The organism is Geodermatophilus ruber, from assembly GCF_900114385.1.
GTDB lineage: Bacteria > Actinomycetota > Actinomycetes > Mycobacteriales > Geodermatophilaceae > Geodermatophilus > Geodermatophilus ruber.
This window is the reverse complement of the sequence record NZ_FOSW01000013.1, coordinates 1-114,373: the sequence shown is the minus strand read 5'-3', so window position 1 is coordinate 114,373 and position 114,373 is coordinate 1. Positions and strand designations below refer to the sequence as shown.

Annotated in this window: 97 protein-coding genes, 1 pseudogene and 2 riboswitches (1 of these 100 cut by a window edge); of the genes and pseudogenes, 53 read left to right on the top strand and 45 right to left on the bottom strand. The window is 75.1% G+C overall.

Going from position 1 to position 114,373, the window contains the following annotated elements:
* From pqqB to BMZ50_RS18665, 4 genes are all read right to left on the bottom strand, one after another.
* A protein-coding gene (gene pqqB, locus BMZ50_RS18680; RefSeq protein ID WP_091327963.1) for a pyrroloquinoline quinone biosynthesis protein PqqB crosses the window boundary here: on the bottom strand, window positions 1-422 show its 5' portion. 472 nt of this gene lie to the left of the window's left edge; only the first 422 of its 894 coding nucleotides appear in the window; its start codon is at window positions 420-422; its stop codon lies off the left edge, out of view.
* A gap of 119 nt (window positions 423-541) precedes the next feature.
* Entirely contained in the window at window positions 542-664 is a 123-nt protein-coding gene (gene pqqA, locus BMZ50_RS23800; RefSeq protein ID WP_218146337.1) for a pyrroloquinoline quinone precursor peptide PqqA, read from the bottom strand.
* A gap of 5 nt (window positions 665-669) precedes the next feature.
* A complete protein-coding gene (locus BMZ50_RS18670) occupies window positions 670-2,382 on the bottom strand; it encodes a PQQ-dependent dehydrogenase, methanol/ethanol family (RefSeq protein ID WP_091327957.1) in 1,713 nt (570 codons plus the stop codon).
* A 12-nt stretch (window positions 2,383-2,394) separates the two neighbouring features.
* Window positions 2,395-2,859, bottom strand: coding sequence for an MSMEG_3727 family PQQ-associated protein (locus BMZ50_RS18665; RefSeq protein ID WP_245753727.1), 465 nt, complete (start codon window positions 2,857-2,859; stop codon window positions 2,395-2,397).
* Window positions 2,860-3,135: 276 nt separating this feature from the next.
* Here BMZ50_RS18665 and BMZ50_RS18660 point away from each other — a divergent pair, with 276 nt between their 5' ends.
* Both BMZ50_RS18660 and BMZ50_RS18655 read left to right on the top strand, forming a co-directional pair.
* Window positions 3,136-4,572: a DNA-binding protein gene (locus BMZ50_RS18660; RefSeq protein WP_091327954.1), complete on the top strand. Its 1,437-nt coding sequence runs from the start codon at window positions 3,136-3,138 to the stop codon at window positions 4,570-4,572.
* 17 nt (window positions 4,573-4,589) lie between these two features.
* A complete protein-coding gene (locus BMZ50_RS18655) occupies window positions 4,590-5,786 on the top strand; it encodes a dipeptidase (protein ID WP_091327950.1) in 1,197 nt (398 codons plus the stop codon).
* A 61-nt stretch (window positions 5,787-5,847) separates the two neighbouring features.
* Here the strand turns inward: BMZ50_RS18655 and BMZ50_RS18650 are convergent, their stop codons facing one another.
* A complete protein-coding gene (locus BMZ50_RS18650) occupies window positions 5,848-6,684 on the bottom strand; it encodes an HpcH/HpaI aldolase/citrate lyase family protein (RefSeq protein ID WP_091327947.1) in 837 nt (278 codons plus the stop codon).
* A 187-nt stretch (window positions 6,685-6,871) separates the two neighbouring features.
* On the opposite strand from BMZ50_RS18650, the gene BMZ50_RS18645 reads away from it, so the two are divergent.
* On the top strand, window positions 6,872-7,762 hold the full coding sequence (locus BMZ50_RS18645; RefSeq protein ID WP_091327943.1) for a hypothetical protein: 891 nt from the start codon (window positions 6,872-6,874) through the stop codon (window positions 7,760-7,762).
* 83 nt (window positions 7,763-7,845) lie between these two features.
* Here BMZ50_RS18645 and BMZ50_RS18640 read toward each other — a convergent pair whose 3' ends face one another.
* Window positions 7,846-8,475, bottom strand: a complete 630-nt coding sequence (locus tag BMZ50_RS18640; protein WP_483866631.1) for a DUF2238 domain-containing protein — start codon at window positions 8,473-8,475, stop codon at window positions 7,846-7,848.
* A gap of 211 nt (window positions 8,476-8,686) precedes the next feature.
* Here BMZ50_RS18640 and BMZ50_RS23795 point away from each other — a divergent pair, with 211 nt between their 5' ends.
* Together BMZ50_RS23795 and BMZ50_RS18630 are read left to right on the top strand one after the other, a co-directional pair.
* A complete protein-coding gene (locus tag BMZ50_RS23795) occupies window positions 8,687-9,619 on the top strand; it encodes a hypothetical protein (RefSeq protein ID WP_143087221.1) in 933 nt (310 codons plus the stop codon).
* Entirely contained in the window at window positions 9,606-10,217 is a 612-nt protein-coding gene (locus tag BMZ50_RS18630) for a class F sortase (RefSeq protein WP_177212885.1), read from the top strand. The genes BMZ50_RS23795 and BMZ50_RS18630 overlap by 14 nt, the downstream gene beginning before the upstream one ends.
* 4 nt (window positions 10,218-10,221) lie before the next feature.
* Here BMZ50_RS18630 and BMZ50_RS18625 read toward each other — a convergent pair whose 3' ends face one another.
* The 3 genes from BMZ50_RS18625 to BMZ50_RS18615 all read right to left on the bottom strand — a co-directional run bounded on the left by BMZ50_RS18625 (window position 10,222) and on the right by BMZ50_RS18615 (window position 12,894).
* A complete protein-coding gene (locus tag BMZ50_RS18625; protein ID WP_091328106.1) occupies window positions 10,222-10,947 on the bottom strand; it encodes an HAD family hydrolase in 726 nt (241 codons plus the stop codon).
* A gap of 139 nt (window positions 10,948-11,086) precedes the next feature.
* The gene (gene codB, locus BMZ50_RS18620) at window positions 11,087-12,400 is read right to left on the bottom strand and encodes a cytosine permease (protein ID WP_091327931.1); all 1,314 of its coding nucleotides are present in this window, start codon (window positions 12,398-12,400) and stop codon (window positions 11,087-11,089) included.
* A complete protein-coding gene (locus BMZ50_RS18615; RefSeq protein ID WP_177212884.1) occupies window positions 12,397-12,894 on the bottom strand; it encodes a nucleoside deaminase in 498 nt (165 codons plus the stop codon). The genes codB and BMZ50_RS18615 overlap by 4 nt, the downstream gene beginning before the upstream one ends.
* Before the next feature lie 196 nt (window positions 12,895-13,090).
* Between BMZ50_RS18615 and BMZ50_RS18610 the strand changes: the two genes are divergently transcribed.
* A complete protein-coding gene (locus BMZ50_RS18610; protein ID WP_091327928.1) occupies window positions 13,091-14,638 on the top strand; it encodes a helix-turn-helix domain-containing protein in 1,548 nt (515 codons plus the stop codon).
* Window positions 14,639-14,776: 138 nt separating this feature from the next.
* On the top strand, window positions 14,777-14,920 hold the full coding sequence (locus BMZ50_RS24360) for a hypothetical protein (protein WP_177212883.1): 144 nt from the start codon (window positions 14,777-14,779) through the stop codon (window positions 14,918-14,920).
* A 23-nt stretch (window positions 14,921-14,943) separates the two neighbouring features.
* On the opposite strand, the gene BMZ50_RS18605 is transcribed toward BMZ50_RS24360, so the two are convergent.
* A complete protein-coding gene (locus tag BMZ50_RS18605) occupies window positions 14,944-15,267 on the bottom strand; it encodes a hypothetical protein (RefSeq protein ID WP_091327925.1) in 324 nt (107 codons plus the stop codon).
* Window positions 15,268-15,360: 93 nt separating this feature from the next.
* Window positions 15,361-15,849, bottom strand: coding sequence for a hypothetical protein (locus BMZ50_RS18600; RefSeq protein WP_091327922.1), 489 nt, complete (start codon window positions 15,847-15,849; stop codon window positions 15,361-15,363).
* Window positions 15,850-16,306: 457 nt separating this feature from the next.
* Between BMZ50_RS18600 and BMZ50_RS18595 the strand changes: the two genes are divergently transcribed.
* On the top strand, window positions 16,307-17,542 hold the full coding sequence (locus tag BMZ50_RS18595; protein ID WP_091327918.1) for an epoxide hydrolase family protein: 1,236 nt from the start codon (window positions 16,307-16,309) through the stop codon (window positions 17,540-17,542).
* Window positions 17,543-17,659: 117 nt separating this feature from the next.
* Here BMZ50_RS18595 and amrS read toward each other — a convergent pair whose 3' ends face one another.
* Window positions 17,660-18,757 (bottom strand): AmmeMemoRadiSam system radical SAM enzyme, encoded by a 1,098-nt coding sequence (amrS, locus tag BMZ50_RS18590; RefSeq protein WP_245753726.1) that lies wholly within the window; start codon window positions 18,755-18,757, stop codon window positions 17,660-17,662.
* A gap of 220 nt (window positions 18,758-18,977) precedes the next feature.
* Between amrS and BMZ50_RS18585 the strand changes: the two genes are divergently transcribed.
* From BMZ50_RS18585 to BMZ50_RS18575, 3 genes are all read left to right on the top strand, one after another.
* The gene (locus BMZ50_RS18585) at window positions 18,978-19,472 is read left to right on the top strand and encodes a YciE/YciF ferroxidase family protein (protein ID WP_177212882.1); all 495 of its coding nucleotides are present in this window, start codon (window positions 18,978-18,980) and stop codon (window positions 19,470-19,472) included.
* A 435-nt stretch (window positions 19,473-19,907) separates the two neighbouring features.
* Window positions 19,908-22,274, top strand: coding sequence for a penicillin acylase family protein (locus tag BMZ50_RS18580; RefSeq protein ID WP_091327908.1), 2,367 nt, complete (start codon window positions 19,908-19,910; stop codon window positions 22,272-22,274).
* A gap of 24 nt (window positions 22,275-22,298) precedes the next feature.
* Complete coding sequence (locus BMZ50_RS18575; protein ID WP_218146336.1) at window positions 22,299-23,189, top strand: polysaccharide deacetylase family protein; 891 nt, start codon at window positions 22,299-22,301, stop codon at window positions 23,187-23,189.
* Window positions 23,190-23,216: 27 nt separating this feature from the next.
* Here the strand turns inward: BMZ50_RS18575 and BMZ50_RS18570 are convergent, their stop codons facing one another.
* The 10 genes from BMZ50_RS18570 to BMZ50_RS18525 form a co-directional block, all read right to left on the bottom strand.
* Window positions 23,217-24,605, bottom strand: a complete 1,389-nt coding sequence (locus BMZ50_RS18570; RefSeq protein ID WP_091327904.1) for an FAD-binding oxidoreductase — start codon at window positions 24,603-24,605, stop codon at window positions 23,217-23,219.
* Window positions 24,606-24,686: 81 nt separating this feature from the next.
* Window positions 24,687-25,100 carry a cupredoxin domain-containing protein gene (locus BMZ50_RS18565; RefSeq protein ID WP_177212881.1) on the bottom strand — a complete coding sequence of 138 codons (414 nt, stop codon included), beginning with the start codon at window positions 25,098-25,100 and terminating at the stop codon, window positions 24,687-24,689.
* Between the two features lie 87 nt (window positions 25,101-25,187).
* Window positions 25,188-26,216 (bottom strand): alcohol dehydrogenase catalytic domain-containing protein, encoded by a 1,029-nt coding sequence (locus BMZ50_RS18560; protein WP_091327896.1) that lies wholly within the window; start codon window positions 26,214-26,216, stop codon window positions 25,188-25,190.
* Between the two features lie 24 nt (window positions 26,217-26,240).
* Window positions 26,241-27,731 (bottom strand): mannitol dehydrogenase family protein, encoded by a 1,491-nt coding sequence (locus tag BMZ50_RS18555; protein ID WP_091328099.1) that lies wholly within the window; start codon window positions 27,729-27,731, stop codon window positions 26,241-26,243.
* A gap of 40 nt (window positions 27,732-27,771) precedes the next feature.
* The gene (xylB, locus tag BMZ50_RS18550; RefSeq protein ID WP_091327892.1) at window positions 27,772-29,226 is read right to left on the bottom strand and encodes a xylulokinase; all 1,455 of its coding nucleotides are present in this window, start codon (window positions 29,224-29,226) and stop codon (window positions 27,772-27,774) included.
* Window positions 29,227-29,264: 38 nt separating this feature from the next.
* On the bottom strand, window positions 29,265-30,377 hold the full coding sequence (locus BMZ50_RS18545; RefSeq protein ID WP_091327889.1) for an ABC transporter ATP-binding protein: 1,113 nt from the start codon (window positions 30,375-30,377) through the stop codon (window positions 29,265-29,267).
* A 39-nt stretch (window positions 30,378-30,416) separates the two neighbouring features.
* Window positions 30,417-31,430 (bottom strand): NAD(P)-dependent alcohol dehydrogenase, encoded by a 1,014-nt coding sequence (locus tag BMZ50_RS18540; protein WP_091328096.1) that lies wholly within the window; start codon window positions 31,428-31,430, stop codon window positions 30,417-30,419.
* Between the two features lie 2 nt (window positions 31,431-31,432).
* Window positions 31,433-32,323 carry a carbohydrate ABC transporter permease gene (locus tag BMZ50_RS18535; RefSeq protein WP_091327885.1) on the bottom strand — a complete coding sequence of 297 codons (891 nt, stop codon included), beginning with the start codon at window positions 32,321-32,323 and terminating at the stop codon, window positions 31,433-31,435.
* Entirely contained in the window at window positions 32,320-33,282 is a 963-nt protein-coding gene (locus BMZ50_RS18530) for a carbohydrate ABC transporter permease (protein ID WP_091327881.1), read from the bottom strand. The genes BMZ50_RS18535 and BMZ50_RS18530 overlap by 4 nt, the downstream gene beginning before the upstream one ends.
* Window positions 33,283-33,365: 83 nt before the next feature.
* Entirely contained in the window at window positions 33,366-34,673 is a 1,308-nt protein-coding gene (locus BMZ50_RS18525; RefSeq protein WP_245753725.1) for an ABC transporter substrate-binding protein, read from the bottom strand.
* Between the two features lie 257 nt (window positions 34,674-34,930).
* On the opposite strand from BMZ50_RS18525, the gene BMZ50_RS18520 reads away from it, so the two are divergent.
* From BMZ50_RS18520 to BMZ50_RS18505, 4 genes are all read left to right on the top strand, one after another.
* Window positions 34,931-35,881, top strand: coding sequence for a sugar-binding transcriptional regulator (locus BMZ50_RS18520; RefSeq protein ID WP_177212880.1), 951 nt, complete (start codon window positions 34,931-34,933; stop codon window positions 35,879-35,881).
* 205 nt (window positions 35,882-36,086) lie between these two features.
* A complete protein-coding gene (locus BMZ50_RS18515) occupies window positions 36,087-37,721 on the top strand; it encodes an alpha/beta hydrolase (RefSeq protein WP_177212879.1) in 1,635 nt (544 codons plus the stop codon).
* A 143-nt stretch (window positions 37,722-37,864) separates the two neighbouring features.
* The gene (locus BMZ50_RS18510) at window positions 37,865-38,743 is read left to right on the top strand and encodes a hypothetical protein (RefSeq protein ID WP_091327873.1); all 879 of its coding nucleotides are present in this window, start codon (window positions 37,865-37,867) and stop codon (window positions 38,741-38,743) included.
* A 7-nt stretch (window positions 38,744-38,750) separates the two neighbouring features.
* Entirely contained in the window at window positions 38,751-40,364 is a 1,614-nt protein-coding gene (locus BMZ50_RS18505; protein ID WP_091327871.1) for an asparagine synthetase B family protein, read from the top strand.
* Window positions 40,365-40,397: 33 nt separating this feature from the next.
* On the opposite strand, the gene BMZ50_RS18500 is transcribed toward BMZ50_RS18505, so the two are convergent.
* Window positions 40,398-41,750 (bottom strand): MFS transporter, encoded by a 1,353-nt coding sequence (locus BMZ50_RS18500; protein ID WP_177212878.1) that lies wholly within the window; start codon window positions 41,748-41,750, stop codon window positions 40,398-40,400.
* A gap of 322 nt (window positions 41,751-42,072) precedes the next feature.
* Here BMZ50_RS18500 and BMZ50_RS24355 point away from each other — a divergent pair, with 322 nt between their 5' ends.
* The 3 genes from BMZ50_RS24355 to BMZ50_RS18490 all read left to right on the top strand — a co-directional run bounded on the left by BMZ50_RS24355 (window position 42,073) and on the right by BMZ50_RS18490 (window position 44,634).
* Window positions 42,073-42,240: a hypothetical protein gene (locus tag BMZ50_RS24355; RefSeq protein WP_177212877.1), complete on the top strand. Its 168-nt coding sequence runs from the start codon at window positions 42,073-42,075 to the stop codon at window positions 42,238-42,240.
* The gene (locus BMZ50_RS18495) at window positions 42,237-43,235 is read left to right on the top strand and encodes a lysylphosphatidylglycerol synthase transmembrane domain-containing protein (RefSeq protein ID WP_091327868.1); all 999 of its coding nucleotides are present in this window, start codon (window positions 42,237-42,239) and stop codon (window positions 43,233-43,235) included. Before BMZ50_RS24355 ends, BMZ50_RS18495 begins: the two co-directional genes overlap by 4 nt.
* Before the next feature lie 187 nt (window positions 43,236-43,422).
* Window positions 43,423-44,634: an HNH endonuclease signature motif containing protein gene (locus BMZ50_RS18490; protein WP_091327865.1), complete on the top strand. Its 1,212-nt coding sequence runs from the start codon at window positions 43,423-43,425 to the stop codon at window positions 44,632-44,634.
* 242 nt (window positions 44,635-44,876) lie between these two features.
* Here the strand turns inward: BMZ50_RS18490 and BMZ50_RS18485 are convergent, their stop codons facing one another.
* A complete protein-coding gene (locus tag BMZ50_RS18485; RefSeq protein WP_091327862.1) occupies window positions 44,877-45,545 on the bottom strand; it encodes an AAA family ATPase in 669 nt (222 codons plus the stop codon).
* Window positions 45,546-45,761: 216 nt separating this feature from the next.
* The gene (ribA, locus tag BMZ50_RS24350) at window positions 45,762-47,120 is read right to left on the bottom strand and encodes a GTP cyclohydrolase II RibA (RefSeq protein WP_177212876.1); all 1,359 of its coding nucleotides are present in this window, start codon (window positions 47,118-47,120) and stop codon (window positions 45,762-45,764) included.
* Between the two features lie 86 nt (window positions 47,121-47,206).
* Here ribA and BMZ50_RS18475 point away from each other — a divergent pair, with 86 nt between their 5' ends.
* Both BMZ50_RS18475 and BMZ50_RS18470 read left to right on the top strand, forming a co-directional pair.
* Window positions 47,207-48,199 (top strand): zinc-dependent alcohol dehydrogenase, encoded by a 993-nt coding sequence (locus tag BMZ50_RS18475; protein WP_177212875.1) that lies wholly within the window; start codon window positions 47,207-47,209, stop codon window positions 48,197-48,199.
* A 4-nt stretch (window positions 48,200-48,203) separates the two neighbouring features.
* Window positions 48,204-48,593 (top strand): 6-pyruvoyl trahydropterin synthase family protein, encoded by a 390-nt coding sequence (locus BMZ50_RS18470; RefSeq protein ID WP_091327855.1) that lies wholly within the window; start codon window positions 48,204-48,206, stop codon window positions 48,591-48,593.
* On the opposite strand, the gene BMZ50_RS18465 is transcribed toward BMZ50_RS18470, so the two are convergent.
* Window positions 48,557-49,660 carry a glycosyltransferase family 4 protein gene (locus BMZ50_RS18465; RefSeq protein ID WP_091327852.1) on the bottom strand — a complete coding sequence of 368 codons (1,104 nt, stop codon included), beginning with the start codon at window positions 49,658-49,660 and terminating at the stop codon, window positions 48,557-48,559. The genes BMZ50_RS18470 and BMZ50_RS18465 overlap by 37 nt on opposite strands.
* On the opposite strand from BMZ50_RS18465, the gene BMZ50_RS18460 reads away from it, so the two are divergent.
* Together BMZ50_RS18460 and BMZ50_RS18455 are read left to right on the top strand one after the other, a co-directional pair.
* Window positions 49,646-50,725: a glycosyltransferase gene (locus BMZ50_RS18460; RefSeq protein WP_091327849.1), complete on the top strand. Its 1,080-nt coding sequence runs from the start codon at window positions 49,646-49,648 to the stop codon at window positions 50,723-50,725. The genes BMZ50_RS18465 and BMZ50_RS18460 overlap by 15 nt on opposite strands.
* On the top strand, window positions 50,722-51,735 hold the full coding sequence (locus BMZ50_RS18455) for an FkbM family methyltransferase (RefSeq protein WP_091327847.1): 1,014 nt from the start codon (window positions 50,722-50,724) through the stop codon (window positions 51,733-51,735). The genes BMZ50_RS18460 and BMZ50_RS18455 overlap by 4 nt, the downstream gene beginning before the upstream one ends.
* Here BMZ50_RS18455 and BMZ50_RS18450 read toward each other — a convergent pair.
* Window positions 51,714-52,985, bottom strand: a complete 1,272-nt coding sequence (locus tag BMZ50_RS18450) for a YlbE family protein (protein ID WP_091327843.1) — start codon at window positions 52,983-52,985, stop codon at window positions 51,714-51,716. The genes BMZ50_RS18455 and BMZ50_RS18450 overlap by 22 nt on opposite strands.
* A 46-nt stretch (window positions 52,986-53,031) precedes the next feature.
* Complete coding sequence (fdrA, locus tag BMZ50_RS18445) at window positions 53,032-54,687, bottom strand: acyl-CoA synthetase FdrA (RefSeq protein ID WP_091327840.1); 1,656 nt, start codon at window positions 54,685-54,687, stop codon at window positions 53,032-53,034.
* A 270-nt stretch (window positions 54,688-54,957) separates the two neighbouring features.
* Between fdrA and BMZ50_RS18440 the strand changes: the two genes are divergently transcribed.
* Together BMZ50_RS18440 and BMZ50_RS18435 are read left to right on the top strand one after the other, a co-directional pair.
* Window positions 54,958-56,316, top strand: a complete 1,359-nt coding sequence (locus BMZ50_RS18440) for a glutamine synthetase family protein (protein WP_091328087.1) — start codon at window positions 54,958-54,960, stop codon at window positions 56,314-56,316.
* Window positions 56,317-57,456 (top strand): amidohydrolase family protein, encoded by a 1,140-nt coding sequence (locus BMZ50_RS18435; protein ID WP_091327836.1) that lies wholly within the window; start codon window positions 56,317-56,319, stop codon window positions 57,454-57,456.
* A 14-nt stretch (window positions 57,457-57,470) separates the two neighbouring features.
* Here BMZ50_RS18435 and BMZ50_RS18430 read toward each other — a convergent pair whose 3' ends face one another.
* Both BMZ50_RS18430 and BMZ50_RS18425 read right to left on the bottom strand, forming a co-directional pair.
* Window positions 57,471-58,940, bottom strand: coding sequence for an amidase (locus tag BMZ50_RS18430; RefSeq protein WP_218146334.1), 1,470 nt, complete (start codon window positions 58,938-58,940; stop codon window positions 57,471-57,473).
* A 51-nt stretch (window positions 58,941-58,991) separates the two neighbouring features.
* The gene (locus BMZ50_RS18425; RefSeq protein ID WP_218146333.1) at window positions 58,992-60,341 is read right to left on the bottom strand and encodes a cytosine permease; all 1,350 of its coding nucleotides are present in this window, start codon (window positions 60,339-60,341) and stop codon (window positions 58,992-58,994) included.
* Window positions 60,342-60,497: 156 nt separating this feature from the next.
* Between BMZ50_RS18425 and BMZ50_RS18420 the strand changes: the two genes are divergently transcribed.
* On the top strand, window positions 60,498-61,736 hold the full coding sequence (locus BMZ50_RS18420) for a cytochrome P450 family protein (RefSeq protein ID WP_091327834.1): 1,239 nt from the start codon (window positions 60,498-60,500) through the stop codon (window positions 61,734-61,736).
* A gap of 61 nt (window positions 61,737-61,797) precedes the next feature.
* Here the strand turns inward: BMZ50_RS18420 and lpdA are convergent, their stop codons facing one another.
* Genes lpdA through BMZ50_RS25085 form a run of 3 tightly spaced genes read right to left on the bottom strand, consistent with a single transcriptional unit; the run spans window position 61,798 to window position 67,758 of the window.
* Entirely contained in the window at window positions 61,798-63,201 is a 1,404-nt protein-coding gene (gene lpdA / locus BMZ50_RS18415; protein WP_091327832.1) for a dihydrolipoyl dehydrogenase, read from the bottom strand.
* A 35-nt stretch (window positions 63,202-63,236) separates the two neighbouring features.
* Complete coding sequence (locus BMZ50_RS18410) at window positions 63,237-65,939, bottom strand: PEP/pyruvate-binding domain-containing protein (RefSeq protein ID WP_091328082.1); 2,703 nt, start codon at window positions 65,937-65,939, stop codon at window positions 63,237-63,239.
* A 31-nt stretch (window positions 65,940-65,970) separates the two neighbouring features.
* The gene (locus BMZ50_RS25085; RefSeq protein ID WP_091327828.1) at window positions 65,971-67,758 is read right to left on the bottom strand and encodes a lytic murein transglycosylase; all 1,788 of its coding nucleotides are present in this window, start codon (window positions 67,756-67,758) and stop codon (window positions 65,971-65,973) included.
* Window positions 67,759-67,996: 238 nt separating this feature from the next.
* Here BMZ50_RS25085 and BMZ50_RS18400 point away from each other — a divergent pair, with 238 nt between their 5' ends.
* On the top strand, window positions 67,997-69,022 hold the full coding sequence (locus BMZ50_RS18400) for an LLM class flavin-dependent oxidoreductase (protein ID WP_091327826.1): 1,026 nt from the start codon (window positions 67,997-67,999) through the stop codon (window positions 69,020-69,022).
* 22 nt (window positions 69,023-69,044) lie between these two features.
* Here BMZ50_RS18400 and BMZ50_RS18395 read toward each other — a convergent pair whose 3' ends face one another.
* Window positions 69,045-69,398 (bottom strand): hypothetical protein, encoded by a 354-nt coding sequence (locus tag BMZ50_RS18395; protein WP_091327824.1) that lies wholly within the window; start codon window positions 69,396-69,398, stop codon window positions 69,045-69,047.
* A gap of 327 nt (window positions 69,399-69,725) precedes the next feature.
* On the opposite strand from BMZ50_RS18395, the gene BMZ50_RS18390 reads away from it, so the two are divergent.
* The 5 genes from BMZ50_RS18390 (at window position 69,726) to BMZ50_RS18370 (ending at window position 75,981) form a co-directional block, all read left to right on the top strand.
* A complete protein-coding gene (locus BMZ50_RS18390) occupies window positions 69,726-72,245 on the top strand; it encodes an ATP-binding protein (protein WP_091327821.1) in 2,520 nt (839 codons plus the stop codon).
* A gap of 51 nt (window positions 72,246-72,296) precedes the next feature.
* On the top strand, window positions 72,297-72,848 hold the full coding sequence (locus BMZ50_RS18385) for a histidine phosphatase family protein (RefSeq protein ID WP_091327817.1): 552 nt from the start codon (window positions 72,297-72,299) through the stop codon (window positions 72,846-72,848).
* Window positions 72,845-73,366, top strand: a complete 522-nt coding sequence (gene cobU / locus BMZ50_RS18380; RefSeq protein ID WP_091327814.1) for a bifunctional adenosylcobinamide kinase/adenosylcobinamide-phosphate guanylyltransferase — start codon at window positions 72,845-72,847, stop codon at window positions 73,364-73,366. Before BMZ50_RS18385 ends, cobU begins: the two co-directional genes overlap by 4 nt.
* 5 nt (window positions 73,367-73,371) lie before the next feature.
* Entirely contained in the window at window positions 73,372-74,136 is a 765-nt protein-coding gene (locus BMZ50_RS18375) for an adenosylcobinamide-GDP ribazoletransferase (RefSeq protein ID WP_091327811.1), read from the top strand.
* 93 nt (window positions 74,137-74,229) lie between these two features.
* Window positions 74,230-75,981, top strand: coding sequence for a PHA/PHB synthase family protein (locus tag BMZ50_RS18370; protein WP_091327808.1), 1,752 nt, complete (start codon window positions 74,230-74,232; stop codon window positions 75,979-75,981).
* 11 nt (window positions 75,982-75,992) lie between these two features.
* On the opposite strand, the gene BMZ50_RS18365 is transcribed toward BMZ50_RS18370, so the two are convergent.
* The 6 genes from BMZ50_RS18365 to BMZ50_RS18340 all read right to left on the bottom strand — a co-directional run bounded on the left by BMZ50_RS18365 (window position 75,993) and on the right by BMZ50_RS18340 (window position 90,124).
* Window positions 75,993-76,850 carry an alpha/beta fold hydrolase gene (locus BMZ50_RS18365; RefSeq protein ID WP_091327805.1) on the bottom strand — a complete coding sequence of 286 codons (858 nt, stop codon included), beginning with the start codon at window positions 76,848-76,850 and terminating at the stop codon, window positions 75,993-75,995.
* 27 nt (window positions 76,851-76,877) lie between these two features.
* A complete protein-coding gene (locus BMZ50_RS18360; protein WP_091327803.1) occupies window positions 76,878-78,836 on the bottom strand; it encodes a 3-oxoacyl-ACP synthase III family protein in 1,959 nt (652 codons plus the stop codon).
* Window positions 78,837-78,872: 36 nt separating this feature from the next.
* Window positions 78,873-84,395 carry an ATP-binding protein gene (locus BMZ50_RS18355; protein ID WP_091327800.1) on the bottom strand — a complete coding sequence of 1,841 codons (5,523 nt, stop codon included), beginning with the start codon at window positions 84,393-84,395 and terminating at the stop codon, window positions 78,873-78,875.
* 56 nt (window positions 84,396-84,451) lie between these two features.
* Window positions 84,452-85,267: a 3-oxoacyl-ACP reductase family protein gene (locus BMZ50_RS18350; protein WP_091327798.1), complete on the bottom strand. Its 816-nt coding sequence runs from the start codon at window positions 85,265-85,267 to the stop codon at window positions 84,452-84,454.
* A gap of 334 nt (window positions 85,268-85,601) precedes the next feature.
* Window positions 85,602-89,219: a cobaltochelatase subunit CobN gene (gene cobN / locus BMZ50_RS18345; protein WP_091327796.1), complete on the bottom strand. Its 3,618-nt coding sequence runs from the start codon at window positions 89,217-89,219 to the stop codon at window positions 85,602-85,604.
* Between the two features lie 56 nt (window positions 89,220-89,275).
* Window positions 89,276-89,337: riboswitch (cobalamin riboswitch) on the bottom strand.
* A 157-nt stretch (window positions 89,338-89,494) separates the two neighbouring features.
* Window positions 89,495-90,124: a TetR/AcrR family transcriptional regulator gene (locus BMZ50_RS18340; protein WP_091327794.1), complete on the bottom strand. Its 630-nt coding sequence runs from the start codon at window positions 90,122-90,124 to the stop codon at window positions 89,495-89,497.
* Window positions 90,125-90,186: 62 nt separating this feature from the next.
* Here BMZ50_RS18340 and BMZ50_RS18335 point away from each other — a divergent pair, with 62 nt between their 5' ends.
* The 8 genes from BMZ50_RS18335 (at window position 90,187) to BMZ50_RS18300 (ending at window position 96,865) form a co-directional block, all read left to right on the top strand.
* A complete protein-coding gene (locus BMZ50_RS18335; RefSeq protein ID WP_091327791.1) occupies window positions 90,187-90,894 on the top strand; it encodes a hemerythrin domain-containing protein in 708 nt (235 codons plus the stop codon).
* Window positions 90,891-91,328 (top strand): nitroreductase/quinone reductase family protein, encoded by a 438-nt coding sequence (locus BMZ50_RS18330; RefSeq protein WP_091327788.1) that lies wholly within the window; start codon window positions 90,891-90,893, stop codon window positions 91,326-91,328. The genes BMZ50_RS18335 and BMZ50_RS18330 overlap by 4 nt, the downstream gene beginning before the upstream one ends.
* Before the next feature lie 154 nt (window positions 91,329-91,482).
* The gene (locus BMZ50_RS18325) at window positions 91,483-92,265 is read left to right on the top strand and encodes a PIG-L deacetylase family protein (protein WP_091328080.1); all 783 of its coding nucleotides are present in this window, start codon (window positions 91,483-91,485) and stop codon (window positions 92,263-92,265) included.
* A 64-nt stretch (window positions 92,266-92,329) separates the two neighbouring features.
* Complete coding sequence (locus BMZ50_RS18320) at window positions 92,330-92,680, top strand: DUF6221 family protein (RefSeq protein WP_091327785.1); 351 nt, start codon at window positions 92,330-92,332, stop codon at window positions 92,678-92,680.
* 168 nt (window positions 92,681-92,848) lie between these two features.
* Window positions 92,849-93,529: a DUF4383 domain-containing protein gene (locus BMZ50_RS18315; RefSeq protein ID WP_091328077.1), complete on the top strand. Its 681-nt coding sequence runs from the start codon at window positions 92,849-92,851 to the stop codon at window positions 93,527-93,529.
* A 12-nt stretch (window positions 93,530-93,541) separates the two neighbouring features.
* The gene (cobG, locus tag BMZ50_RS18310) at window positions 93,542-94,711 is read left to right on the top strand and encodes a precorrin-3B synthase (RefSeq protein WP_091327781.1); all 1,170 of its coding nucleotides are present in this window, start codon (window positions 93,542-93,544) and stop codon (window positions 94,709-94,711) included.
* A complete protein-coding gene (locus tag BMZ50_RS18305; RefSeq protein WP_091327778.1) occupies window positions 94,711-95,331 on the top strand; it encodes a precorrin-8X methylmutase in 621 nt (206 codons plus the stop codon). Before cobG ends, BMZ50_RS18305 begins: the two co-directional genes overlap by 1 nt.
* Window positions 95,332-95,368: 37 nt before the next feature.
* Window positions 95,369-96,865 (top strand): precorrin-2 C(20)-methyltransferase, encoded by a 1,497-nt coding sequence (locus BMZ50_RS18300; protein ID WP_091327775.1) that lies wholly within the window; start codon window positions 95,369-95,371, stop codon window positions 96,863-96,865.
* A gap of 64 nt (window positions 96,866-96,929) precedes the next feature.
* Here BMZ50_RS18300 and BMZ50_RS18295 read toward each other — a convergent pair whose 3' ends face one another.
* Window positions 96,930-97,421, bottom strand: a complete 492-nt coding sequence (locus BMZ50_RS18295; RefSeq protein ID WP_091327772.1) for an FBP domain-containing protein — start codon at window positions 97,419-97,421, stop codon at window positions 96,930-96,932.
* A 120-nt stretch (window positions 97,422-97,541) separates the two neighbouring features.
* Window positions 97,542-98,273 carry a cobalt-precorrin-6A reductase gene (locus tag BMZ50_RS18290; protein ID WP_091327769.1) on the bottom strand — a complete coding sequence of 244 codons (732 nt, stop codon included), beginning with the start codon at window positions 98,271-98,273 and terminating at the stop codon, window positions 97,542-97,544.
* Between the two features lie 26 nt (window positions 98,274-98,299).
* Between BMZ50_RS18290 and BMZ50_RS18285 the strand changes: the two genes are divergently transcribed.
* Complete coding sequence (locus tag BMZ50_RS18285) at window positions 98,300-99,394, top strand: cobalt-precorrin-5B (C(1))-methyltransferase (protein ID WP_091327766.1); 1,095 nt, start codon at window positions 98,300-98,302, stop codon at window positions 99,392-99,394.
* Between the two features lie 80 nt (window positions 99,395-99,474).
* Here BMZ50_RS18285 and cobM read toward each other — a convergent pair whose 3' ends face one another.
* Both cobM and cbiE read right to left on the bottom strand, forming a co-directional pair.
* Complete coding sequence (cobM, locus tag BMZ50_RS18280; RefSeq protein WP_091327762.1) at window positions 99,475-100,215, bottom strand: precorrin-4 C(11)-methyltransferase; 741 nt, start codon at window positions 100,213-100,215, stop codon at window positions 99,475-99,477.
* A gap of 46 nt (window positions 100,216-100,261) precedes the next feature.
* Window positions 100,262-101,479, bottom strand: coding sequence for a precorrin-6y C5,15-methyltransferase (decarboxylating) subunit CbiE (gene cbiE / locus BMZ50_RS18275; protein WP_091327758.1), 1,218 nt, complete (start codon window positions 101,477-101,479; stop codon window positions 100,262-100,264).
* A gap of 53 nt (window positions 101,480-101,532) precedes the next feature.
* Between cbiE and BMZ50_RS18270 the strand changes: the two genes are divergently transcribed.
* The 13 genes from BMZ50_RS18270 (at window position 101,533) to BMZ50_RS18210 (ending at window position 114,039) form a co-directional block, all read left to right on the top strand.
* A complete protein-coding gene (locus BMZ50_RS18270; RefSeq protein WP_245753724.1) occupies window positions 101,533-102,477 on the top strand; it encodes a cobalamin biosynthesis protein in 945 nt (314 codons plus the stop codon).
* Entirely contained in the window at window positions 102,474-103,976 is a 1,503-nt protein-coding gene (locus BMZ50_RS18265) for a cobyric acid synthase (protein WP_091328076.1), read from the top strand. The genes BMZ50_RS18270 and BMZ50_RS18265 overlap by 4 nt, the downstream gene beginning before the upstream one ends.
* A gap of 143 nt (window positions 103,977-104,119) precedes the next feature.
* A riboswitch (cobalamin riboswitch) is annotated at window positions 104,120-104,259 on the top strand.
* A gap of 73 nt (window positions 104,260-104,332) precedes the next feature.
* Complete coding sequence (locus BMZ50_RS18260; protein WP_091327751.1) at window positions 104,333-106,333, top strand: putative cobaltochelatase; 2,001 nt, start codon at window positions 104,333-104,335, stop codon at window positions 106,331-106,333.
* Window positions 106,333-106,947, top strand: coding sequence for a cob(I)yrinic acid a,c-diamide adenosyltransferase (cobO, locus tag BMZ50_RS18255; protein WP_091327750.1), 615 nt, complete (start codon window positions 106,333-106,335; stop codon window positions 106,945-106,947). The genes BMZ50_RS18260 and cobO overlap by 1 nt, the downstream gene beginning before the upstream one ends.
* A gap of 103 nt (window positions 106,948-107,050) precedes the next feature.
* Window positions 107,051-108,448: a cobyrinic acid a,c-diamide synthase CobB gene (locus BMZ50_RS18250; protein ID WP_245753723.1), complete on the top strand. Its 1,398-nt coding sequence runs from the start codon at window positions 107,051-107,053 to the stop codon at window positions 108,446-108,448.
* Window positions 108,435-109,112: an energy-coupling factor ABC transporter permease gene (locus BMZ50_RS18245; RefSeq protein WP_091327747.1), complete on the top strand. Its 678-nt coding sequence runs from the start codon at window positions 108,435-108,437 to the stop codon at window positions 109,110-109,112. The genes BMZ50_RS18250 and BMZ50_RS18245 overlap by 14 nt, the downstream gene beginning before the upstream one ends.
* Entirely contained in the window at window positions 109,109-109,408 is a 300-nt protein-coding gene (locus tag BMZ50_RS18240) for an energy-coupling factor ABC transporter substrate-binding protein (protein WP_091327743.1), read from the top strand. Before BMZ50_RS18245 ends, BMZ50_RS18240 begins: the two co-directional genes overlap by 4 nt.
* Window positions 109,405-110,139, top strand: coding sequence for a cobalt ECF transporter T component CbiQ (cbiQ, locus tag BMZ50_RS18235; protein ID WP_218146332.1), 735 nt, complete (start codon window positions 109,405-109,407; stop codon window positions 110,137-110,139). The genes BMZ50_RS18240 and cbiQ overlap by 4 nt, the downstream gene beginning before the upstream one ends.
* Window positions 110,136-110,981 (top strand): energy-coupling factor ABC transporter ATP-binding protein, encoded by an 846-nt coding sequence (locus tag BMZ50_RS18230; protein ID WP_091327740.1) that lies wholly within the window; start codon window positions 110,136-110,138, stop codon window positions 110,979-110,981. The genes cbiQ and BMZ50_RS18230 overlap by 4 nt, the downstream gene beginning before the upstream one ends.
* A complete protein-coding gene (locus tag BMZ50_RS18225; RefSeq protein WP_091327738.1) occupies window positions 110,978-111,325 on the top strand; it encodes a cobalamin biosynthesis protein in 348 nt (115 codons plus the stop codon). The genes BMZ50_RS18230 and BMZ50_RS18225 overlap by 4 nt, the downstream gene beginning before the upstream one ends.
* The gene (cobC, locus tag BMZ50_RS18220) at window positions 111,322-112,368 is read left to right on the top strand and encodes an Rv2231c family histidinol phosphate aminotransferase CobC (protein WP_091327735.1); all 1,047 of its coding nucleotides are present in this window, start codon (window positions 111,322-111,324) and stop codon (window positions 112,366-112,368) included. Before BMZ50_RS18225 ends, cobC begins: the two co-directional genes overlap by 4 nt.
* Window positions 112,365-113,471 (top strand): nicotinate-nucleotide--dimethylbenzimidazole phosphoribosyltransferase, encoded by a 1,107-nt coding sequence (gene cobT / locus BMZ50_RS18215; protein WP_245753734.1) that lies wholly within the window; start codon window positions 112,365-112,367, stop codon window positions 113,469-113,471. Before cobC ends, cobT begins: the two co-directional genes overlap by 4 nt.
* 196 nt (window positions 113,472-113,667) lie before the next feature.
* Window positions 113,668-114,039 (top strand): DUF2267 domain-containing protein, encoded by a 372-nt coding sequence (locus BMZ50_RS18210; RefSeq protein WP_091327733.1) that lies wholly within the window; start codon window positions 113,668-113,670, stop codon window positions 114,037-114,039.
* A gap of 20 nt (window positions 114,040-114,059) precedes the next feature.
* Here the strand turns inward: BMZ50_RS18210 and BMZ50_RS18205 are convergent.
* Window positions 114,060-114,373, bottom strand: a pseudogene (locus BMZ50_RS18205) (IS982 family transposase); the annotation flags it as partial.

The following is a 114,373-nucleotide window of genomic DNA, read 5'->3' as shown; positions in this document are numbered from 1 at the left end:
GGGAGGACCGGCCGCCACGTGACCGGGCAGTAGGCCTCCAGCGTGCGCAGCAACCCGGTCCCGTCGTAGAGGACCTCGCGGGTCGCCTCGGTGGCGTGGACGACCAGGCCCCCTCCCTCGCGCAGCAGCAGCAGACCCAGCGTGGAGTCCAGCTCGGCGTCGGTGAGCAGCACCGTCTCCAGCGGGACCCCCCGGCTCCCGTCGGCGGGGTGCAGCGCGGGGAAGGACTCGATCTGGACGTGCACGTCGGGTGAGGCGTTGAGCAGGAACCAGCGCCGCCGGTCGGGGCTGACCGCGATCGACGACTGGGTGCGCGGCCGGGCCGGCCGGGAGCCGTCCCGCACCGCGCGGCACGGCGGGCAGGCGCAGTTCCACTGCGGGAACCCGCCGCCCGCGGCCGACCCCAGGACCCGCACCCACATGCCGATCGGCGTCCCTTCGTCGCACGGCCGTCCCCCGTGAGGTGCCCGGCGCTCCCGTGCCGGACCGCGGGTGGGGGCGCCGGACCGTGCCGCCCGGCGCCCCACCCGGCTGCTGCCGGCTAGTCCCAGTCCTCCACGACGCCCATGTAGGCGGTCACCTCGGCGGAGACCCGGATCTCCTCGAACGTGGGGGGCTCCCACTCCTGCTCGACGGGCAGGGAGACGCGGTCATCGCGGTCCACGGCTGTCACCTCCCCCCGGACGAGTCGATGCCGTCGGGCAGGGAGAAGACCATCATCGCCTGCCCGTGGGGGCCGCCCATCATCCCGGGCAGGAACCCCTCGACCCAGGCCCCCCAGCCGACCGGCACGGCGATGTACTGCTTGCCGTCGACGCTGTAGGTGCTCGGGCTGCTGTGGTGACCACTGCCGCAGTTGAACTGCCACAGCAGCTCACCGGTCCGCGCGTCCAGCGCGACGAACTGCCCGGACGGCGTGCCGGCGAACACCAGGTCACCGCCTGTTGCCAGCGTCGACGCGCACATCGGCAGGTCGTTGCGCCAGCGCCACACCTCCTGGCCGGTGGCGTCGAACGCCGACACCGATCCCGCCATGTCCTCGGCGTCCACGACGACCGCCGCACCCCAGTACGGGATGCTCTCCTTGAACTCCCGCCGGCGGCGGGCGACCGTCGCACCGATGTCCTGCACCGGGACGTAGAACAGGCCCGTCTTCGGGCTGTACGAGGCGTGCGTCCACTCCTTGGCCCCGGCCGGCCCGGGGTAGAAGTGGACCTCCTCCCCCTCCTTGTCGGGGTAGATCCGCGGCGTCACCTGGCCGTCCGGGGTGATCTCGCCCCAGGTGATCCGGTCGACGAACGGGAAGATGTTCACCCGCTCACCGTTGGTGCGGTCCAGGACGAAGCAGTACCCGTTCTTGTCGAAGTGGGCCAGCAGCTTGCGCCCGTCCTGCTCGAACAGGATGCACTCCATGTTGCTGTCGTAGTCCCACAGGTCGTGCGGGGTGCACTGGTAGTGCCAGCGGATCTCACCGGTGTCGGCGTCCACCGCGATCACGCTGTCGGTGTGCAGGTTGTCGCCCGGCCGGACCTCCCCGTCGAAGTCGGGCGCCGGGTTACCGGTCCCCCAGTACAGGAGGTTGGTGTCCGGGTCGAAGGTGCCCGTGATCCAGCAGTTGCCACCACCCCGTGCCCAGGCGTCACCATCGGCGGGCCAGGTCTCCGACCCGGGCTCGCCGGGCTTCGGGATCGTGTAGCAGCGCCACACCCGCTCCCCGGTCTCCATGTCGTAGGCGTCGAGGTGGCCGCGGACCCCGAACTCCCCGCCGGAGCTGCCGACGACCACCCGGTCCTTCACGACGAGCGGGGCGATCGTGAGGCTCTCGCCGGCGCGGACGTCACCGCTGGTCACGTCCCAGATGCACGCGCCCGTGGTCGCGTCGAGCGCCAGCACGTGGGCGTTCAGGGTGCAGACGAAGACCTTCCCGTTCGCCACCGCGACGCCGCGGTTGACGTTGCCGCAGCACAGCGAGGTGTCGAACGGGATCGCGTGCTTGTACTGCCACAGCAGCTGGCCCGTCCTGGCGTCGAGGGCCCAGACCCACCCGTCCCACCCCGAGGCGTACATGACGCCGTCGACGACGATCGGGCAGTTCTCGAAGGCGTAGGTCGACTGGCCGGCGTGCAGGCCCTGCGGGGCGAAGCTGAACACCCACGCCAGCTTCAGCTGCGTGACGTTCTCCGTGTCGACCTGGTCCAGCGGGCTGTACCGCTGCCCGTCGTAGGCGCCGTAGTAGGTGAGCCAGTTCTGCGGTTCCGAGCGGGCGTCGAGGATGCGTTCGTACGTGACGTCCGCGGCCACCGGCGGGGCGGTCCCCGTCGCGGTCGTCAGGGAGCCGAAGTTGACCGGCGGCGGGGCCGGTCGGTACTCGATGGTGGTCATCGCTGCTCCTTCCTACGGTCGTGGCTGCGGCGGGCGGTCGAGGCGGGCCGACGCCGGGACGTCACCCATGACGACGATCGCGCCGATCAGGCCGCGGCCCTCGTCGTTGCCGACGTTGGAGCTGAACCAGTAGTAGCCCGGGCCACCGAGGGTCACGTGGACGGTTCCCCGCGTGTAGTTCGGCAGCCAGATCCACTGGCTGTCACCGTTGCTCGGCACGAGCGCGCAGTGGGTGTTCTGGTCGTCGTTGACGAATTCGATGTCCAGTTCGCCGCCGTGCGGCAGCACGAGGATCGAGGGATCCCAGACCAGCTGGTCGGGGACGATCCGGACCACGGCGCTCATGCGTCCGTCCGGCCCCTCGTCCGCCTGCGCGATGTTCCCGGTGGCCAGCATTCGGCCCAGCGTCGCATCGTTCTGCTTGTCCAACCCGAACCTGCGGATCATCTCCGACCGGTCCGGCGTGAGGGTCGTCAAGGACCTCGCCTCCTCGTGGGGTCTCGTGTCGCAGCGGCTGACGCGTTCCCTCCGTGGCCCGCGACGGTCGCGTCCGGGCGGGAGCCGAGCGGGCGTCATTCGCCCGGCCGGGTCGTGGTGGCGGTGGCGCCTCCTCCCTGGCGGCTGCTCTTGCCTGCTCGCTCTGCCACCGCGCCGGACGTCGTTGGAACACCGTCCGGCGGTGGCTAGCCTCGCTGGCAGGCGACCGACGAACCGATACTGGGACGTTCCTCCCCCGAGCCCAAGGGGAACTGGATGAACGGCGCGAAACAGCCGACGACCGGCGGGGTTCCCGCGACGAACGGGGCCGCGCTCTCCGACGAGCATCACGGTCGGGTCGCCGCTGCACGCGAACGGTTCGCCGCCGGCGCGGACAGCGTCCACGGCGTCCGGCCCGAGATCCTCGTGTCGTGGTACCGGTGCCGCGAGGAGTACGACGTCGACCCGCAGCTGGAACGGGCGCCCGCGGCCGCGGAGGGGACAGCGCACTCGAGCGAGCACGACGTGGTGTTCGCCGAGCTCGGCGGCCTGGCCGCCTGCGCGGCCCGGGAGGTCGACGGGCTCGACGGCCTGGTCACCGTGACCGACCGCGACGGGCGGGTCCTGGCGTCCTGGGGCAGCCGGCGCCTGCGCTCCCTGGCGGCGGACAGCAATCTCGCGGCCTGGTCGGCCTGGTCGGAGCGGGCCAGCGGCACCAACGGCATGGGCACCGCCCTCGAGAGCCGGCGCCCCGTCCTGGTGCGGGGGCCCGAGCACTGGTGCCGGGGGTTCCACTCCTGGTCGTGCGCCGGGGTCGCGGTGCGCGACGTCGTCACCCGCGACCCGCTGGCGGCCCTCACCATCTCGTGCTGGAAGACGCCGCTGCCCGACGCCGTCCTGCCGTGGCTGCGCGCGGCCGCCGCGACCACCGAGGCCAAGTTGCGGCAACGGGCGCGACACACCGGCACGCTGCTCGCGGGCGCCCTCGCCGATGCCCGTGAGGCACCGGGGACGCCGCTGGCCGCGGTGGACACGGCCGGCAAGGTCGTGCTGGCGAACACCGAGGCCGCCGTCCTGCTCGGCACGCCGGCGGACGCCGCCGCCTACGCACCCTCGGACCGGTGGATGCCGCAGGTCCCCGCCCTGCTGCAGCTGACCCGTCGGGCGACGGCCCGCGCCCGGAAGGACCCCGGGTGGAGCGGGTCGACGCTGCTCTACGTCCCCTTCCTCGATCAGCCTCTCCCGGTCGCCGTCCGGCCCGTGTTCGACGGGTCGCAGGTGATCGGTGCGCTGCTGGCCTTCGGGTCGACCGACGACGTCGGCTCCCCGGCGCTCCTCGACGACCCGGACCGCGGCTCACCCGGCCCGCCCCCGTTCCCGGACCGGGTCATCGCCCTCCGGGAGGACCGGTGGGTCCTCCTCGACCCCCGCGAGATCCGGTACGCCGAGACCGACCACGACAACGTCTGGCTGGTGAGCGACCAGGGCCGGCTGCTGGCCGCCGTCCGGGGCCTCGACCGTCTCCAGGAGGAGCTCACCGGCCGTGGGTTCCTCCGCGTGCACCGCCGCTTCCTCGTCAACCTCGGGCGGGTGCGGGAGATCGAGCAGGGATTCAAGGGGGCGCTGTTCCTGGCCACCGACACCCGGATCCACGAGACCGTCCCGGTCTCCCGCCGGCACGTGGCCGGCGTCCGCCAGGCCCTCGGCCTGTAACCCTCGGGAAGGTCGACATGAGCAGTGGTCGCGCCGCCGCCCTCACCACGGCGCACGACCTGCTGCGCCGGCACCCGCTGATCGACGGTCACAACGACCTGCCGTGGACCCTGCGCAAGGGCTTCGGCGGGGACCTGCGCCGGGTGGACCTCTCGGGGCCGGTGGCCGGCACGCGCACCGACCTGCCGAGGCTGCGTCGTGGTGGGGTCGGCGGCCAGTTCTGGTCGGTCTACGTGCCCGGCACGCTGCAGGGCGACGCGGCGGTGACCACGACCCTGGAGCAGATCGACCTCGTCCAGCGGATGATCGCCCGCTACCCGGACGACCTGGCGCCGGCACTGACGGCCGACGACGTGGAGGCCGCGTTCGCGCGCGGCCGGATCGCCTCACTGATCGGCGCCGAGGGCGGCCACTCGATCGCGAACTCCCTCGGTGTGCTGCGGATGCTCCACCGGCTCGGCGTCCGCTATCTGACGCTCACCCACAACCTCAACGTGCCCTGGGCCGACTCGGCGACCGACGACCCCGTCCTCGGCGGGCTGGGCGCGTTCGGGCGGGAGGTGGTGCGCGAGATGCACCGGCTCGGGATGCTGGTCGACCTGTCCCACGTGGCCGCCGCGACCGCGCGGGACGTGCTGGGGATCGCCGAGGCGCCGGTCCTGTTCTCCCACTCGGGCGCCCGCGCGGTGTGCGACCACCCGCGCAACGTCCCGGACGACCTGCTCCGCCGGACGGCCGCCAACGGCGGCGTGTGCATGGTGACGTTCGTCCCGGACTTCGTCTCGCCCCGCCGCCGCGCCTGGACCCTCGGGCTCGAGGCCGAGCTCGCCCGCCGCGGTCTGGACCGGAGGGACCCGGCCGCGCGGGCGGCGGTCGAGGCCGAGTTCCTCACCGACCATCCCCGCCCGCGGGCGACCCTCGGCGAGGTGGCCGACCACGTCGAGCACGTGGCGAGGGTCGCCGGGCCCGAGCACGTCGGCCTCGGTGGGGACTACGACGGCACCGACGACCTGCCCGACGGGCTGGAGGACGTCGCCTGCTACCCCGCGCTGATCGCCGAGCTGCTCACCCGGGGATGGGGCGAGGACGCGTGCATCGCGCTGATCGGCGGGAACGTGCTGCGGGTGCTGCGCGTGGCCGAGGCCGTCTCCCGGACCCTGGCCGCCCAGCGGGAGCCGGCGACGGCGGACGTCGGGGATCCTGCTCGCGCCTGACGCCGGGCCGCGCCGAGCGGTCGCTCGCCGGGCGTCTGCCCCCGGCGAGCGACCGCTGGGCTCAGACGGGCTCGACGCCGAACGCCTCGGCCAACCGCTCGATCTTGCGGGCCCGACCGAGGCGGGGCTTGTCACTGCCGTCGCGGATGACCCGCCCGCGGGCCTCGAAGTCGGCCAGGAAGTCCCGCGCCCAGGCGACGTCCGAGGGCGTGGGGCTGATGACCTCGTTGATCACCGGCGCCTGCTCCAGGTCCAGGCACAGCTTCCCGGTGAGCCCGAGGGAGACGGTCACCGCGGTCTGCTCGCGCAGCACCGGGTGGCTGGTGCTCACCGTCGGGCCGTCGATCGGCCCCGGCAGCCCGCCGATGCGGCTGGCCACGACCAGGCGCGAGCGCGGGTAGGCCATGGCCAGGTCGTCGGCGCTGGTGCCGGTGTCGCGGCGGTAGTCACCGCTGCCGAAGGCCAGCCGGAATGCGCCGCGGGCCTGGGCGATGCGGACGGACTCCTCGATGCCGAGCGCCGACTCGACGAGCGCCAGCACCGGGGTGGCCCCGCCGAGCCGGTCGAAGGTCTCCGTGACGTGCTCGGCGGCCTCGGTCTTGGCCAGCATCACACCCAGCAGCCCGGGCAGGCCGGCCAGCTTGGCGACGTCGTCGGCCCAGAACGACGTCGAGCGGTCGTTGATCCGGACCCAGGCCCTCCGGTCCCCGCCCGACAGCCAGTCCACGACCCCGGCCCGGGCCTCGTCCTTGTGCGCCGGGTCGACGGCGTCCTCGATGTCGAGCACGACCTGGTCGGCCCGCGAACCGTGCGCGGTGTCGAACAGCTCGGTGCGTGCGCCGTTGACCAGCAGCCACGAGCGCGCGTCCTCGGGTCCCACGTTCTTCCGTTTCGCCACGCGCCCATTGTCCCTTGCCGCCCGGAGCGATCGGCGAGCAGGACGGGGCCGGCGCTCCGGGTCACCGGTGCCGGCACCGTTCTCCCTGGTCGTGCCGCGGGCCTGCTCGGTGGTGCCCAGGCGACCAGCGGCCAGCGCCGCACTCAGTGTGTCCCCGTCGAGCCGCGCACACTGCCAGGATCGACGTGTGGCGGAGGCTGCGGCCGGGGCGCTTGCCGACGAACAGGTGTCGCGTGTCCGCGACGACCCTCCGGCGCGCTGGGCGCTTCTGTGCCGGTTGTACGAGCTTCCGGCAGCGGTGGACCGTGGCTACCTTCCCTTCCGCCGAGCGGCGGCGGCGTTCATCGGATGGCAGCTACGCCGGGGACTGCTGAACCCCGAGTCCGGTCCCTCGCCGGGCAGTCCGTGGTGGCGCGCGGTGAACGAGTGCCTGCTCAGGGATACCAGCGAGGCCCGGGAGCTGGCCTTCGGTCGCCCCGGTGCTCCCCGCACCGCCGGCGTAGCAGCGACTCTCGATTTCATCCGTGAGCCCACGGCTCGCACCTGGTATCGCGCGCACAACGTGAGCATCGTGTCGGCGTACCTGGGCAACGAGGACCTGGCCCGCAGAGAGGGGCGGGTCGAGCGGTTCTTCATCAACCTCGTGCTCATGCGCGTGCTGTACGCGCATGCTCTGGTCGCCGCGCCCCGGCTCGCGCTCGGCTGGCTGGCACCCTGTGGTCGGTTGATCGGTGACCCGCGGGTGGGCATGACCGGCATCTTCTTGTCCCTGTCGCGCGTGCTCCCCGATCGCTACCCGCTCGACGACGACCTGGGCAGATACGTCAACGCCGAGCACCGCCTCGGCCACCTGCTCGACGTCGGCATCATCGTGCCCCGACTCGGCCAGCTCTACGACTGGTCCGCCGGTGAGCTCGGGCTCCCGGGGCTCAACGCGCTGCTCGTCCACCCTGGGCCGACCCCTGCCTACGTGTGGGACCCGCGGGAAGCCGATGCCTGGCACCCCGTACCGTCCCGTCTCGCTCGAGCAGCGCAGCGCGCAGTCTCCGCATCCCCGCGGTCGTCGCGGATGCGCTGACGTGCCGCTGTTCGGGGCGCTCCGTTCCGCGCATGCCCGGCCGCTTCGTCGAGGACATCAGGGGAGGCTCATCGCGCCCGGGCTCAGGCGCTGACGTCCTCGTAGGTGTTCACGCCGGGGATCCGCCGGACGGACCCCCACCCGAAGCGGGCCCAGGCGACGAGCAGCCCTGCGCCCGCGAGCGCACCCAGCGTGTCGCGGACGAGGTCGCCGTTCGTGTCGTCGTTGCTCTCCGACAGCGTGGTGCCCAGCCACGCATCCGACCGCCACTCGTAGATCTCCCAGAGCGCCCCCACCGAGATGCCCAGGGCCGCCGTCACGATGAAGATGCCCACGTAGTGCTGCAGGTGGGTCTCGTCCCGCGGGTCCGGGACGACGTCCAGCCGGGCGAGGGCGATGTAGATGACCGGCGCGGTGAGCATCGGCAGCGTGAAGTGCACCAGGTCGTCGAAGTGCAGGAAGTCGTCGTAGAAACCCAGCGTCTCGCCGAACCCCTGCAGCGCCATCGCCACCGTCAGCGACAGGTCGTACACGCGGGGCAGGTTCACCAGCCGCGCGACCACCGTGACCAGCCCCAGCGCGCCGAGGAAGGCGGCCGCCCCCAGGCGGCCGTTCACCGCGTAGACCACCGCGCCGCCGAGGATCACCAGCCGCAGGACGTCGATGCCGTCCCTCACCAGCGGCGTCCAGTCCCCCAGCACGAGCCTGCGCATGTCCACGGGCGGCGCGTACCCGGCGAGGGCCCGCTCACCCCGGCGGCCGGGTGAGGAGCTCGAGCTGGCCGCCCGGGAAGGGCAGGAGAGCGCGCAGGAATCGGCCCGAGCGCGGCGACCCGACCGGCGGGGAACGGTCCGTCACCAGTCGGGAGCGGCCTCGTTGTGCCGCACAGCCTGCTCTCCTGTCCGCGCTCCCGGGGGTCCGCCTGTGTCAACACACCGCTCGTCGTCCCGGGGGCTGCGTGCCCGCCGGTCCCTCGTCGCCGCAGGGGTCGCCGCGGCCGTCGTCGCGCTGCCGGGCCCGGCTGGGGCCGACGACGGCGGAGCGCCCGACCCGGGTCCGGCCCTCGGGGACGTCGCCGGCGAGCTGGACGGGGCGATCGGGCTGCTTCCCGCGCCGTGGAGCGCACCCACGGCCGGGGACCCCGACGCGGAGCCGGCCGGGCCCGTCGAGGAGCGCACCGGACCCGGGAGCGCTCCCGCCACCGGCGCGGGTGCAGCACCGGCCCCGCCGGCGCCCGGCGAGGTTCCCCTCGTGGAGGAGCTGCTGGCCGGGGTGCACATCTCCCCGGAATGCGTGGACGGCGTGCTCCAGGGGGTCCGGGTGGCGGCCACCGGCCTCTCCGCCGGCCTGCAGGAGCTGCTCGACCAGCTCGTCGGTGGCCTGCAGCAGGGACCGGCCGGTCTGGGCGACCTCGTCCCGCTGACCGGCGACGGCACGACCCTCCTCCCGGCACCCACGCGCTCGGCGAGCGGCACCGGCACCGTGGTCCTCGGCAGCCCGGAGGACCTGGCCGGCGCGCCGGGGGCGGAGGAGCTGCAACGCCTCGCCGATGACCTCCAGGCCCTCGTGGAGGTCGTCGTGTACGACTGCCTGCCGCAGCCGCCCGGGTCCCCGCCGGCACCCCCGGAGGCAGCGCCCCCCGTCACCGGGGCCCCGCCCGCGGTCGAGGCACCGCCGGCGCACGAGGTGGTGCAGCCGACGGTCGCCGCCGCGCCGGTCGTGTACCCGGGCTACGCGCCGACCGGCGCCGACGGCACCGACGGGACCGGTGCCCCCGCCGCACTCGGCGCTGCTGTCCTTCTGGCGGCGGGTACGGGCCTGGCCGGCGTCCGGCGGCACTCCCGTGCGCACCGCTGAGCGGACCGGCCGCCCGACCCTGCTGACGTTCCTGCTGGTCGCCCTGGTGGGGGTCGGGCTGGTGGCGTGGCGGTACGACGGGGACCCGCTGCCCGCGGCCGAGGCCCCGGCCGGCGGCCCGGTCGTCCCTGTCCGGCTGACCATCCCGGCGATCGACGTCGACTCCCCGGTCGAGTCCCGGGGCACGGTGCGCTACGAGAACCCCTTCACCGGGCAGCCGGTCGACGGGTACGGCGTCCCCGAGTCGATGGACACCACCTCGTGGTGGTCGGACGGGCCGCAGCCGGGTTCCGGCCGGATGGCGGTGGTCCTGGGCCACGCGGGGTCCGGCGGCCCGGCGGTGTTCGACCGGCTGGCCGAGCTGCGGGCAGGCGACGAGGTGTCCCTCGTCGACGGGGCCGGCGCCGTGCTGCGCCTGGAGGTGCTCGGCGACCCGCTCACCGCGCTGGACAAGTCCACCTCCGCGCTGGCCGACGTCCTCAACGGCCACCCGCCGGGCGCCGCCGTCGCGTTCGTCACCTGCAGCGGCGCGTTCGACGAGGCGGCCGCGGCCAGCGAGGAGAACACCGTCGTCTTCGCGAGCCTCGCCGGCGGCTGAGGGCTCACCCCTCCGGCGGTGGGCCGGTCCAGTCCTCCTGCTGGCGGACGCCGACCTCGTCGAGGTGGTCGAGCAGGTCCGCGGGATCGGCGTAGACGCGGTAGGCGCCGGCGCGTTCGAGCTCGTCGCGGCCGTAGCCGCCCGAGAGCAGCCCGACGCCGAGGGCACCGGCCCGGCGGGCGGCCAGCAGGTCCCAGATGCTGTCGCCGACGACGACGGCATCGCCGGGGTCCACGCCGATCCGTGCCGCCGCGGCGAGGAACAGGTCCGGGTCGGGCTTGGCGTGCCGGACCTGGTCCCGGGTGACCAGCGGGGTGTCCGCGGGCAGGCCGAGCAGGTCCAGCGCGGGCCGGGCCGCGATGGCCAGGCCGCTCGTCGCGATGGCCCAGCGGACGTCCCGCAGGGTCAGGGCGGCGAGCAGCTCGCGGGCGCCGGGGAGCGGGCGGACGGCGTCCCGGCGCCGCCCGTAGGCCTCGGCGTGGGCGAGATTGAGCTCGCGGATCTGCCCCGCCGAGAGGGAGCCGCCCGTCTCGCGCAGCAGCGCGGTGACGAACAGCCCGCCGCTCATCCCGATCCGCCGGTGGATCTTCCACACCGCCAGCTCGATCCCGAATCCGGTGAGCGCCTCCTGCCAGGCCAGGACGTGCTGGTAGACGCTGTCGATGAGGGTTCCGTCGAGGTCGAACAGCAGCGCCGGGGGCGTCGAGGAGAGCACGGTGCGCTCCGTCATGGCGAGCACCCTGCTCCCGGCGCGGGGTGCGGACAAGCGCAGCCGCCGCGGTGCGTCACGGGAGCAGCCCTGCCGCGACCCCCGTGCCGATCAGCCGGGTCCCCGGCCGGGAGCAGCCGCCCGGCCGGGGACGTGGGCGTCAGCGTTGGGCGGGCACCCTCGTCGCGGTGTCCGGGGACAACCGGGCGAGCCCCATCGACAGCACGATCGCGACGACGATGCCGATGACCGGTGGGATGCCGATGCCGAGCTCTCCGCTGAGCCAGGCGAGCCCGGCCGCGACGGCGTAGGCGGCGAGGTTCGGCCAGCGGACCGCGGGCGGGGCGTACCCGCCCGGGATCCCGCGGCGCCACCGGGCGAGGAAGTCGCCGATGATGACGCCGCCCAGCGGCGGGATGAACGTCCCGAGCAGCACCAGGTAGTCCACCAGGTGGTTCTGCACCCCGGTCAGCGCCAGCCCGGTGGCGATCACCGACCCGCCGATCACGAAGGGCGCCTTGCTGGGGCGGTTGAACAGCTCCGCGCCGGCCACGCCGAAGGCGTAGGCGGTGTCGGCGTTGCTCTTCCAGAGGTTGCCGAACAGCAGCACCAGGCCCCAGCCGACCAGACCGAGCTGGTACAGGACCAGGACGAAGTCGCCCTCGCCGAAGGTCAGCGCCCCGACCGCGCCGAAGAAGATCATCAGTCCGTTGCCGACGAGGAACCCGATGACGCAGGCCCAGACCGCGTGCGAGGGGCGGCGGGCGAAGCGGGTCCAGTTCGGCGCCTGGGTGCCGGCCGACACGAAGGTCCCCACGACGGTCGTCACCGCCACGGCGAGCGCCATCGACGACGTCGGCTCGACACCGGCCAGGCCGCTGAAGCCGCCCACCTCCTGCAGCGACCGGCCGAGCACCCAGAAGGCCAGGATCAGGATCAGCGGCGTGGAGACCAGCGACACCCAGTACATGCCGTGGTAGCCCCAGTAGGCCGTCGCGCACATCAGCACGCTGGTCACCACCATGACCGCGGCCCGGGCCCCGTAGGAGTCCCAGTCCAGCGCCTCGGCGGTGAGGTCCCCGATCGTGCCCACCACGACGGCGTACCAGCCGATCTGGGTGCCACCCAGGAGCACCGAGGCCAGCTTCGCGCCCCGGGTGCCCAGCGTGTAACGCGCCATGACGACGGTGGTCAGCCCGGTACGTGCGCCCACCCAGCCCATGACGGCCACGTAGACGCCGAGCACCAGCGAGCCCAGCCCGATGACCAGCAGCAGATTGCTGAAGGAGAACGCCGGCCCGAGGGCGGCGCCGGCCAGCATCGTGGGGGTGAACACCGTGAAGCCGAGCAGCACGACGGCGACGGAGAAGAACGACTTGCGCGCGTGCGCCGGGACCGGGGTGACCGGGTAGTCCGGGTCCACCACCTCGGCATCGGCAGGCCCGGTGGCGGCGGTGCGGGTCTCGCTGGTCACCCCTCCTCCCCGATGTCCTCGTTCCAGATCTCGGGGCGCTCGGCGATCATCCGGCGCATCAGCTCGATGCACTCGGCGTCGTCGAGCACGGTGAGCTCGACGCCCTTCGAGCGGAGCAGCTCCTCCGAGGCCTGGAAGCTGCGGTTCTCCCCGATGACGATCCGCGGGATCTCGTACAGCAGCGCGGTCCCGGCGCACATGTAGCAGGGCGACAGGGTCGTGTAGAGGACGCTGTTCCGGTAGACCGAGGCCGGCAGGCGGCCGGCCCGCTCGATGCAGTCGGTCTCCCCGTGCCGGATGGCGCTGCCCATCTGCACCCGGCGGTTGCGGCCCACGGCCAGCACCTGTCCCTGGTGCACGAGCGCGGCGCCGATCGGCACCCCGCCCTCGTCCCAGCCGGTGCGGGCCTGCTCGATGGCCAGGGCGAGGTAGAAGCGGTCCAGTTCCTCGGGCGAGAGGTCCGGAGGGGCGGCGGGCAGGGGTGCAGCGGTCACAGGTCCTCCACGGGTCGGTGGGGACGGCGGTCGTGCGCCGTCGGTGCTGGGGACGGTCAGGTGGGGCCGGCGTCGCTGCCGGATGGCGCTGATCACACAGCGAAGCGTTGGGACGACCAGCGGGCAAGGGACGCGGTGTCCGGTCCCCGGCCCCTCCTGCTTGACACGATGGTCCCTGACTCCGGAGCCTTCCGGCGTGCTGCCGACTGTGACCGAGGTCCTCCGGCTACCCGCTCTGCGGGCCGCGGCGCCGGAGGTGCTCACCGGCGACCCGGACACGGCCGTCGTGCGGTGGGTGCACTCCTCCGAGGTCTACGAGATGGGTGGCCTGCTCGCCGGCGGCGAGTTGCTCCTCACCACCGGCCTGGGACTGCACGGCCGGACCGCCCAGCAGGTGACCGACTACGTCGAGCAGCTGGCCGACGCCGGGTGTGCCGGCCTGGCACTGGAGGTCGGCCGCTCCTTCGCCGTCGTCCCCCACGAGCTGGTGCAGACGGCGCGGCGGCGCGGGATGGTGCTGGTGACGCTGCGTGAGGTGGTGCCGTTCGTACGGATGGTGGAGGACTTCCACGACCTGCTGCTGCGCCGCAAGCTGTCCTGGCGGCGACCGGCGGAGCCGATCTGGCAGGAGCTGCTGGGGCTGGTCCTCTCGGGACAGGGACTGGCCGCGGTCCTCAACGCATCGGCCCGGTTGGCCGACTGCCCGGTCGAGCTCGTCGACGTCGACGGCCGGGTGGTCGAGCGCAGCCGCACGCCCGGGCTGGCCGGCTCCGCCGCGCGCACGGTGACCGAGGTCCGGGGCGCGCACGGCCCGGTGGGCCGGCTGGTGCTGCACGGGCGGTCGACGGCGCAGCGCACCGGCGTGGCGGAGCGGGCAGCCGTCGCCGTCGCGCTCGAGCTGGGCCGGCACCCCGATCTCGGGTCGAGGCCGTCGCTGGCCCAGGCGGTGATCACCGACCTGGTCGCCGGCGTGCTCGTGTCGCAGGGCGATCTGCAGGCCCGCCTCTCCGCCGCGGGCTGGGTGGCTCCGGCCGGCAGCTCCGTGCTCGTGGCCGCCGTCGAGGTGGACCGGCGCACCCCCGCGAGCGAGGCGGTACCCGCGGTGCGCGAGGCCGCCGAGGCCGTGCTCGGCCGCTGCCTGGTCGGCGCCGCCGGCAGCACGGTGATCGTGCTGGCCCGGGGTTGGCCGCGCTCCGCCCAGCCGCGGCAGCGGGAGGCGGCCGAGCAGCTGCGCACCCGCCTGTGCGCCGGGCCGCTCGGTGCCGCGGTCCGCACGATCGGAGCCGCCGACCCGGTGAGCGACCTCGCGGACGTCCCCGAGGCGGTCGCGCGGGCGCGCGAGGTCATCACGCTGAGCCGGCGGATCGGCAGCCGGCAGCCGGTGGTGACGGCCCAGGACGTCGCCGTGCACCGGCTGCTGGCCGGTGGCCTCGACGGTGCCCAGCTCGCCTCGTTCGTCACCGGCCAGCTCGGGCCGCTCGTCGACCACGACGCCGCGCACGGGACCGACCTGCTGCGCACCCTCGACGCGCACCTGGCCACCGGCCTGAGCAAGACCCGCACCGCCGAGTCGCTCGGCATCCGCCGGCAGACCCTCTACGCCCGGCTGGAGCGGATCGAGCACCTGCTCGGCACCCCGGTCGAGGATCCGGCGCAGCGCACCTGCCTGGGCCTGGCCCTCGCCGCATGGCGGATGCGCACCGGGCTGGACCCGCAGGCCGTCCCGGGCCGCAGCCGCGGCTGAACCCCGGATCCTGCGCCTCGGGTCCCCGCCGGCCGTCGGTCACCGTGCGCGCCTGTGACCAAGGCAGCAGTCCTTCCGCCGCCTCCGCCGCCGTGTGCGCCGGACACTGGTAGGAGGCCGAGCGGGGGGAGCCCCACCATGCAGACACCGATGGCCGCTCTGCACGAGCGCTACATCGAGCAGGTCAACGAGGCCGTCGCCGAGGACCGGATGGACCTCGTCGAGCAGCTGAACGAGGAGTACGTCGAGGAAGCACTGAAGCTCATCCTCGCGACCGCCTAGCCTCGCCTGACCGGCCGCGCGTCTCAGCGCGGCCAGCGGAGCTCGACGTGGGTCCACGTGACCTCCGGTCCGCCGGGGACGGTCCGCCGTCCCCGGCGGACCTCCACGGTGCCCCGCGCGACCTGCCACCCCGTCCGGCCCGCCAGCTCGGCCGCCGTCGCGGCTGCGGCCCGGGTCACCACGAGGGCCGAGGTGGTGAGGAACGGTCCCGCGGCACGGACCAGCGCCGGCAGCAGGAACCGCACCCCACCCGCCGCCCCGGGCGGTGGCGGCCCGTTCCTGTAGGGGACGCGAGTGCCGTTCGCGGCGAAGATCGCGCTGGGCTCGACCGGATGCTCGTCCGTCATGGTGTGTCCTCCCGCACGACCGCGGTTCCCGAGGGGGCCACTCACGACGGTGCCCCAGACGCGGCCGCCACGCCAGAGCCCGGGCGGAACCGATCAGACCGGCCGCGCGGCCACCGTCGCCCGGAGCTCGGCCGCGTGCAGGTCGGCGACCGGGGCGAGCAGGTCCGGATGCCGCAGCAGCGCCGCCGCGGCCAGGTCGCTCGCCGACGGGGCCACCAGCGGACTGTCCAGCGGCTCGCCGGCGGCTTCCGCGGCCTCCGCCGCCAGCGCCGGGTCGCCGAGCAGGGCCGCCGCCCAGCTGACCACGACCTCGTCCACCCAGGTCCGCCACGGCGCGTCGTCGCCGTCCCCGCCGAGGCCCGCACCCGCCGCCCAGTCCAGCCGCGCGCATCCACCGGGGCCGCACAGCTCCAGCAGGGCGTCGTCGGCGTCCGTCGGGTAGCGCAGCCGCGCCGCGACCGACGTCGCCTCGCGCACCTGCCACTGCGCGCTCATCGCCGCGAACGGGTCCGCAGGCGGGGGGAACGCGGTCAGCAACCACTGCGCGCTGGCTGCCGCGACCCCGTCCCGGTGCTCACTCATCACGCATGGAGCAGTACGCACCGTCAGGCTGTGCAAGACACACAGCCCGGAGAGTCTAGGCGCCGGCCGTCTCGGGGCCATCCGGTGGCCCGGACCGGGAGATGCGTCAGCTGCGGGTCAGTACGGCAAAGGAGGGTGACAGATCGGGCTCACTCCGAAGATGCGATCGCCCGAGATGCGGCGAGGACCTCTGGCCCGGCGGCCCCCCACGCGGCCCATCAGGGCCGGCTGGCCGCATCCCGTCGTCACGCGCCAGTTGGCGCATGGACACATCCGCGATCACGGAGTGTTCCCCCGTGCCGGGAGGGTCGCCGACGGGTCTTGGCGGCGCTGGGACACCCGAGAAACGTATCGGCCGCCCCGGAGGCGCCGACCGTGCCCGGTGGCGCTGACCACGGGGCTCCTGCGGCACCGACCGGTCTGGCACTTCCCCGTCCCGAGACCGAGAGGCAGCCCCATGACCACCGTCGCGCAGGAGACCGGCAGTGCCATCCGCCCCTTCCATGTGGAGATTCCGGACGAAGCGCTCGCCGACATGCGCCGGCGGATCGCCGCGACCGTCTGGCCCGAACGGGAGACCGATCCGTCGCAGGGAGTGCCGCTGGCGACGATGCAGGAACTGGCCCGCTACTGGGCGACCGACTACGACTGGCGCCGGTGCGAGGCGACCCTGAACGCGCTGCCGCAGTTCGTCACCGAGATCGACGGGCTGGAGATCCACTTCATCCACGTCCGCTCCCGGCACGAGGATGCCCTGCCGCTGCTCGTCAATCACGGCTGGCCCGGCTCGATCATCGAGCAGCTCAAGATCATCGACCCGCTCGTCGATCCCACGGCCCACGGTGGCACCGCGGCGGACGCCTTCCACGTGGTGATCCCGTCGATGCCGGGCTACGGGTTCTCGGGCAAGCCGACCAGCCCCGGCTGGGGCCCCGAACGCATGGCCCGGGCGTGGGCAGATTTGATGCCCCGCCTCGGCTATCCCCGCTACGTCGCCCAGGGCGGGGACTGGGGTGCGTTCGTCGTCGACTTCATGGGGGTGCAGCAACCGCCGGGACTGCTCGCCATCCACACCAACTACGCCGGCAGCGTCCCGCCCGACGTCTACCGGGCTCTGTTGGCCGGCGAACCGCCGCAGCCCGGCTTCTCCGCCGAGGAACGACGGGCCTACGAGCAGCTGGCCACCACCCTCAATCGAGTGGCCTACGCCCAGTACATGGCCTCGCGCCCGCAGACGTTGTACGGCATCGCGGACTCACCCGTCGGTCTGGCCGCCTGGCTGCTCGACCACGACGACGCCGGCGGCCAGCCCGCCGCGGCGGTCGCCGCGGCCCTGAACCGGACCTCGAGCGACACCGGCGAACTGACCCGGGACGAGGTCCTCGACAACATCACCCTCTACTGGCTGACGCACACCGGCGTCTCCGCTTCACGGCTGTACTGGGAGTACAAGGGCGGCTTCTGGGACGCCAAAGGCGTCTCCATCCCCGTCGCCGTCAGTGTCTTTCCCGGCGAGGCATACCAGGCCCCGCGGAGCTGGGCCGAGCGCGCCTATCCCCAGCTGATCCACTTCAACGAGGTCGACCGCGGCGGACACTTCGCGGCCTGGGAAGAGCCCCAGCTCTTCGCCGAAGAGCTCCGCGACGGCTTCCGGTCCCTCCGCCCATCTCCGGTCCCTCAGCCGCGCAGCTGAGCAGAACTCCGCGGCTACAGCGAATGTCGCCCGCCTGCGCCTGTGTGTCTGAAGCCGACTTCTGGGCGAGTGCGATGCAAGTAGTTGGCCCGATGCAATCACCCTCATCTGCCGTACTCAGCTGCGGGTGACCCCGGCGATCGCCACCGGCAGCCTGCGGGCCCCCCAACGCCCGACCGGGCCGTCGTACCGGCCCGGGACGGCGGTGCCGCAGGAGGCACAGCGTCCGTCGTCGGTGATCCGGTACCGGCCGATGACGTACCGGTCCCGTTCCACCACCGCCTCGCCGCAGCCGGGGCAGAACGTGCGGCCACCTTCGGCGTCGTGGACGTTGCCGGTGTAGACGAAGCGCAGCCCGTGGCCCAGGGCGATGCGGCGAGCCCGCGTCAGCGTCTCCGGCGGAGTGGGCGGGACGTCGCGCATCTTGTGATCGGGGTGGAACGCGGTGAAGTGCAGCGGGACGTCGGGCCCGAGGGAATCGGCGATCCACGCGCACTCGGCGTCGATCTCGGCGTCGGAGTCGTTGTGCCCGGGGATGAGCAGCGTGGTGATCTCGACCCAGAGGTGGGTCTCGTGCCGCAGGTGGACCAGGGTGTCGAGCACCGGCTGCAGGTGCCCGGCGCACACGCGGCGGTAGAAGTCCTCGGTGAACGCCTTGAGGTCGACGTTGACGGCGTCGACGTGGGCGAACAGGCCCCTCCGCGTCTCGTCGGTCGCGTACCCGGCAGTGACCGCGACGGCCCTGATCCCCCGGGCCCGGCAGGCGTGGGCGACGTCGACGGCGTACTCCAGGAAGATCACCGGGTCGTTGTAGGTCATCGCCACGCTCCGGCAGCCGAGCCGCACGGCGGCCTCGGCGATGTCCTCCGGGCCGGCGGCGTCCGCGAGCCGGTCGATCTCCCGCGACTTCGAGATGTCCCAGTTCTGGCAGAACCGGCAGGCCAGGTTGCAGCCCGCGGTGCCGAAGGACAGAACCGCGCTGCCCGGCAGGAAGTGGTGGAGCGGCTTCTTCTCGATCGGGTCCACGCAGAACCCGCTGGAGCGGCCGTAGGAGGTGAGCACCACCTGGTCGGCCGCCCGGCCCCGCACGAAGCACAGCCCCCGTTGCCCCTCGTGCAACCGGCAGGCACGCGGGCACACGTCGCACTGCACGCGGCCGTCGTCCAGCCGGTGCCAGAAGCGACCCGGCACCGTGTAACGGTCCTCGAGGCTCATGTCCGACGTCATCAGGGCGCCCCCGCCCCACGATAGTCACGCGAGCCGGGTGCCCAGCGCCTGACCGACCGCTGTCACGTGCGCCGTGCCATGCGCCGGTTCTCCGCTGTCACGACCAGCCACGTGGACCGAATCCCCACGTGGTCTCCCGTCCTGGATGACCGACGCTGGGCGGGCCGGAGCATCCCGGCTGCCACTCGGAGAACGCACCGGAGGAGACGTGGCACTGAACAACCCGCTGGACCTGTTCCAGTACGAGCTGTGCGGTATGTACGACGCCGAACACAAGATCGCGGAGATGTACGGGGAGATGGCCGGCCAGATCCAGGACGGCGACCTCGCGCAGACGTTCCGCACGGACGAGCAGAAGGCCCGTCAGAAGATCGGCAACCTGGAGCAGTGCTTCCAGGCGATCGGCGCCCAGGCCGAGCGGGTGCCGTGCCCGCCGATCGACGGGATGCGCCAGGACATGCAGCAGGTCATGTCGCAGAACCCCTCGCCCGACGTGCTCGGCATGAAGGCGGTGGGGACGGCGATGAAGGCGGCGCACTTCGAGATCGCCTCCTACCGCGGCCTGGTCGACAAGGCCGTGATCGTGGGCGACACCCCGTGCAGCCAGATCCTGCAGACGATCCTCGTCCAGGTGGAGGAGACGGCGGCGACGCACGAGCGGCTCAGCCACGAGATGAGCCAGCGGCTGCTCGCCCCCGCGTGACCGCCCCTCTTCCGCCCGAACCCTGGCCCGGGTGCGGCCACGCTCCCGCGAGCAGCCGACCCGGACCGGGAATGCTCCGGCCCGGGATGCGTTGACAACAGTGCCGGTCCGGTACATGCCCCCGGGCCTCATCCTTCGCCGCCACGAGCGGCCACTCGCCGAGAGGCGGCTGTCGGGCCGGCACCCATGCATGCGACGGCCGCCCGGTCCCGAGACCGCGCGGCCGTCGTCGTCGCAGGGCCTGCGCTGCGGCGCCGGTGACCGGGGCACGACCCCGTGGCGCGACCCCCCGGGCGGCGCGATACCGGTCTTGCAGCAGGCGGCCCCGCGGACGAGGCTGCTGGTCGATCGGGGCCGGCGTCCCCTCGGTCGAGCGGACGTCCGCCCCCGGTCGACCGCTACGGCCCGGTCCGCGCGGCGGAGGCGAGGGACGCCATGTCACCGAACCCGGGGGACTCGGCGACGCACCGGTTCCCCGTGCCCGGCCTGGCGGCCGAGGCCGAGATCCTGGTCGACCGCTGGGGCGTGCCGCACATCTACGCGCGGTCCCCGGACGACGGGTTCCTCGCCCAGGGCTTCAACGCCGCCCGTGACCGGCTCTGGCAGATCGACCTGTGGCGCCGCCGGGGGCTCGGGCTGCTCTCGGAGGTCTTCGGCCCGCAGCACGTCGAGCGGGACCGGGCCGCGCGGTTGTTCCTCTACCGCGGCGACATGCACGGCGAGTGGCTGGCCTACGGCTCGGACACCAAGCGGGTGGCCACCGCCTTCACCGCCGGGGTCAACGCCTTCGTCGAGCTGACCCGGAGCGATCCCGGCCTGCTGCCCGTCGAGTTCACCCGGCTCGGCTACCTGCCGGCGACGTGGCAGCCGGAGGACGTGGCCCGCATCCGCAGCCACGGGCTGTTCTACAACCTGCGGCAGGAGGTGGCCCGGGCCCGGACCCTGCGGGACTTCGGCCCCGCGGTGGAGGCGCTGCGGCGCCGGCTGGAGCCGCCGCACGAGCTGACCGTGCCCGAGGGGCTGGACCTGTCGCTGATCCCCGACGACGTGCTGGCCGTCTACGACCTGGCGACCACACCGCCGGTCTTCGCCGCCGCCGCGGTCAGCGGGGACGACGTCGCGCCGCCGTCCGGGCAGCACAGCAACAACTGGGTGCTGGCCGCTTCCCGCACGCAGACCGGCCGGCCGCTGCTGGCCAACGACCCGCACCGGGCGGTGTCGGTGCCCTCCCTGCGGTACGTCGCGCACCTGGCCACCCCCGACCTCGACGTCATCGGCGCCGGGGAACCGGCCCTGCCGGGCATCTCGATCGGGCACAACGGGCGGATCGCCTTCGGCCTGACGATCTTCTCGATCGACCAGGAGGACCTCTACGTCTACGAGACCAACCCCGCGGACCCCGGCGAGTACCGCTACCAGGGGCGCTGGGAGCCGATGCGGGTCGTCTCCGAGACCGTCCCCGTGCCGGACGGGGAGCCGGTGCCCGTCGAGCTGCGGTTCACCCGGCACGGACCGGTGGTGCACGAGGACCCGCAGCGGCACACGGCGTTCGCAGTGCGCGCCGCGTGGCTCGAGCCGGGGATGGCCCCGTACCTGGGCAGCATGGACTACATGCGGGCCCGCACCTGGGACCAGTTCGTCGCGGCGATGAACCGGTGGGGCGCCCCGCCGGAGAACCAGGTCTACGCCGACACCGAGGGGACCATCGGCTGGAAGACCGGCGGGCTCACCCCGATCCGGCGGAACTGGGACGGCCTGCTGCCGGTGCCCGGCGACGGCCGGTACGAGTGGGACGGGTTCTACGACATGGACCAGCTCCCCGGCGCGGAGAACCCGGAGTCCGGCTGGCTGGCCACCGCCAACGAGATGAACCTGCCGCCGGACTTCCCGGCCGACCGGGTCATCGCCTACGACTGGTACGCCCCCTACCGCAAGCAGCGGATCACGGAGGTGCTGGACGCCGGCCGGGCGCTGTCCGCGCAGGACTGCGTACGGCTGCAGACCGACTACGTGAGCATCCCGGCGCGACGGATCGTCGCCCGCGCCCGGGAGCTGCTGGCCGGGGAGGACGACGTGGACCGGCCGCTCGCGCTGCTGGCCGGCTGGGACGCCGACCTGGCCGTCGACTCCCCGGCCGCGGCGCTGTTCGAGGTCTGGTACCGCCGGCACCTGCGGCCCGTGCTGCTGCGGGCGGCGCTGTCACGCCTGGTCGAACCGGAGCGGATCGAGGCGGCGCTGCGCGCCGTCCTGCCCGACGAGGTGCTGCTGGCCGACGCCCGCGTCGACCTGGACCTGCTCGAGCAGCCCGGGGACCGGTTCGGCCCCGACCCCGACGCGGTCCTCGCCGGGGTGCTGCACACCAGCCTGACCTCGGCCGTCGCCGATCTGGAGCGGGTGTTCGGCCCCGACCGCGCCCGCTGGAGCTGGGGCCGGCTGCACGTGGCCCGGCTCCGGCACCCGCTCGCCGCGCTGCTGGACGAGCCGCTGGCCGGCCGGACGGCGGTCGGCCCGGCCCCGCGCGGCGGCAGCGGCGACACGGTGGGCAACACCGCCTACACGCCGGACTTCGTGCAGAGCGCCGGCTCCACTTTCCGGATCGTGGTGGACGTCGGCAGCTGGGACGACTCCCTGGTCATGAACTCCCCCGGCCAGTCCGGCGCCCCGGACAGCCCGCACTACGCCGACCTCTTCTCCTCGTGGGCCGCCGACGAGGCCTTCCCGCTCGTGTACTCCCGCGCAGCGGTGGAGTCGGCGACCGAGCAGCGGATCGTCCTCGAGCCCGGCCCACCGCGGTCGGGCTGACCGCCCCGTCCCCAGGAGGTCTCCGTGACGTACCAGCAGCGCGCCGGCAGGGTCCGGCTCGACGAGGGGAAGAAGGTCGCCGTCGCCCTGGGCCTGGACGTCGACGCCATGGCCATCTGGGACGGCTCCTTCCACCGGTGGACGCCGGCCTACCAGTCCCGCGGCGAGTTCGGCGTCGAGGTCGGTGTGCCGCGACTGCTGCGCCTCCTCGAGCAGCACGGGGTGAAGGCGACCTGGTGCATCCCCGGCCACACCGCCGACACCTTCCCCGAGGCCTGCCGGGACGTCGCCGCGGCCGGCCACGAGATCGCCCACCACGGGTACATGCACGAGAACCCCACCGAGGTGGACAGGGACCGCGAGTACGAGGTGCTGCTCAAGGGCGTCGACGCCCTCGAGCGGATCTCCGGCAGCCGCCCGCGCGGCTACCGCTCGCCGTACTGGGACTTCAGCCCGAACACCCTCGACCTGCTCGAGGACATGGAGTTCGTCTGGGACAGCAGCCTCATGGGCAACGACTTCCACCCCTACTACCCGCGCCGGGTCATCCAGGACGACTGGGTGCAGCACGGCCAGTACAAGGTGGGCAACGGGCCCAGCCGGTTCAGCGACCCGAGCCCGGTCATGGAGATCCCGGTGTCGTGGTACCTCGACGACTTCCCGGCCCAGGAGTACGTCACCGGTATCCAGGAGGGCATGGGGCCGGTCGAGCACATCGAGTCCCGCTGGCGGTCCATCTACGACTACGCGGCCGCTCAGGACGACGGCGGGGTGTACGCGCTGACCACCCACCCCCAGACGATCGGCCGGGCGCACATGATCCAGATGCTGGAGCGGCTGATCGTCCACATGCGGGACAACGGCGGCCAGTTCATGACGCTCAGCGAGGTCGCGGCGGCGACCACGTTCGACTGAGCCGGACGCCCCGCGGGCGGCGGGGGCTCAGATCGCCTTGCCGGGGTTCAGCAGGCCGTGCGGGTCGAGGGCGGCCTTGAGGGCGGCCTGCATGGCCTGCACCGCCGGGGAGAGCTCGGCGTGCAGCCCGGGGCGCTTGAGCAGGCCCACCCCGTGCTCGCCGGTCACCGTGCCGCCGAGCTCCAGGGCGGCCGCGACGATCTCCTCGAAGGCGGCCTGGGCGCGGGTGCGGGCGGCCGCGTCCCCGGCCGGGGTGATCAGCAGCGGGTGCAGGTTGCCGTCGCCGGCGTGGGCGATGTTGGCGATCAGCGTCTCGTGCCGGGCGCCGATCTCCTCGATCCGCGCGAGCATGGCCGGGACGGCGGCCTTCGGGACGCACACGTCCTCGGTGAGCACCGGCCCGAGCCGCTCCAGGGCCGGGTAGGCCAGCCGGCGGGCGGCGAAGAGCGCGTCGGCCTCGACGGGGTCGGAGCTGACCGCCGCCCAGCTGGCGCCGCCGGCCTCGAAGGCCGACTGCAGCGCCGCGGCCTCGGCGTCCCCGGCCGCGCCGGGGGTGTCCACGCGGCCGAGCAGCACGACGGCGGCGTCGGCGGCCAGCCCCATGTTCTTCCACGCGTCGACGGCGGCCAGGCAGTGGCGGTCCACCAGCTCCAGCGCGGACGGGGTCAGCCCGGCCTCGGCCACCGCGGTCACCGCGCGCCCGGCGTCGACCACCGAGTCGAAGTAGCCGGCCACGGTGCGCTCCGGCCCGCGCAGCGGGCGCAGCCGCACCGTCACCTCGGTGACGATCCCCAGGGTGCCCTCCGAGCCCACCATCAGCGAGGTGAGGTCGTAACCGGCGACGCCCTTGGCGGTGCGCCGGCCCAGCCGCACCAGCTCGCCGGTGCCGGTGACCACCTGCAGGCCCAGCACGTAGTCGCGGGTGACGCCGTACTTGACGCAGCAGACCCCGCCGGCGTTGGTGGCCACGTTGCCGCCGATGGTCGACCACGGCGAGCTGGCCGGGTCCGGCGGGTACCACAGGCCGTGCTCGGCCACGGCGGCCCGCAGGTCGTCGTTGACCACCCCGGGCTGCACCACGGCCAGCCGCTCCAGCGGGTCGATCTCCAGGACCGCCGCCATCCGTTCCAGCGCGAGCACCACGCAGCCGGCAACCGCATTGGCCCCGCCCGACAGGCCGGTGCCCGCCCCCCGCGGCACCACCGGGGTGCCGGTGGCGAGGCAGGCCCGCACCGCCGCCTGCACCTCCTCGGCGCTGTGCGGCCGCACGACCGCGACCGGCAGCGTCCACGGCGCCCACTCGGCCTCGTCGTGGGCGTAGGAGGCGAGCACGTCCGGATCGGTGACCAGGCGGTCGGCAGGCAGCCGGGCGGTCAGTTCGTCGAGGACGGCGCGGGTCCGGGGGTCTGCGAGCACGGCGTCACGCTAGGGGGCGAGCACCAGGAAACGAGGGGCTCTCCCCGCGCCGTGCCGCTCGGGCCCGTCCGGTCAGGTCATTCAGGTCACCGAGACGGTGACCTCCATGCCCATGGCCCGGTGGTTGTCGATGCTGCAGTAGAAGACGTAGGTCCCGCGCTGCAGGGTCACCGTCAGCGACGCCCTCCCGCCTCCGGGGATCGCCGGGGTGGCCGCCACGTTCCGGCCGTTCTGCGAGACCACCAGGTCGTGCGTGGCGCTCCCGGCGTTCCGGACGGCGAACGTGGTGCTGCCGGCCGTCAGCGTCCGCGGCATCGCGATGGAGAACTCGGCCTCGGTGACGCTGACCTGCCCGGCGAGCGTCTCGTCGTCCACGGCCGCGGCGGGGCCGCCGACGAGCGCGACGAGGACGCCCAGGGACACCGCCAGGAGCAGGCTCCCCAGGCGGCGACGCAGGAGCGGGGGACGGAGGGACTTCCCGAAGTCGGCCGACATGCGCGCACTCCCTTCTCGTGGCCCTGCCCGACCCTCACCTCGCCCCGACGGCGGGGGCATCGTCCGCACGGGGTGATCCCGGCCCGGTCACGGCGTCCAGACGATGCCCACCTTCCCGCCGGTGCCGGTGTCGGCGGTCGCGTAGGCCTCCGCCGCGTCGGCGAGGGCGAACCGGTGCGTGACCACCTGCTCCGGGTGCAGGTCCCAGCGGGCGAGGTGGTCCAGCAGCTCGGCCATCCGCCAGGTGGAGGACAACCAGGAGCCGACGACGGTCAGCTGGCGGTGGATGAGGACGTCGCTGACGTCGACGGTGAGGGTCCCGCCCTCCCCCACCAGCGCCGCCCGTCCCCAGCGGTGGGTGTGCCGCAGGGCGGCCGGCTGCCCGGCGCCGCTCCCGGAGCAGTCGATCGAGGTCTCGGCGCCCGGCCCGAGCAGGCCGGTGAGCTGCTCGTCGCTGCCTCGCACCGCGAAGTCCACGGCGCCCACGTCGCAGGCCAGCTTGCGCCGCTCCGGGCTGGGGTCGGCGCCGACCACGACGGTGACGCCCAGGGCCTTCCCCAGCAGCCCGGCGGCCAGGCCCAGCGGGCCGAGGCCGGTGACGAGCAGCCGGTCGCGGCCGGAGACGCCGATGCGGCACAGCGCCTCGTAGGCGGTGACGAACTCGCACGCCGCGCAGGCGCCGTCGAGCCAGGTCAGCTCCTCCGGGAGGGGCAGCGCGTCGCGCTCCTCGGCCAGCAGGAGGTCGGCGTGACCGCCGTCGCGCTGCCAGCCGTAAGCGGCCCGGCTCGGCGACATGCAGCCGACCTGGTAGCCGCGGCGGCACTCGGCGCACAACCCGCACCCGCTGACGGGGTACACGGCGACGCGGTCGCCCACCCGCAGCCGACGGACCCCGGGGCCCACCTCGACGACCTCCCCCGCCGGCTCGTGCCCGGCGATCACGCCCCGGTAGGCCTCCGGTCCTGTCCCGCGGTGCTCCCGGTAGATCGAGCGCAGATCGCTGTCGCCGATCGTGCAGGCCCGCATCGCGAGGACCACCTGCCCGTAGCCGGGCTCGGGGTCGGGGACCTCCCGCAGCTCCACCGTCCGGTCGCCGCGCAGGTAGGCGCCGAGCACGTATACCTCCTTCCAGGGCCGGGATCAGGCCGCGGGCTGGGGCGCTCCGGCGAGGGCCTCCAGGGTCGCCCGGGCCCCGCGCTCGTGCAGGGAGCTCAGCGCCGCCCGGTAGCGCGACGTGAACCGCTCGTCGTCGACCAGGTCCCCGAAGAGCTCACGGTCGGCGAGGAAGGCGAGCGGGTCCTCCCGCTGGCGGCGGGCGCGGGCCACGAGCTCCTCCCGCCGACGGTCCGCGACCTCGATCGGCCGCCCCTGCTCGTCCACGCCCTCGGCGTACCGCGCCCAGCTGGCGACGACCGCGGCCGAGCGCCGCACCTCACCGCCGGCGGCCAGGTTCTCCCGGATCACCGGGAGCAGCCACTTGGGGATCCGCTCGGAGCCGTCGAAGGCCAGCCGGGCCAGGGTGTCGCGGACGGCCGGGTTGGAGAAGCGCTCGATCAGGTTCTCCCGGTACTCCCCCAGGTCGATCCCCGGGACCGGGCGGAGGGTCGGCGTCGCCTCCTCCAGCATGTAGCCGCGCAGGAGGCTCCGGAAGAGCGGGTCCCGGGCCGCGTCGTGGACCAACCGGTAGCCGGCGAGAGAACCGAAGTAGGCCAGCGCCTGGTGGCCGGCGTTGAGCAGCCGCAGCTTCATCAGCTCGTAGGGCTCGACGTCCTCGACGAGTTGCACGCCGGCCTCCTCCAGCGGGGGCCGCCCGAGACTGAAGTCGTCCTCCAGCACCCACTGCGTGAACGGCTCGCACACCACCGGCCACCGGTCGTCGATGCCGAACCGGCGGCGCAGCTCCTCCCGGTCCTCGTCCGTGGTCGCCGGGGTGATCCGGTCGACCATCGAGTTCGGGAAGGGCACCTCCCGCGCCATCCAGTCGCCGAGCTCGGGGTCCCGCAGCGCGGCGAAGGCGGTGAAGCTGCGCCGCGCGACGTCACCGTTGCCCTGGATGTTGTCGCAGGAGACGACGGTGAACGGCGCCAGCCCGCGTTCCCGCCGCCGGACCAGCGCCTCGGTGACCAACCCGAACGTCGTGCGGGGCGCCGCCCCCGGCTGCAGGTCGGCCAGCACGTCGGGGGCGGTGGCGTCGAACTCCCCGGTCACCGGCGAGAAGTTGTAGCCGCCCTCGGTCACCGTCAGCGACACGATCCGCGTCCCCTCGTCGGCCATCCGCTCGACGACCGCCTCCGGGTCGTCCGGCGCGAGCAGGTACTCCACCATCGACCCGATGACGCGGGGCTCGAGCGTCCCGTCGGGGTGCTTGACCACGAGGGTGTAGAGGCAGTCCTGCGCCTGCATCGCCTCCTTCATGGCGCGGTCGGACGGCAGGACGCCGACCCCGCAGATGCCCCAGTCCAGCGCCTCGCCGCGCTCCAGGAGTCGGTCGACGTACATCGCCTGGTGCGACCGGTGGAACCCGCCCACGCCCACGTGCACGATGCCGGGCCGCACCCGGTCCCGGTCGTAGGCCGGCGTCGGCACCGATGCGGGCAGCGACGACAGGGTCTGCTGGTCGAGGGGTTGCATGGGGTCCTCCCGCGGGTCGGCGGTTCCCGGGCGCACCCGGTCACCGTGTGGGGGTTGCCGGCTCGGGCTCCGCCACGGGGACGCCGTCCGCGGCGGACCGCTGCCTGGCCACGGTCAGGTCCCGCGCCTCCGCGTACCGCTCGCGCACGGCCCGGACGGCGTCGCCGTCATAGGTCTGCACCCCGGCGCGGGCCCACCGCGGCGGCTCCGGGTCGCCGCTGCGCGTCCAGGCGGCCTGCCGGGCGGCCCCGTCGGCGACGTACTCCCCCGGTGGGGGCACCAGTACCGGCCGGCCCAGGACGGTCGGTGCGATCTGCCGGACCGCCGGGGACCGCGCGCCGCCGCCCACGAGGACGACCCGGTCGACCTGCGCGCCCGACGTGACCAGCGCGTCGAGGCCGTCGGCCAGGCCGCACAGCAACCCCTCGACGGCGGCGCGGGCGAGGTGCGCGGCGGTGGCGGTCGCCAGGCGCAGCCCGTGCACGGCCCCCGTGGACTCCGGCCGGTCCGGGGTCCGTTCGCCCTCCAGGTAGGGGACGAGCACGAGCCCGTCCGCGCCCGGCGGGGCCGACAGGGCCAGCCGGGACAGCTCCTCGTGGTCGACGCGGAGCATCGCGGCGACCGCGTCGAGGACGCGGGCGGCGTTGAGCGTCGCGATCAGCGGCAGGAACCGGCCGGTGGCGTCGGCGAAGCCCGCGACCGTGCCGGTGGGGTCGGCGGTGGGCGCCTCGGTCACCGAGCAGGCCACGCCGGAGGTGCCGATGGAGAGGACCGCGTCACCGGGGCGGGCGCCCAGCCCCAGGGCGGCCGCGGCGTTGTCGCCGGTGCCCGGGCCCAGCACGGCACCCGTGGGTGTGGTGCCGGCCGGGGTGGACGGGCCCAGTACCCGCGGCACGACCGCCGCGTGCCCGAGGGCCCGCTCGAGGAGGTCGGCGCGGTACCGCCCGCTCCCGGGTGACCAGTACCCGGTTCCGCTGGCGTCCCCGCGGTCGGTGCGCAGCCCCCCGAGGGCCGGGTCGGTGCCGAGCCGCCAGGTCAGCCAGTCGTGCGGCAGGCAGACGGCCGCGGTGCGGGCCGCCGACGCCGGCTCGTGCTCGGCCAGCCAGCGCAGCTTGGTCACGGTGAAGGACGCGACCGGGACCGAGCCCACCGCCTCGGCCCACACCCGGGCGCCGCCCAGCTCGGCGATCAGGTCCCGGGCGGCGGGAGCGGAGCGGGTGTCGTTCCACAGCAGCGCGGGCCGGACCACCCGGCCGGACTCGTCGAGGCACACCATCCCGTGCTGCTGCGCGCCCACGGCGACCGCGGCCACGTCCCCGAGCCCGCCGGCCCGGTCGATCGCGGCCTGCAGCGCCGCCCACCAGGCGTCCGGGTGCACCTCGGTGCCGTCGGGGTGCCCGGCCCGGCCCTCCCGGACCAGCGCACCGCTCTGCGCGTCCCGGATCACGACCTTGCAGGACTGGGTCGAGGAGTCGACGCCGGCGACCAGGTTCACGGGGGTCCTCGGGGGTTGGGTCGATCGGACAGGGGAGCTCAGGCGGGCAGGCGCTGCCCCGTCGCCGCCGAGAAGAGGTGTTCCTTGCCGGGCTGGATCCGCAGGTACACCTGCTCGCCCTTGGCCGGCGGGCGGGCGGGGTCGACCCGGGCGACGATCTGGCCGCTCTCCGTCGATTCGCCCTCGGCCAGTTCCGGCAGCGTTCCGTGGAGGAACGCATCGGAGCCGAGTTCCTCCACGACGCCCACGAGCACGGGGAAGGCGCCGGGCTCGGTCTCCGAGACGAGGTCGAGGGACTCCGGGCGGTATCCCACGATGATCCGGTCGGCGCCCTCGGTACTCAGCGCGCTCAGCGTCGCGGTCGTCAGGGGGATGCGGGCCCGGCCCAGCACGGCCTGCCCGTCCTCGACGGTGAACTCCGCGATGTTCATCCCGGGTGAGCCGATGAACCCGGCGACGAAGACGTTGTCCGGCTCCTGGTAGAGCCGCAGCGGGGTGTCGCACTGCTCCAGCACGCCGGCCCGCAGCACCGCCACCCGGTCCCCCATCGTCATCGCCTCGACCTGGTCGTGCGTGACGTAGACCGTGGTGGTGCCCAGCCGGCGCTGCAGCGCCGCGATCTGGGTACGGGTCTGCACGCGCAGCTTGGCGTCGAGGTTGGACAACGGCTCGTCCATGAGGAACACCTGGGGATCGCGCACGATGGCCCGGCCCATCGCCACCCGCTGCCGCTGGCCGCCGGAGAGCGCCTTCGGCTTGCGGTCCAGGAACTCCTCCAGATCCAGGATCTTGGCGGCCTCCCTGACCCGGGTGGAGATCTCCTCCCTGCTCTTCCCGGCGATCTTCAGGGCGAAGCCCATGTTGTCGGCCACGGTCATGTGCGGGTACAGGGCGTAGCTCTGGAACACCATCGCGATGTCGCGGTCCTTGGACTTCAGGTTCGTGACGTCCCGGTCGCCGATCCGGATGCTCCCGCGGTCGATGTCCTCCAGGCCGGCGAGCATCCGGAGGCTGGTGGACTTGCCGCAGCCCGACGGGCCGACCAGCACGAGGAACTCACCGTCCTCGACCTGCAGGTCGAGCGCATCGACGGCGGGCCGCTCGGAGCCGGGGTAGATGCGGCTGGCCCGGTCGTAGGTCACGGTGGCCATCAGGTTCTCCTTGCTGGGCGAGGCCCGGTGAGCAGGTGATCAGGTCTGGGGATGGACGACGACCTTCACCGCCTTCGGGTCGCGGCGGCCGGCGGTCAGGGCCTCCTCCGCACGGGCCAGCGGATAGCTGTCGGTGACCAGCCGGTCGAGGTCGACCCGCCCGGAGGCGACCAGCGCGATCGCCGTGGGCCAGGTCCCGGCGTAGCGGAAGGTGCCGGTCACCTCGAGCTCGCGTTCCTGCACCACCGACAGCGGCAGCGGCACCTCGTCGGCGCCCATCCCGACCAGCACCGCCCGGCCGGCGGGCGCAAGGGCGCGGATCGCGTCCCCGGTCGCCCCCGGGTGACCCGAGCACTCCAGGAGAACCTCGGGCGCACGGGGCAGGTCGGCGACGCTGCCGGACCGCGCGTCGACGACGTGCGTGGCGCCGAGGTCCTGGGCGAGCGCCAGCCGCGCGGGGTTGACGTCGGACACCGCAACCTCGGTGGCCCCGAACGCGAGCGCCGCCTGGACCGCGACCAGCCCGATCGGCCCGGCGCCGGTGATCAGCACCCGCGAGCCGGCCCCCACCTGGCCCTTGCGGCAGGCCCAGACGCCGACCGACAGCGGTTCCAGCAGTGCCGCGGCGTCATCGCCGATCGAGTCCGGCACCGGGTGCGCGAACGCCCGGTGCACGACCACGTTCTCGGTCAGCGCACCGTCGACGGGCGGCGTCGCGAGGAAGCGCATGTTCGGGCAGAGGTTGTACCGGCCGGCCAGGCACTGCTCGCACGACAGGTCCGGGACGCCCGGCTCGATCGATACCCGCTGCCCCACGGCCGGCGACGTCACGCCCGGGCCGACGGCGGTGACCACGCCCGCGGCCTCGTGGCCGAGGACCAGCGGCGCCTCGACCACGAACCGGCCGATCCGCCCGTGCTCGTAGTAGTGGGTGTCCGAGCCGCAGACGCCCACCGAGGTCACGCGGACGACCACCTCGTCGGGGCCGGGTTCCGGGACGGGCCGCTCCTCGACGACGACGTCCCCGGGACCGCGCAGGACCGCGGCCCGCATGCTCACTTGACCGCGCCGAGGGACAGCCCCTGGACCAGCTTGTCCTGGGCGGCGAACCCGGCGATGAGGACCGGCAGCGAGACCACGAACGCGGCCGCGCACATCTGGGCCAGGAACAGGCCCTGGCTGGTCACGAAGCCGGTCAGGTACACCGGCGCGGTCAGGGCCCTGGTCCCCGTGAGGGTCCGGGCCAGCAGCAGCTCGTTCCAGCTGAAGATGAAACAGATCAGCGATGTCGCCGCGATCCCGGGGAGGACGATGGGGGCCACGACCTGGCGCAGGGTCCGCAGCAGCCCCGCGCCGTCCATCGCGGCCGCCTCGAGGATCTCGACGGGCACCTCGGCGAGGAACGAGCGCATCATCCAGACCGCGATCGGCAGGTTCATCGAGGTGTACAGGACGACGAGCAGCCAGATGTTGTCCAGCAGCCCGCTCCACTGGGCGAACAGGTAGATCGGCAGGATCCCGGCCACCACCGGCAGCATGCGGGTGGACAGGAAGAAGAACATCACGTCGGTCCACTTGCGCACCGGCCGGATCGACAGCGCGTACGCCGCCGGGATGGCCAGCAGCAGCACCAGCACCGTGGAGACGATGCTGGCCGTCGCCGAGTTCAGCAGCGACGGCCAGGGGTTCGTCCCGGTGCCGACGCCGAAGAACGTCCGGTAGCCCTCCACGGTCAGCGGCGCGAACACCGAGGGCGGGTTGGTGGCGGCGGCCTCCTCGCTGTGGAACGACGTCAGCACCATCCAGAGAACCGGCAGCACGAAGAGCAGCCCGATCACCCAGGCGGCCAGGCCCAGGAGGGCCCCGCCGCGTTTGCGCGGCCGGCGGGGCGCCCCCTCGGCAGTGCGGGTCGCGGGGACCGGTGCGACGTCGGTGACCGAGCTCATCGGACGTTCTCCTCCTGGAACAGCGTCGACACCGTTCGCAGGGCCAGGGTGGCGATGATGATCGTGCCGATCACGGTGATGACCCCTGCCGCCGACGCCAGGCCGTAGTCGTGGGCCGTGTAGAAGGTCTGGTAGATGATGTAGGGCAGGTTCGCGGTCCCCAGCCCGCCCGAGGTGATGACGAAGACCGCGTCGAAGGTCTGCACGATGTAGATCGCCCCGAGCAGCGCGCCGAGCTCGAGGTAGCGGCGCAGGTGCGGGAAGGTCATGTAGCGGAAGATCTGCCAGCTGCTGGCACCGTCGATCCGGGCCGCCTCGATCACGTCCAGCGGACGGCTCTGCAGGCCCGCCAGCAGGATCAGCATCATGAACGGCGTCCACTGCCAGATGAGCGCGATCTCGATCGACGCCAGCGGCGCCATCGTGATCCAGTCCGGCTGCGGCGGGTTGTCCGAGCCGAACAGCCCCCAGATCCAGGTGAGCACGCCGTTGAGCAGGCCGTACTCCGGGTTGAACAGCGCGTGCTTCCACAGCAGGGCGGCGGCCACCGGGACGATGAGGAACGGCGTGATCATCATCGTCCGGACCGCGCCGCGCCCGAAGAACTTCCGGTCCAGGAGCAGCGCGATGACCATGCCGAGCACCAGGCTGACCAGGACGACCACCACGGTGAGCTCGACGGTGACGATGATCGCGTCGCGCATGGCGACGTCGGTCAGCACCCTCACGTAGTTGTCGAGGCCGGTGAAGCCCCGCTCGTCCGGGTAGTAGGCGTTCCAGTTCATGAACGAGATGACCAGCGTGGCCACGAAGGGCAGCTGGGTCACCACGATCATGAAGATCAGGGCCGGCAGCAGAGGCGCCCGGCGCGCCCAGTCGGCCGCCCGCCGCAACGCGGGACTCGGGCCGGCCGGGCCCGCCCCCGGTTCGGTCCCGGGGCGCTCGAGCGTGACGCTCATTCCGCCGCCTCCTCGGCTGTCGTCCGGTTCCGCCGCTGGTCAGCGCGGCGGTCCCGGTCGAGCGGGTGGGGACGCTCGCCCGGTCACCCCGACCGCTCCTGGTACCGCTCCGCCACGTCCTGGGCGAGCTGCTGCCCCCGGTCCAGCGCCTCCTCGACCGTGCTGCGGCCGGCGATCGCGGAGCTGACCTCCTGGGAGACCCGCGTGCCGAGATCGGGGAACTCGGGGATGTCGACGAACTGGATGCCCGGCGCCGGCCGCGGCTGGACCCCCGGGTTCAGCGGGTCGGCGGTGCTGATCGCGTCGAGGGTCGGCCGGGCGAACGCCGACGCCTCCGCCAGGTAGGCCTCGATGGTGTAGGTCGAGGCGCGCTTGCCGGCCGGCACCCGGGACCACCCGAGCTCGTTGCCGACCAGCCCCTCGTACTCCTTGCTCGAGGCCCAGGAGATGAACCGCCAGGCGTCGTCCTTGTTCGTGCTCGCCTGCTGGATGCTCCACGCCCAGGTGTAGAGCCAGCCCGAGTGCTCGGTCTCGACGACCGGCGCGGCGACGTAGCCGATCTTGCCCTTGACCGGGGAGTCGGCCGCCTCGAGCGAGCCGGCGGCGGAGGTGGCGTCGTACCACATGGCGGCGTTGCCCTGGATCAGGTTGTTCAGGCACTCGGTGAAGCCGGCCTGCGGCGCGCCGGTCTCCCCGTGCTCGCGGACCAGGTCGACGTAGAACTGCGTCGCCTCGGTGAAGCCCTCGCCGTTGACCTCGGCCTGCCAGTCCTTGGTGAACCAGGTGCCGCCGAAGGTGTTGACCACCGTGGTGAGCGGGGCGATCAGCTGGCCCCACCCGGGCTGGCCGCGCAGGCAGATCCCGGCCATCCCCGGCTCCGCGCCGTCGACCCGGGCCGCGATGTCGGCCACCTCCGGCCAGGTGGGGCGGGCCGGCATTTCGATGCCCTCGGCCGCCAGCACGTCCGTGCGGTACATCAGGAACGAGGACTCGCCGTAGAACGGCTCGCCGTAGAGCCGCCCGTCGGCCCCCGACAGCGAGGTGGTCATGGGCGGGAGGATGTCGGCCTGGTCGAAGGCCGGGTCGGCGGCCACGTAGTCGTCGAGCGGGGCCACCCAGCCGCTGTTGGCGTAGATCGGGATCTCGAAGTTGCTCAGCGTGGCGACGTCGTACTGCCCCGCCTGGCTGGAGAACTCCTGGCTGATCTTGTCCCGGACGTCGTTCTCCGGCAGGACGGTGAAATTCACGGTGATGCCGGTCTCGGCGGTGAAGTGCGCGGCGGTGAGCCGCTGGAGGTCCACCATCTGCGGGTTGTTGACCATCAGCACGTTGATCGAGTCCGGCCCGCTGCCCCCGGGGCCACCGCCCCACCCGGCGCACCCGCTGCTCACCAGCGCGAGAACCAGCCCCGTGGCCAGGCCCGCGGGAGTGCGCGCGGGCCGACGGAGAGACCGGGGACGGGTGGGCACGGCTTCCGGCATGGCCATCTCTCTCCGGTGAGAGCGCGGGAGGACCGGTTGCTCATCTGAGCAGTTCAACCCTCAGGTGAGAAATTGCAGTGTCCTGACCGTGACCAGGGGCGTCAAGGGAGTGTTCGATGGGGGCCGTTCGCCGCTCAGATGAGCAGCTCGCGGGGAGAGGGGGTGGGATGGCAGACCCGCTGGGCGGGCCCGCCCGTCTGGTGCTCACGGCCTCCGTCGCGCGCCGCTACTACCTCGACGGCCGCTCCAAGGTGGAGATCGCCGAGGAGTTCGGCCTGAGCCGGTTCAAGGTGGCCCGGCTGCTGGACGCCGCCCGCGAGAGCGGGCTGGTCCGCATCGAGATCCGGTCCGAGGGGCAGGTCGACGTCGAGCTGTCCGCGCGGCTGCGCGACCGCTACGGGCTGCAGCACTCGGTGGTCGTGGACACGCCCGACGACCACGACGAGTCGCTGCGGCAGCACGTGGGGCGGGCCGCGGCCGCCCTGCTCGGCGAGATCATCACGCCGCAGGACGTGCTCGGGCTGGCCTGGGCGCGGTCGGTCGGCGAGATGGCCCGGGCCCTGCCGCGGCTGCCGGGGACGCCGGTGGTCCAGCTCACCGGCGCGCTCTCGCTCCCGGACGGGGGCGACACCTCCGTCGACGTCGTCCGGGACGTGGCGGGCGCGTCGGGCGGGGCGGCCTCCTTCTTCTACGCCCCGTTCACCGTCGCCGACGCCGCCACCGCCCGGGCGCTGCGCGAGCTGCCCGAGGTGGCCCGCGCGTTCGGCCGGCTGCGGTCGGTCACCCGGGCCGCCGTCGGGGTCGGGCTCTGGGCACCGGGGCAGTCGACCCTGTACGACGCCTCCTCCGAGGCCGACCGGCAGGAGCTGCGCCGGCTGGGCGTCTGCGCCGACATCGCGGGGGTCTTCGTGTCGGCCGAGGGGGAGCCCATCCGGACCGAGCTGGCCGAACGGATGATCGGCATCAGTGCGGAGCAGATGCGGGCGATCCCCGAGGTCATCGCGATCCCCTACGGCACCGCGAAGACCCGCGCGGTGCGGGCCGCCCTCCGCAGCGGCCTCATCGGCGGGCTCGTCACCCACACGACGCTCGCCCAGGCCCTGCTCGACGCCGGTTGACCGCCGCGGCAGGTCCCGGGCGTGGTGAGGAGCCCGGGGCCGACCGTGACGGCGCGCCCGCTCCCCCCCGCCGCCGGACCTCCGGGCTGGTCCGCCGCCTCAGCGGCGGATTCAATCCGGCCGACGGCGTTCCGTAGCGGGCGCCTCGTCTGGAGGGCCGGTGACTCGCATGCCTGGTCGGAGGACCCGTCGTCGCCGTGGCGTCGTGGCGGTGCTCACGGCGGCGCTGCTCGCCCTCCCCGCGCCTCTCGCGTTCGCGGACACCGCCGGGGAAGCAGCAACCCCGGCCGCGAGGGCGCCGGTGCCCGCGCTGACGTGGGCGGCCTGCGGCACCACCGACGTCGCCACCGCGGCCGGCGTCCAGTGCGCGACCGCCGACCTGCCCCTCGACCACGACCGGCCCGGCGGCGAGCAGGTGCGCATCGCCCTGGCGCGGGTGCCGGCCACGCAACCGGCGCAGCGCATCGGCTCGCTGTTCTTCAACCTCGGCGGACCCGGCGCCCCGGCGGTGCAGCTGATGCAGACCTCCGGTGCCAGCATCCTGACGAGCCTCAACGAGCGGTTCGACATCATCGGCTTCGACCCGCGCGGCGTCGGGCAGAGCACGCCGTCCATCGACTGCAAGGTGAACCAGGAGACCGACGGGTCGTCCCCCCGGCCCTGGCCGACCCCCGTCGACCTGGACGTCGAGGCCCTCGTCGGGCACGCGCAGCGCTACGTCGACAACTGCCTGGCCAACAACGGCGAGATCCTCCGCCACGCCTCCACCGCCGACGTGGCCCGCGACCTGGACCTGCTGCGCGCCGCCGTCGGGGACCAGCAGCTCACCTACTTCGGCTTCTCCTACGGCACCTTCCTCGGCGCCACCTACGCCGCGCTCTTCCCCGACCGCTACCGGGCCATGGTCCTCGACGGCCCGGTGGACCCGGAGCAGTACGCGGACGACCCGGTGGGCCTGAGCACCCTGCAGGGCGCCGGCTTCGAGCACACGCTGGGCAGCTTCGTCGACGCCTGCAAGGCCGACCAGGCCGCCTGCTCGAACTTCGGCGGCACCGACCCCCTCGCCGCCTACGACGCGCTGCTGGCCTCGGCGGCGACGACCCCGCTCCCCGCCGACCGGTACGCCACCGACCCGCGCCCGGTGACCGCCGACGACATCCGGGACGTCACGCTGGCGCTGCTGCGGGCCAAGCGGGTGTGGAACGTGCTGGCCACCGCGCTGGCCCAGGCCGCGGCAGGCGACGGCTCGCTCACCCGGGCGCTGGTCGACCTCGTCGTCCGCCCCCGCCGGCCCGACGGCTCCTACGACCCGCAGCTGGACCGCTTCTTCACGATCACCGGCGGCGAGCAGGCGTGGCCCACCGGCCTCGACTCCTACGTCGAGCGGGGGGCGCGGGAGTGGGTCGACGTCCCGCACTTCTGGGGCGCCTTCGCCTACTCCGAGGTCCCGTTCGCGCTGTGGCCGAGGGAGGCCGAGGACGCCTACGACGGCCCGTTCGCGGTGCCCGGCTCCTCCCCCACCCCGCTGGTCATCGCCACCACCGACGATCCGGCGACGCCGTACCCGGGCGCGCGGAGCATGGTCGCCGAGCTGGGGAACGCCCGGCTGCTCACCATGTACGGCTCCGGCCACACCGCCTTCGGCCAGGACAACTCCGCCTGCGTCGACACCGCCGCGACGACCTACCTCGTCGACGGCACGCTGCCCGCGCCGGGCACCGTCTGCCGGCAGGAGACACCGTTCGCCGCCCCGCAGCAGGCGCCGTCCCAGGTCTCCGCCACGGCCGTCGCGGCCCTCGCCGGGGCCGGCGCGCCGGGGCCGGTGGCGACCGGCCGCTGAGGACGCGGCGCAGGGGCGCCGCTCGGCGGGGAGCCTGGGGGCCGGTCGTCACCGACATCCCCGTTGACCAGCAGGTTCGCCAGGCTCCCGTCCTGGCCCGGTGCTACCGTGCGCCGGCGCAGCGGACGGAGGGGCCCCGGGGTATGACGACGCACGGCACGGCCACGCCGCAGCAGCTCACCCGCTTCCGCGCAGCGGTCGAGGAGATCGCGCAGGAGATCGGCTCCGACCCGGGGTGGGGCGCGGGGTCCGCGCTCGAGCGGGCCGCCGACCTGCCCGAGGTGCGCGCGGTGCTGGACCGGCTCCCGGACGGCACGCAGGGCGCGCTGGCGCGGATCGAGCGCGAGGTGCGCGCCTTCCGGCCCAGCCCCCGGGCCAACGCCTCCACCCCGGCCACCCTGGCCAAGATCCTCCTGCTCCAGCAGATCGACGTCCTGTGGTGGTCCTCGGTCGCCCCCTTCGCCGACGACGGTGCCGTCACCGGCTCCCCGGAGCTGGTCTCGCTGGCGGCGCTGCGCCGGCAGGGACGGCTGGCGTTCGGTTTCCGGATGGGCGCGACCGGGTTCCCGGCCCGGCTGCGCAACTACGCCGTCCGCCGGTGGGATCCCGCCCGCGAACCGCGCTCCTCCGGCCTGAGCCACCCGGTGGCCCGGCCCGCGGTCGTCGGGCTGCTCAACGAGATGGCGACCCGCTTCGCCGCGGCCGCGCCGGAGTGGCGGCGCGGGCTGTGGGTGAACTGCATCGTGCGCAGCGTCGCCGACCAGGAGCGGCTGCGGGAGCTGGGGTACTCGGCCTTCCTCCCCAGCGCGCACTGCATCGGCTGGGCCGCCGACGTCGAGATGACCTGGCTGCGCGGGCACGGCGTGGCCGCACCGCTGCAGGAGATCCTCATCGGTTACCGGGACGCCGGGGTGCTCAACGTGATCGACGAGGGCCAGGCGTGGCACGTCTGCCTGAACCCGGCCGTGGTGAGCCGGTACGAGGACGCGGCGCCGGCCGACACCGCCGCCGTCGGAGGGTGAGCCGCTGATGTGCGGGATCGCGATGATCGTCGGGCCGGGGGCCGCGGGGCAGCGGCCGCTGTTCGACGGGATGCTGGCCGCCGTGGCCCCCCGCGGGGAGGTCCAGGAGGTCCTCGGTGACGACGCCGCGCTGCTGGGCACCGCGCGGCTGCGCATCGTCGACCGGGACCGCGCCGTGCAGCCGTGGATCTCCGGGGGCGAGCGGTGGGCGCTGAACTTCAACGGCGAGGTGTTCAACCACGCCGAGCTGCGGGCGCAGCTGCACGCCGAGGGCCGCCCGACGCGGTCGACCAGCGACACCGAGGTGGTGCTCGAGTCCTTCCTCGCCTGGGGTGAGGACGCGCTGCTGCGGATGCGCGGCGAGTTCGCCTTCGCCGTCACCGAGCGCGACACCCGCCGGGTGTTCCTGGCCCGCGATCCGGCCGGGGTCAAGCCGCTCTACTGGGCGCACGCGGGCGGGCGCCTGCACGTCGCCTCCGAGATCAAGGCGCTGGTCCCGCTCGGGGTCGCCGTCGCGGAGGTCCCCCCGGGGCACTGCGGCTGGGCCGACCCCGACACCCCGCCGGCCCTGCACCCCTACCTCGACCTGGGCCGGCTCGGTGAGGGCGGTCCCGTCCTCGGCGACGTGGTGGAGGCGGCCGACGCGCTGCGCCGGACCTTCACCGAGGCGGTCCGGATCCGGGTGGACACCGACCTGCGGGTCGGCGTGGTCCTCTCCGGCGGCCTCGACAGCTCGCTGACCCTGATCAAGGTCCGGGAGCTGCACCCCGACTGCGTCGCCTTCACCATCGGGGTGGAGGGCAGCGAGGACCTCGCCTACGCCCGCCGGCTCACCGCCGACCTCGGCGTGGAGCACGTCGTGATCCCCCTGCGGCCACGGGAGCTCGGCCGCCGGGAGGTGCGCGAGGCCATCCGGGTCTCCGAGCTCACCGAGTACGGGGACATCATCAACGCCGTCGTCTCGCAGCGGCTGTTCGCCGAGGTGCACCGGCGCGGGGTGAAGGTGGTGCTCACCGGCGACGGCTCCGACGAGCTCTTCGGCGGCTACGACATGTACCGCCGGGTCGCGCAGGACGACGTCCGCCGGCTGTTCCTGCACAAGATCCGCTACCTGAGCCACACCGAGCTGCAGCGGGTCGACCGCACCTCGATGGGCAACGGCGTCGAGGCCCGGGTGCCCTTCCTCGACGTGGCCATGCTCGACCTGGCCATGCGCATCCCGCAGGAGCTCAAGCAGCGCGACGGGTACGAGAAGTGGATCGTGCGGCACGCCTTCGCCGACGTGCTGCCCGACTACATCGCCGCCCGGCACAAGAACCCGATGTCGCACTCCAGCGGCCTGCACGAGCGGATCCGGCTGTTCCGGCCGTTCTTCCCGAGCATGTACCGAAGCTTCGGCTATGCGTGCTTCGCGCCGCTGCAGCGGGACTTCTCCGAGGTCCTGCGGGACCACGGGTACGACCTGGACGCCGCCGTCGCCGCGGCGCGACCGGCGCGGGACCTGACCGTCGCCGAGCACGCCCGCGACCTCGCCGGGGCGCTGCGCTGGAACCTGGTCCACCTGCTGCGCCGGCGGCCGGCCCCCCCGCCCGCCGCGCTGGCGGAGGCGCGGCAGGGCTGAGCCGCCCCCACCGCCCCCCGGTGTGGACCGGGCTCAGGACACCGCCAGGATGCGCAGGTCCTCCACGGCCTGCCGGGCACCGGTGCGGGCGCTGCGGCCGACCGGCTGCAGGCGCGCGCTCACCCAGGTGACCACGGCCGGACGGCGCAGCCCGAACACGGCCGGCCGGCGCACGGCGACCGGCTCGCCCCGGAGGGAGAGGACCAGCACCGCGGCGACCACCGCGAGCACCGACACCGTGCTCAGGGCCAGGGGCAGCCCGGCGAACTCGGCGAGGAACCCGAGCAGCGGGGGGCCGCCGAGCAGGCCGCTGTAGCCGACGGTCGAGGCCAGGGCCACGCCGCCGGCACCGCCCAGGGCACCGGCCCGGGCGATGGCCAGGGGGAAGACGTTGGCCAGCCCCAGCCCGACGAGGACGAATCCGGCCAGCGCGACGGTCACCGACCCCGTCCAGGCGGCGACGAGCATGCCGGCCGCGGCCAGCAGCGCCCCGCCGACGAGCAGCCGGTCCTCCCCCAGCGTGACGACCAGCGCGCTGCCCAGCAGGCGGCCGCAGGCCATGGCCAGGGCGAACGCGGCGTACCCGGCGGCGGCCAGGACCGAGGTGGCCCCGAGATCCTCGCGCAGGTACAGCGCACCCCAGTCGGTCAGCGCGCCCTCGCCGTAGGACGTGCAGCCGGCGACCGCGCCGAGCACCACGAGGACGGCGGTGGGGGTGCCGCGAGGACGGTCGGGCTGCTCGCCGGTCGTCCGGGCGGCGCGCAGCGGCGGTGCCGCGTCGTCGGCCCGGGCCAGGGTCGGCCCGATCCAGGCCAGCACGGCGAGCCCGGCGACGGTGACGCCCAGCAGGTGCGGGGCGACCCCGGCGACGACCGACACCAGCCCGCCGACCAGAGCGCCGGCCAGGCCGCCGAAACTGAACCCGGCGTGCAGCGAGGGCAGCAGCGGCCGGCCCCAGCGGGCCTCCACCTGCACCCCGAGGCTGTTGGCCGCCACGTTGACCGCGCCGGTCGCGGCCCCGAAGAAGAACAGCGCCACGCACAGCTGCGGAACGCTGCCGGCCAGACCCGGCAGCGCGGTGGCGAGACTGACCAGCACCGCGGCCGCGACGCTGACCCGCCCCGGGCCCAGCCGGGCGCTGAGCGCGCCGGTCAGCTGCATGAAGGCGAGAGCGCCCAGGGACAGGCACAGCACGGCGATCCCCAGGGAGCTGTGCGAGGCACCCAGCTGGGCGCTCACGTCGGGGATGCGGGCGGCCCAGGTACCGAAGACGAAGCCGTCCAGGGCGAACAGGACGGCGACGGCCACGCGCAGTTGCCGCAGCGACGGCGGGGCCGGAGGGGTCGTGGTGGACGTGCGGGCACGGCTGAGGACAGGAAGGGTCAACGCCGGTGTTTCCTCTCGGAACGGGGGTGCGGCTTCGGGCCCCCGAGCGGGGCAGGCGCGCTCGCCGTCTCAGGACGGCTCGACAAGACGAAGGCACACGGCCGCGGACCCGCCTTCCACGGGGTCCGCGGCCGTCGCCTCTGGGAGCTCTCAACCACGCCCCCCGGACGGGCCTTCCGTGAGCCCCCACACGGGTCGAAGGTCCCTGGTGCGCACCGGGCAGCCGGCCGGGCACGCTGCCCCGCCCGCGCGGGCACGGCGCCCCGTCCCTGGCGCCGGTCCTGTGTCCGAGGTACGTCAACCGGCCGACGCCGCCGGAGGGATGACCTGGACGACGGTCGACGGAAGCGCCGGGGGTGTCGTACGCCATCGGCCGCTGGAGAGCACATCCGCGGACCGGCTCAATAGAGGGGTCGCCGATGCCGAGGACATCGGGAACGAGAACATCGAGCACGAGGACGCCCCGATCGAGGAGGTACCCGGGCCATGACCGCGCCGGCCCCGAGCACGCCGGCCCCGGCTACGGGGCCGACGGCGGACGGTGCGCCGGCCGCGGCACCGGCGGGCCGGTGGCCCGCCCGGCGCACCCGGGCAGCCCTCGTCACCGTCCTGGTGGTCCTGGCCGTGTGCGTGGGCGCGACGCAGATCGACGCCGGCGCCCTGGAGGTGCCGGCGGTCGCCGACTGGTGGTGGGCCTGCGTGGCGCTGCTCGGAGGTGCACTCTCGTTCCCGACAGCGGCGGCCGGCCTGCTCGCGGTGTCGCCGGTGACGGTGCGCGCGCGGGCCGCGGTGGCGGCGCAGGTCGCCGGCGCGGCGACCAAGCTGGTGGCACCGGCGTCCGTCGGCGTCATGGGCCTCAACGTCCGGCTGCTGACCACGCACGGAGCCTCGTTGCCGGTGGCGGCCGCCACGGTGGCGACCAATCAGGTCGCCCAGGTCGTCGTCACCCTCGCGGCTCTCCCGCTGGTGGTGCTCGGCACCGGGTGGTCCGTGACCATCCCGTGGCACGTGGTGTCGGCCTGGTGGCTGGTGCCGGTCCTCGTTCCCGTCCTGGGAGCGACGCTGTTCACCCCCGTCCGGTCGCGGGTCTCCGCGGCCTGCCGGCGGGCGGTGCGCGGGCTGCGGCCCCTGGCCGACGTGCTGCGCTCACCGGAACGCGTGCTGCTCGCGCTGATGGGCTGTGCGGGGCTGACCGCCTCCCTCACCCTCTGCCTCTACGCCTGCGTGCGCGCGCTGGGCGGGGACATCGGCCTGGCGCCGGCCGCGGCGGTGCTGCTGATCGGCTCCGCACTGGGCGCGACCCTGCCGACGCCGGGCGGTGTGGGTGGCGTGGAGGGCGCGATGGTCGCGTCATTCCTCGCCGTCGGTCTGCCGGTCGGCGTCGCACTGCCGGCCGTGCTGGCCTTCCGCCTGGTCACCTTCTGGCTGCCGGTCCCCGCCGGGCTGGCCGCCCTCGCGTGGCTGCGCCGGCGCCGTTTCCTCTGACGGGCGCCACAGCCGCCGACCGCGGCGACCGCCATCAGCAGCAGGCAGCACCAGGCAGGGCAGCCGCCGCGAGCCGCACGGGCGGGAACCAATCTGTGGACGGGTCTCTGACCTGGGGATTCGCCTGGTCGGGCCCACCCTTTCGCGCTAGGATTCGAACATGTGTTCGGGTGGTGGAGGGGGTGCCGTGGCCGGGTTGACCGCGGCGCTGGACGGGCTGGCCGGCGAGGACCTGTTCGGGTGCGGCGCCCCCGAGCTGCTGGACCGCACCCGTGCGCTGGTGGCCGCCCGCAACCGGCTCGACGCCGAGCTGGCCCGCACCGTCCGGCGCGGAGAGCTGGCGCAGGCGCCCGAGCACGACGGGCTGACGACGATGGCCTCCTGGCTGCGCGGGCACGCCCGGCTGTCGGCGGCCGCCGCCCGGCAGCTGGTGCACAACGGCCGCGCGCTGGAGCAGCTGCCGGCGCTGGCCGCCGCCCATGCCGGCGGGCGGGTGACCGCGGATCAGGTGGCGGTGGTCGAGCCGATCACCCGTCCCGACAAGCTGGCCCTCGCCGCCGCGCAGGACGTCGACCTCGCCGGTGTGGATGCGACCCTGACGGAGGTGGCCACCGGCCGGTCGCACGCCGGCCTGGCCCAGGTGGTGCACCACTACCTGCAGCGCCTCGACCAGGACGGGCCCGAGCCGGACCCCACCGCGGGCCGCACGCTGCGCCTCGCCAAGCACCCGGACGGGAGCCTCACCGGCCGCTTCGACCTGGACGCCGTCGGCGGGGAGAAGCTGCAGACCGCGCTGGAGCCGATCGTGCAGGCGGGCCGGAGCGCCAGCGACGAGCGCTCCCGCCCGCAGATGCTGGCCGACGCCCTCGTCCAGCTCTGCGACAACGCCCTGGCCGCCGGCGCCCTGCCGATGCTGCGCACCGTCAAGCCACACCTGATCGTCCGGGTGGATCTCGCCGATCTGGCCGGCCCGGCCACCGGGCCGGCCGCCGCCGAGACCGGCTTCGGGGCGACCATCTCCGCCACCCGGGCCCGCTGGATCGCCTGCGACGCGGGCATCACCCGCATCGTGCTCGGCCCCGACGGGGTCCCCCTCGATCTCGGCCGGGAACACCGGCTGGTCAGCTCGCACCTGCGCCGCGCGGTCGAGGCCCGCGACCGGGGCTGCGTGTTCGCCGGCTGCTCCGCGCCGACCCACTGGTGCGACGTCCACCATCTGCTGGAATGGATCAACGGCGGGGCGACCAGCCTGGAGAACTCGGCGCTGCTGTGCGAGCGGCACCACACCAAGGTCCACCACGGCTTCCGCCTCGCCCGACAACCCGACGGCCGCTGGCGCACCTGGCGCCCCGACGGCACCGAGATCCGCACCGGCCCGGCAGACCTGCGCGCCGCCTGACCCCCGAACCACCCGAACCCCCGATACCGCCGACCCCGCCGCGCGACCCCGCCGGCGGGGGCGCAGGCACGCCCGGACCGAGCGGCGCCCCCGTGTCACGCGTCGCGACGACGGAGCACCCACCCGGCGACCCTCCCTGCGGCCCGACGTGGTGCTGATGGAGATCCGGATGCCGCTGGGATCGTGGACGCCGTCCGCCTGATCGCCCGCGGGGACAGCCTGACCTTCCCGCACTCGGGCGGTCATCGCGGCCTACGGGTCGGGTCTCGTCCCGCTGCGGTGAGGCGCTCGGCGGGTGCACCACGTCCGAGCCCCTCCGCGCCCTGCCCCAGGAGGTCGCGGAGACCGAGCCGGCCGGCCTCGGCCCGCCGGACGACGACGGTGTCGGGGATGCCGGGGACGCCGTCGGCGGAACGGGCCGCCGCCAGGAGATCCGCCCAGCGGCGCGTGTGCCGGCGCATCGCCCGGGAGGTCAGGGCGCGGCCGCGGGTGAGCTGACCGCCGAAGGCCTCCTCGGGCGTGGCCTCGACGAGCACGAGCCGGACCGCCCGGCCGGCGCGGGCGGCGGCACGCAGCAGGGCCGTGCGCCGGTGGGGGCTGGTCATCGGATCGGTGACCACCACGACCGGGGTCGGGCCGCGGATCGCCCGGCCGACCCGCAGCCGGTGCCAGAGGTGCACCAGCGGCCGCAGCAGGCGGTACGGCAGCCCGATCCCGGCCGCGCGCAGCCGGGCGGCCACCTGCTCGGAGTCGACCGTCACCACGCCGGGCGGGGAGCTGCCGAGGAGAGCCGAGAGCAGCATCGTCTTGCCGGCGCCGGGCAGGCCCCCGATGAGGACCAGGGAGCGCGTGCCGTGGTCCCGGGAGGGCGCCGGACGGTTGCGGCGGGTCCCGGAGGCGTCGGTCTGCATCTGCGTCCCTCCTGTGCGGTCGGAGGACGACGGTGCGCGCGGGAGCTGCTCGGCTCCCGTGCCCGGGCTGGGAGATGCCCGTGAACCCAGTGTCCGCTCCGCCGCGCGGTGCCCGCCGGATCCCCAGGACAGCCCGACGGTCCGCACAGCTGCGTGACAGGGACCGTCCGGAGGGTGAGGCCGACGCGGCCCGGAGGGGGCCGGCGGAGCACGGGATCAGGGCAGCTCGGCGGGGGCGGGGTGCACGTCGTAGCCGAGCAGGACGTCGTCGCCGGCGAGGTACACCGAACGGTTGACCAGCCGCACGCCGTCGGCGACGCGGGTGGTCCCGAGCGGCCCGACCGCGTCCACGCCTGCCCCGAGGATCATGGGCGCCAGCGACACCACCACGCGGTCGACCGCTGCGGCGCGCAGCATCGAGGTGATGACCCGGCCGCCGCCCTCGACGAGGAGGGAGACGACCCCGAGCGAGCGGAGCAGCCGCAGCACCGCGTCGACCCGCAGCCCGGAGGGCCCGCCGGCGACCTCGCGCACGGTCGCCCCTCCCGCCACCAGGCCGCGGCGGCGTGCCGGGTCGGCGCCCGGCCCGCACAGGATGAGGGTGGCGGCGTCGTCGGAGAGCACCTTCGCGCTCAGCGGCGTGCGCAGGCGGGTGTCGAGGACGACGCGCAGCGGTGAGGCGCCGGGGACCATCCGCACCGTGAGCTGCGGATCGTCCTGCAGCACGGTGCGGGCCCCCACCAGCACCGCGTCGCAGCCGGCGCGCATCGCGTGCGCCACCCGGCGTTCGGCCTCCCCGCTGATCCACCGTGCGTCGCCGGTGCGCGTCGCGATCCGCCCGTCGAGCGTCTGGGCGTACTTGAGCACCACCCTCGGCCGGTCGGCGAGCGGGCGCAGCGGGCCGAGCAGGGCGCCGACGTCGACCGGGGTGCCCGGCACCTCGGTCAGCTGCTCGCCGGTGGGCCGCCGGTGGCCGAGCCGCACCTGCTTGGTCTCCAGGTAGGCGCGGTTGCGCCGGTGCGCTGCGGTGCTCAGCGACCGCAGGGACTCCACCGCGATCCCGTGCCGCAGCAGCGCGTCGGCCTTCGCCGGGTTGTTGGACAGCAGCCGGACCGAGGCGACGCCCAGGGCGCTCAGGATCGCCGCGGCGTCGCCGTAGTCGCGCAGGTCCACGTGGAGGCCCAGCCGCAGATTGGCGTCGACGGTGTCGGCCCCGGCGTCCTGCTCCACGTAGGCCCGCAGCTTGTCCACCAGCCCGATGCCCCGGCCCTCGTGGCCGTTGAGGTAGAGGACGACGCCGCGGCCCTCGGCCGCGACCGCGCGCAGCGCGGTGCGCAGCTGGACCCCGCAGTCGCAGCGCAGGGAGCCGATCGCGTCCCCGGTCAGGCACTCGGAGTGCAGCCGGGTCAGCAACGAGGTCCCGTCGCCGACCGAACCGAACACCAGCGCGAGGTGGACGTGCCCGGTGGCGGTCTCGAACGCGCGGGCCTGGAACTGGCCGTAGGGCGTCGGCAGCGCCACGGAGGCCACTTCGCGGGGGGCCGCCCCGCCGGCCTGCAGCGGTGGATGGACCATGCGCCCGTCTCCTCCCTCGCACGCGGCAAGGGGATAGCACGCTACCGTCGCGCAGCCCGGATCGACGTGCTCCGATGCGCCGGGAGGTGAGAGGCCTGTCCGCCCGCCGACTGCTGTTCCTCGCCCCGCGCCGCGTGGGGCTGGCGCCGGTCGACCTCCCGGAGCCCGGCCCCGGCCGGCTGGTCGTGCGCACCCGGTTCTCGGGGATCAGCACCGGCACCGAGCTGCTCTGCTACCGCGGGCTGCTGGACCCGGATCTGCCGCTGGACGAGCGGCTCGGCGCGCTGGGCGGCAGCTTCCGCTACCCGTTCCCGTACGGCTACAGCTGTGTCGGCGAGGTGGAGCTCGGCACCGCAGCGGTCCCGGCCGGGACGACGGTCTTCGCCTTCCACCCGCACCAGGACCGGTTCGTGGTGGCCGAGGACGACGTCGTGGTGCTCCCCGAGGGCACCGATCCGCGCGCGGCCACGCTGTTCCCGCTGGTCGAGACCGCCCTGCAGCTCAGCCTCGACGCCGGCCAGGTGGCGCACGAGACCGTCGCCGTCCTGGGGCTCGGCGCGGTGGGGGTCCTCACGGCGCTGCTGCTGCAGCGGGCCGGCGCCACGGTGCTCGCCGCCGATCCGCTGGAGGAGCGCCGGGAGCTGGCGGGCGCGCTCGGCCTCCCGGCGGTCGCCCCCGAGGACCTGCTCGCCGGGCTGCCGCCCGGCGGCGTGCCGCTGGTGGTCGAGCTGTCCGGCTCCCCCGCGGCCCTGGCCGGCGCGCTGCCCCTGCTCGCCCACGAGGGCACCGTCCTGGTCGGGTCCTGGTACGGGGAGCAGCCGGTGGCCCTGCCGCTGGGGGGTGCGTTCCACCGCCGCCGGCTGACGCTCCGCAGCAGCCAGGTGTCGACCGTCCCGGCCCGGCTCGGCGACCGCTGGGACATCCCCCGCCGCCGCCGGGCGGCCGGCGCGCTGCTCGGCGAGCTGCCGCTGGCCGCGCTGGCCACGACCGAGTTCGACTTCGAGGAGGCGGCCCTGGCCTACGCAGCGCTCGACGGCCGCGAACCCGGTGTGCTGCACGTCGCGCTGCGCTATCCATGACCGCATGTACGAGACCGGGACAGCGCGGCAGGTGAGAGCGTTCCACGTCATGCCGGGCCTGCCGCCCCCGGAGGGCGAGCGGCACGCGCACGACTACCGGCTCGACGTCGTCGTCCGCCGGGACGACCTCGACGAGCGCGGCATGGTCGTCGATCTGGACCTGCTGGACGGCGCGCTGGGCGAGGCCGCCGCCCGGGTCGACGGCGCGGACCTCGACCGCGTGCTGCCGGACGTGGCGGCGGTGACCGTCGAGGTGTTCGCGCGGTGGGTGCACGGGCAGCTCGCGACCGCGCTCGGCCGGCTGCCGGGGGTCACGCTGGCCGTGCGCGTCTGGGAGTCCCCGACGGCGTTCGGCGGCTACACCGCCGTGCTCGACGGGGCCAGCTCCTCGTAGGCGGCCAGGCACCGCTGCGCGCAGGCCGCCCAGGTGAACCGCTCGCGCACCAGCTCGCGGGCGCGCGCCCCCATGCGCGCGGCCAGCGCCCGGTCGGCCAGCAGCTGGGCCAGGCGGTCGCGGAGCTCGTCGACGTCGCCCGGGGTCACCAGGAACCCGGTCTCCCCGTCCCGGACCACCTCCGGCAACCCGTCGAGACGGCTGGCGACCACCGGCGTGCCGCTGGCCATCGCCTCCAGCACGGACAGGCCCAGCAGCTCGGAGATGGCGAAGGACCGGCCGTAGCAGTCCCGTGCGACGGTGGGCAGCGCGAACACCGCGGCGCCGCGGTGCAGCGCGGGCAGGGCGGCGTCGGGCACCGCCCCGGCGAAGGCGACGTCCTTCCCGCCGGCGAGCTCGCGCAGCAGCACCGGGTAGCCCCGCGCCGGCGGGCGCGCGTCGTGCCCGCCGGTGCCGGCCACGGTGAGCCGCGCGCCGGCCGGCAGCGCCCGGACCAGCACGTCGATCCCCTTGTGCGGGGTGATCCGCCCGAGGAAGAGCACGCCGTCGCGGCGGACCTCCGGATCGGGGCTGAACCGGTGCGGATCGGCCCCGCCGTAGATCACCCGCGTGCGCGCGGCCGGGACGCCGAGCACCGCGGCGGAGAACCGCGACACCGTGAGGAACCGATCGAACAGCGCCGGCAGCAGGCCGAGCCACCCGCCCCCGCCGAGCCCGTGGTCGGTGGTCACCAGCCGCTGCCCCCGCAGCCGCGCGGCCAGCGCCGCCACCCGGCTCGGGGCGCTGCGGGTGTGGTGGGTGTGGACGACGTCGACGCCGTCGAGCGCCCACGCCAGCTGTGGCGCCAGCGGGTGGACCGGGTGCCCGCGCCCGTGCCCGAGCGGGCGCAGGGTGCGGACCCGCAGCCCGGAGGGGTCGCGGCGCTGCCCGGGACGGGGCCCGAAGGTGACCAGTTCGACCTCCGCGTGCGGAGCCAGGGCGCGGGCGAGCTCGACCGGATAGCGTTCCCCGCCGCCGAACAGCCCGCCGGCACCGAACGGGGTGGGGGCGACGTGGACGATCCGCATGCACTGATGGTCTCGCTGGTGACCCTCGGCGACCCCGCCACGCTCACCGGCGGCTACCTCTACCACCGGCGGATCGCCGCGCTCGCGCCCCGGTTCGGCGCCCGGGTGCGGTTCGTCTCCGTGCCGGCCGCGCCGTACCCGCTGCCGGTGGCCGCCGGCCCGCTGGTGCTGCGGCGGGTGGCCCGGCAGCGCCCCGACGTCCTCCTGCTGGACAGCATCGCCGCCGGGTACCTCGCCCCCTGGCTGCCGCTGCGGCGGCCCGCCGTCCCGGTGGCCGCGATCCTGCACCAGCCACCCGGGGGGATCGACTCGGACGGGGTCCGCGCCGCGTCGCAGGCGCTGCTCGACCGGTGGGCCTACCGGACCGCGGACCCGCTGCTGGCCGCCAGCGCGGCGCTCGCCGACGACCTGGCGGCCGCGGGGCTCCCCCGCGACCGGCTGCGCGTCGTCCCGCCGGGCCGGGACGTGGCCCCGGCGCCCGGCGAACCTCCCGGCGACCTGCGGTCCGGCTGCCGCGCGGCCCTGCTGTCGGTCGGGAACTGGGTGGCGCGCAAGGGCCTGCTCGACCTGCTCGATGCGGTCGGCCGGCTGCCGGGGGACGCCGGCACGCTGCACCTGGTCGGCGACCCCGACGCCGAGCCGGGATACGCGGCCCGGGTCCGGCGCCGGCTGGCCGCGCCCGACCTGGCCGGGCGGGTCGTCGTCCACGGCCCGCTGCCGGCCGCCGGGGTCGCCGCCTTCTACGCCGCCGCGGACGTCTTCGCGCTGGCCAGCACCCGGGAGCCCTACGGCACGGTGTACGGGGAGGCGATGGCGGCCGGCCTGCCGGTAGTGGGGTACGCCGCCGGCAACCTGCCGCACCTGGCGCGGGACGGCGAGGAGGGGCTGGTGGTCCCGCCGGGCGACGTGCCCGCGCTCACCGCGGCGCTGCGCCGGCTCGTGGACGACGCGGCGCTGCGCCGGCGGATGGGAGCCGCCGCCGCCCGGCGGGCGAGGGCCTTCCCGACGTGGGCGCAGACCGCCGCGCAGCTGGTCGCGGAGCTGCGCGTCGTGGCCGGGCGATGATCCGGCCTCCCCCGATCCGGCCGGTCGCGCGGGCGGCGGCCCGGGCGGTCGTGGGCCGGCTACCGCTGCCGGTCGCCGACGCGCTTCGGCGGCCGCTCCCCTCCTCCCCGCCGCCCGGCCGGGTGCGCCGGGCGCTGCTGCGCGCGCTGCGGGAGGGCGGCATCCCGCGATCGGTGTCGACCTTCCGGCTGGTCGACGACCCGGACCTGGAGCTCGTCGCCGCCGACTCGCTGGTGCTGGCCCAGCTCTACTGGTACGGGGTGCAGGGCTGGGAACCCGAGCTGCTGCCCTGGTGGCGCTCCTGCTGCCGCGCCGCGCGGTCGAGCCTGGAGCTGGGCGCGAACGTCGGGTACTTCGCCGTCCAGGCCGGCCGGGCCGCGCCGGGGGGCCGGCACGTGGCGGTGGAGCCGCACCCCCTCTCCGCGCGGATCTGCCGGGCCAACCTCGCCCTGAACCGGATCACCTCCGTGGAGCTCGTCGTCGCCGCCGCCGTCGCCGACCCGGCGCCCGCCTCGGTGCGGCTGCTGGTGCCCGCCGAGCAGCTGGCCACGCCGACCGTCGCCTTCCTGGCCCCGGGCACCGAGCTGCCGGAGGACATGGCCCGGAACGTCACCGCCGCGATCGACGTGCCGGCGGTCGACGTCCGGCGGCTGGTGGCGGGCACCGACCTGATCAAGCTGGACGTCGAGGGCCAGGAGCACGCACTGCTCGCGGCCTGCCGCGACCACCTGGCCGAGCGGCGGCCGACCCTGTTCGTCGAGGTCCTGCCCGGCACCGTGCGGCTGCGCACCCTGCTCGCCGAGCTGTGCCGGCAGGACGGCTACCGGTGCTACGCGGTGACCCGCGAGCGGCTGGTCGCGCTCGATCCCGGCGCGCTGGCCACCGTGCGGCTCAAGGAGCGGTACGGCGGCCAGGACGTCATCCTCTGCGCCGGTGATCCGCCGCAGGTGCCCGCACCGGCCGATCCCGGCCCGGGGGCCGCTGATTCTCAGCGCGGCGCCGCCCCATGAGCCTCCGCGAGTGCCTCGAGGGCCGCGGTGAAGCACGGCATGGAGGCGCGGACCTTCCCGACCCCCACCTGGCCGACCCCGGCCTTCTTGTGCATGACGGCGGTGGTGATCAGCGGTGCGATCCCCGTCTCCGCGACCTTGCGGATGTCGATCGCCACGGGCACACCCCGGAAGTCCCAGTTGGGAATCGGCATGTTCGGATTGCTCCCGACGAAGATCTCCGCCTGCTCCTCGCTGGTGGCCAGCGCCTCGGCGAAGCCGCCCTCGCCCGTTCCCACCAGTTGCTGCACGGCCGGTGCGGCGACCGCCACCGGGCCCCCGAATCCGTATGCCTCGATGATCGCGCTGTCGCCGGTGTCGGGACAGGCGTCCGCATCGGAGTAGCCGGGGAAGTACAAGGTCTCGAGCTGGTCCAGCGGGCCGGTGAACCAGCGGTCGCCGAGCCCGCTGACCCGGATGGCGAATTCCCGCCCGTTGCGGGTCATGCACGTGACGACCGAACCGTCCTGGATCGTGGCGGCGGCATCCAACGTGGCCTTGCCGGCGGCCATCCCCAACGTCAGGAAGAAGTTGACGTTGCCGGACAGGAAGTCGAGCACCGATTGGAGATCCTGCTGGGGCAGGCCCGCCCGCGCGAGTCTCGGTGCGAGTTCCCTGAACATCAGGCTGGACGCGGCGTTGATGCGCACGTGGAAGTCGTCACCCATCGTCACCGCCTGCGCGAGGATCGGGTTGATGGGCAGCCCACCGTCGGGGAACAGCTGCAACGCCCTCGACAAGCCGGCGCCGAGGACGTCGCGCATCCACCTCAGGTGGTCGCCCACGGACTCGTCGTAGACCCCGAAGCGGAGGACTTTGCCTTCCCCCTCGTGCATCGTCGTGTAGGCGCGGTTCCCGTCCGTGGCGTTCTCCACGACGAACACCGGCATGCTCCCCGTCAGGATTCCGCCCATCGCCCCGACGGCCCGATGGTGATGATTCGGGGCGAACTGCACCTCTTCGCACACGCGGCGGGCCTCGGCCTCGTCCCCCGCCCAGCCTTCGAACATCGCCGCGCCGATCGCCGCGCCCTGCATGGGGTCGGGCATGTCCGCGAACGCGATCGGTGGCCCGGCGTGCAGGATGAGCCTGCCCTCCAGTGCGGGAATGACGTTCCTGGCCGGCACGACGTCCACGAGTCGCGGCTGCGCGTCCCTGATCTTCTGCGCGATCGCCTCGTTCGCCTCGTCGAGTGATGCATACGTCGTCATCGTTCCTCCACTCGGATGGTCCTGCGCGGCCTCATGGGTCAGTGGCTCACCTCAGCCGGGCGAGCAGGGACTGGACTCGGCGGTCACCGCCCGCGGCGGGTCGCCAGTCCAGGTGGACGATCTCGGCACCTCGCTCGAACGGCGACGTGGCGAACTCGCGCAACCCGATGTTGACGATCCGCGGTGTCTCCGAGAGCAGTCGCCGGACCGGTTCGGCCGGTGCGGGCCCGGGAGTCTTCGCCCCGGCGCGCCGCTCCACCAGGGCGAGGGCATGCCGGACCGCGGCCGCATTGCTGGGCAGCACGGTGACGCCGGCCTGCTCGAGCACGCGGATCTGCCCGCTCGCGCCCTGCGGGTCGTCGTCGGTGCCGCACACCGAGGCCACCACCGCGACGTCCCGGCCGTCGGCCTGGACCTTCGCCAGTCCCTCGACCACGGCCTGGGCGAGGGCCCCGGCGGGATCGGCCGCCGCCCCGTAGCCCAGCACCACGTCCAGGAGCAGGACTGCGGTCTCCGGGTCCTCGAGGACCGCGCCGATCTGCTGGTTCCGCGCACCCGGGTCGATCATCGGATGCGGCCGGCCGCGCGTGTACGCGTCGTCGCCCAGGTCGATCACCTCGTGACCGCGCGCACCGCTCGCCCGCCCGGTGCGCGAATCGGCGAGCAGCAGGGCGGCCTCGGCGGCCAGCGTCCCTCCCGTGTACAGGCCGGTGATCCACCGCTGCTCGGGTCGGGGCGTGACCGGCCGGCCGGCCCTGGTCCCGGCCAGTTCGACGGCAACCCTCGCGGCCTCCTCCAGCGTTCGAGCATGGCGCACGGCACCGTCGACCCGTGCGCTCCCGCGGTCCCCCAGGAGCACGGCCACGACCGGCTTGGAGAGCCCACCGGCGAGGCCCATCACCCGGTCGCGGACCCGCCGTGCCGGGGGCTTGCCGACGAGGACGATGACGTCGGTGGCCACGTCGTCGTCGAGCGCGCGCAGCCCTTGCAGGCACATGACACCCCCGACGCGAGCGCTCAGGTCTCGTCCGCCGACCCCGATCGCATGGGACACCCCGCCCCCGAGCCGGCCGATCTGGACCATGACCTCCTGAAGACCGGTGCCCGAGGCACCGACCAGTCCGATCGCCCCGTCGTCGACGGCGTTGACGAAGCCCAGGGGGATCCCGCGGATGCATCCGGTTCCGCAGTCGGGCCCCATCACGAGCAGACCGCGTTCGATCGCCCGGGTCTTGAGCGCGACTTCATCGTCGATGCTCACGTTGTCGCTGAAGACGAACGCATGGATGCCGCGGTCCAGGAGCCGATCCACCTCTCCGGCGACGTACTCGCCGGGGATGGAGACGAGACCGAGATTCACGTCGTCGAGTACGGCGACCGCCCGGTCCAGCGAACGCACGGTGGGTGGTCCGGACCGGCCGGACCTCGGCCCCCGGGGTGTCAGCAGTCCATGCGCCCGCGCCACCAGGGCCCCCGCTGCGGCGGCATCTGCGACGCCGGCCGCGATGACCAGGTCGGTCGGCCCGGCCTCGTCCAGGCCGTCGACATCGAGCCCGGCGTTCCGCAACATCTCCTTGTTCGCCGGGGTGCCCATCACGACCGACACCCGGTCGACGCCAGGAACATCCGCGAGGGCCCGGCTCAGCTGCATCAGCCGCAACGAGTCCTGGTAGGTGTTCGGCCTGACGTGGGAACAGAGCATGACCAGCTGCGCCCCCTACAACGGGATTCAAGCCTGGCGACGCCCTCGAACAGCACACAGTGCCGAAGGTCCCCGGCGCTCGGGCGGTCGGTTCCCCGTCGCGGTCGGACGAGCTGGCGTCCGTGGGTCACCGGACTTCCCTGCCCCGATGCCCGGGGCTGGGACGACGCGCGGCCCCCGGCCGGGCGCCCGGGGCGGCCATCATGACCCCATGGAGGCCCACGCCCCGGGTGGCCGGCCGCCGCCCGCCCCGTGCCGCGGGAGCCGGCGGTGAGCGCGGCCGAGGTCGTCGCCGAGGCCCGGCGGCGCGGCGTGGCGCTCGTCCGGTTCGAGTACTGCGACGTCAGCGGGATCGCGCACTGCAAGGCGGTCCACGTCGACCGCCTGCAGCAGAAGCTGCGGGAGGGCGTGAACCTCACCCGCGCGCAGATGGCCATCACCATGCTCGAGCACGTGGTGCCGATCGAGGGCATGGAACCCGTCGGCGAGATCCGGCTGCTGCCGGACCCCGGAACGTTCTCCGTCCTCCCCTGGGTGCCCGCCGGCGCCGGCCTGCTGTGCGACCAGGTGAACCACGACGGGCGCCCCTGGGGAGCCTGCCCCCGCACCTACCTGAAGCAGGCGATCGCCCGGGCGGCCGAGCACGGCGTCACCGTCCGGGCCGCCTTCGAGAACGAGTACTACCTGGCGCGCGAGGAGGACGGCCGCTTCGTCCCCGTCGACGCCCCCGGCCACGCGCCCGTGTACAGCGCGATCGGCCACGACCTCACCGCCGGGCTGACCGTGGAGACGATGGCCGCCCTCGAGGCCCAGGGGATGACGGTCGAGCAGGCGATCAACGAGTACGGACCGGGTCAGCAGGAGATCTCGGTCGGCTACACCGACGCCCTGCGCGCCGCCGACCACCAGGTGAAGTTCCGCGACGCCGTCCGCGGGACGGCCCTGCGGCACGGCCTGCTGGCGTCCTTCGCCGCCAAGCCGTATCCCGACGAGATCGGCAGCGGCGCCCACGTGCACCTCTCGCTGTGGGACGCCGAGGGCGGGCGCAACCTGCTCCACGACCCGACCGCGCCGGGCGGGCTGTCCGAGGTCGGCCGGCGGTTCGTCGCCGGCGTCACCGAGCACCTGCCGGCGCTGACCGCGCTCACCACCCCGAGCTACAACTCCTTCCGGCGGCTGCGCCCCGGCGCCTGGGCCGCCGCCACCACCGCCTGGGGGTTCGACAACCGGGAGGCCGCGGTGCGGGTCTGCTCCCCGTTCACCGGGCGGGAGGAGGAGAGCCTCAACCTGGAGGTCAAGACCTCCGACGGCAGCGCCAACCCCTACCTGTCCCTCGGCGCGCTGATCACCTGCGGTCTCGACGGCATCGCGCGCGGCCTGCAGCCCGGGGAGCCCAGCGCGCACGACCCCGCCCGCCTGCCCCCCGCCGAGCTCGCGCGCGGCAAGGTGCGCCCCCTGCCGACGACGATGCGCGCCGCCCTCGACGAGCTGGAGAAGGACGAGGTGCTGCTCGGCAGCATGGACGAGCTGCTGGCCCGCTGCTACCTCGCCGTCCGGCGCAGCGAGGACGAGGAGTTCTCGGCGCACGACGAGGAGTTCGAGCTCCGCGCGCACTTCTACCGGTTCTAGATGGTCGACCTCGCGGACGTCCCCGTCGTCGACGAGCACTGCCACCCGGTCGACGCCCGGCCGCCGGCCGATCCGGCGACCTGGCGCGGCTGCTTCACCGAGTCCCCCGACCCCCGCATGCGCGCCGAGGACGCGGCGCACACCGTCTTCTCCCGCCGGTTGGTCCGGGCCCTGGCGGCCTTCCACGGGGTGGAGGCCAGCGAGGAGGCCGTGCTGGCGGCCCGCGCCCGGCTGCCAGCCGACCGGTACGTCGCGGACCTGTTCGCCGACGCGGCCCTCGCCGGCGTCGTCGTCGATCCCGGCTACCCGAACCCGGCGACGGCACTGCCGGGGTCGGTGTTCGGCACCGCCGGTGGCGCGCACGTGCGCACCCTGCTGCGGCTGGAGCCCTTCTTCGAGCGGCTCGTGGCCGAGCACGCCCGCTACGACGACCTCGTCGCCGCCGCCTCGGCCGGGCTGGCGGACCTGCGGGCGCGCGGCGCCGCGGGGCTGAAGAGCATCGTCGGCTACCGCACCGGGCTGGCGATCGAGCGGTGGCCGGAGGCGGAGGCGCGCGCGGCCTTCGCCGCGGCCCGGTCCGCAGTGACCGGGCACGGCGCCGTCCGGCTGGGGCACAAGCCCCTGCTCGACACGCTGCTGCACCTGGCCCTCGCGGCGGCCGCGGCGCAGGAGCTACCGATGCAGTTCCACGTCGGCTACGGGGACCCCGACGCCGACCTCCGCACCGCCAACCCGCTGCATCTGCGCCCGGTCCTGGAGGAGCCGGCCTACCGGACCGCGCCGGTCGTGCTGCTGCACGGGTGCTGGCCCTACGTCCGGGAGGGCGCCTACCTGGCGTCGGTGTACGGCAACGCCCACCTCGACCTCTCCTACGCAATCCCGTTCCTGTCGACCGCGGAGCTGCGGGCCATGACCTGCGCCGCCCTCGCGGTCGCGCCGACCACCAAGCTGCTCTACAGCTCCGACGGGGCTCGGGTGCCGGAGCTGCACTGGCTGGGCGCCCGCACCGGGCGGCGGGTGATCGGCGGCGTCCTGGCCGACCTGGTGGCCGACGGCGACCTCGGCGCCGCCGACGCGCGAGTGGCCGGCGAGCGGGTCCTGCACGGCAACGCCCGCCGGCTCTACGGCGTCCCGGCCTGAGCCGGGTGCGGCCCTCAGAGGCCCCGGTCCGCCAGCAGCGCCGGCCACCTGTCCCGCCACGGCGCCGCCTCCTCGAACGCGGCGGCCGCGCGGAGCACCGCCGGGTCGTCGAGGTGGCGGCCGATGATCTGCAGGCCGACCGGCAGCCCCTCGTCGGTCCAGCCGGCCGGCACGGTCGCCGCCGGCTGCCCGGTGAAGTTCAGCGGGTAGGTGAAGTGCAGCCACTCGAAGGGCTCGACCTCCCGGCCGTCGATCTCGGTCGGGCCCTGGATGCCGATCTCGAACGGCGGCACCGCGAGGGTCGGGGTGAGCAGGAGGTCGTGGTCGCGCATCAGGCGCCACATCCGGTTGGTGACCGCCTTGCGCACCATCAACGCGTCGGTGAAGTCCTCCGCGGCCCACTCCCGCCGGAGGAACTCCACCAGGTGCGGCGTCACGTTCTCCTCGCCGATCCGGTCGACCTCCCGGCGCAGGCCACGCAGGTCGGTCTCGTTGGCCACGATCGCCCAGAAGGCCTCGTAGGGATGCGGCCAGCCCGGGGTCACCTCCTCGACGACGCAGCCGAGGTCCCGTTCGAAGACGCGGACGGCATCGCCGACGATCCGGCGGACCGCCGGGTCGACGGCCGCGTACCCCCAGTCGGGGCTGTAGGCCACCCGCCGGCCCCGGAGGTCGCCGCGCAGCGACTCCATCCAGTCGAACTCCGGCCCGGGCAGGGAGAAGCGGTCGCGATCGTCGGGGCCGGCGATGACCGAGAGCATGAGCGCGCCGTCGGCCACGGTCCGGCTCATCGGCCCGATGTGCTCCAGCGACTCCCAGCTCGACACGCCCGGGTAGCGCTCGTCCTTGGTTCCGGGGTAGAGCGGCACCCGCCCCATCGAGGCCTTCATCCCGAACAGGCCGCAGAAGCTGCTGGGGATCCGGATCGATCCGCCGCCGTCGCTGCCGATCGCGACGGGCCCCATCCCGCTGGCCACCGCCGCGCCCGACCCCGCGCTCGACCCCCCGGACGTGCGCGAGGTGTCCCACGGGTTGCGGGTGGCGGGGAAGACCGGGTTGTGGCCGACGCCGCTGTACCCGAACTCGGGCACGTTGGTCTTGCCGACCACGATCGCGCCCGCCGCCTTCAGCCGCTCGACCACGACGTCGTCCTCGTCCGGGACGAAATCGGCGTAGATCCTCGAGCCGGAGACGGTGCGCACCCCCTTGGTGCACACCAGGTCCTTGATGCCGACCGGGACGCCGGCCAGCGCGCCGACCTCCTCGCCGTCCGCCAGCGCCTGCTCGAGGCGCTCGGCATCGGCCCGCGCCTGCTCGGGGGTGGGCGTGCAGAAGGCGTGCAGGACCGGCTCCAGGCGGTCCATCCGGTCCAGGACCGCCGCGACGACCTCGGTGGGGGACAACCGCTTCGCGCGGATCTCCCCGGCCAGGGTCACCGCGTCCATGCGGCAGATGTCGTTGCCGGTCACCTGCTGTTGGGTCACCGAACCGCCCCTCTCAGTGCAGCCACGTCCGCACGGGCACCCGCCCGCCGCTCATGCCCGGCTCGATCCCGGTTCCGGCACCCGCGCCCCGGGCCGAGCGCGGTGCCCCGAGCGCCCGGTGGCCAGGACGAGGACCGCGTAGGTGAGCGCGGCAGCGAGCATCCCCACCAACACCTCGACGTACTGCGGCGCCTGGAAGTGCACGATCCCGGCCGCCAGCGCGCCGACCGCCCAGCCGGCGAAGGCCGTCCACCGGACGCCGGACGGCTCCTCCGGTACCGCAGGCCGCCGCAGCGCGTAGTCGGTGAGGATGACCGCCCCGATGGGCGGCACGAAGACCCCGAGGATGTTGAGCCAGTCCAGGAAGAGGCTCCACACGCCGGCCAGCGCGGCGACGGTGCCGACGATCCCGAGGACCACCGTCAGGAGCCGCATCCGGCTGCCGAGGATGTGGCTCCAGCCGACCGCCCCGTTGTAGAGGCAGTGGGTGCACACCGAGCCCAGGTTGACCACGATGAAGACCAGGGCGAGGGCGGAGAGCAGCCAGCCGTGCCCGGTCGCGAACACGGGCAGGAAGTTGCCGCCGTTGACCTGGGGATCGCTGATCGCGCCGGACGCGACGATCACCGCACCCACCAGGAACGCCACGAGGTTGGCCACCGGGAACGCGGACGAGGACGCCAGCACCGCGGCCCGCCCGTTCCTGGACCAGCGCGTGAAGTCCCCGGTCATCGTCCCCGAGTCGGCGAAGGTCGCCACCACCAGCGTGACGGCGGCGCCGATCGACGTGGCCGCGGCCCCGCCGCTCACCCCCGGGTAGTTCCAGACGTCGCCGAGACCCCCGGTGCGCGAGATCAGCCAGAGCGCGACGGCGGCGACGACGAGGAACAGGGGCGCGGCCACCATGCCCAGCACCGAGAGCGCGCGGATCCCGATGAAGGTGATCGCGATGAACAGGATCCCGGCGAGCAGGGTGACCAGCTTCTCGTTCCAGCCGAAGGACTGGTTGACCGTCAGCCCGGTGAGCCCGGTCTGGAACGCGAACCAGCCGACCACGATCGTGGCCAGGAAGCCGGAGGCGAGCGTGTAGCCGTACCGGCCGAAGACCCGGCCGGCCACGAGGGCGAAGTTGAGCCCCGATTCGCCCGACAGGTAGCTGAGCGCGCCCACGTAGAGCATGAGCACCACGTTGCCGAGGACGATCGCCAGGAGCCCCTGCCGGAAGCCGAGCAACGCGGTGATGACGCCGCCGAAGACCGCGCAGGTGAGGATCATCGGGAAGCCGAACCACACGGCGGCGACGGCGGGGGTGGACTTGCGGTGCGAGGCAGGGACGGGCTGGTGCTCGAATTCCGATTCCAGTTCGAGACCGCCCACGTGCTCCACGTCTGCACCGGTCACGACGGACCTCCCACCCCTGGGGTGGGCGCACGGTAGTCCTCGGCCGGGAAGGGGGTCAACGCCCGCGGCCCTCGTGGGGAACGGGCTGCGCGGGCACCCGCCTGCACGGGGACGGCCGGCTCGGAACCCTGGGCGGCCCGACGCCGTTGGTTCCACATGACGCGCACCGATGCGACGGTGGTGGCGCTGGACGAGGCGTTCTTCGCCGATCCGCACGCGGTGTACGCCACCCTGCGCACGACCAGCCCGGTCACGCGGGCGCTGACCCCGGTGGGCCTGTCCGTGTGGCTGGTGACCCGCTACGACGACGCCCGGGCGGCGCTCGCCGACCCGCGCCTGTCCAAGGACGGCGACCGGCTGGCGGCGGTGCTCGACCGGCACACGGTGACCTCGCAGCGACGGGTCTCGCTGGCCGCGGAGCTGCTCCGGCACATGCTCAACTCCGACCCGCCGGACCACACCCGCCTGCGCAAGCTGGTCGGCCGGGCGTTCACGGTGCGGGCGATCGCCGGCCTGCGCCCGCGGATCGAGCAGATCGCCACCGAGCTCGCCGACCGGATGGCCGCCGGCCCCGCCGAGGTCGACCTGCTCGACACCTTCGCGTTCCCACTGCCGATGACCGTGATCTGCGAGCTGCTCGGCGTCCCGGACGTCGACCGCACGGCGTTCCGCGGCTGGACCCGGTCCCTGCTGGCCACCGATGACGACACCCTCGAGCGCACCGCCGCCATGGCGGCCATGGCGCAGTACCTGGTCGACCTCGTCGCCGACAAGCGGGCCCGGCCGGGCGAGGACATGCTGTCGGCCATCGTGGCGGCCTCCGAGCACGCCGACCGGCTCTCCCCCGACGAGACCGTGGCGATGGCGTTCCTGCTGCTGGTGGCGGGCCACGAGACGACGGTCAACCTCATCGGCAACGGCATGCTGGCCCTGCTGCGCCGGCCCGACCGCCTGGCCGGGCTGCGCGCCGACCCCGACCTCACGCCGCGCGCGGTCGAGGAGTTCCTCCGCTTCGACGGGCCGGTCGACCTGGCCACCTTCCGGCACACCACCGAGCCGGTCGAGATCGGCGGCGTGACCGTGCCGGCCGGCGAGATCGTGCTCGTCGCCCTGTCCTCGGCCAACCGGGACCCCGCGCGCTTCCCGGACCCCGACGAGCTGGACCTGCAGCGTGAGGCCGCCGGCCACCTGGGCTTCGGCTTCGGGCTGCACCACTGCCTGGGCGCGCCGCTGGCCCGGCTGGAGGGCGACGTCGCCTTCCGCACCCTGCTCGCCCGCTTCCCCGCCATGGCGCTCGCCGTCGACCCCGCCGCGCTGACCTGGCGGTCGAGCATCCTCATCCGCGGGCTGACCCGGTTGCCGGTGCGGCTGGACGGGCAGCAGCGGCCCGCCTGACGCCCGTTGCCGCCTCGGTCCGGCCCAGGACCGGCCCGGCGGGGGGCGCCGTCCCCGGCCGTCAGAGGTTGATCATGTGGCCGGTGAGGCCGTGGAAGGCCTCCTGCAGGGCCTCGCTGAGCGTCGGGTGGGCGTGCACGTTGCGGGCGAGCTCCGTGGCCGTGAGGTCCCACTTCTGCGCGAGCGTCAGCTCCGGCAGCAGCTCGGTCACCTCGGGACCGATGAGGTGCCCGCCCAGCAGCTCGCCGTAGGTCTGGTCGGCGACCAGCTTGACGAACCCGCCCGGCTCGCCCAGCCCCTGGGCCTTGCCGTTCGCGGTGAAGGGGAACTTGGCGACGGTGACCTTCCAGCCGTTCTGGTCGGCCAGCTCCCGGGCCTGGGCCTCGGTCCAGCCGAAGCTGGCCACCTGGGGCTGGCAGAACGTCGCCCGCGGCATCATCACGTAGTCCAGCTCCTGGGTCTCCGCGCCGGCGATGGTCTCGGCGGCGACGACGCCCTGGGCCTCGGCCACGTGCGCCAGCATCAGCTTCGCGGTGACGTCGCCGATCGCGTACACGTGCGGGACGTTGGTGCGCATGCGGTCGTCGATGGCGATGGCCCCGCGCTCGGTCAGCTGGACGCCGAGCTTCTCCAGGCCGTAGCCCTCGACCCGCGGCTGGAAGCCGATCGCCTGGAGCACCTTGTCCGCCTGCAGGTCGCGGGTGCCCTTGGCGTCGGTGACGGTGACGGTGACCGACTCCCCGGAGTCGTCGATCTTCTCGACCCTGGTGGAGGTGAGCACCTCGACGCCGAGCTTGCGGTACCGCTTGGCCAGCTCCTTGGAGACCTCCTCGTCCTCGAGGGGCAGCATCCGGTCGAGGAACTCGACGATGGTGACCTTGACCCCGTAGTTGGCGAGCACGTAGGCGAACTCGACGCCGATCGCGCCCGCGCCCGCGACGATCACGCTCTTGGGCAGCTCGCGGGTGAGGATCTGCTCCTCGTAGGTCACCACCCGCTCGGAGAGCTGGGTGCCCGGCAACAGCTTGGTGGTGGCGCCGGTCGCGATGATCACGTGGTCGAAGGTGACGGTCTCCGAGCCGCCCTGCGACAGGGCCACCTGCAGGGTGTGCGGGTCGGTGAAGGCGCCCCGGCCGTCGAACTCGGTGATCTTGTTCTTCTTCATCAGGAAGTGCACGCCCTTGACCCGGCCGTCGGCCACGGTGCGGCTGCGGTCGAAGGCGGCGCCGAAGTCGAAGGAGACCTCACCGCTGATGCCGAAGGTCGCGGCCTCCGCGGTGAAGATGTGGGCGAGCTCGGCGTTGCGCAGCAGCGCCTTGGACGGGATGCAGCCGACGTTGAGGCACACCCCGCCCCAGTACTTCTCCTCGACGACGGCCACGCTCTTGCCGAGCTGCGCGGCACGGATCGCCGCCACGTATCCGCCGGGACCGGCACCCAGGACGACCACATCGAAGTGAGGCATGCCCCGAGCGTAGGGGCCGTACCGCGGCCGCGCGCCTAGCCCCGCGGCGGGGTCACCGCTACCCGGCCGTGCGTCCCGTCGACGGTGACCTCCTGTCCGCTGCTGATCCGGCCGGTGGCCCCGGGCACGCCGACGACGGCCGGGATGCCGTACTCCCGGGCGACCACGGCCCCGTGCGAGTTGGCCCCGCCCATCTCCATGACCAACCCGCCTGCGGTGAGGAACAGCGGTGTCCAGCCGGGGTCGGTCGACGGCGCGACGAGGATCTCCCCCGGCACCAGGTGCGCGCCGGTCGGCTCCAGCACGACCCGCGCCGGGCCGGTGACCGTCCCGGCCGAGGCCGGGGTGCCCACGAGGGCGTCGCCCGCCGCAGCCGGCCCGGCCGACCGCGCCTCCGGCTCGGTCCCGTCGCCGAGCAGCACGCGCGGCACGTGCCGGCGGCCGGTCTCGCGGTCGTACGCGCCGCGCCGGGCGGCGACCACATCGCGCAGGTCCCGGCCGGCGAGCGCGGCCGCGACCTCGGGCAGGTCCAGGAAGAACACGTCGTCGGCCCTCGCGAGCACGCCGGCCGCGGAGAGCTCCGCGCCGATCGCCTGCAGCTGCGCCCGTACCCGGGCGAAGGTGCCGATGACGAGGTACTTCGGCAGCTCACGCAGGCCGGCGAGCTGCCGGGCCCGGTCGAGGGCCAGGGCGACGGCGCGGGCGCGCAGCCGGCCCCGCCGCCGGGCGCGGGCGGTGAGCGTCGCGACCATCGCCCCGGCCTCCGCGGCGCCGCGGGCGAACACCGCGTCCGGCGCGCGGCGGGGGTCGTCCAGCTGCAGGTAGTTGGCGAGCACACCGAGGACGTGGGTCGGGTCCTCCGCCCAGCGGGGCACCCCGACGTCGATCTCGGCCACGGTGCGGAACCCGTAGCGGTCCAGGAACCCGCCCAGCTCCCGCTGCAGCACCCCGGGCAGCGTGCCGGCCCGGTAGCGCCCGGCCAGCTCCGCGGCCGGCTCGCGGCGCAGCGCCTCGGCGGCCGCCGGGTCGGCGCGCACCGCGGTCGCCACCCGCCACAGCTCGAGGTCCATCTCGGTGGTCACGTTGTGCGGCAGGCCGCGCAGGACCGTGGCGAGGTCGCCGGGCCGGGCGTCGGCCCCGAGCAGCCGGCCGGCCAGGCCGAGCAGCGCGAAGCCGGTCGCCGCTGCCGGTGCCACCCGCGGCGCCATCGGCGCGAGGGCGTTCCCGAGGAGGCGGACGACGGCGTCCAGCCGCTGCGCCGCGGGCACCGGGCCCGCCGGCCACTGCACCGGCGCCCTCCTGCCGAGGCGGGCCATCCGCCGCCGGGCGGCGGCGGGGCTGGCCACGGCCTGGGCAACCTGCAGCGGGACGCCGAAGCGCACCGCCAGCAGCACCAGCCGCCGCACGACCGGCGCCCAGGAGGGGTGCGTCACCGAGAGCCGCGGATCGTCGAGCAGGCCGCGGAGCACCACGGCCGAGCGGGCCTCCATGACGTCGAGGACGCGCGGGAACACCATCCGGCCGGGTGCGCTGCGCAGGATGAGCGTGACGTCGAGGAACAACCGCCCGGCGGCCTCGCCGACCCGCGGCGGCCCCGCGACGGCGTCGGCCGGTGGATGGCCGTACAGCCGGGCCACCGACGAGCCGACGACGCGGAACGCGGAGATCCCCATGGGCGTCAGCGGCCGGGTCAGCCCTTGCGCCAGGCTGAGGCAGAACCACACCTGCAGCCCGCCGTCCTGGGCGCCGCCGGACGGGACCGGGAACAGCGTGGTGATCGGCCGCGCCTGGGTCAGCCACAGGACGCCGTCCGCGTCGATCGCCCACTCGATGTCCTGCGGCCGCCCGAAGCGCTCCTGGACGCGGGTACCGAGCCCGACCAGCGCCCGCAGCTGCGCGTCGCTGAGACAGGCGGTGCCCGAGGCCGGCCGGACCACCGTCTCGGTGCCGCCGCCGGGGCGCGCCCGGACCGACAGGCGCTTGTCCCCCAGCCGCCGCACGAGCACCGTCCCGGTGGCGGTGTCGACCTCGAAGTGGTCGGGGTTGACGGCGCCGCTCACCACGGCCTCGCCCAGCCCGGGGCTCGCGTCGACGACGCTCACCCCCCGGGCCCCGGTGACCGGGTCGGCGGTGAACAGCACCCCTGCCACCGCGGCGTCGACCATCCGCTGCACCACGACCGCGATCCGGACCTCGGTGGGCGGGATGCCGTGGCGCACCCGGTAGAGGACCGCCCGGTCGGTCCACAGGGAGGCCCAGCACCGGTGGACCGCGTCGAGGACGGCGTCGACGCCGACGACGCCGAGGTAGGTGTCCTGCTGGCCGGCGAAGCTGGCGAAGGGCAGGTCCTCCGCGGTGGCCGAGGACCGGACCGCCACCGGCGCGCGCTCGCCGAGCTCGCGGTAGGCGGCCGTGATCGTGCGGGCGATGTCCGGCGGCACGGCGGTGGACAGGATCCGCTCCCGCGCCCGGCCGGCCAGCTCCACGGCTCCCGCCTGGTCGTCGGCGGCGGTGCCGGCCAGCCGGTCGAGGATCCCGGTCAGGTCCGCCGCGGTCGCCAGCTCGCCGTAGGCCTCCGTCGTCACGCAGAAGCCCTCGGGCACCGGGAAGCCGGCCACGATCAGCTCACCGAGGGAGGCGGCCTTGCCCCCGGCCTGCGGCAGGGCGGCCGTGTCGAGGTCGCGCAGGGCGACGACGGCGGGCCGGCTGCCCGTCCGCAGCTGCGGGGCTGTGTCCATCGCGCGGTCCATCGCGCACCTCCCACGCCCGCTACCCGGTCGGCTCCGCGCCGGCCGGGCAGCCCTCCACGGGCGCGGGCAGGCCGGAGAAGCTCTGCAGCGCGCCCAGCAGCACGGCCGCGTCATCGGCCCCGAGGACGACGGTGACGCGCGGCACCGCGTCCGCGCGCAGCAGCCCCATCGTGCCGAGGGCGGCGGCCAGCCGCTCGGCCTGCGCGCGCTGGTCGGCCGGGTACTCGATCGCCGAGGTCGCGGAGGCGGGGTCGTCGGTGGCGGTGCCGACGACGATCCCGCCGCTCGCGAGGCGGGTGGCGGCCTGGGTCGCCGTGGCCGGGTTCCCCGTGCCGTTGACGAGGTCCACGGTGCTCGGCCCGGCCGGGGCCGGCGGACCAGCGCACGCCGGGGGCGGAGGTGGCGGGGGCGGGGGCGGCGGGGGCGGGGGTGGCGGAGGTGGCGGGGGGCTCGGGGTGTCGGGCGGCGTGGCCGTCGGGGTCGGCGTCTCGGACGGCGTGGCCGTCGGGGTCGGCGTCTCGGGGGGCGTGGCCGTGGGCGTCTCGGACGGCGTGGCCGGGGGCGTCTCCGGGGGCGTGGCCGGGGGCGTCTCGGACGGCGTGGCCGGGGGCGTCTCGGACGGCGTGGCCGTCGGGGTCGGCGTCGGCGTCTCGGACGGCGTGGCCGGGGGCGTCTCGGACGGCGTGGCCGTCGGCGTCTCCGGGGGCGTCTCCGGGGGCGTGCTCGTGGGCGTCTCGGACGGGGCTGGGATCTCGGAGGGGGCCGGGATGTCGCTCGGGCTGCCGGGTGCGGTCGGCCCCGCCGCGACCGGCGGGGGCGCGGGCTGCGCGGGCGGGGGCTGCGCGGGCGGGGGCGCGGGCTGCGCGGGCGGGGGCGGCGGGGTCGCGGGCGGGGGCGGCGGGGCCGCGGGCGGCGGGAGCTCATCCACCGCGGGCGGTGGCGCCGGGGCGGCCGGCGGGATCGTGGGCGGCGGCGTCGGCACCCGGGACGGGATGCGCGGCGGGGACGTGCCGGCATAGGTGGCGGCGAGGGTCAGCACCGTCGCCACGTAGCTCTGGGAGTGGTTGTAGGCGAACACCGCGCGCGCCTGGTTCCGCAGGGAGGACAGCTCCCCGCCGGCGGCGCAGAGGTAGCGCGCCGTCGCCACGGCCGCGTCGTAGATGTTGAACGGGTCGCGGCGGCCGTCGCCGTTGCCGTCGCTGCCGTAGCGGAACCAGCTCGTCGGGATGAACTGCATCGGCCCCACGGCCCGGTCCAGCCGCGCGTCCCCGTCGAGCCGCCCCTCGTCGGCGTCCCAGATCAGCGCGGTGCCGCGACCGTCCAGCGCCGGACCGATGATCGGCGGCGTGGATCGCCCGTCGGTGCCCAGCACCGCGCCGCCGAAGCGGCCGTGGTTCGACTCCACCCGCCCGATGGCGGCGATCAGGGGCCAGCCGATGGAGCACGAGGCCGGAGCGGTGGCCGCCGCGCGGGTGTAGGCGTCGAGCGCGGTCGCGGGCACGCCGTTCGCGGCCAGCGCCGAGGCCGCCCGGGTGGCGTACGGCGGCCGGTTCGCGCCGGCCGACCCGGCCACCGCCGGCGACGACGAGGGGGGCACCGCGCCCGGCGGGGTCGACGCGGTGCCGGCGGGAGCCCTCCCCGGGGTCGGATCCGGGCGGGTCGACGACGTGGCGCCCGCGGGCGGGGTCGCCTCGCCCGCGGGCGCCGCGTCGTCGGACTCCGGGAGCGCGACGAGTGCCGCGGTGAGCCCCGCGGTGACGACGGTTGCGGCCGCCCACCGGACGAGGCGGTGCGTTCGCGCGCTCACCCCGCGGCTCCGGACGGGACGAGGGCGGGTGCGAGCTCGTCAGGCACCGGAGCCTCCTTGGCCGCCGTCGGTGTCCCGTTCGCGTCGGCCAGTGGCCGCCGGGAGCCACTCAACCGTCTTCCCCGTGGCCGCCGTAGGGCTGAACGTCCCTGCGGGACCCGAGCCGGACGGTGGAGCCGCAGCTCAGCGGGTGAAGACCGGTCGGGCATGATCCGGGCACTGGATCAAGGAGGCGCGCATGCCGTCACCCTCGGTGCCGCTGCAGAAGCTCGGTTTCCTCACCATCGGCCTGTTCGACGGGGCCGACCCCGGGCCCGGGCACGAGAGCACGCTGGCGGTCATCGAGCTGGGCGAGCGGCTCGGCTTCGACAGCGCCTGGGTGCGCCACCGCCACCTGCAGTACGGCATCTCCTCGCCGGTCGCCGTCCTGGCGGCCGCGACCCAGCGCACCCGGCGCATCGGGCTGGGCACCGCCGTCATCCCGCTCGGCTGGGAGAACCCGCTGCGGCTCGCCGAGGACCTCGCCACGGTCGACGTCCTCTCCGGCGGGCGGCTCAACCCGGGTATCAGCGTCGGGCCACCGATGCACTGGGCGGACGTGAAGGACGCCCTGTACCCCGACACCGCCGACGTCGAGGACTTCGGCTACGAGCGCGTGGCCCGGCTGCTGCGGTTCGTCCGCGGCGGGCGCGCCGCCACGTTCAGCGGCCGCGAAGGGGTCGTCGAGGAGTGGTCGGACCGCGTGCAGCCGCAGTCACCGGGCCTGGCAGGCCGGATGTGGTACGGCGGCGGCAGCCGGAGCTCGGCCCGGTGGGCCGGCGACCACGGCATGAACTTCCTGACCAGCAACGTGGTCAGGGCCGAGGACTCGACGGACTTCGCCGCGATCCAGCGGTCGCACATCGAGACGTTCCGGGCCGCGCACCCGGACGGCGACGCCGCCCGGGTGTCGCAGGGGCTCGTGGTCATCCCCACCGACAGCGCCACGGCCGAGCAGCGCGCGAGGTACGCCGCCTACGTCGAGGCACGCACGCCCCGGATCGGGATCCCGCAGGGGCCCGGCGGGCTGCTCTTCGCCCCGGACCTGCTGGGCACCTCGGAGCAGATCGCGGAGGCGCTGTACGCGCACGCCGGGTTCCAGCAGGTCCGCGAGGTCGCCTTCGCACTACCGTTCAGCTTCGCGCACGAGGACTACGTGCAGATCCTCACCGACATCGCCACCCGGCTGGGGCCGGCGCTGGGCTGGCAGCCGGCCGCGGAGTGAGGTGCGGGGCCCCGGCCACCGGTCAGGCCCGCGCGCGGCGGGCCCCGCTGGCGACGGCGACCCCCACGCCGACGGCGGCCGCGGCCGGCCACTCGAGGACGCCGAGGGCCACCAGGCCCGCCAGCCCGCCCCAGTAGACGACCGCGTCCGGCCGGCGGGCCGTGCTCACGATGTCCGCGGCGACCTCCCGTCCCAGCGTGACGGGGAAGGTCAGGACCTGGCCGACGGGGCGGGAGACCCGCCGGACGGCGCCGGTGACGGAGTCCACCGTCTCCTGCGCCCGGGCGGCCAGGTCCGGTTGCGGGGCCGCCGCGGCCTGCTGCCGGCGCACCTCGGCGGCCGCCGCCGCCTGCTGCCGGTTGACGCGGGCGGCCACGGCATCCTGCCTGTCATCGACCGCGACGAGCCCCGGCCGCTCCGGGGACGGATTCCTGCTGGACGACGTCGCGCTGCGGGGTGTTGTCGTCGCGCTGCGGGATGTTGTCGGCACGGGGGCCACCTCCTCGGCGGGGAGTTCCCTACCGTCCTAGCACGCCCGGCCTCCTCCGTGCGGGTCCGGAGCGCCGCCGGTCCGGACCCACGAGTGATTCACCGCCGCGGCCCCCGGACCGCCTCGGGATGGGGCGATCGACCCATCCCCCGCGGGCGCCGGACGGGACTAGCGTCGGGGTCCGCTCACGAGCCGCACCACCGGGGCCGCCACATGTCGACCAGCAGTCCCGAGCCGCGCGAGACCGGGCCGGCCGCGGTGACCGGGGTGCCCTGCGACCGGCCCGCACCGCGGGTGGGGGAGCTCTTCCCCGGCGACGGCCCGGTGTCCCGCCACCTGCGGTCCGTGGACTGGACGACGAACCCGCTGGGACCTCCGGCGGCGTGGCCGGAGGAGCTGGTGGCCGCCGTCCGCACGGTGTTCTCCTCCCGCCGGCCGGTGATCATCATGTGGGGGCCGGAGGCGCTGCAGCTGTACAACGACCCGGTCGTGGAGCTGCTGGGCGACAAGCACCCGGAGGCCCTGACCCGGCCGGCCGAGGAGACGTTCCCCGAGGCGTGGTCGGTGTTCGGGCCGCTCATCGAGCAGGTGTGGTCCGGGCGCGGCGCGTCGCTGTCGGAGGAGCAGCTGGTCCCGCTGGTCCGGCACGGTTACGTCGAGGAGACGTACTGGACGTACTCCTACTCCCCCATCCTGTCCGCGACCGATCAGGTCTGCGGCACCCTGGTGATCACCGGGGACGTGACGGCCACCGTGCTGGCGCACCGCCGGCTGCAGACCCTGCGGGACCTCGGCGCGCTGTCCACCGCCAAGGACGACGGGCCCGCGTCGGCGGTCCGGGCCGTCCTCGGGATCCTGTCCGCCCAGCGCAGGGACGTCCCGTTCGCAGCGGCCTACCTCCGCACCGGGCACGACGACGGTGGGGGCGACGCCATCGAGTGCGGCGGCCTGGAGCTCGTCGCCTCCTACGGGTACCGGCCGGCGACCGGCCCGGCGGACCAGGGGCCGCCGCCGGGCCGGCTCCCCGCCCTCCGGGAGGTCGTGGAATCGGGTAGGGCCGCGGTCCTGGAGGACCTGACCTCGGTCGTCGGCGGGTCCTTCGACGCAGCGGTTCCGCTGGGGAACGAGCCGCCCCGCTCGGCGGTGCTGCTGCCGATCTCGCTGAGCGGTTCCACCGAGCCGGCCGGTGTCCTGGCGCTGGCCGTGTCGCCGTACCGCGAGCTCGACGCCGACTACCGCATCTTCCTGGACCTCGTGACCGCCCGGGCATCGATCGCCGTCACCGACGCGATGGCCTACGTCGCCGAACGCCGGCGCGCCGAGGCCCTCGCCGACCTCGACGCCGCCAAGACCCGGTTCCTCCAGAACGTCAGCCACGAGTTCCGCACCCCGCTGACCCTCGTCCTCGGCCCGCTGGGCGAGCTCCTCCACGACCCCGGGATCGACCTCCCTGCTGCGCGGCGCGAAGGGCTCCACGTGGCGCAACGGGCCACCCGCCGGCTGGCGCGGCTGGTCGACGGCCTGCTCGACGTCGCGCGGGCCGAGGCCGACCGGCTGCACGCTGTTCTCGAGCCGACCCCCCTCGGCGAGCTGAGCACCGATGTGGCCAGCATGTTCCGCTCGGTGACCGAGCAGGCCGGGCTGGAGCTGGTCGTGGACGTGGAGCCGGCCGTGGACGCCGAGCCGGTCCTCGTCGACCGCGAGATGTGGGCCCGCATCGTGCTCAACCTGCTCTCCAACGCCGTGAAGTTCACCGAGCACGGCAGGATCACCGTCACCCTCCGGAGCACCCACGACATGGTGGAGCTGGCCGTCTCCGACACCGGGACGGGCATCTCCCCCGAGGAGGCCGCCCGGGTGTTCGACCGCTTCCACCAGGCGCCCGGACCGGGCGGGGGCAGCCGTGAGGGCGCCGGCCTCGGGCTCTCCCTCGTGCGGGACAGCGCGCGGGCCCACGGCGGCAGCGCCGGCGTCACCAGCACCCCCGGCCTGGGCAGCACGTTCACCGTCACCCTCCCCCGCCGCACCGCCGACGGCCGGGAGGTCCGCAGCGTGACGCCACCGGCAGAGCTGGTCGCCACGCACACCGCGGAGGCTCCCCCCTGGGTGGCCCGCCCGGCGGCCTCCACCCCGGCCGCGGAGCGGGCGGGCACGGTCGTGCTGGTCGAGGACGACGCCGACATGCGCCGCTACGTGACCCGGTTGCTGGAGGGCGACGGATGGCGGGTGGAGAGCGCCCCCGACGTGGAGACGGCGCTGGCCCGGATCCGCGAGCCGGACCTGGTGCTCTCCGACCTGATGCTGCCCGGCCGGGACGGGCTCGAGCTGCTGCGGCTGCTCCGGGGGACGCCGGGCACGGCGACGATCCCGGTCGTGCTGCTCACCGCCCGCGCCGACAGCCACTCCACCGCCTCCGGGCTGGCCGGTGGCGCCGACGACTACGTGGTCAAGCCCTTCGAACCGGCCGAGCTGCTCGCCCGCGTCCGCGCCCACGTCGAGCTGGCGCGGCTGCGCGGCGCGGGCCGGGCCGAGGCCGACGAGAAGGCCGCGAACCTCCGGCTGGCACTGGAGAGCAACCGGCGGATCGGTACCGCCCTCGGCATCCTCATGGACCAGCGCAAGATCAGCAGCGAGGGCGCCTTCGACCTGCTGCGCGAGGCCAGCAACCGGCTCAACCGCAAGCTGCGCGACATCGCCGAGGACGTCGTCTGGACCGGCACCCTCCCCCTGTGACCGGCGGCGCCCGCCGGGGCCGGGCCGGCCTGGCCTACGCTGCCTCCTGCCATGGCCCGCCCGCTGACCCTGCTCCTCGTCCGCCACGGCCAGAGCGAGTGGAACGCGGCGGGGCTGATGCAGGGCCAGACGCGGCACGTCCCGCTCACCGAGCTCGGCCACGCGCAGGCGGCCACGGCGGCGCGGGAGCTGGCTGCGCTGCGGCCCGGCGCCCTCGTCTCCAGCGACCTGCTCCGCGCGACGCAGACCGCCGAGCACGTCGCCCGGCGGACCGGCCTGCCCTACGCCACGTCCCCGGCGCTGCGCGAGCAGGGCTACGGCGTGCTGGAGGGGCGCCCGTCCCGTGAGCTGTGGGACGTCGTCGACTGGAGCGACCCGCACTGGGCCGCCGACGGCGGGGAGAGCCTGGCGCAGCTGCACGGCCGGGTCGCGGCCTACCTCGCCCGGCTGTGCGCCGACCCGCCGGCCGACGTCGTCGCGCTGGTCACCCACGGCGACACGATCAGGGCGGCGCAGGCGGTGGCGGCCGGGCTCGGCCCCGAGGCGCTGCCCGCGGTCACCCCGCACAACGGCTCGGTGACCCGGCTGGAGCTCCGCCCGTGAGCCGGGTGCTGGTCCTCGGGGGCAGCCGGTCGGGCAAGTCCGCCCACGCCGAGGCGCTGCTGGCCGGGCGTCCCGACGTCGTCTACCTCGCGACCTCGGCGGTCCCCGGCGAGGACGCCGAGTGGGCGGCCCGGGTGGCCGCCCACCGCGCCCGCCGCCCGGCGTCGTGGACGACGGTGGAGACGACCGCGCCCTCGGCGCTGCTGCGCGGCGGCACGATCCTCGTCGACAGCGTGACCACCTGGGTCGCCGCGCTCATGGACGAGACCGGGGTCTGGGCGGAGGCCCCCGGCGCCGGCGAGCGGCTGGCCGCGCGCTGCGACGCCCTGGTCGAGGCCTGGACCATGACGTCCGCGCACGTGGTGGCGGTCAGCGACGAGGTGGGGCTCGGCGTGGTTCCCGAGACCCGGTCCGGCCGGCTGTTCCGGGACACCCTGGGCGCGGTGAACCAGCGGCTGGCCGGCACCGCGGACGAGGTGTGGTTCGTCGTCGCCGGCCTCCCCCAGCGCCTGCGGTGAGAGCGGTGCGCTGGGCCGGGCCGCTGGAGTCCGCCGCGCTGCTCACCGCGCTGCCGGTGCCGGCCCGCGCGGCCACCTCGACGCGCGGGGTGCTGCCCTGGGCACCGCTGGTCGGGCTGGTGCTCGGCGCGCTGGCCACCGGTGTCGCCGTCCTCGGCACCCGCTGGGTGTCCCCGCTGACCGGCGCGGTGCTCGCCGTGGCCACGCTCGCCGTCCTGACCCGCGGGCTGCACCTGGACGGGCTGGCCGACACCGCCGACGGGCTCGGCCCGCTGCGCGCGCGGGAGCGGTCGCTGCGGGTCATGCACCAGGGCGACGTCGGCCCCTTCGGCGTGGCCGCCCTCGTCCTGACCGTCCTGCTCCAGGTCTCCAGCCTCGCCGCGCTGCTGCCCGCCGCCGCCGGGTGGCTGGCGCCGGTCACCGCCGCCGTGGCCGCCCGGCTGGCGATGGCCCGCACCGGCCTGCCGGGGGTGGCCGTGGCGGCGGGCTCCTCGCTCGGCCGCGCGGTCGCGGGCACCGTGTCGCGGGCGTGGCTGACCGCGACGGCGCTGGCCGCCGCGGCGCTCGGAGCCGCGGCGGCGCTGCTGGTCGCCGATGCCGCCACCGCGGCCCGGCTGCTGGGCGCGGCGACGGCCGGGCTGCTCGCCGCCGAGCTGCTGCACCGACGGGCGGCGGCACGCCTCGGCGGGACCACCGGCGACGTGATGGGCGCGATGGGCGAGGTGGCGACGGCAACGACCCTGCTGGTCGCCGCGGCGCTCTGGCCCTGACGGGACCGGCCCGCGCTCTCCCCCGAGCGCGCGGTCAGGTTCGACCGCTACCGTCATGGGCACACCAGTGACGTAGGTCACAAGGGGGTCCCCGTGACGACCACGACGACGAGGCAGCGCCCCACCGATCGACGCGCCCCGAAGCCGCCGGCACCGCAGACCGAGCCACCGGCACCGCAGACCGAATCCGAGGCGCTGGCCTCGGTGGAGAGCGCCGAGCCGGTCGGCCTCCCCTCACCGCGGGGCATGGCCCGCGGCCTGCTGTCGGCCTTCGCCCGACCGAGACCGCTCGCGCGGGAGGCCGCCCGGCTGGGCCGGGACGCGGTGGGCATCCTCCGCGGCACGGACGCGATCGCCCCCGCGCCGAGGGACAAGCGCTTCGCCGACCCGGCGTGGTCGCTGCACCCGGGGTACCGCCGCCTCCTCCAGTCCTACCTGGCGTGGACCGGCGCCCTGGACCGCCTGGTACGCGACTACGAGGAGGACGGGGCGGACTGGCGCGAGGTGGAGCAGGTGCGATTTCTGCTCACCGCCGCCACCAGCGCCCTGGCGCCCACGAACACGCTGCTCGGCAACCCGGCCGCGCTCAAGCGCGCCTTCGACACCGGGGGCATCAGCCTGCTGCGCGGGCTGCGGCACATCCTCTCCGACCTGCGGCACAACGGCGGCCTGCCGGCCCAGGTGCAGCGCGACGCCTTCGCCGTGGGTACCGACCTCGGGGTGTCCCCGGGCGCCGTGGTGCACCGGGACGACGTCGTCGAGGTGCTCCAGTACGCGCCCTCGACCCCGCGGGTGCGGCAGCGGCCGCTGGTGATCGTGCCGCCGCCGATCGGCCGCTTCTACTTCCTCGACCTGCGGCCCGGCCGCAGCTTCGTCGAGTTCGCCGTGGCCCAGGGCCTGCAGGTCTTCATGATCAGCTGGCGGAACCCCACCCGGGAGCAGTCGGAGTGGGGCCTGGACACCTACGCCGGCGCGATCGAGCGGGCCATCGACGTCGCCCGCGAGGTCACCGGCTCCCCCGACGTCACCACGCTGGGCTTCTGCGCCGGTGGTCAGGTGATGACCACCGCGCTCAACCACCTGGCGGTCACCGGCGACGACCGGGTGCACGCCGCCGGGTACGCGGTCACCCTGCTGGACTTCTCCAGCCGGGCACCGCTGGGCGCCTTCTCCGCGCCCCGCACCATCGAGCTCGCCCGCCGGAACTCCCGCCGGCAGGGGGTCATCACGGCCCGGCAGATGGGCTCGGTGTTCACCTGGATGCGCCCGGACGACCTGATCTTCAGCTACCTGGTGAACCAGTGGCTGATGGGCGAGGACCCGCCCGCGTTCGACATCCTGTCGTGGAACGCCGACGGCACGAACCTGCCCGCCCGGCTGCACGAGCAGTTCCTGGACATCTTCGGGCGCAACTCCCTGGCCCGGGCCGGGGCGCTGCGGGTGCTCGACACCCCGGTGCACCTGAGCCGCATCACCGTGCCGACGTTCGTCACCGGCGCCCTCACCGACCACCTCACCCCGTGGGACGGCTGCTACCGGACGACGCAGCTGCTGTCCGGGCCGAGCACCTTCGTGCTCAGCTACAGCGGCCACATCCAGAGCCTGGTCAACCCGCCGGGCAACCCGAAGGCGCACTACTGGACCGGCGGCGAGCCCGGCCCGGACCCGGAGGCCTGGCGCGCCTCAGCGCAGCGGCACACCGGCAGCTGGTGGGAGCCGTGGACCGCCTGGATGCTCGAACGCTCCGGGAACGAGGTGACGGCGCCCACGACGCTGGGCAGCGCGGCCCACCCGCCGCGGGAGCCGGCGCCCGGCTCCTACGTGCACGACCGCGTGCCGGGCTGAGGGCGGGCGGGTCAGGCCCCGGAGAGCCGGCGCAGCTCGGCGAGCATCACGCCGGGGTACTGCAGCGGGACGAAGTGCGTGCCCGCCAGTTCGCGGAGGCGGGCACCGGGCACGGTCCGCGCTGCGGCCCGGACGTCGACGACGTCGACCAGGGCGTCGTAGCGGCCCGCCACGAAGGTGACCGGGCAGTACACCGCCGAGACGTCCAGCGGCGCGTGCTCCTCGACGGCCAGGACCAGGTACCGGTACCAGGACCAGTCGTGCCGGGAGAACTCGGCGAGGACCGCCAGCAGCGCCCCCGGGTGGCTCGCCTCGTGCGCCGGCCCCAGCACTGCCGCCGGCCAGAGCGCCTCGTACCAGGGCGGCAGGCTCGCCGCGAGCAGCGGCAGCAGCGGCCCCACGACGGGCAGCACGCGGCTGCCGAGCCGGCCCATCCGGGGCCGCAGCCGGCGCGGGACGCCGAACGGGGCGAACAGCGACGAGTAGCTCCCTCCGGGGACACCTGCCACGGCGAGCACGGCGTGCACCCGCGCCGGCTCCTCGAGTGCCAGCTCGAACGCGATGTTCACCCCGAGCGACCACCCGATCACCGTGGCCGCGGGCAGGTCGAAGCAGTCGAGCACGGCGCGGGCGTCGGCGACGTGGTCCTCCACCCGCACCCGGCTCCGGTCGGCCGGGCGCTGCGACCCGCCCAGGCCGCGCTGGTTCCAGGTGACCACGCGGTGGCCGCTGTCCGGAGCGACGACCCGCGGCCAGGCGGCCGGCGGGGCGCCCAGTCCGTTGCACAGCAGGACCGGCGACCCGGCCCCGTCGTTGCACCACGCGCGCAGCCGGGTGCCGTCGACGCTGCGGACGACGCGGGTGGTCACGGGGACGCGCGGCCGGCGTCCGCCGGCTCAGCCGAACGCCTGCCGCACGTCCTCCGACGCCGGCGTCGGTGCGGCCGGCGCGGGCGCCGCCGGCTCGGCCCCGCCGCGGTCCGGAGCAGCCGGGGCCTGGACGGCGACGACGGCAGGATCCACCTGCATCACGGCGTAGCCGGCCACCGCCCCCGCGCCGAAACCGGGCGCGAACACGCGCAGCGGCTCGCTGATGACCCCGTCGCGGACCGCGTCGTGGATCGCCAGCGGGATGCTCGCGGAGGAGGCGTTGCCGACCGCGGCGATGTTGAAGTACAGGCGGTCGGGGCGCAGCCCCGCCTGCTTCGCCAGCTGGACCACCATCGTCTTGTTCGCCTGGTGCGGCACGACGAGGTCGATGCTGTCGAGCAGGGAGCCGGCCCGGCCGTCCGGGTCGGGCAGCGCCTGCAGCTCCTCGATCATCTGCGCGAGGTAGCGGCCGGCGAGCGCCTTCACCTGCGGGCCGAAGACGGTGATGTTGTTGTCGAACTCCGGGTTCGGCCACAGGATCGAGTTGACCTCGCTGGCCGGGCCGCTGGCGTAGGTCTGCAGGTAGGAGATGTCGGGGCCGGCGCCCTCGGGGGCCACGCCGACGACCATGGCGGCCGCGCCGTCCCCGAAGATCATCCGGGACGGCCGGACGTTGCCGATCTTGTCGGAGAACTTCTCCGCGCAGACGACGAGCACCGGCCGCTCGACCTCCTGCAGCAGCCGGGTGGCCTCGGCCAGGCCGTAGGGCATGCCCGCGCACGCGGCGATGAGGTCGTAGGCGGCGTGGGCCTGGTAGATCCCCAGCTGGCCGCACAGGTAGGTGGCCAGCGACGGGATCAGCCGGGAGCTGGTGCAGGTGCACACCAGGACCGCGCCGATCTCCTCCGGCTCGCGCCCCGCCTTGGCCAGCGCCGCCTCCGCCGCCTGCAGCGCGAGCTCCTCCAGCGGCAGCGTGCTGTAGCGGCGCTGCTCGATGCCCGTCTTGTCCCGGATCTCCTCGGCGCTCATCGGCGACCAGTTGTAGGCCGCGTTCCGGATCAGGTCCTCGTTGCTGCACACCTGGTCCCCGTGCACCGCGGCCAGCGCCTCCAGGCGGGGCAGGACGGAGAACCGCTGCCGCACGTCGATCTCCGGGAAGGGGCGCACCGGCGGCCGCGGCTCCCGGGCCACCGACGCCGGCCGGCTGGGGGCGGCCTCGCGCAGCCGGCGCAGGAAGGCCCGCACCTCCTTGTCGCGGGGGTGGAAGGCGACCACGTAGTCGTCGTCCTTGAGCTGGCCGGCCTCCGCCAGTTCCACGCTCCCCCGGTCCCACGGGTACTGGTTGTGCAGCACCATGGCCCAGCGGTGCAGGGCCTCGAGTTCGGGCACCTCCTCGTCGCAGTCGACGATGTCGTCGTAGCCGTACACCGGGAAGTCCGGGTCGTAGTGCGGCAGCCGGAAGGTGAGGTTCCCCGGCGTCTCCAGGAACTCGGCCACGGTCGGCTTGATCGCCGGCAGCGTGGTCGCGTGGTGCTTCCGGTTGGCGAAGACGTCGAACAGGATCGCGAAGATCCCGTCCTCGACGTCCGCGTCCCACCGGGCCGGCAGGCTCGGGTAGGCCGACTCCACCGCCGCCACCTTGGTCCCGCCGTCCTCCCAGGGCTCCAGGACCGGGAGGAAGACGTCGCTGCGCGTCCGCGGCACGTCCGCCCAACGAGTCGGGCGCTTGTCGTACATGGTGATGGAGAAGCGGTTGGCCCAGAACAGGTTCAGCGCGAGGTCGCGCATGAGGTCGTACCGGCTCTCGTAGGACCCGGTCCGGACCTTGTCGAGGATGTCGGTGCCGCTGGGCGCCTTGGTCTCGAAGTCCCGTCGGATGACGCTGTCGAGCTGGTCGAGGGTCTCGACCGTGGAGAAGTCCAGCTCCGGCATGACGTTGGAGGGGAAGACCATGCGGCCGTGTCGGTTCAGGACGAAGGCGTTCATCAGGGTCCTTTCTGACCGTCCGGCGTCGCGGCCCGGCTAGCTCCGGGCCGCACGCTCCATCCCCCGCTCGACGGCGGCGATGAGACGGGGGCGCAGTTCGGCGGCGGGGATGATGGCGTGCACCGAGCCGACCCGCCGGGCGCGCTCGATGTCGTGGACGGTCTCGAACTCGTCGGCCACCTCGCCGAGCTTCTCCGAGCGGACGGCGCTGCGGAGGGTGGCCAGTTCGGCGCGCAGGTGGGCCTGCTCGACGCCCTCGGCCGAGCTCAGCGCGGCCTCGAGCTCGCGCACCCGGGGGTCGGCGGCGGTGCGCTTGTCCACCTCGCGGGAGAACACGACCGCGGCCGCCGGGGCCCCGCCGATCACCGAGGCGTAGGAGCCCTCGACCGCCAGCACCTCCATGTTGTCGTTGAGGACGCCGGAGAAGACCACGAAGGCGCCCCCGTGGTACCGGGAGACCACGCAGAACACGATCGGCCCGTCGAAGTTGGTGATCGCCCGCCCGATCTCCGCGCCGTACTCCAGCTGCATCTCGCGCAGCGACTCCGGGGACCCGTCGAAGCCGGAGAGGTTGGCCAGCACGACGAGCGGGCGGTTGCCGCTGGCGGCGTTGATGGCGCGCGCGGTCTTCTTCGACGAGCGGGGGAACAGCGTGCCCGCCGTCCACTGGTCGGGCCCGTCGGCCGGGTAGCTGCCCCGCCGAGGGATCGGCCGGGACTCCACCCCCAGCACGGTGACCGGGTGCCCGCCGAGGTGGGCGTCGAAGACGACGGCGGTGTCGGCGTCGGCCATCCCGGCCCACCGCTCGAGCACCGGGTGGTCCTGATCGGTGACCGCGCGCATGACGGTGCGGATGTCGAACGCCTTCTTGCGCTCCGGGTTGGTCTCCGCCGAGAAGACGTCGCCGACGGTGGTGAACTCGCTGCCCGGGTGGTCGTGCGGATAGGGGCGCACGTCCCGGTCGTGCGGGTCCGTGGTCGGGGCCGGACGCGCCCAGCGCTCCCCCGGCGCGCGGTAGGTGTGCTCGTAGTGCTGGGACAGCAGGTCGACGGCGGCGGTGAGGTTCGGCGCCCAGTACTGCGCCTGCCCGTTGGGGCCCATCACGCGGTCGTAGCCGCCGATGCCGAAGTTGTCCTCCGCCGACACCCCGCCGGAGTAGTCGAGGGAGTGCTTGCCGGTGAGCACCATCGCGCTGTCCGGCGTCATGACCAGGATGCCCTTGGTGTGCATGAGCATCGTGGCCTCGGCGTTCCAGTACGGCTGGGCGCCGACGTTGATGCCGGTGACGACCACGTTGATCTCACCGCCGGCCTGGGTGAACTCGATGATCCGGCGCAGGGCCCGGGAGACCCAGTCCATGTTCTCGGTGCCGCTGTCCATGGAGATCCGGGCGCCGGAGGAGAGCGCGAACCACTCGACCGGGAGGCCGCGCTCCTCGGCCAGGTCGAGGGCGGCGACGACGCGGGCGCACTCGGGCTCGGCGACGGTCCCCAGCTGCTTGGTCGGGTCGCCCATGAGCACCACCCGGGTCATGCCCTCGGGGTAGCGCGGCGTCGGCGTGCTCACCAGCCCGACGACGATCCCCGCCGTGTTCCGGCCGGGCTGGCGGTCCACCGGGACCAGCCGGCCGTCGTCGTCCAGGTCGTGCTCGACGAACGAGCCGTCGGGGCCGGCCAGCAGGCCGCTGAGCTCGTACGGGTAGACCGCGCCGCGGGCCCGCGAGCTGAGCACCTTCTCGGTGTAGTGGTCCAGCGGCCGCATGGGCGCGGTCGGGCGGTCGGTGACCGCCATGCGCACCCCGGTGCCCGGTCGGTAGGAGAAGCGCAGCGCCACGTCGCGCGGGGGGCGGCCCTCCTCCTCCTCCTGGAGCCGGGCCAGCAGCACGATCTGGTCCAACCCGGCGCCCAGGGTCAGCGGCGCGGAGGTCTGCGCGAACGCCGCGATCTGCGCCAGCGGCACCTCGATCGACGGCCAGGCGTAGAGGTGGACCCGGTTGTGCTCCAGCGGCCGCCGCGAGCGTCTCCGCGACTGGGCCCGCCGCAGGCTGTCCAGGCAGGAGGTCAGCACCCGCTCGACCGTCGGGAAGCCGACCACCTGGCCGGAGTCGTCCCGCACCGGGGTCAGGTCGCGCACCTCCGCCATGGCCACGAAGCGCTCGTCGTCCGGGTTCTCCTTGGCGAAGACGTGGAACAGATAGGTGTCCTCGGCCGAGGGCAGCCGCTCCCCGTCGAACTCCTTGAGCCGCCACAGGTCCAGCCGCTGCGCGGTGAGCGGGTGCAGGCCGCGGATGATGCGCTCCTCGGCCAGCCCGCCGGGGGCGTGGGCCGCCGGCCGGAAGGTCACCGTCTCGACGTCGCCGGCCGGGGTGCAGACCGTGACGGTGACCCGGCGGCCGGCCGCCAGCTGCGGGACCCGGGCGAGCAGCTCGCGCAGCTGCTCGGCCAGCGCGTCGGCGTCGGCCGGGCGGTCCGGCCAGTTCAGGTAGAGGTCCACGACCACCTGCGTGGGGTCCTCGACGCCGGCCAACACGCCTGCCAGGGACGTCAGCGCCTCCGGCAGGCGGGCCATGTCGGCCATCAGCGCGACCAGCTGCAGCCGGTCGCCGTTGAGGTCGTACCCGGCGGTGACGCAGGTCTGTCCGTCGAGGAGGGACGACCGCACGTCCTCCAGGTTGCGGCTGCGGTAGTAGCGCCGGGTGAGGACCTCGAGGACCGGATCCGGGACGGCGGTCCCCCGGCCGAACCGCTCGGCCAGCAGCCGGACCAGCGGCTGTGGGCTGGCGACCAGCGCCTCCATCCGCCGGATGCTCTCCGCGGTGTCGCCGCGGGCGCCGGCCTCGTCGAGCTCGTCGAGCAGCCGCCGGGCCTCGCCGAGCACCCGCTGCCGGGCCTCCTGGACGACCGGCTCCTCGAAGTACCGGTAGCGGACGGCACGGGCGAGGTCGCCGACCGACGGGTAGCGCAGCTGGGTGGCGATGACGAGCCGGTCGAGCACCTCCCCCACCTCCGCCCGCGCCGTGCCGGTGGTCAGCGTCCCGGCGGTGAGCCAGCGGTCGAGCAGGGCCATCACGGCAGGCAGCTGGTCGGGGATGCGCTGCTGGGCCAGGAAGATGCGGTGTACCGCCTCCTGCAGCGCCGGGCCGGGCTCGGCGCTCGTGACGTCGGCATCTCCCACGTCGTAGTGCTGCAGCGCCCGGCCCAGCCGCGCCCGGAAGCTCTCCGGCAACCCCTCCCGCTCGACGTCCAGCGAGTGCAGGTAGGAGTGGAAGTACTCCCGGGGGCTGTGCACCTGCGTGTCCGCCTCCTCCTCGGCGCTGGCCGGACGGTTGCGGGACAGGTCGCACAGGTCGGCGAACGTGGTGAGGACGGCGAGCTCGCCGCGCAGCAGTTCCGGGTCGTCGATCGGCAGCTCCTCCCGCGCGCTGCGGTACCCGGCGAGCAGCTCCTTCGCACGGGCGGCGGTGACGTCGTAGCCGGTGATCAGCGCCTGCAGCGCCGCGAGCGCGGCCAGCGCCCGGGCCCGCGGGTCTCCTGCCGGGGCGTCGTCCCCGCTGGGCAGGGCCACGCGCTTCCCGGTCGCCTCCTGCACGTCGCCGCCGACCCGCTCGAGGCGGACCAGCGGAGCGCCGGCGTCGACCTGCGAGTTGACCGCGGCCAGCAGCTCGCCGACCCGGCCGGCGAACGGCGCCCGCACCGCCGTCTCCATCTTCATGCTCTCCAGGACGACGATCGCCTGTCCGGCCTCGACCTCCTCCCCCACGCCGGCGCGGACGGCGACGACCACGGCCGGGGCGGGCGCGCGGACCACCCCGCCGGCGTCGCGGGTCACCCGGTGGGTCTCCCCGTCGACCTCGACCAGATGGGATCCGGGGGCCTCGACGGCGACGACGGAGTACCGCTGCCCGAGGGCGGTCAGCCGGCTCTCCAGCGGGCCCAGCCGGTCGATCTCGACGTCGAGGACACGGTCGTCGAGCTGCACGCGGTAGCGGTCCCGGTCCACCGTCGCGACGGTCGGCCGGTAGACCTGCCCGCGCATGCCGAGCTCCACCGTGCGGCCCACCTCGTGCGGAGCCCGCGGACGCCCACCACGCGCCGAGGCGAGGAAGGCCTGCCGCTCCCGCTCCTCCTCCGCCCGGGCGAGGTCGACGGCCACCTGGACCAGCGCCACCCAGCCGTCGCCCACGGGCCGGCTGCCGTCGGCGGCCCCGGTGCGGTCCAGCCAGCCGGTGTCGGCGGTGCCGGCGACGACCTCCGGCCGGTCCAGGAGGTCGAGCAGGAAGGACTTCGTGGTGGTGCCGCCGCGCAGCACCACGGTCGTCTCGCGCAGCGCGCAGCGCAGCCGGGCGAGGGCCTCGGGTCGGTCCTGTCCCCAGGCGATGACCTTGGCGATCATCGAGTCGTACTGCGGCGGGACGCTGTCGCCGACGCCGACGCCGGTGTCCACGCGGATGCCCGGCCCGGTGGGCAGGCGCATCAGCTCGACCCGGCCGGGTGCGGGGGCGAACCCCTGCTCGGCGTCCTCGGCGGTGAGCCGCGCCTCCACGGCATGCCCGATCGGCTCGGGCGGGGTGCCCTCCAGCCGGCCGCCGGCGGCCACGTGCAGCTGCAGCTTCACCAGGTCCAGCCCGGTGGTCGCCTCGGTGACGGGGTGCTCGACCTGCAGCCGGGTGTTGACCTCGAGGAAGGTCAGCAGGTCCTCCTCCGGCTGGTAGAGGAACTCCACGGTGCCGGCCCCCACGTAGCCCGCGGCCTTGACCAGCGCGACGGCGGACTCGCGGAGAGTGGCCTCCTGCTCGGGACGCAACGCCGGGGAGCTGGACTCCTCGAGGACCTTCTGGTTGCGCCGCTGCACCGAGCAGTCGCGGACGCCGGGCGCCCAGACCGTTCCGTACTGGTCGGCGATCACCTGGACCTCGACGTGCCGGCCGCCCTCGACCAGTCGCTCCATGAACACGACCGGATCGCCGAAGGTGCGCTGCGCCTCGGTCTGCGTGCGGACCAGCGCCTCCTCCAGCTCGTCGGGGGCGCGGACGACACGGATGCCACGGCCGCCCCCGCCGCTGCGGGCCTTGACGATCAGCGGGTAGCCGATGGCGGCGGCGTGGTGGCGGGCGTCGTCGAGCCCCTCGACCGGGCCGCGGCTCCACGGCGCGACGGGGACGCCGGTCTTCTCGGCGAGCACCTTGGCCTCGACCTTGGCGCCGAGCAGCCGCATCGCCTCCGGCGGCGGGCCGATGAAGGTCACCCCGAGGTCGGCGCACAGCTCGGCGAACGCCGGGTCCTCGGCGACGAACCCCCAGCCGACCCAGGCGGCGTCGGCGCGGCCGGCCCGCAGGGCCCGGGCGAGCTCGTCGTGGTCGAGGTAGGGGCTGCCCTCCCCCGTCTCGCGCAGCAGCACCGCCTCGTCGGCCGCCCGGACGAACGTCGCCCGGCGCTCGGCCTCGGTGTGCAGGGCGATGACCCGGGTCCGCGTCCCGTGCTCGGCGTTCAGCTCCCGGACGGCGCGGATGAGCCGCATGGCCGGTTCACCCCGGTTGATCACGGCGATGCGGTCGAACACCGGGCGCCCCTTCCTGGTCGGTGCAGCGAGCTCGACGGCCGAGGTGGAGGAAGGAGCTACATGTCCAGCCCGCCGTTGACCGCCCAGATCTGCCCGGTGATGTAGGCCGATGCGTCGGCGGCGAGGAAGTGCACGACCCGGGCGATCTCCGCCGGCTCCCCGAGCCGGCCGACCGGGATCTTCGCGCGCAGGCCGTCGAGGACCTTCTCCGGGACGGTCTCGAGCATCTCGGTGGCGATGTAGCCCGGGGTGACGGCGTTGACGGTGACCCCGATGCCGTTGGTGTTGCCGCTGCGCTGGATCTGCATCGCGGCCTCGCGGGCGAGGGTCTTGGTGAGGCCGAACAGCCCGGACTTCGCGGAGGCGTAGTTGACCTGGCCGATGCCGCCGGTCTCGCCGATGACCGAGGAGATCATCACGATCCGGCCGCTGCCCCGCTCGAGCATGTGCCGGAGGGCGGCCTGGGAGAGGTAGAAGGCGCCGGAGAGGTTGACGTCGAGGACCCGTCGCCAGTCCTCGTCGGCCATCTTCAGCACGGTGCGGTCGGCGGTGATGCCCGCGTTGTTGACCAGGATGTCCAGCCGGCCGTGCCGGTCGATCACCTCCTGGACGGTGCGCCGGCAGTCCTCGGGCGAGCCGATGTCGCCGCGGTGCACGCTCATGTGGCTCTCGGGATGGGCCGCGGCGAACTCCTGGGCGAACAGCTGCGCGCGCTCGGTGTTGCCGCTGTAGCCGGCGGCCACGTCGGCTCCCTGGGAGGCCAGGCTGCGGCAGATCGCCGCGCCGATGCCCCGGGTCCCGCCGGTCACGAACGCCACCCGACCGAGGAGTTTCTCGCCCGCCCTGCTGGTGCGTACCTGGGTCGCTGTCACCGGCTCCTCCTCGGAAAGAGCGTGCGTTCGCCGTCTTTCCGAAGCCGGAGCCGAGGGTCCCCGTGAGACGCCGACTGCTCCGGCATCGGTACTGCGCGAGCATGCTGCGGGCCGCGGTGCCCGTCAAACCATGGCCGCGCCGGGCCGCGGCGCACGGTCCGGGTTGCGGGCCGTGCCGGAACGGCGGCGGCGTGGCAGCTCCCCCGAGTCATCGCGCGTGCACCGCGCGGAGCAGTGCCGCGTCGGGTCCCGGGGCCGCGGCCGGCGTCCTACCGTCGCCGGCGGCCCCGGGCAGCCGACCGCGGAGGTGCGCGAGGCCCCCCGTTCCCCGGCGTCAGCGGCCGGCCTGCGCCGGGCTCTCCCCACCCTCCAGGTCGCCCTCGGTGTCGAGGTAGGCCTGCCGCAGCTCGGCCAGCAGCGCCGGGTCCGGCGACTCCCACATCGTCCGGTCCACCGCCTCGAGCAGCCGCTCGGCGATGCCGTGCAGCGCCCACGGGTTGGACCGCTCCAGGAACTCCCGGTTCTCCGGGTCCAGCACGTAGGTCCGGGTGAGCTGCTCGTACATCCAGTCGGCCACCACGCCGGTCGTGGCGTCGTAGCCGAACAGGTAGTCGACGGTCGCGGCCAGCTCGAAGGCGCCCTTGTAGCCGTGCCGGCGCATCGCCGCCAGCCACTTCGGGTTGACCACCCGGGCCCGGAACACCCGCGCGGTCTCCTCGGTCAGCGACCGGGTGCGCACCGACTCCGGGCGGGTCGAGTCGCCGATGTACGCCTTGGGCGCCGACCCGGTCAGCGCGCGGACGGTCGCCACCATCCCGCCGTGGTACTGGAAGTAGTCGTCGGAGTCGGCGATGTCGTGCTCGCGGGTGTCCACGTTCTTCGCCGCCACCGCGATCCGCCGGTACGCCGCCTCCATGTCCGGCCGGGCCTGCACGCCGTCCAGGCCGCGGCCGTAGGCGTAGCCGCCCCACACCGCGTACACCTCGGCGAGGTCGGCGTCCCCCCGCCAGTTCCGGGAGTCGATCAGCGGCAGCAGCCCGGCCCCGTAGGCACCGGGCTTGGAGCCGAACACCCGGGTGGTCGCCCGCCGCCGGTCACCGTGCTCGGCCACGTCGGCCTCGACGTGGGCACGCACGTGGTTGAGGTCGTCGGGCTCGTCGAGGGAGGCGGCCAGGGTCACCGCGTCGTCGAGCATGGTCACCACGTGCGGGAAAGCGTCCCGGAAGAAGCCGCTGATCCGCACCGTGACGTCGATCCGCGGCCGGCCGAGCTCGTCGAGCGGGATCGGCTCCAGCCCGGTCACCCGCCGCGACGCGTCGTCCCACACCGGGCGGACGCCGAGCAGCGCGAGCACCTCGGCGACGTCGTCACCGGAGGTGCGCATCGCCGAGGTGCCCCACACCGAGAGCCCGACCGAGCGCGGGTACTCGCCGGTGTCGGCGCGGTAGCGGTCGAGCAGCGACTCGGCCATCGCCTGCCCGGTCTCCCACGCCAGCCGCGAGGGCACCGCGCGCGGGTCGACGGAGTAGAAGTTCCGGCCGGTCGGCAGCACGTTGATCAGCCCGCGCAGCGGCGAGCCCGACGGGCCGGCGGGCACGTAGCCGCCGGCCAGGGCGTGGAGGGTGGCGTCGAGCTCGTCGGTGGTGCGCGCCAGGCGCGGCACGACCTCGTCGACGGCGAACCGCAGCACCGCATCGACCCCGTCGTCCGACCGGTCCAGCACCTCGCGGACCACCTCGGGCACCGCGGCAGCGGTCCAGCCCCGCGACTCCATCCCGCCGACCAGGGCCGCGGCCTGCTGCTCGACGGCGTCGGTGAGAGCCAGGCCGGCGGAACCGTCCTCGGTCAGCCCGAGCGCCTCGCGCAGCCCGGGCAGCGCGACCGAGCCGCCCCAGATCTGCCGGGCCCGCAGCATCGCGAGCACGAGATCCACGCGATCGGAACCGGCGGGCGGCGTGCCGAGCACGTGCAGGCCGTCACGGATCTGGGAGTCCTTGATCTCACAGAGCCAGCCGTCGACGTGCAGGATCATCTCGTCGAAGTGGTCGTCCTCGGGCCGTTCGTTGAGGCCGAGGTCGTGGTCGAGCTTGGCCGCTTGCAGCAGGGTCCAGATCTGCGCGCGGACCGCGGGCAGCTTCGCCGGGTCCATCGCCGCAACGTTGGCGTGCTCGTCGAGCAGCTGCTCCAGCCGGGCGATGTCGCCGTAGGTGTCGGCGCGGGCCATCGGCGGCACCATGTGGTCGATCAGCGTGGCGTGCGCCCGGCGCTTGGCCTGCGAGCCCTCACCCGGGTCGTTCACCAGGAACGGGTAGATCAGCGGCAGGTCGCCGATCGCCGCGTCCGGCGCGCAGGAGGCGGACAGACCGACGGTCTTGCCGGGCAGCCACTCCAGGTTGCCGTGCTTGCCGACGTGCACCAGCGCGTGCGCGCCGAACACCGACCGCAGCCACCAGTAGGCGGCCAGGTAGTGGTGGGACGGCGGCAGGTCGGGGTCGTGGTAGATCGCGATCGGGTTCTCCCCGAAGCCGCGCGGCGGCTGCACCATCACCACGACGTTGCCGGCCCGCAGCGCGGCGAAGACGATGGCCTGGTCGTCGCCACTACCGTCGACGAACAGCGAGCCCGGCGGCTGCCCCCAGTGCGCGACCATCGCCGCGCGCAGGTCGGCGGGCAGCGTCTCGAAGAACCCGCGGTACTGCGCGGCCGGGATCCGGACGGGGTTCCCGGAGAGCTGCTCCGAGGTCAGCCAGTCGGCGTCCTGCCCGCCGGCGGCGATCAGCGCGTGCACCAGCGCGTCACCGTCCAGCTCGGCGACGCCGGGCAGCGCGTCCGGCCCGTCGAGCGGGCCGAGGTCGTAGCCCTGCCCGGCCATCGCGGCCAGCAGCCGGACCACCGACGCGGGGGTGTCCAGGCCGACCGCGTTGCCGATCCGGGCGTGCTTGGTCGGGTAGGCGCTCAGCATCACCACGATCCGGCGCTCGGCCGGCGGGGTGTGCCGCAGCCGCGCGTGCGCGACGGCGGTGCCGGCGACCCGCGCGGCCCGCTCCGGGTCGGGCACGTAGGAGGTCAACCCGTCCTCGTCGGTCTCCTTGAAGGAGAACGGAACGCTGATCAGCCGGCCGTCGAACTCGGGGATGGCGACCTGGTTCCCCACGTCGAGCGGGGACAGCCCGTCATCGTCGGCGAGCCACTCCTCCCGCGAGCGGGTCAGGCACAGGCCCTGGATCACCGGCACGTCCAGCGTCGCGAGCGCGCCGACGTCCCAGGCGCCGTCGTCCCCGCCGGCCTGGGCGGTGGCCGGCCGCGAGCCGCCGGCGGCGAGCACGGTGACCACCAGCGCGTCGGCGCCCTTCAGCGTCGCCAGCAACTCCGGGGCGACCGACCGCAGCGACGAGGTGAAGACCGGCAGGGCCTGGCCGCCGGCGGCCTCGATCGCGGCGCAGAGGGTCTCGACGAAGGCGGTGTTCCCGGCCAGATGGTGCGCCCGGTAGTAGAGGACGGCGACGGTCGGGCCGGTCCCCCGACTCTCCCGCTCCAGCACGCCCCAGTCGGGTGCGACCGACGGCGGCTCGAAGCCCTCGCCGGTGAGCAGCACGGTGTCGGAGAGGAATCGGTGCAGCTGGGTGAGGTTGTCCGGGCCGCCCTGCGCGAGGTAGCCGTGCGCCTCGGTGGCCACGCCCATCGGCACGGTCGAGAGCTCCATCAGCTCGGCGTCGGGCACCTGCTCCCCGCCGAGGACGACCACCGGTGCCGGCCCGGCCAGGAGCGGGGCGAGCAGGTCCTCGAACTGGCGGCGTACCCCGAGCAGCCGGACGACGACCAGCGCGCTGCCCTCGACCAGGGCGGCGATGCCGGCGTCGTCGAGCCGGGCCGGGTTGCCCAGCCGCCACTCGGCACCGCTCGCACGGGCCGACAGCAGATCGGTGTCGCTGGTGGAGAGCAAGGTGAACACGTCGGCGCAGCCTCCCTCGGGGTCCGCGCCCCGGGTCGTCGGGCACGGCAGCCGCGGTGTCTGGCTCGCCCCGGGGGGCTCACAGTGGCGGGACCGCGCCGGACTCGCACCGGCTTCCTCACGCACTGCCGTGATGGGGGGACCGTACCGGGCGAGGGTCGACCCCCCGGCGACCAGCTCAGGCCTGCGGTCAGGAGGCCGCCGGCATCGGCGGGACCGGCTCAGGGACGGGCTCGTGCAACCCAGCCTTGTTGACCAGGTACTTCGGCACCGGCTCAGTCCAGCAGCAGCCGGGCCACCGCGTCGACCACGAAGTCGACGTACTCCTCGACCGTCCAGCGGCGCTCCCAGATCAGGGTGACGGCGGGCGCGTGGGAGAAGATGCCCCAGAAGATCTCGGTCGCGCGATCTGCGTCGAGTCCCTCCCTGAACCACGGCTCGAACGAGCCGATCAGCACGCGGTCGTCCTCGAACCGCCGCCGCTCGTACTCGGTCCAGGCCGCGGCGATCTCGGCGTCGACGGTCGCCGCCTCGGCGAACACCCGGATCATCGGCACGGTCAGCGGCACGTACACCCGGGCCATCTCCCGCACGGCCGCGAGCTTGGCCGCCAGATCCGTCTCGGCCACGAGCCGGACGAACAGCTCCCGCTGTGCGAACGGCACCTCCTCGTCGTCGCCGACGACGGCACGGTCGACGCAGGCGAGCAGCAGGGAGGCCTTGCTGCCCTGCCCGAAAACGGTCTGCACCGAGACCCCGGCCTCGGTCGCGACGTCCTTCATCGTCGTCGCCGCGTAGCCCTTCGCCAGGAAGCAGCGGGTGGCGCCGTCGAGGACGGCGGCCCGCGTGCGACGCGCCTGCTCGGCCCGCAACGACGAGCGATACACCCTCTTGCCCTCGGTCATGGATTCACTCTACCCTCCCGCTATTCGTTAGAGTTTCACTCCATCGAAATAGGGGAACGTCCGTGACCGCCACCGCTCCGTACCCGTCGCAGCTGATGCTCGCCGGCCAGGTCGCCGCCCCCGAGGGCCCGGTCGACCTCGCCGGCATGTACCTGATGCACCGCGGCTTCCGCCGCGACCTGCACCTCTTCGCCGACGTCGCCCCGCGGGTGCCGGCGTCCGACCGGGCCCGCTGGGCGGCCATCGAGCGCCGGTTCCGGCTGTTCGCGACCGTGCTGCACAAGCACCACCACGGGGAGGACGTCGGCCTGTGGCCGCTGCTCGCCGAGCGCGGCGCCGACCAGGCGGTGCTCGACGCGCTCGAGGCCGAGCACGCCATGATCGACCCCCTCCTGGCCTCAGCGAAGGCCGACCTGCACGCGCTGGCCGACGGCACCGGTGGGGAGGCGACCCGCGCCCGGCTGGCCCGTACCACCGCGGAGCTGCGCGACGCACTGTGCGCGCACCTCGCACACGAGGAGAGCGACGGCATGACCGAGGTGCAGCAGCACCTGACGCCGGAGGACTGGCACCGCCTGGACCGCGAGGTGTTCGCGAAGGACTACTCGCCGCGCGAGATGCCGGCCGTGGCGGGCTGGGTCGCGTCCGGCCTGCCCGTCGAGCACTACCACCGCCTGCCGGGTGCCAACCCGCCGCTGCTCCTGCTCGCCCGAGTCATGGCCTGGCGGTTCACCCACCGCGACGCGCGCATCTTCGGCGGCGCGCGATGAGCCGCCGTGACCGGGTTCTGACGTTCCTCAACAAGTTCGGGGCGAAGTACCACGTCGCCCTGAGTCGGCGCAGCGGCGGGCGGCTGGGCAACCGGTTCCGCGGCGGCGACGTCCTGCTGATCACCCACCGCGGCCGCACGTCCGGCCGCAGCTACACCACGCCCCTGCTGCACGTCCGGGACGGCGACGACTTCGTGGTCGCGGCCTCCAACGGCGGCGTCGACGTGGAGCCGCAGTGGTGGCTGAACCTGCAGGCTGATCCGCACGGCGTCGCCGAGGTGCACGGACGGCCGACCGCGGTCGTCGCGAACGCAGTGGCCGAGGCCGACCGGCAGCGGCTGTGGGACGCACTCATGGCCAAGTGCCCGAACTACGACAAGTACCAGGCGTCGGTGTCCCGACGGATCGCACTGGTCCGGCTCTCCCCCGGCTGACGGAGAGAGGGCCGGCGAACCATTCGATCCCGGCCGCGACGCGCGGAACCCGGTGGCCACCGGCCGGTTCCGGCCGGTGGCGACGCTCCCGGGGACCGGACCGGCGCGGCGCCGCCGGCCGGGCGGGACCCCGGGCCGGCCCTACCCTCCCGCCATGGCCCCGCCCCCGGTGCCACCGTTCCCCGCGGACGCATTCGGCCGCGTGCTGTGCGTCGTCGCGCACCCCGACGACGTGGAGTACGGCGTGTCCTCGGCCGTCGCCGCCTGGACCGAGCGCGGGATCTACGTCGCCTACCTGCTCCTGACCCGTGGCGAGGCCGGCATGGACGCCCTCCGGCCGGAGCAGACCGCGCGGCGGCGGACGGCGGAGCAGCTGAGCGCGGCGGACGTGGTCGGCGTCTCCGAGGTCCGCTTCCTCGACCACCCGGACGGCGTGCTGGAGTACGGCCTGGGTCTGCGCCGCGACATCGCGCGGGTCATCCGGGAGCACCGGCCGGACGCCCTGCTCGTCGGCTCCTGGGACGTCGAGTTCGTGGCCGGGCTCAACCAGGCCGACCACCGGGTCGCCGGGCTGGCCGCGCTGGACGCCCTGCGGGACGCCGCCAACCGGTGGGTCTTCCCGGAGCTGCTCGACGAGGGGCTGGAGCCCTGGGCGGTGCGCTGGCTGCTGGTGGGCGGCGACCCGCGTCCCACCCACGGCGTCGACGTCGGCGGCGCGGCCCTGGAGCGCGGCATCGCCTCGCTCGAGGCGCACGGGCAGTACCTGGCGGGCATCCCCGGGCACCCGCCGCCCCGCACCATGATCACCGCCATCACGGCACTGCAGGGCCGGGCGATGGGCGTGCCGCACGCGGTGCTGTTCCGCGGCTGGGACCTCTTCGCCCCACCGCCGATCGCACAGGAGGCGATGCGGGCGGCCGCGGAGCCGGTCGGCTGAGCGCCGCGATCCCTCGTCCTTCCCGCACCGCGACCCGACCCCGGACAGGCCCGGAGCCCCCAGGATGGGCCCCGTGGACCTGGTCGAGTTCCTGCTGGCCCGGATCGCCGAGGACGAGCAGACGGCCCGGCGCGCCGCCGGGGATTCCCCGACGACCGCAACCGCGCCCCTCCGGGTGGCCACGGAGCCAGGACGAGGGGAGGTGGTGGCGCCCGTCGCCCGTGTCCTCGCCGAATGCGAGGCCAAGCGGATCGTCGTGGAGCAGTACCGGGCCGTGGCCCGCGTCGTGGACAGCTACGGGGGTCTCGAGCAACTGGCGATCATGTTCGTCGTCGATGCCCTCGAGGGCGCGCTCACCGCACTGGCGCTGCCCTACGCCTACCACCCGGACTACCGCGAGGAGTGGCGCCCCTGACGTCCGGACCCGCAGGTCGACCGGGGATCCAGGCCGGCCGGCGGGCCGTCAGCTGTCCCGGGCCGGGGACGGGGCGGGAAGCCCGGCGGGAAAGCGGGCCGGAGACCGCATCCGGGGCCGGCCCGGAGGCGAAGAATGGCCGTCGTCCCTCCCTCCCCGGAGCCCCTCATGGCACTACGACTCCACCGCCCCCAGCGCACGACCACCCCGCCCGAGGACCGGCATCTCGGGGCCCGCGTGTTCGCCGTCCAGCGCACCGGCGCCATCGTGGTGGCGCTCGTGCTCCTGGTCTTCGGCCTGCTCGGCTTCGCCGGCGGGCTGGACTTCTTCTCCACCCAGGGCGAGCGCATCCTCGGGCTGTCCTCCAACGGCCTGCTCTCGCTCATCTCGGTGGTCATGGCGGCCGTCCTGCTCGTCGCTGCCGCACGCAGCCCGCGGGTGACCTCGACGATCATGATCGTCGCCGGCTCGCTCTTCCTGCTGTCGGCCCTGGTCAACCTGGCGTTGCTGCGGACCAGCTTCAACATCCTGGCGTTCGAGTTCAGGAACGTGGTCTTCTCCGTGGTCGTCGGGCTGGCTCTGCTGGTGCTCGGCGCCTACGGCCGGGTCAGCGGCCACCTGCCGCCGGACAGCCCGTACGCGCACCCGCACCCGGCCTCGACCGAACCCGACGAGGAGTACGCCTCCACGCCCGAGGAGCTCGCCGTCGAGCGGGCCATGCGCGATGCGGAGATCGCCGTCGTCCAGCGCACCGCGACCACCGATCAGGCCCGCCGCGTCGAGGCCATGAGCCACGTGCACACCCGCGGCGACCGCCGGCGGGTGTGGCGCCAGTTCGACGGGACGTAACCTCGCGGGGCCATGGCAGCCCCTTCTCCCGTCCGTGAGCGCGCCGACGCCTGCCCCGGTGCGTTGCAGACCCATGCCGCGGCCGACGGTGCGCTGGCGCGGGTGCGGGTGCCCGGCGGCGCGCTGTTCCGGAGCCAGCTGCAGGTCCTGGCCGCCGCCGCGCGCGACCTCGGTGACGGTGCGCTGGAGCTGACCAGCCGGGGCAACGTGCAGCTGCGCGGCCTCCCCGCCGGGACGCAGGCCGAGCTCGGGCACCGGCTCGCCGCGGCCGGGCTGCTCCCCAGCGCCACCCACGAGCGGGTCCGCAACGTGCTGGCCAGCGCGCTCACCGGCCGGGTCGGCGGCCGGCTCGACGTCCGCCCGTGGGTGTCCGCCTTCGACGCCGGTCTGTGCGCCGACCCGGCCCTGGCGCAGCTGCCCGGCCGGTTCCTCGCGACGTTCGACGACGGCCGCAGCGACGTCGCCGGGTTCGGCGGCGACGTCGGGCTGGTCGCCCTCGACGCCGGCCCGGTCGCGCTCACCCTCGCCGGCACCGACAGCGGGCTGCGCGCCGCCCCGGAGGACGCGGTGCCGCTCGCCCTCGCCGCCGCCCGGGCCTTCCTCGCCGAGCGGGCCGCCCAGGGGGGCAGCGCGTGGCGGCTGGCGGAGCTCGACGACGGCGTCGCCCGCGTCGCCGCCCGCCTCCGCGGCGTTCGTGGCCACGATGGCCCGCCCGTGCGCGGGCTTGGTGGCCACGACGTCCCGCTCGCGGCCGGCGCACACCGCCAGGACGACGGGCGCACCGCCCTGGTCGCCGTCGTGCCCCTCGGCCGGCTCACCGCGGACCAGGCCGACCTCCTCGCCCGCACGGCGCCCACCGACCTGCAGCTCACCGCCTGGCGCAGCGTCGTCGTCCCCGACCTCCCGGACGACGGGGCGGCCAGGGCGCTGACCGGCGCGGGGCTGGTCCTGGACCCGGGCAGCCCGTGGACCAGGGTGACCGCGTGCGCCGGCCGGCCCGGCTGCGCGAAGTCGCTCGCCGACGTCCGCGCCGACGCCGCCCGCGCCGTGGACGAGGGCACGCTGCCCGGGCCCGGTGAGCGCCAGCACTGGGCGGGGTGCGAGCGCCGCTGCGGCCGCCCGCGGGGCGAGGTCGTGGACGTGGTGGCGACGGGGACCGGATACCGAGTCGGGAAGGCCTGATGCACGAGTACGAGAAGGACGGCGCCGCGATCTACCGGCGCTCGTTCGCGACCATCCGCGCCGAGGCGGACCTCTCCGGGCTGCCCGAGGACGTCGCCCGGGTCGCGGTCCGCATGATCCACGCCTGCGGGCAGGTCGACCTCGTCGACGACCTGGCCTTCTCCCCCGCCGTGGTGGCCCGCGCGCGGGAGGCGCTGGACGCCGGGGCGCCGGTCCTCTGCGACGCGACGATGGTCGCCGCCGGCATCACCCGCCGCCGGCTGCCGGCGGGCAACGACGTGGTCTGCACGCTCGCCGACCCGCGCACCCCGGGGCTGGCGGCCGAGCTCGGCACCACCCGCACCGCCGCGGCGCTGGAGCTGTGGCGCGACCGGCTCGAGGGCGCCGTCGTCGCGATCGGCAACGCCCCCACCGCGCTGTTCCACCTGCTGGAGATGGTCGCCGCCGGGGCGCCGCGACCGGCGGCCGTCCTCGGCATCCCGGTCGGGTTCGTCGGCGCGGTGGAGTCGAAGGACGCGCTGGCCGGCAGCGACCTGGAGTTCCTCGTCGTCCGGGGCCGGCGGGGCGGCAGCGCCATGACCGCGGCGGCCGTGAACGCGATCGCGAGCGACGCCGAATGAGGGCCGAGACGGCCATTTCGGCCCCGGGGGGACGGGCATGACCGGGAAGCTGTACGGGGTCGGGCTCGGCCCCGGCGACCCCGAACTGGTGACCGTCAAGGCCGCCCGGCTCATCGGCGCCGCCGACGTCGTCGCCTACCACGCGGCCCGTCACGGCCGCTCCGTGGCCCGCGGGGTGGCTGCGCCCTACCTGCGCGAGGGGCAGATCGAGGAGCTGCTGGTCTACCCGGTCACCACCGAGACCACCGACCACCCCGGCGGCTACCAGGGCGCCATCGACGAGTTCTACGAGTTCGCCGCCGCCCGGCTGGCCGCGCACCTCGATGCCGGGCGCGACGTGGTGGTCCTGGCCGAGGGCGACCCGTTCTTCTACGGGTCCTACATGCACATGCACAAGCGGCTGGCGCACCGCTACCCGACCGAGGTCGTCCCCGGCGTGACCAGCGTCAGCGGCGCGGCGGCCGCCGTCGGCCGGCCGCTGGTCGAGCGCGACGAGGTGCTCACCGTCCTGCCCGGCACGCTGCCCGCCGACGAGCTCGGCGAGTGGCTGGCCACCACCGACGCCGCCGCCGTGCTCAAGCTCGGCCGCACGTTCCCGCAGGTGCGCGACGCCTTCGAGCAGGCCGGCGTGCTCGACCGCGCGCTCTACGTCGAGCGGGCCACCACCGACCGCGAGCGCACCCGGCCGCTGGCCGACGTCGACCCGGCGACCGTGCCGTACTTCTCCCTCGCGCTGCTGCCCGGCCCGTTGGCCGGGGAGCTGCCGGAGCCCGGGCGCCCGGCCGGCGACGGCGCACAGCCCGGGGAGGTGGTCGTGGTGGGCCTCGGCCCGGGCGACCGCTGCTGGACCACCCCCGAGGCGGCCGAGGCGCTCGCCGCCGCCGACGACCTGGTCGGCTACGGCCCCTACCTGGACCGCGTCGCGGCCAACCCGCGCCAGGTGCGCCACCCCAGCGACAACCGGGTGGAGGCCGAGCGGGCCGCGCACGCCCTCTCCCTCGCCCGGGAGGGCCGGCGGGTCGCGGTCGTCTCCAGCGGCGACCCGGGCGTCTTCGCCATGGCCGCGGCGGTGCTCGAGGTGGCCGCGCAGCCGCAGTTCGCCGGCGTGCCGGTCCGCGTCGTGCCGGGCCTGACCGCGGCGCAGGCGGTGGCCGCCCGGGTCGGGGCGCCGCTCGGGCACGACTTCTGCGTGCTGTCGCTGTCCGACGTCCGCAAGCCGTGGGACGTGGTCGTCGACCGGCTCCGGCACGCGGCCGCCGCCGACCTGGTCATCGCCCTCTACAACCCGCGGTCGAAGCACCGCCCCCACCAGCTCGGCGAGGCGCAGAAGGTGCTCCTGGAGAACCGGTCGCCGTCCACCGTCGTGGTGGTGGGCCGGGACGTCGGCGGCCCGGAGGAGCGGGTCCAGGTCACCACCCTCGGCGACCTGGACCCCACCACCGTCGACATGCGCTGCCTGGTGCTGATCGGGTCGTCCCAGACCCGGGTCGGCCCGAGCGGCGCCGTCTGGACCTCCCGGACCTATCCGGGCTGACCGGTCAGCTGTAGGGGTTCTCCTCGAGCAGCCGGGCGGCGTGGGCGGCCGGCGTCGCCGCACCTCACCCGCGAACGGCGTCGACGAACCCCCGGACCCGTTCCCGCAGCTCGGCGACGCGTTCGGCGACCACCTCGGCCGGGTCCCGGTCCTGCAGCCACGGCGGGATCTCGGTGCGCACCCGCTGCGCGCACCGGAGGTCGGCGCAGATGTAGGTGCCGACGGTGTTGCCGTTGCGGCCGGCCGCACCGGTCCGCCGGGCGGTGAACAGCGAGACGGCGTCCCCGGACTGCGACGTCTGGCAGAGCAGGCACATCGCGGTGATCCGGCCGGACATGCGGGTGTCGGCGGCGCGGACGGCGATGCCCAGCGCCCCGCCGTCCCCCTCCACCACCAGGTAGCCCCGCAGCGGCGCCTTCGGGTCCCGCCAGCCCAGCAGCTCCAGCTCCGCCCGGTCCAGCGCGTCGAAGTCCTTCGGCAGGGTCAGGGCGCGGGCCTCGCCCTGCGAGCAGTTGATGAACGAGCGCCGGACCTGCCGCTCGGTCAGCGGTTCCACGGGTGGTGCCTTTCCTTCGACGTGCGGGGACCGTCGGGCATCCTCCCTGACGTCGGCGCTCCCCTCACCCGATTTCCGGGACCAGTGCGGCCGCGTCGAGGTCGGACAGGACCAGCCCGCTCACCCCGCGCCCACCCACGCCAGCGCCTCCTCGACGGTCGCAACCACGGGCACGCCCGGCGGTGGCGGCGGCCGCCGGACCAGCACCACGGGGATCCCGAGGTCGCGGGCCGCGGTGAGCTTGGCGGCGGTCATCGCGCCGCCGCTGTCCTTGGTGACGACGACCTCGACGCCGTGCCGGCGCAGCAGCGCCGTCTCCTCCTCGACGGTGAACGGTCCGCGGGCGAGCACCACGGTGACCCGCTCGGGCAGCGGCGGTTCCGGCGGGTCCACCGAGCGGACCAGGCAGTGGGCGGTCAGGCCGGCGAAGGCGGCCAGCCCCTGGCGGCCGGTGGTCAGGAACACCGACCCGAAGCCCGTCACCGCCGCGGCGGCCTCGGCCTGCGAGTCCACCCAGCGCCAGTCGTCGCCGGGCTGCGGCGCCCAGCCGGGGCGCTGCAGGCGCAGCAGCGGAACGCCGACCAGCCCGGCCGCCTCGGCCGCCGCGGCGGACATGGTGGCTGCGAACGGGTGCGTCGCATCGACCACCGCGGCCACCGCTTGCTCCTGCAGCCACGCGGCGAGCCCGGCCGCGCCGCCGAAGCCGCCGATCCGCACCTCGCCCGGCGGCAGCACCGGGTCGGCGACCCGCCCGGCCAGCGAGCTGACCACCGCGATCCCCTCGTCGACCAGCGCCCTGGCCAGCCGCCGGGCCTCCCCCGTGCCGCCGAGAACCAGCACCCGCCCGGTCACGGACGCCGCCCGTGCATGCTGATCCCGTGACGGAGGCGGGGCGCGAGCGCGGCAGCGGGCTGCGCTACGGCTGGACGACCGGCGCCTGCGCGACCGCCGCTGCCACCGCGGCCTACACCGCCCTGCTCACCGGCGAGTTCCCCGACCCGGTGGGGATCGACCTGCCGCACGGCAAGCACCCGGCCTTCGCCCTGGCCCGCGAGTCCCTCACGCCCGGCGCCGAGGCCACCGCCGGCATCGTCAAGGACGCCGGTGACGACCCCGACGTCACCCACGGCGCGCTGGTCTCGGCGCGGGTGTGGCACGGCGGCCCCGGCAGCGGGGTGAGGTTCCGGGCCGGCGAGGGCGTCGGCACCGTCACCAAGCCCGGGCTGCCCCTCGCGGTCGGCGAGCCGGCGATCAACCCGATGCCGCGGCGGTTCATCGCCGAGCACGTGGCCGCGGTCGCCGCCCGGCACGGCGGCACCGGCGACGTCGTCGTCGAGGTGTCGGTCGAGCACGGCGAGGAGCTGGCGCGGCGGACGTGGAACCCGCGGCTGGGCATCCTCGGGGGGCTGTCGATCCTGGGGACGACGGGCGTCGTCGTCCCCTACTCGTGCTCGTCGTGGATCGACTCGATCCGCCGCGGCATCGACGTCGCGCGCGCCGCGGGGCGCACCCATGTCGCCGGGTGCACCGGTTCGACCTCGGAGCGCGTGGTCACCGAACTGTACGGGCTGCCCGAGGACGCGCTGCTGGACATGGGCGACTTCGCCGGCGCCGTCCTCAAGTACCTGCGCCGCCACCCGGTGCCGCGGCTGACGATCGCCGGGGGCATCGGCAAGCTGGCCAAGCTCGCCGACGGCCATCTCGACCTGCACTCGGGCCGCTCGCAGGTGTCGCCTGCGTCGCTGGCCGCGCGGGTGCGGGACGCCGGCGGGGCGCCGGAGCTGGTCGAGGGCGTGCGGGGCGCCAACACCGCGCTCGACGCGCTGCAGCAGTGCCAGGCCGCCGGGCTGCCGCTGGGCGACCTGGTCGCGGCCGGCGCGCGGGAGACCGCGGTCGGCGTGCTGCGCGGCGCGCCCGTCACCGTCGACGTCGTGGTGATCGACCGGGCGGGCACCGTCGTCGGCCGCGCCTGAAAGAGGACCCCGCTGCCCCCCACCCCTCGCAGGCTCGCGGCGGGGCCCTGCAGCGGGGCCGGGGTGAGGGTCCTCCAGCATCAGCGGGGGCGGGTCGTGGAGTACAGGTGGCTGTCGGGGAACTCCGCGGCCGCGAGCACCGGGCCCACGATGACCACCGCGGTCCGCTTCACCCCGGCCGCCTCGGCCTGCCCGGCGATGTCGGCCAGCGTGCCGCGCAGGACCAGCTCGTCGTCCCGGCTGGCCCGGGCGACCACGGCCACCGGGCCGTCGGCCCCGTAGTGCTCGGCCAGCTGCGGGGCCAGCTCGGCGATCCGCTGGACGGCGAGGTGCAGCACCAGCGTCGCGCCGGTGGCGGCGTAGGCGGCCAGCTCCTCCCCCGGCGGCATCGGCGTGGAGCGGGCGCTGGTGCGGGTGAGCACCACCGTCTGCCCGACGCCGGGCACGGTCAGCTCGCGCTTCAGCGAGGCCGCCGCGGCGGCGAAGGCCGGCACTCCCGGGACGACGTCGTAGGGCACCCCGGCCGCGTCCAGCCGGCGCATCTGCTCGGCCATCGCGCTGTACACCGACGGATCGCCGGAGTGCAGCCGGGCGACGTCGAGGCCCGCCTCGTGCGCGGCCACCAGCTCGGCGGTGATCCGGTCCAGGTCGAGGTTCGCGGTGTCGACCAGCCGGGCGCCGGGCGGTGCGGTGTCCAGCAGCTCCCGGGGTACGAGCGCGCCGGCGTAGAGGATCACCGGGGCCGCGGCGATGAGCCGCGCCGCCCGCACCGTGATCAGGTCCGCCGCCCCCGGCCCCGCCCCGATGAAGTGCACCGTCATGCCCGCCCCCTCCGGCCGACGGTTTCCGCGAGAACCGTCCCGATCATCACCGCGTCACGCTCCAGATGGTCACGGGCATCGCCGGCTTCCAGCCGGTGAAGGACCCCACCGGCTCGGCCCGCTGGACGCCGATACGCACCAGCTCCCCGCCCACGCGGGCGAACCAGTCGGCGAGCACCGCCTCGCTCTGCACGGTCACCGCGTTGGCCACGAGCCGGCCGCCGGCCGGCAGCGCCGCCCAGACCGCGTCGAGCAGCAGCGGCGTCGTCGCCCCACCGCCGACGAAGACGGCGTCCGGGGTGGGCAGGCCGTCCAGCCCCTCGGGTGCCCGGCCCTCGACCACCTGCAGCCCGGGCACGCCCAGCCGGGCGGCGTTCCGCGCGATCCGGGCGGCCCGGTCCGGCCGCGACTCGACGGCGATCGCCCGGCACGACGGGTGCGCCCGCATCCACTCGATGCCGATCGAGCCGGCGCCCGCGCCGACGTCCCAGAGCAGCTGACCCGGCAGGGGGCCGAGGCGGGCCAGCGTCACCGCGCGCACGTCCCGCTTGGTCAGCTGGCCGTCGTCGTCGAAGACCTCGTCGGGCAGGCCGGGCACGGTGGGCAGCGGCAGGGTCCCGGGGTCGGCGACGGCCTCGACGGCGGTCACCACCAGCGGGTCGGTGGCGGCGTGCGGCCAGCCGGCGGCGGTCCCGGACAGGCACCGCTCCCCCGGGCCGCCCAGCTGGGCGAGCGCGGTGACCCGGCTGGCGCCGTAGCCGCGCCGGGCCAGCAGCCCGGCGACCTCGGCCGGGGTGCGGCCGTCGGATCCCAGCACGAGCAGCCGCCGGCCCGGGGTCACGTGCGGGGTGAGCAGGTCCAGCGGCCGGCCGACGACGGACACGACCGCGGTGTCCTCCACCGCCCAGCCCAGCCGGGCGCAGGCCAGCGCCACCGACGAGGGGTGCGGGATCACCTCGACCGCCGCCGGGCCGTGCAGCCGCACCAGCGACGTGCCGACGCCGGAGAGCATCGGGTCCCCGCTGGCCAGCACGACGACGCGGCGGCCCGGGTGGGCGCCGGGCAGCGCCCGCAGCGCCGCCGCCATCGGTGCGGGCCACGGCACCCGCTGCGCGGCGACCGCGGCGGGCACCAGGTCCAGCTGTCGGGTGCTGCCGCGCAGCACGTCCGCGCCCTCGATCGCCCGCCGGGCGGCGGGTGACAGGCCGTCCCAGCCGTCGGCGCCGATGCCCACGACCACCAGCGGCCCGCCGTCCTCGCGCACGTCGGCCGATCCTAGGGACCGGCCCCGGGACGGCGATTGGCACGATGAGCGCGATGAACGCCCCGCTCGCCGCCGGCCTGGCCCTCGGCACCGTCGCGGACCTGCTGCTGGGCGACCCGCGGCGCCGCCATCCGGTCGCCGGCTTCGGGCTCGCCGCGGCTGCCCTCGAGCGCCGGGTCTGGCGCGACTCGCGCGCCGCCGGCTCCGGTTACGCGCTCGGGCTGGTCGCCGCGGCGGTGGGGCTGGGGGCGGCGGCCCACCGGGCCACGCGGCACCGGTCGGAACCGCGGGCGCTGCTCACCGCGCTGGCCACGTGGACGGTGCTCGGCGGCACCTCGCTGGGGCGGGCCGCCGCGGACATGCACCGGGCGCTGGCCGCCGGCGACGTCGCCGCGGCCCGGGCCGCGCTGCCCGCCCTCGCCGGGCGGGACCCCCGCGCGCTGGACGCGGGCGGGCTGGCCCGCGCCACCGTGGAGTCGGTCGCGGAGAACACCTCGGACGCGGCGGTGGCGCCCCTGTTCTGGGGTGCGGTGGCCGGCCTGCCGGGGCTGCTCGGCTACCGGGCGGTGAACACCCTCGACGCGATGGTCGGCCACCGCTCGCCCCGGTACGCGCGCTTCGGCTGGGCCGCGGCGCGGCTGGACGACGTCGCCAACTGGCTGCCCGCCCGGCTCACCGCCGCGCTGACCGTGGCCTGCGCCCCGCTGGCCGGCGGGTCCGCGGCCGGGGCGCTCCGGACCTGGCGGCGGGACGGCGCCGCGCACCCCAGCCCCAACGCGGGCCGGTGCGAGGCCGCGGTGGCCGGGGCGCTGGGGCTGCGGCTGGGCGGGCGCAACGTGTACGGCGGTCGGGTGGAGGACCGCCCGGCGCTGGGCGAGGGCCGCCCGCCGGAGGCCGCCGACATCCACCGGGCCGCCCGGCTCTCCCGGGCGGTGTGGTGCGCCGCGGCGGCGCTGGCGGTCGCCGGGCGGCTGGCGCGGGGGCGGGGGCGGGCGTGAGCGGGGCGCTGCTGGTCGCCGGCACCACCTCGGACGCCGGCAAGTCGGTCGTGACCGCCGGCATCTGCCGCTGGCTGGCCCGCCAGGGCGTCTCCGTCGCCCCGTTCAAGGCGCAGAACATGAGCAACAACTCCATGGTCACCGCCGACGGCGCGGAGATCGGCCGCGCCCAGGTGATGCAGGCCGCCGCGGCCCGCGTCGCCCCCGAGGCGGCGATGAACCCGGTGCTGCTCAAGCCGGGCGGGGAGAACTCCAGCCAGGTGGTGCTGCTCGGCCGGCCGGTGGCGGAGGTGACCGCGCTGTCCTACCGGCCGATGAAGGCCGCCCTGCTCGAGCAGGTGCTGGCCAGCCTGGCCGACCTGCGCGCACGCTTCGACGTGGTGGTCTGCGAGGGGGCCGGCTCGCCCACCGAGATCAACCTGCGGGCCGACGACATCGCGAACATGGGGCTGGCGACGGCGGCCGGGCTGCCGGTCGTCGTCGTGGGCGACATCGACCGCGGCGGCGTCTTCCCCGCCCTCTACGGCACCGTCGCGCTCATGCCGCCGGCCGACCAGCGGCTGGTCGCGGCGTTCCTGGTGAACAAGTTCCGCGGCGACGTGCGGTTGCTCCGCCCGGGGCTGGAGCAGCTGGCCGCCCTCGCCGGGCGCCCGACGCTCGGCGTGCTGCCCTGGCTGGGCGGCCTGGAGGTCGACGTCGAGGACTCCCTCGGCGTGGGCACCGACCGGGATCTCGCGGCGCCGCCGCGCGGCGAGGACGTGCTGCGGGTGGCCGTGGTGCGGCTGCCCCGGCTGTCCAACTTCACCGACGTGGACGCGCTGGCCGCCGAGCCGGGCGTGCTCGTCCGCTGGGCCACCCGGCCCGAGGAGCTGGCCGACGCCGACCTGGTGGTGCTGCCCGGCACGCGGGCCACGGTCGCCGATCTCACCTGGCTCCGCTCGACCGGGCTGGCCGGCGCGGTGTCCCGCCGGGCCGCGGCCGGGGCGGCCGTGCTGGGCATCTGCGGCGGCCACCAGATGCTGGCGCGGACGATCACCGACGAGGTGGAGTCCGGCGCCGGCACGGTCGAGGGGCTGGGGCTGCTCCCGGCCGACGTCCGCTTCGCCCGGGAGAAGACGCTGGCCCGCCCGGTCGGCACGGCGTTCGGGCAGCCGGTGCGCGGCTACGAGATCCACCACGGCGTGGTGACCGTCGATGACGGGGCCGAGCCGTTCCTGGACGGCGCCCGGTCCGGCTCGGTCTGGGGGACGACGTGGCACGGGGCGCTGGAGAACGATGGTTTCCGCCGCGCGTTCCTGGCCGAGGTCGCGCGGATCGCCGGCCGCCGCTTCGTCGCCGCCCCGGACACCGACTTCGCCGCCGTCCGGGAGGCCCGGCTGGACCGGCTCGGGGACCTGATCGCCGAGCACGCCGACACCGCGGCGCTGTGGCGGCTGATCGAGGACGGCCCGCCCGCGGACCTGCCCCTGCTGCCGCCGGGTGCCGGGCTGCCCCGCTGAGCACGGCGCCCGACCCGCCGGACGTCGAGGCTTTCCCTACCGGACGGTGCGGCTCCTCACTTTCCGTGTCCTCACGAGACGGGGCGGGGTGTCCTCACGGCGACGCCCGTGGTCGAATGACGCCGCCACAGCGACGGCAGTGGAGGAAGCCCGGTGAGAATCCGGCGCGGTCCCGCCACTGTGACCGGGGAGCCCGCCCCCACGCTCGGCCACTGCGCCCCCGGCTTCGGCCGACGGGCACGGGAAGGTCGGGGGCGGACGGTGATCCGGCAGCCAGGAGACTCCCGCCGTCGCCCCTACCACCTCCGGGCGTGGAGACCCGGGGAGAGGACGCGTGCAGTGCGCGGGTTGCCCGCATGACCTATCCCTTCGGGGCCGTCGTCGGCATGGACGACATGCGGCTCGCCCTGCTGCTCAATGCCGTCTCCCCCGCGATCGGCGGCGTGCTCGTGCGCGGCGAGAAGGGGACCGCCAAGTCGACGGCGGTCCGCGCGCTGGCCGCCGTCCTGCCGCCGGTGGACGTCGTCGCCGGCTGCCGGTTCGCCTGCGACCCGGCCGCTCCCGACCCGGGCTGCCCCGACGGCCCGCACGACGCCGGCGCCCCCGGGCACACCCGCCCGGCCCGGCTGGTCGAGCTGCCGGTCGGCGCCTCCGAGGACCGCGTGGTCGGCTCCCTCGACCTCGAGCGGGCGCTCACCGAGGGGGTCAAGGCGTTCGAGCCGGGCCTGCTCGCGGCGGCGCACCGCGGCGTGCTCTACGTCGACGAGGTCAACCTGCTGCACGACCACCTGGTCGACCTGCTGCTGGACGCCGCGGCGCTGGGCACCGCCTACGTCGAGCGCGAGGGCGTCTCGGTGCGGCACGCGGCCCGGTTCCTGCTGGTCGGGACGATGAACCCCGAGGAGGGCGAGCTGCGCCCGCAGCTGCTCGACCGGTTCGGCCTGACCGTCGAGGTGGCCGCCCCGCGTGATCCGGACGAGCGGGCCGAGGTGGTGCGCCGCCGGTTCGCCCACGACGCCGACCCGGCCGGCTTCGCCGCGGCGTGGGCCGCAGCGGAATCGGCCTTGGCCGCCCGGATCGCCGACGCCCGCGCCCGGCTGCCGCACGTCGTCCTCTCCGACGCCGCCCTGCGGCAGGTGACCGCGGTCTGCGCCGCCTTCGACGTCGACGGGCTGCGGGCCGACCTGGTCACCGCCCGCGCCGCGATCGCGCACGCGGCCTGGTCCGGCCGCGCCGAGGTGGCCGAGGAGGACGTGCGGGTCGCCGCCCGGCTCGCGCTGCCGCACCGCCGCCGGCGCAACCCGTTCGACGCGCCCGGCCTCGACGAGGGCACCCTCGACCAGGCGCTCGCCGACGCCCGCCCCGAGGAGCCCGAGGAGGACGGCCCCGACGACGACGGCCGCGGCGGCCCTCCCCCACCGGGCCCGGACGGAACCCCCTCGGGCAGCGGGTCCGAGAGCGGCCGAGGTGGCCACGACGGCCCCTCCGAGGGGCAGGACGACGCCGCGCCGGCGCCGGCGCCGGACCGGGCCGCGGTCGCGCCGTCCGACCCGTTCCGGGCCCGCCGGCTGGAGGTGCCGGGCATCGGCTCGGGCGCGTCCGGGCGGCGGTCGCGGGCGCGCTCCGAGCGCGGCCGGGTGGTGGGCTCGACCCGCCCCACCGGCACGGTCACCAGGCTGCACCTGACCGGCACCGTGCTCGCCGCCGCGCCACACCAGGTGGCCCGCGGGCGCACCGGTCCCGGACTGCGGCTCGCCCGCGAGGACCTGCGCCAGGCCACCCTCGAAGGCCGCGAGGGCAACCTCGTCCTCTTCCTCGTCGACGCCAGCGGCTCGATGGGCTCCCGGCAGCGCATGGGCGCCGTGAAGGGCGCCGTCCTGTCGCTGCTGCTGGACGCCTACCAGCGGCGGGACAAGGTCGGGCTGGTCACCTTCCGCGGAGCCGGCGCCGAGGTCGCGCTGCCGCCCACCTGGTCGGTGGAGGCGGCCGCGGCCCGGCTGACCGACCTGCCCACGGGCGGCCGGACGCCGCTGGCCGCCGGGCTGCTGCGCGCGCACGAGGTGCTGCGGGTGGAGCGGGTGCGCGACCCGCAGCGCCGGCCGCTGCTCGTCGTCGTCACCGACGGGCGGGCCACCGGGGCGCGCGGCGGGAGCCACCTGGCCGACGCGCACGCCGCCGCCGGGCTGCTGGCCGCGGCCGGGACGGCGAGCGTCGTCGTCGACTGCGAGTCCGGGCCGGTCCGGCTGGGGCTGGCCGGCGCGCTCGGGGCCGTGCTGGGCGCCGAGACGCTGCGGCTGGAGGAGCTGGCCGCCGACGCGCTGGCCGCGACCGTCCGCACCGCACGAGAGGCGGCCTGATGCCCCAGGGACAGGTCGCCGTCGTCCCGCAGGACGGGCTCACCACGCGGCAGCGGCGCAACCGGCCGCTGCTCGCCGTGCACACCGGCGAGATGAAGGGCAAGTCCACCGCGGCGTTCGGCATGGCCATGCGCGCGTGGAACCAGGGCTGGTCGATCGCGGTCTACCAGTTCGTCAAGAGCGCGAAGTGGAAGGTCGGCGAGGAGAACGCGCTGACCGCGCTGGGCCGGCTGCACGAGCAGACCGGCGAGGGTGGGCCGGTCGTCTGGCACAAGATGGGCAGCGGCTGGAGCTGGTCCCGCCGCCAGGGCACCGAGGTCGACCACGCCGCCGACGCCGCCGAGGGCTGGGCGCAGATCACCCGCGACCTGGCCGCCGAGGCGCACCGCTTCTACGTCCTCGACGAGTTCACCTACCCGATGAAGTGGGGCTGGGTGAACGTCGACGAGGTGGTCGAGACCCTGGCGAACCGGCCCGGCAACCAGCACGTCGTCATCACCGGCCGGGACGCGCACCCGAAGCTGGTCGAGGCCGCGGACCTGGTCGTGGAGATGACCAAGGTCAAGCACCCGATGGACGCCGGCCAGAAGGGCCAGCGGGGGATCGAGTGGTGACTGCCGTGACACCCCTTCGAGTTGATCATCGTCTGCGTGCGCGCGTCACCGGCGCGTGGCCGCGTGTCGCGTGCAGGCAGGCGATGATCAACCGGGAGGTGTCGTGATCCACCTCCCGCGCGTCGTGCTGGCGGCGCCGAGCAGCAACGCGGGCAAGACGTCGGTCGCCACCGGGCTGGTCGCCGCACTCACCGCTCGCGGGCTGACGGTCTCCCCGCACAAGGTCGGCCCCGACTACATCGACCCCGGCTACGCCGGGCTGGCCGCCGGGCGGCCCGGCCGCAATCTCGACCCGTGGCTGGTCGGCGAGGAGCGGATCGCGCCGCTGTTCCTGCACGGGGCCCGGGGCGCGGACCTCGCGGTCGTCGAGGGGGTCATGGGGCTGTTCGACGGCGCCACGCACTCGTCCGTGGAACCCGGGTTCGCCTCGACCGCGCACGTCGCCGGGCTGCTGCGGGCGCCCGTCGTGCTGGTGGTCGACGCGTCGGCGCAGGCGCGCAGCGTGGCCGCGCTGGTGCACGGGTTCGCCACCTTCGAGCCGGGCGTGCGCATCGGCGGGGTGATCCTCAACCGGGTCGGCAGCGACCGGCACGAGGCGATCCTGCGGGAGGCGCTGGGCACCGCGGGGGTGCCGGTGCTGGGCGCGATCCGGCGGCTGGAGCAGCTGCACACCCCCTCCCGGCACCTCGGGCTGGTCCCGGCGGCCGAGCGGTCGGCCGAGGCCGTGGCGACCGTGCGCCGGCTCGGCGCGGTGGTCACCGAGGCGGTCGACCTGGACGCCGTCCTGGCCCTGGCCGGGTCGGCGCCGGACCTCGACGCCGCCCCGTGGGACCCGGCCGCCGAGGTGGCCGCCGTGCCCGGCCGCCCGCGGGTCGCCGTCGCGGGCGGCCCCGCGTTCACCTTCGGGTACGCGGAGAACGCCGAGCTGCTGGCCGCCGCCGGGGCCGAGGTGGTGGCCGTCGACCCGCTGCGCGACGAGGCCCTGCCCGCGGACACGGCCGGGCTGGTGATCGGCGGTGGCTTCCCCGAGGTGTACGCCGCCGAGCTGTCGGCCAACGCGTCACTGCGCGCGGACGTCGCCGCGCTCGCCGCCCGGGGCGCGCCGATCGCCGCCGAGTGCGCCGGGCTGCTCTACCTGGGCCGCGAGCTGGACGGTGTCCCCATGTGCGGCGTCCTCGACGTGACCACGGCGATGACACCGCGGCTGATCCTCGGCTACCGCGCCGCCGTGGCGGTGACCGACTCGGTGCTCGCCCCGGCCGGCACCCGGGTGCGTGGCCACGAGTTCCACCGCACCGCCGCCCTCCCGGCGGCGGGCGCGGCCCCGGCCTGGCAGTGGTCGAGCGAGGGCCCCGAAGGGTTCGTGCACGGCAGCGTGCACGCCTCGTACCTGCACCTGAACTGGGCCGGCAGCCCCGCGCTGGCCGAGCGGTTCGTGTCCGCCTGCGCGGCGAGCGGGGTGGGCGGAGAGAGGAGACGAGCGCGCCATGCACATCGCTGAGGGGTTCCTCCCCGCCTCCCACGCCGTCGGCTGGACGGTCGCGGCCGCGCCGTTCGTCGTCCACGGCGCCCGGGCCGTGGTCACGGAGGTGCGCGAGCACCCGGAGTCCACGCTGCTGCTCGGCGCCGCCGGCGCGTTCACCTTCGTGCTCAGCGCGATCAAGCTGCCGTCGGTGACCGGCAGCTCCAGCCACCCGACCGGCACCGGCGTCGGCGCGATCCTGTTCCGGCCCCCGGTGATGGCCCTGCTGGGCACCGTCGTCCTGCTGTTCCAGGCGCTGCTGCTGGCCCACGGCGGGCTGACCACGCTGGGCGCGAACGCGTTCGCCTTCGCCGTCGTCGGCCCCTGGGCCGGGTACGGCGCCTACCGGCTGACCCGCGCGGCCGGCGCCGGGCTGCTGCCCGCCGTCTTCGCCGGTGTCGCGCTGGCCGACCTGGCCACCTACGTCACGACGTCGGTGCAGCTGGCGCTGGCCTTCCCCGACGCCAGCACCGGGTTCGCCGGCGCGCTGGCCAAGTTCCTCGGCGTCTTCGCGCTCACCCAGATCCCGCTGGCGATCGGCGAGGGCCTGCTCGGCGTGCTGCTGTTCCGGGTGCTCACCACCAACGCCCGGCCGGAGCTGGAGCGGCTCGGGGTCCTGAAACCGGCCGGGAACGCAGCATGAGCCGCCGTGCGCTGGTCAACGCGCTGCTCGTGCTGGCCGTGATCGCGCTGTTCGCGGTGCCGCTGCTGCTCGACGGGGGCGCCTCCGAGTACGCCGGCACCGACGCCGCCGTCACCGAGCAGCTCGAGGCCGACGGCTACACGCCGTGGTTCGAGTCGATCGTCGATCCCGCCGGCGAGATCGAGTCCGGCCTGTTCGCGCTGCAGGCCGCCGTCGGTGGCGGCGTGCTGGGCTACGTCATCGGCCGGCTGCACGGACGGCGCAAGCACGCGCCGGCGGAGCCGGAGCGCCCGTGACGCTGGCCGTCGACGACGCGGCGTGGGGCAGCGCCTGGCGGCGGCGCGCCCCCGGCGACAAGCTGCTGCTGTCCGCCGGGCTGGTGGTCTGCGCCCTCCTCCTGCCGGCCTGGCCGGGCAGCCTGCTGGTCGGCCTCACCGCCGTCGTCCTCGCCCTCGGGCCCGCCCGGGTGCCCGCGCGCACGTTCGGCCGGGCGGTGCGGTGGCCGCTGGCCTTCGTCGCGGTCGGCGCGCTCACCGCGGTGGTCACGGTGGACGGCGGCGGGCTCGGCTGGGCCCCGGATGCCGCCGCCCGGGCCGGGTCGTTGGTCGGGCACGCGCTGGCCGGCAGCGCCGCGGTGCTGCTGCTGGCCACCACCACGCCGATGTCGGACCTGCTGCCCGCGCTGCGCCGGCTGCGGGTGCCGGCCGCCGTCATCGAGGTCGCGTCGGTGACCTACCGGCTGCTGTTCGTGCTGCTGGACAGCCTGCGCACGATCCGCGAGGCGCAGGCCGCCCGGATGGGCTACTCGTCGCTGCGCCGCACCTACCGCTCGTCGGGCGCGCTGGCCGCCGCCGTCCTGACCCGCTCCTGGGACCGTGCCGGGCGGCTGCAGGAGGGCCTGGCCGGCCGGGGCCTGGAGACCGGCCTGCGGGTGCTGCCGGAGGCGCTGCCCTCGTCGCGGGCGTTCCTGGCGGCCACCGTGCTCGGCCTCGGCGCGCTCGTGTCGGCGACGGTGGTGATCGCATGAGTCACCGGACGCTGGCCGCCGAGGGCCTGGTCGCCGGCTACGAGCGGGGGCGGCCGGTGCTGGACGGCGCCACCCTGCGCGTTCCGGCCGGCCGGCGGTTGGCCGTCCTCGGCGCCAACGGGTCGGGCAAGACGACCCTGCTGCGCTGCCTGTCCGGGGCGCTGCGGCCCGCGGCCGGCGCCGTCGTCCTCGACGGGGTGCCGCTGGAGCACTCGCGGCGGGGGCTGCGCGCGCACCGGCAGGAGGTCCAACTGGTCCTGCAGGACCCCGACGACCAGCTGTTCAGCGCCTCGGTGGCGCAGGACGTGTCGTTCGGGCCGCTGAACCTGGGGCTGGACGAGGACGCCGTGCGAGCGCGGGTCGCCGAGGCCCTCACCCTGCTCGCCGTCGACGTGCTCGCGGAGCGCCCCACGCACCACCTCTCCTACGGCGAGCGCAAGCGGGTGGCGATCGCCGGCGCGGTGGCCATGCGCCCGTGCGTGCTGCTGCTCGACGAGCCGACGGCGGGCCTGGACCCCTCCGCCGTGGCGGAGGCGCTGGCCGCGCTGGCCCGGCTGCAGGAGCACGGCTCCACGGTGGTCATGAGCACCCATGACGTCGACCTCGCGCTGGCCTGGGCCGACGAGGTCGCCGTCGTCGTCGACCGCGCCGTGGTGCAGGGGGCACCTGCGGACGTCCTGGGCGACGACGCTCTGCTGGCCCGCGCCCGGCTGGGCCGGCCCTGGGCGCTGACGGTGGGCACCCGGCTGCGGGAGCTCGGCGTGCTGGCCGACGGGCCGCTGCCCCGGGACGTCGCCGGGCTGCTCACCGCGCTGCCGGAGCGGCCGGGGGTGACGGCATGACCACGACGGTGGGGATCGGGGCCTCGACCGGGGTGACCGCCGAGGAGGTGCTGGCCGCCATCGACGCGGTCCTGCCGCCGGGGGCGACCGACGTGCGGCTGGCCACGCTGGACGTGCGGACCGCGGAACCGGGTATCACCGAGGCCGCCGCCCGGCGGGGCTGGCCGCTGGTCGGCCACGACACCCCGACGCTGGCCGGCGTCGCCGTCCCCTCGCCCTCGGCCGTCGTGGCCGCCGCGGTCGGCACCGCCTCGGTGGCCGAGGCCGCCGCGCTGCTCGGCGGCGGGCGCCTGATCGTGCCCAAGACGGTGCACGGCCGGGTGACCGTGGCGGTGGCCGCATGACGGACGTCGACCTGGACCACCATGGGGACGCCGAGCTCGCCCCCGGCCTGGTCGACCTCGCCGTCAACGTGCGCGGCGGCACCCCGCCGGCCTGGCTGAAGGCCGTGCTGCACGAGGCGCTCGAGGCCGTCGCCACCTACCCGGACGCCGGCCCGGCCCGGGCCGCGGTGGCCGCCGCGCACGGCCGGGACCCGGCCGGGGTGCTGCTCACCGCGGGCGCCGCCGAGACGTTCGTGCTGCTCGCCCGGGCGCTGCGCCCGCGCCGGGCGGTGCTCGTCCACCCGTCCTTCACCGAGCCGGAGGCGGCGCTGCGGGCGGCCGGCCACCCGGTCGAGCGCCTCCTGCTGGAGGCTCCGGCCTACCGGCTGGACCCGGCGGCCGTGCCGGACGACGCCGACCTGGTGGTGCTGGGCAATCCCACCAACCCGACCTCGGTGCTGCACCCGGCCGCCGCCGTGGCCGCCCTGGCCCGGCCCGGGCGGGTGCTGGTGGTCGACGAGGCGTTCGCCGACACCGTGCCCGGCGAGCCGGAGTCCCTGGCCGCACGCACCGACCTGCCCGGGCTGCTCGTGGTGCGCAGCCTGACCAAGACGTGGGGGCTGGCCGGGCTGCGGGTGGGCTACGCGCTCGGCCCCGCTCCCCTCGTGGCCGCTCTGGCCGCGCACCAGCCGCACTGGCCGGTCGCCACCCCGGCGCTGGCGGCGCTCGCGGCCTGCACCACCCCCGCCGCCCGCGCGGAGGCCGAGGCGGCGGCCCGCGAGCTGGCGGTGCACCGCGCCGCGCTGCTCGCGGTGCTGCCGCCCGGCGTCGAGGTGGAGGGCGACCCCCGCTCGTCGTTCGTGCTGCTCCGCGTGCCGGACGGCGACCCCGTGCGGCAGGAGCTGCGCCGGCGCGGCTGGGCCGTGCGCCGCGGGGACACCTTCCCCGGGCTGTCGCCCGACCACCTGCGGGTGGCGGTGCGCGATCCGGCGACCTCCCGCGCGTTCGCCGACACCCTGTCCGACGTCCTGACCGCCGTCCGCACCCCCGAGGAGATCCACTGAGCACCGACCCGAGCCCGTTCGCCGGGACCCTGCTGGGCGACACGATCGCGGCCATCACCCCGCGCGACGCCGCCGCCGAGCGGGCCGCCCGGGAGCGGCTGGACCGGATGACCAAGCCACCGGGCTCGCTCGGCGTGCTGGAGGACGTCGCCGCGCAGCTGGCCGGCATCGCGGGCAGCTGCCCCGCCCCCCTGCCGGCCCCCGCGACGGTGGCGGTGTTCGCCGGGGATCACGGGGTGCACGCCCAGGGCGTGACGCCGTGGCCGCAGGAGGTCACCGCGCAGATGGTCGCCAATTTCCTCGCCGGCGGGGCCGTGGTGAACGCCTTCGCCGCGGAACTCGGCGCCGTGGTGGCGGTCGTCGACGTCGGCGTGGCCGGCCGCCTGGAGCCGGCGCCCTTCCCCGCGCCCGAGCTGATCGACCGCCGGATCCGGCCCGGCACCGCCGACCTCGCGGTCGGCCCGGCGATGACGGTGGACGAGGCCCGCCGGGCGGTCGAGGTGGGCATCGAGGTGGCGACGACGCTGGCGCCCGGCTCGGGCTGCCTGGTCACCGGCGACATGGGGATCTGCAACACGACGCCGGCGGCGGCCCTGGTCTGCGCCTTCACCGGGGCCACCCCGCAGGAGGCCACCGGCCGCGGCACCGGGATCGACGACCCCACCCTGGCCCGCAAGATCGAGGTCGTCGCGCGCGCGGTCGGCCGGATCCCGTCCCGCCCCGCCACCCCGGAGGCGGCGCTGGCCGTCCTCGCCGAGGTGGGCGGCCTGGAGCACGCCGCCCTGGCGGGATTCGTGCTCGGCGCCGCGGCCACCCGCACCCCGGTCCTGCTCGACGGCGTGATCGCCGGCTCGGCCGCGCTGGTGGCCGCGGCCCTGTGCCCGACGGCCCTCGAGTACGCGCTGGCCGGGCACGCCGGCGCCGAGCCGGGGCACGCCCTCGCGCTGCAGGCGCTCGGCCTGCGCCCGCTGCTCGGCCTGGACCTGCGGCTCGGCGAGGGCACCGGCGCGCTGCTGGCGCTGCCGCTGGTGGCCGGCGCGGCCCGGGCGCTGCGCGACGTCGCGACCTTCGACTCGGCGGGGGTCACCGAGAAGGGCCGGTGAGTGCCGCACCCCCTGAGGGAGGGCCGGCCGCCCCGCCGCTCGCCCGTCCGGCACCCCGCGACGCGGCCGGGCGCATGACACCCGATGGCGTGGGTAGGGGGGCGGGAGCCTCGTACCCGCTCACAGGGGCGCCCCACGTCCCCCGGCCGGGCCGCCGACCAGCGGACCCGGCCGGGGCCGAACCGGAGGCAGCACGGTGGACGACAGGACCTTCTATGCGGCCGTTGCCGAGCGCACAGGACTGTCGAAGGAGGAAGCCGCTGACCTGACCCGCGCAACCCTCGAGATGCTCGCCGGCCAGATCAGCAGCGGCGAGGTGGACAAGCTCGCGACGGTGCTGCCGGACTGGATCGTCGCCACCATCCCCCGGCACGACAAGTCGGCGCACCCGATGGCCCTGAACGACTTCATCCGGCAGCTCAGCCAGCGGACCGGGCTGAGGGAGGACGAGACGCGGCGCGGCGTGGGCGCCGTCCTGGCCGTGCTGCGGGAGTCGATCGATCCCACCCACCTGGACCATGCGCTGTCCCTGCTGCCCAAGGACTATCGCCAGCTCGCCGCGGCCTAGACGAGTAAGTCCGAACTCGATCAGTGGTCGTAGGCGATCAGGGATCGGGTGATCGGCTGGCCGGTGGCGCGGTTGTGCCAGATCGCGGCGGTCAAGGCCAGGATCCGTTGAGCGACGCGGGTAGCCACGCCGGTGAGCGTGCGTGCGCCGTGCAGTTCCAGGTCCAGCTGGCCTTTGAGGGTGTCGTAGACGGACTCGATGAGCTGCCGGATCGGCGCCAGCAGGCCCTGGCCGGGCCGGGGTGCGCGGTGGCGCAGGGACGGGCGCAGCAGATCGGCGCCGCGCCGGTGCAGGTAGTCGTCGAGTTCGGCGGAGATGTAGCCCTTGTCGGCGA

What these genes read in the sequence shown, in the direction of transcription:
- BMZ50_RS18670 (WP_091327957.1), bottom strand. Translation starts at nt 2,382, where the DNA reads ATGACCACCATCGAGTACCGACCGGCCCCGCCGCCGGTCAACTTCGGC.
- BMZ50_RS18660 (WP_091327954.1), top strand. Translation starts at nt 3,136, where the DNA reads ATGAACGGCGCGAAACAGCCGACGACCGGCGGGGTTCCCGCGACGAAC.
- BMZ50_RS18655 (WP_091327950.1), top strand. Translation starts at nt 4,590, where the DNA reads ATGAGCAGTGGTCGCGCCGCCGCCCTCACCACGGCGCACGACCTGCTG.
- BMZ50_RS18640 (WP_483866631.1), bottom strand. Translation starts at nt 8,475, where the DNA reads ATGCGCAGGCTCGTGCTGGGGGACTGGACGCCGCTGGTGAGGGACGGC.
- BMZ50_RS18625 (WP_091328106.1), bottom strand. Translation starts at nt 10,947, where the DNA reads ATGACGGAGCGCACCGTGCTCTCCTCGACGCCCCCGGCGCTGCTGTTC.
- BMZ50_RS24360 (WP_177212883.1), top strand. Translation starts at nt 14,777, where the DNA reads ATGCAGACACCGATGGCCGCTCTGCACGAGCGCTACATCGAGCAGGTC.
- BMZ50_RS18605 (WP_091327925.1), bottom strand. Translation starts at nt 15,267, where the DNA reads ATGACGGACGAGCATCCGGTCGAGCCCAGCGCGATCTTCGCCGCGAAC.
- BMZ50_RS18600 (WP_091327922.1), bottom strand. Translation starts at nt 15,849, where the DNA reads ATGAGTGAGCACCGGGACGGGGTCGCGGCAGCCAGCGCGCAGTGGTTG.
- BMZ50_RS18595 (WP_091327918.1), top strand. Translation starts at nt 16,307, where the DNA reads ATGACCACCGTCGCGCAGGAGACCGGCAGTGCCATCCGCCCCTTCCAT.
- amrS (WP_245753726.1), bottom strand. Translation starts at nt 18,757, where the DNA reads ATGAGCCTCGAGGACCGTTACACGGTGCCGGGTCGCTTCTGGCACCGG.
- BMZ50_RS18580 (WP_091327908.1), top strand. Translation starts at nt 19,908, where the DNA reads ATGTCACCGAACCCGGGGGACTCGGCGACGCACCGGTTCCCCGTGCCC.
- BMZ50_RS18565 (WP_177212881.1), bottom strand. Translation starts at nt 25,100, where the DNA reads ATGTCGGCCGACTTCGGGAAGTCCCTCCGTCCCCCGCTCCTGCGTCGC.
- BMZ50_RS18555 (WP_091328099.1), bottom strand. Translation starts at nt 27,731, where the DNA reads ATGCAACCCCTCGACCAGCAGACCCTGTCGTCGCTGCCCGCATCGGTG.
- BMZ50_RS18545 (WP_091327889.1), bottom strand. Translation starts at nt 30,377, where the DNA reads ATGGCCACCGTGACCTACGACCGGGCCAGCCGCATCTACCCCGGCTCC.
- BMZ50_RS18540 (WP_091328096.1), bottom strand. Translation starts at nt 31,430, where the DNA reads ATGCGGGCCGCGGTCCTGCGCGGTCCCGGGGACGTCGTCGTCGAGGAG.
- BMZ50_RS18535 (WP_091327885.1), bottom strand. Translation starts at nt 32,323, where the DNA reads ATGAGCTCGGTCACCGACGTCGCACCGGTCCCCGCGACCCGCACTGCC.
- BMZ50_RS18530 (WP_091327881.1), bottom strand. Translation starts at nt 33,282, where the DNA reads ATGAGCGTCACGCTCGAGCGCCCCGGGACCGAACCGGGGGCGGGCCCG.
- BMZ50_RS18520 (WP_177212880.1), top strand. Translation starts at nt 34,931, where the DNA reads ATGGCAGACCCGCTGGGCGGGCCCGCCCGTCTGGTGCTCACGGCCTCC.
- BMZ50_RS18510 (WP_091327873.1), top strand. Translation starts at nt 37,865, where the DNA reads ATGACGACGCACGGCACGGCCACGCCGCAGCAGCTCACCCGCTTCCGC.
- BMZ50_RS18505 (WP_091327871.1), top strand. Translation starts at nt 38,751, where the DNA reads ATGTGCGGGATCGCGATGATCGTCGGGCCGGGGGCCGCGGGGCAGCGG.
- BMZ50_RS24355 (WP_177212877.1), top strand. Translation starts at nt 42,073, where the DNA reads ATGACCTGGACGACGGTCGACGGAAGCGCCGGGGGTGTCGTACGCCAT.
- BMZ50_RS18495 (WP_091327868.1), top strand. Translation starts at nt 42,237, where the DNA reads ATGACCGCGCCGGCCCCGAGCACGCCGGCCCCGGCTACGGGGCCGACG.
- BMZ50_RS18485 (WP_091327862.1), bottom strand. Translation starts at nt 45,545, where the DNA reads ATGCAGACCGACGCCTCCGGGACCCGCCGCAACCGTCCGGCGCCCTCC.
- ribA (WP_177212876.1), bottom strand. Translation starts at nt 47,120, where the DNA reads ATGGTCCATCCACCGCTGCAGGCCGGCGGGGCGGCCCCCCGCGAAGTG.
- BMZ50_RS18470 (WP_091327855.1), top strand. Translation starts at nt 48,204, where the DNA reads ATGTACGAGACCGGGACAGCGCGGCAGGTGAGAGCGTTCCACGTCATG.
- BMZ50_RS18465 (WP_091327852.1), bottom strand. Translation starts at nt 49,660, where the DNA reads ATGCGGATCGTCCACGTCGCCCCCACCCCGTTCGGTGCCGGCGGGCTG.
- BMZ50_RS18455 (WP_091327847.1), top strand. Translation starts at nt 50,722, where the DNA reads ATGATCCGGCCTCCCCCGATCCGGCCGGTCGCGCGGGCGGCGGCCCGG.
- BMZ50_RS18450 (WP_091327843.1), bottom strand. Translation starts at nt 52,985, where the DNA reads ATGACGACGTATGCATCACTCGACGAGGCGAACGAGGCGATCGCGCAG.
- fdrA (WP_091327840.1), bottom strand. Translation starts at nt 54,687, where the DNA reads ATGCTCTGTTCCCACGTCAGGCCGAACACCTACCAGGACTCGTTGCGG.
- BMZ50_RS18435 (WP_091327836.1), top strand. Translation starts at nt 56,317, where the DNA reads ATGGTCGACCTCGCGGACGTCCCCGTCGTCGACGAGCACTGCCACCCG.
- BMZ50_RS18420 (WP_091327834.1), top strand. Translation starts at nt 60,498, where the DNA reads ATGACGCGCACCGATGCGACGGTGGTGGCGCTGGACGAGGCGTTCTTC.
- lpdA (WP_091327832.1), bottom strand. Translation starts at nt 63,201, where the DNA reads ATGCCTCACTTCGATGTGGTCGTCCTGGGTGCCGGTCCCGGCGGATAC.
- BMZ50_RS18410 (WP_091328082.1), bottom strand. Translation starts at nt 65,939, where the DNA reads ATGGACACAGCCCCGCAGCTGCGGACGGGCAGCCGGCCCGCCGTCGTC.
- BMZ50_RS18400 (WP_091327826.1), top strand. Translation starts at nt 67,997, where the DNA reads ATGCCGTCACCCTCGGTGCCGCTGCAGAAGCTCGGTTTCCTCACCATC.
- BMZ50_RS18390 (WP_091327821.1), top strand. Translation starts at nt 69,726, where the DNA reads ATGTCGACCAGCAGTCCCGAGCCGCGCGAGACCGGGCCGGCCGCGGTG.
- BMZ50_RS18385 (WP_091327817.1), top strand. Translation starts at nt 72,297, where the DNA reads ATGGCCCGCCCGCTGACCCTGCTCCTCGTCCGCCACGGCCAGAGCGAG.
- BMZ50_RS18360 (WP_091327803.1), bottom strand. Translation starts at nt 78,836, where the DNA reads ATGAACGCCTTCGTCCTGAACCGACACGGCCGCATGGTCTTCCCCTCC.
- BMZ50_RS18340 (WP_091327794.1), bottom strand. Translation starts at nt 90,124, where the DNA reads ATGACCGAGGGCAAGAGGGTGTATCGCTCGTCGTTGCGGGCCGAGCAG.
- BMZ50_RS18330 (WP_091327788.1), top strand. Translation starts at nt 90,891, where the DNA reads ATGAGCCGCCGTGACCGGGTTCTGACGTTCCTCAACAAGTTCGGGGCG.
- BMZ50_RS18325 (WP_091328080.1), top strand. Translation starts at nt 91,483, where the DNA reads ATGGCCCCGCCCCCGGTGCCACCGTTCCCCGCGGACGCATTCGGCCGC.
- BMZ50_RS18320 (WP_091327785.1), top strand. Translation starts at nt 92,330, where the DNA reads ATGGGCCCCGTGGACCTGGTCGAGTTCCTGCTGGCCCGGATCGCCGAG.
- BMZ50_RS18315 (WP_091328077.1), top strand. Translation starts at nt 92,849, where the DNA reads ATGGCACTACGACTCCACCGCCCCCAGCGCACGACCACCCCGCCCGAG.
- cobG (WP_091327781.1), top strand. Translation starts at nt 93,542, where the DNA reads ATGGCAGCCCCTTCTCCCGTCCGTGAGCGCGCCGACGCCTGCCCCGGT.
- BMZ50_RS18305 (WP_091327778.1), top strand. Translation starts at nt 94,711, where the DNA reads ATGCACGAGTACGAGAAGGACGGCGCCGCGATCTACCGGCGCTCGTTC.
- BMZ50_RS18300 (WP_091327775.1), top strand. Translation starts at nt 95,369, where the DNA reads ATGACCGGGAAGCTGTACGGGGTCGGGCTCGGCCCCGGCGACCCCGAA.
- cobM (WP_091327762.1), bottom strand. Translation starts at nt 100,215, where the DNA reads ATGACGGTGCACTTCATCGGGGCGGGGCCGGGGGCGGCGGACCTGATC.
- BMZ50_RS18270 (WP_245753724.1), top strand. Translation starts at nt 101,533, where the DNA reads ATGAACGCCCCGCTCGCCGCCGGCCTGGCCCTCGGCACCGTCGCGGAC.
- BMZ50_RS18260 (WP_091327751.1), top strand. Translation starts at nt 104,333, where the DNA reads ATGACCTATCCCTTCGGGGCCGTCGTCGGCATGGACGACATGCGGCTC.
- cobO (WP_091327750.1), top strand. Translation starts at nt 106,333, where the DNA reads ATGCCCCAGGGACAGGTCGCCGTCGTCCCGCAGGACGGGCTCACCACG.
- BMZ50_RS18245 (WP_091327747.1), top strand. Translation starts at nt 108,435, where the DNA reads ATGCACATCGCTGAGGGGTTCCTCCCCGCCTCCCACGCCGTCGGCTGG.
- BMZ50_RS18240 (WP_091327743.1), top strand. Translation starts at nt 109,109, where the DNA reads ATGAGCCGCCGTGCGCTGGTCAACGCGCTGCTCGTGCTGGCCGTGATC.
- BMZ50_RS18230 (WP_091327740.1), top strand. Translation starts at nt 110,136, where the DNA reads ATGAGTCACCGGACGCTGGCCGCCGAGGGCCTGGTCGCCGGCTACGAG.
- BMZ50_RS18225 (WP_091327738.1), top strand. Translation starts at nt 110,978, where the DNA reads ATGACCACGACGGTGGGGATCGGGGCCTCGACCGGGGTGACCGCCGAG.
- cobC (WP_091327735.1), top strand. Translation starts at nt 111,322, where the DNA reads ATGACGGACGTCGACCTGGACCACCATGGGGACGCCGAGCTCGCCCCC.